Source organism: Parvularcula dongshanensis, from assembly GCF_014199615.1.
Lineage (GTDB): Bacteria > Pseudomonadota > Alphaproteobacteria > Caulobacterales > Parvularculaceae > Parvularcula > Parvularcula dongshanensis.
In genome coordinates this window covers 1-110,875 of record NZ_JACHOB010000002.1, presented here as the reverse complement: position 1 = coordinate 110,875, position 110,875 = coordinate 1, and the positions used below count along the sequence as shown (strand labels likewise).

Below are 110,875 nucleotides of genomic sequence, written 5' to 3'. Positions count from 1 at the left end.
ACCCTACATATAACCCCCCATCCTCATCCATGATCACCGGCCGCTTGATCAGCGTCGGGTTGTCCCGGAGCAGTCCGGCGAGGTCCGTCTCCGCCCGCGCCTTCTCCTCGTCCGGCAGCTTGCGCCAGGTCGCGGAGGAGCGGTTCAACGCCTTGTCGGGCGCGGCGGCGATCAGGGCTTCGAGGAAGGCGGTCGTCGGCGGGTCCTTGCGGAGGTCGACGACGGTGACCTCGCGGCCCGCCTCTTCGAGGGCGCGGGTCGCTTTGCGGCAGGTCTCGCAGGTCTTGATGCCATAGAGGGTGATCATGGGCGCTCGCTCGTCTGGTCCGTCAGCGCGGTCCTAAGACCGTCCGCCGCCCGGTCCAACCTTCGGAGACGAGCCGTTCTTCCCGTTCGTCGCCCGCGATCGGTCCGCGCCGGTTGGCCACAGGGTACGTCCATGCTCTGATCCCGCAACGGTCGCGGCGTTGCCGGTTGGCCGATCGGAGGGCAGCCGATGGGCACTAGAAGAGATCTGATGAAGTCGCTGACGCTCGGGGCGGGCGCGACCGCGCTGTCAGGCGCGAAGGCGGCCCCTTGCGGGGGCGGCGAGCCGGCGGCGTGGCGCCGCGGCGTAGAGGGGCAGCGCGTTCCCGACCTCGGCGACGGGCGCTTTCTGAACCCGATCCTATCGGGCGACCATGCCGACCCGACCGTCCTCAAGGACGGCGACGCCTACTACATGACGTTCTCGTCCTTCGACACGGTGCCGGGCATCGTGATCTGGCAGTCCCGGGACCTCGTCAACTGGTCGCCGGTCGCGACCGCGCTCAAGACGGCCGTCGGCTCGGTCTGGGCGCTCGACCTCGTCAAGCACGATGGCCGGTACTTCATCTACATCCCGGTCGTGGGCGACGCCGGGCAGACGATCATGGTCATCCATGCCGACCGGATCGAAGGGCCGTGGAGCGAGCCGATCGACCTTGGGATACCCGACCGGATCGATCCCGGCCACGCGGTCGGCGAGGACGGCAAGCGCTACCTGTTCGTCAATGGCGGCGGGCGGGTCCGGCTCACCGACGACGGCCTCGCGACGGACGGCGAGATCGAGCAGGCTTACGAGCTGTGGCAGTACCCGGACGACTGGATCGTGGAGATGTATTCGGGCGAGGGGCCGAAGATCACGCGCAGGGGCGGCTACTTCTACCTCGTCGCCGCGATCGGGGGCACGTCCGGACCGCCGACGGGGCACATGGTCGTCGCCTCTCGATCTCGCTCGATCCACGGTCCCTGGGAGCAGTGCCCGCACAACCCGATCGTTCGGACGACGGACCCGGACGAGCGCTGGCTCTCGCGCGGGCACGCCACGCTCGTCGAGGGCCCGGACGGCGACTGGTGGATGGTCTACCACGGCTACGAGAACGGCTTCATGACGCTGGGGCGCCAGACCCTCCTCGATCCCGTAGAGTGGACGGAAGACGGTTGGTTCCGTGCCCTGGGTGGCGACCTCGCTCAGCCGATCCGCAAGCCGCTGCCCGCGTCCGAGCCGGGGCGGGGCCAGGCCTTGTCGGACGACTTCACCACCGACCGATTCGGCCTTCAGTGGAGCGTCTGCGAGCCGGGGCCCAACGAAGCGACCCGCGCGCGCTACGAGGACGCGGCGCTCGTCCTAAGGGCGGAGGGCACGGGACCGCAGGATTGCTCGCCCGTCGCCTGCATCGCCGGGGACCAAGCCTACGAAGCGTCCGTGACGATAGCACCGCGCGGCGGGGCCATTGGCGGGATCGTCTTGTTCTACAGCGGCCGCGGCTTCGTCGGCTTCGGCTTCGACGGCAGCCAGATCTACACCTACAACTACAGTCAGGAGCACAGCTGGCTGCGCATCCCGGTTCGAAGCGACACGCTTCGCCTGAAGCTCGAGAACGACCGGCACATCGTCACCATGTCCTACAGCGCGGACGGGAAGACCTGGACGCGCCATCCCTGGCGGTACGAGGTCTCGGGCTACCATCAGAACGTGTTCGGCGACTTCCGCAGCCTTCGCCCCGCGATCTTCTCGGCCGGCGAAGGGGAAGTTGAGTATACGGACTTTACCTATCGTGCCTTGACCTAGAGCGGCGGCGCCTACGCCTCCTCGGGCAGCATCGCTTCGAGCGTCTCGATCGTGTCGGCCTCGCGGCTCGGCTTGTCCCAGCGCAGGCGGCTGACGCGCGGAAAGCGCATGGCAACGCCGGACTTGTGGCGGGTGGAGCGGCCGAGGCCCTCGAAGGCGATCTCGAGGACGAGGCCCTTGTCCTCGTCGGCGCGGACGGAGCGGACGGGGCCGTAGCGGGCGATGGTGTTGTCGCGGACGTACTTGTCGATCTTGCGAAGCTCCTCGTCGGTGAAGCCGTGATAGGCCTTGCCGACGGGGACGAGCTCGCGGCCGTTCTCCGCATCCTTCCAGACGCCGAAGGTGTAGTCGGAGTAGTAGGAGCTGCGCTTTCCGTGGCCGCGCTGCGCGTACATCATCACCGCGTCGACGAGGAAGGGCTCTCGCTTCCACTTCCACCACTCGCCCTTGGGGCGGCCGGGGACGTAGACCGACGAGCGCCGCTTGAGCATCACGCCTTCGATCGCGTCGAGCGGCGGGTTGGCGCGGGCCGTGGCGAGCGCGTCCCAATCGGGGAGGTCCACGACCTCGGACAGGTCGAAGCGCTCGTCCCCGTCGGGGCTCGCCCGGTGTTCCCTCAGCAGTAGACCTTCGAGACGCGCGCGGCGCTCCTCGAAGGGGAGGGGGCGGAGGTCTTCGCCTTCGAGCCACAAAAGGTCGTAGGCGCGGATGAAGGCGGGGTGGCTCTTCATCATCTTTTGGCTGACGGTCTTGCGGTTGAGCCTTTGTTGCAGGTCGTTGAAGGGCCGCACGGCGAAGCGGTCGCGGACGTGCGGGTCGAAGACCAGAAGCTCGCCGTCGATCGCCGCGTCGAAGGGCATGGCGGCGAGGATGTCGGGGAAGGCGCCGCCGATGTCGTCGCCGGTGCGGGAGTAGACGCGACGCTCATCGCCCTCTCGCACCGCCTGGACGCGGATGCCGTCCCACTTCCACTCCGCCGACATCTCGGCGAGGTCGATCTTGGGCTTGTCCGCCTCTTCGATCGGGTGGGACAGCATGACGGGGCGGAAGGGGGCGGCCGCGGCGGAAGCGGGCTTCTCGCCGCCTTCGAGCCAAGAGAAGAGGGAAAGGTAGGGCGGCTTGAGGCCGTGCCAGAGCTCCTCGATCTCCTGGACGGGCTTGCCGCCGTACTCGGCGAGGGCGACCTTCACGAGGCGCGCGGCGACGCCGATCCGTAAGCCCCCCGTGGCGAGCTTGATCAGCGCCCAGCGGCCGGACGCGTCGAGGGCGTCGAACCAGCGCTCGACGACCTCCAAGGCCTCCGTGCGGGTGACGCCGTTCAGCGTCTCGACCGCGTCGGTGAGGGTGGGGACGTAGTTCTGCCCCGGCTTCTCGGGCCAGATCAGCGCCGCGGCCTCTGCGAGGTCGCCGACATAGTCGTGGCTCATGTCGAAGAGCGCGCCGTCGACGCGGGTGTAGACGAGCTGCTTGATCTGGCCGGCCTTGATCGTCTTGATGTCGAGGTCGCGCGTGATCGCCGCCACGGCCCAGCCGCGCTCGGGGTCCGGCGCCTCGCGGAAGTAGTCCGTCAGGATGCGCACCTTCGCGTTGCGCCCCGGCGTGAAGATCAGCCGGTCGAGGAGGCCAGCGAAGCGGATCATGCGCCCGCCCCCTCAGTCATTCTCGTCCTCGTAGCCGATGAGGTGCAGCGGCCGGGCGACCCGGCCCTCGACCTCGGCCCAGCGGACGAGCGCGTCCTCGCGCCCATGGGTGACCCAGAGCTGGTGCGGGTCGACCTCGCGAACCGTGTCTGTCAGCTCGTCCCAATCGGCGTGGTCCGAGACGATAAGGGGCAGCTCGACGCCCTTCTGCTTGGCGCGCTGACGGACCCGCATCCACCCGGAGGCGAAGGCGATGACGGGGTCGGGGAAGCGCCGGGCCCAGGTCGAGCCCATGGCGGAGGGCGGGCAGACGACGACCTTGCCTTCGAAGTCCTGCTTCGCGCCGCGGCCGTCCTTGACCGTGGCGGGCGCGAGGGGACCCAAGGGCACGCCCAGACGCTCGTAGAGGTCGCAGAGGCGCTGCATCGCGCCGTGGATGTAGATCGTCTCGTCGTAGCCCTGCTCGCGCAGATGGCGGATTATCCTTTGCGCCTTGCCGAGCGCGTAGGCGCCGACGAGGTGGGCGCGCTCGGGAAACTGCTCCAAGGAGTGGAGGAGCTTCGCGACCTCGCCGGCCGTGTCCGGATGGCGGAAGACCGGCAGGCCGAAGGTCGCCTCCGAGATGAGGACGTCGCAGGGCACGGGCTCGAAGCCAGCGCAGGTGGGGTCGCGCCTGCGTTTGTAGTCGCCCGTGACGACCATGCGGGTGCCCTTGTGTTCGACCACGGCCTGGGCCGAGCCGAGGACGTGACCGGCGGGCACGAGCCAGAGGGCGACGCCGTTGAGGTTCACGACCTCGCCGATCTCGGCCGATTGGCGGCGTTCGGTGAAGTCCTCGCCGTAGCGGGTCGCCATGATCTCCAGCGTCTCGGGCGTCGCGAGCACCGCGCCGTGGCCCGAGCGGGCGTGGTCGGCATGGCCATGCGTGACGACGGCCCGGTCCACGGGGCGGACGGGGTCGATGTAGAAGTCGCCGGGGGGGCAGTAGAGGCCCGCGGGGGTGGGGTGCAGCAGAGCCTCTGGCTTCATGGGAACGATGTAGGAACGAAGGCCCGGGCGGCCAACGACCCGCGCTGCCGGGTACCGGACCGCCGCCCCACCCCGGCCGCTCGTCGAGGGCCGGAAGGTGGCACGGGAGCGAGGGGCGGGGGTAAGCTCGCTGGGCTTCGGTGTGCAAGGCGGAGGGGATGGGTGACCCGGGACAGATCGAACGGTTGGGACGCGGTCGCAGCGGGCTTCCTGGCGGCCCGCACGCCGGTCGGGCTGGGCGTCGTGCGGCGCTGGGCAGCCTCCCTGCCGCCGGGCTGCGCGGTCCTCGACCTCGGCGCAGGGTCGGGCGAACCGCTGGCCGCGGCGCTCATCGCCGAAGGGTTCGATCTTCACGCGGTCGATGCGTCTCCGGCCATGGTCGCCGCGTTCCGTGAACGCTTTCCGGACGCCGCGGCCGCTTGCGAGCCCGTCGAGGCGAGCGCGTTCTTCGGCCGGACGTTCGGCGGCATCCTGGCGGTAGGCTTGATCTTCCTCTTGCCGACCGACGTCCAGCGCGACGTGATCGCCCGGGCCGCCACCGCGCTCCGGCCCGGCGGCCGCCTCATCTTCTCCGCGCCCTCGCAGGCCTGTTCGTGGAACGATGTCCTGACGGGACGCCGCTCGGTCTCGCTCGGCGCGGAAAGGTATCGCGACCTGCTCGTCCGTGCCGGGCTGATCCCGACCGGCGAGGACACGGACCGGGGCGGCAACCACTACTACACAGCATTGAGACCGTCTGGCTAAGGACGGCCCCCCGGACTTATCCCCGCCGTCCATTCGGCCCTCATGCTCCTTCGCAAACCTCGCGAGGAAGCTCCATGGAAACCACCGACCGTCACGGCCTGCCCTACGTCATCGCCGCGCAGGCGCAGAAGCACGTCACCGTCAACGAGACGTTCCGCGCGCTCGACGCCTTGGTGCAGATGAGCGTCCGGTCCGCGAGCGTCGCGTCGGAGCCGACGTCGCCCCTGCCGGGCGACGGCTACATCCTGACGGAAGAAGCGGGCGGTCCGGCCTGGGACGCCTTCGCGGCCGACGCGGTCGTCGTCTATCAGGACGGCGCGTGGGCGGTCTTTGCGCCGACGCCTGGCATGACCGCCTATGTCGAGGACGAGGGCACGCACCGGGTCTGGGACGGCGGTTCGTGGCGCGGCATGACGGGCGGCGGTGCGGCGGCTCCGCAGGAGGCGGCGGCCCGCTTCGGCGTGAATGCCGCCGCGGACGATACGAACCGCCTGACCGTGAAGTCGGACGCCATCCTTCACAGCCACGACGACGCGAGCGGACAGGGCTCCGGCGACGTGCGGCACACGCTGAACAAGGCGGCGGCGGGCGGCACGGCCTCGGTCGTCTTCCAGTCGGACTGGTCGGGCAGGGCGGAGATGGGCCTCGCCGGCGAGGACGACTTCTCCTTCAAGGTGAGCGCGGACGGGAACGCCTGGTCTACGGCGCTTCGCATCGACCGAGCGACGGGTGCGGTCAGCTTCCCGAACACCGACTTCGGATCGGGCGGCGGCGTGACGGCCGGCGAGGCCGCGTTGACCGCCAAGGCCTTCACGGACCTTCTGCGCGCCGACCTCGTCGCGGGCGGCGGCGTCCTGGGCGGGAACCTGGCGCGTACGACGCAGATCGTCCTCTACACGACGACCGGCATCGTGCAGGTCGCGAGCGCCGCCGAGCGCAACGTGGTCGAGGTCTACGACGACGGCGCCGCCTATGTCGGCCGCAATGTGAGGCAGCGCCTCTTCATGTCGCTCGGCGAGGTCGCGGTGCTCACGGGCCTGAGCGCGGGCGCGGTGATCGTCTCGACGGGCGGGGTCGGCGGGGCGAGCGACACGGCAAGCGGCTCGGACCGCTCGCCCATGCCGCTCGGCCTCGAAGGGTTCGCGGGGCGCCAGTTCTTCTTCTACGCCTTTCGCCGCAGCGCGGGCGGGGCGGGACGCGTCTTCGTCAGCGCGGGCGCTGTACCCGCGACCGTCCGCCTCCTGAACGGCGCCGGTACGGCCGAGGTCGACAGCGCAGCGCTCGGCGCGTTCGGCTTCGCTGAGCTGCAAACCGATGCCGATGCGGAGTTCCAAGTCATCGCCGACCAGCCGATCTTCGTCGGCGTGGCATCGGGCCTTGGCGGCGGGGACGTGGTGTCCGACCTGCGGCTGGTGCCGCCGCTTTCGACCCAGATCATCGGGCACGCCCGGCAAGGCTACGTCTCCGCGCTGTACGCCGACACCGTCGTCTCTTGGTATCTGCAGGACGGCAGGCGCGGCAGCTTCACCGTGTCGCCGGGCAGTCCAGTGGACCTCGCGGCCGAGACCGGGGCGAACTCGAACGACTACTCGCCCGAAGACTTCGTTATCCTGCGCGCGAGCGGGCCGATCAGTTCCTACTCCGGCGCGGATGGCGAGGGAGGAGAGGCGACGCCGCACTATCCGGTCGGCGCGCTAGCGCAGCGCGTGCCCGTGCCGCTCGCGACCAAGGCCCAAGGGACGGGAAAGGATTCCTGCTTCGCGCTCGCCAGTCCGCATGAGGGCACGGCGGCGATCTACCGTAGCGACGGATCGCTCTTCGCGACCCTTCCTCTGACGCGGCAGAACGCCGTCACCACTCCGGACGATCAGCTTTGCCCCTGCTCCGCGCGGCTCGACGGTCAGAGCATGCCGTCGGACTTTCCCGGCGGTTGGATCGAGGCGGACGTACCGATCTACGTGGTCATGAACTCTTCCCAGAATGAGGCGCAGTTCACGGGTGGCGTGATCACCTACGGCGACGAGATCGCGCTGCCGGGCGTGACGCCGGAAGAAGCCCGCACGGAGGTCCGGCGGGACGAAGCCGGCTTCCTGCGCCGCCGCCGCCTGGGGGCGGACGGCGCGGAAGCCTGGGTGCTCTGCTAGGCCGCGTCGTCGGCGGGCACGAAGTCGAGCGCGACGCCGTTGTTGCAGTAGCGAAGGCCGGTTGGCTCTGGGCCGTCGTTGAAGACGTGGCCCTGATGCCCGCCGCAACGCGCGCAGTGGTACTCCTTGCGCGGGTAGATCAGCTTGAAATCGGTCTTCGTTTCGACCGCGCCAGGCAGATGATCGAAGAAGGACGGCCAGCCCGTGCCGCTCTCGAACTTCGTGTCCGAGGCGAAGAGCGGCAGGGCACAGCCTGCGCACACGAACTGTCCTTGGCGCTTCTCCTGATTGAGGGGGCTGGTGCCGGAGCGTTCCGTGCCTTCCTTGCGCAGGACGCGGTACTCTTCCTCGGTCAAACGCTTCTTCCACTCGGCGTCGCTGAGGCTTGCCCAGTCGGTGCCGCTTTGGGCGGCTGCGGTGTTGCTCATCTTTGTCTCCTCGTCGCGGCTGCTGGCCGAACAGGCGGTCATCGCGGTCAGTGCCGCGCCGGCCTGCAGAAGGTGCCTGCGGCTGATCGTCATGGGGCCCTCCAGTGCCTCTTCGGCGCCATATGGGGTCAGCCCGCCAGGCATGCGACCGTGACGAGCGCACCTGTCCAAACGTTCGACTTGAAGAGGGAGAGGCAGAGCGGGCCGTCGGGCGGGGCGAAGCGCACCGCCTGCCAGGCGAGCTGCGCGCCGGGAAGGAGCGCGAGAGCGGTCCAGGGACCTGCGCCTGCGACGAAGAGCGCGGCAGCGAGGAACGCGGTGCTGGCGGCGTAGAAGCCCGCGACGCCGCCCTTGGCCTGCGTACCGAGGCGGCGGGCCGAGGACTTCACGCCGGCGAGCGCGTCGTCCTCGATGTCCTGGCAGGCGTAGATCGTGTCGTAGCCGAGGGTCCAGAAGAGCCCGGCTGCGTAGGTCAGCAGGGCTGGCAGGGTAACGGCCCCCGCGACCGCCGCGGACCCGACGACGACGCCCCAGTTGAAGGTGAGGCCGAGCCAGGCCTGCGGCCACCAAGTGACCCGCTTCATGAAGGGATAGGCGGCGACGAGGCCGAGGCTGAGGACGCCGGCGAGGATGGCGGGCAGGGGAAGCTGGACGAGGACGAGGAGGCCGATCAGCGAGAGGCCGACGAGCAGCGCCCATCCGGCCTTCACGCTGACCCTGCCGGACGCGATCGGGCGCGACGCCGTGCGCGCGACCTGCGCGTCGAGGTCGCGGTCGACGACGTCGTTGTAGACGCAGCCCGCCGAGCGCATGACGAAGGCGCCGATGCCGAAGAGCACCACGAGGCGCCAGAACGCCTCCGCCCCCATCGTCTCGGGCCGCGCGATCAGCGCGCCCCAAAGGCACGGCCAGTAGAGGAGCCACGCCCCCGCCGGCCGGTCCGCCCGCATGAGGCGGAGGTAGGGGCGGACGGGCGCCGGCGCCCGGTCGATGAGGCCGACCGAGGCGTCGGGCGTTCGCTCTTCGGCCGTCACGCGGCCTGCTGATCCGCGATCCACTCGTCGACGCGCCGCTCTAGGATGTCGAGCGGCAGGGCGCCGCCGCCAAGGACCGTGTCGTGGAAGGCGCGGACGTCGAAGTCATCGCCGAGCGCCTCCTCGGCCCGGGCGCGGAGCTCCTGGATCTTCAGCATACCGATCTTGTAGGTCGTCGCCTGGCCCGGCCAGACGAGGTAACGGCGGACTTCCGAGCGGATCTGCCCTTCGGCGGCGGGCGAGTTGTCCATGAAGTACTGGACGGCCTCCTCCTCGCTCCAGCCCTTCGAGTGAAGGCCGGTGTCGAGGACGAGGCGGATCGCGCGCCAGATCTCCGTCGTCAGGCGCCCGAAGTCGGAGTAGGCGTCGTCATAGGCGCCCATCTCCTTGGCGAGGATCTCCGAGTAGAGCGCCCAGCCTTCGACGTAGGAGCCGTAGAAGTTCTGAGTACGGAACTCGGGCACGCCCTCGAGTTCCTGCGCGATCGAGATCTGCATGTGGTGGCCGGGCACGCCCTCGTGATAGGCGATCACCTCGAGCTGCGGGATCGGCATGGCGCGCATGTCGCTGAGGTGGGCGTAGAAGATGCCGTCGCGCGAGCCGTCGGGCGTGCCGGGGTAGTAGTGCTGCGCGCCGCCGTCCTCCTCGCGGAAGGCCTCGACCCGCTTCACCGTCAGGCCTGCCTTGGGCAGGATGCCGAAGAAGTCGGGCAGACGCTCTTCGATGAAGGCGAGGTGCTCGCGCGCGCTTTTAAGGTACTCCTCGCGCCCCTCGTCCGTGTTCGGATAGAAGAACTGGTCGTCCGTCCGCATGAACTCGAAGAACTCTTGAAGAGTCCCCTCGAACCCGACCTCGTCCTTGATCGCCTCCATCTCGCCCCTGATGCGGGCGACCTCGGAGAGGCCGAGCTCGTGGACCTCGTCCGGCGTCATGTCGGTCGTGGTCGAGGTCTGAAGCGCGACCTCGTAGTAGTTCTTACCGTCCGGCAGGCTGCCGACGCCCTCGGCGAGTTCGGTCGTGTTCGGCATGTCCTCTTCGATGAAGGCGATGAGGTCCTCATAGGCGGGGCCGAACTCTTCCAGCAGCGCCGTCCGCGTCTCCTCGCGCAGGGTCTCGGCGCGCTCGGCGTCGATCGTGCCCGCCTCTTCGAGGGCCGCGATCTTCGCCTTCGCGTCGGACCACAGCGGCGCCTCGCCCTCGCCCTCGAAGGGCGCACCGGTGATGAGCGCGCGGGACTGGGCGATCACGCCGTCATAGGCGAAGCGCGGGGGGCGCGTGCCTTCGTCCAGGCCCGCCTGCGCGCGCTCCTGCAGCTGGCCGATCGCCTTCGCCACGCCGCCGATTCGCGTCACGTAGGCCTGCATGTCCTCGTCGGTTTCGACGGCGTGGAAGTTGATGAGGAAGTTCGGAAGGAAGGCCTGCGGGCCTTGCATCTGCGTGAAGGTGTAGGCCTTGCGCCGGTAGGGCAGGGACTTCTCCTGCTGCTCGAGGTCGTAGACCCAGAGGTCGTAGGACGTCTTCGCCTCGGGCGTCAGCATGTCGCGGTCGAACTCTTCTTCGAGCTCCTCGACCGTCGAGCGGTACCAGGCGAGCTGGCGGTCCTCGGCGGCCTCGGACATGTCGTCGATCTGGTCGTAGTCCTCGTCCTTGCGGCCGAGCGTGGTCTTGGTGATCGGCGAGAAGTCGAGCTGCTCCTCGAAGCGGGCGGCGAACCACTCGTCGAGACGCGCAGTCTCGGCTTCGACGGAGTTCTGGTTCTGCGCGCCGGGCTCAGTCTCCTCGACGGTGACCTCGGAGGCGGCAGGCGGCTCGTCGCCTCCGCCGCAGGCGGTGAGGGCGGTGCTGGCGAGGAGCGTCAGGAAGAGAGGGCGCATCGGATCGACTCGTGTCTGCTGTTGCAGTGCACCTTATCGAGGGTCAATGAGGTCGCAAGCGCGCCATGCCGCGTTGGTTTGGCCGTAGCGGTCTGGACAAGGCGGCGGCGCATCGCGACAAGGCGGCGAAGACAGATCCTCGGACTTCAAGATGGCAGAACGCAGCCCCGCCAAGACGCAACCTTCCAGCTTCGCCTGGACGGACGAGAACGCCGACTGGTGCGAGATGACGCTGGGCAAGTACCCCGAAGGCCGTCAGGCCTCGGCGGTGATCCCCTTCCTTTGGCGGGCGCAGAAGCAGGAAGGCTGGGTCACGATCGCCGCGATGGAGCACATCGCGCGTCAGCTCTCCATGCCCTACATCCGGGTCTACGAGGTCGCGACCTTCTACACCATGTTCAACCTCAAGCCGGAGGGCCGCTACTTCGTGCAGCTCTGCGGCACGACGCCCTGTATGCTGCGCGGCTCGGAGGACCTGATCGAGGTCTGTCACGAGGTGATCGGGCCGCAGCACACGATCTCGCCGTCCGGCAATTTGTCCTGGCTCGAGGTCGAATGCCTGGGCGCTTGCTGCAACGCGCCCATGGTTCAGATCAACGACTACTACTATCAGGACCTGACGCCCGAGACCTTCCGCGACATCCTGCAGCGGCTCGACCGCGGCGAGTACGTCGAGCCTGGCGTCTTCAACGAGGGGCGGCACACTTCGGACCCCGAGGGCGACAACACCTCGCTGACCGACCCCGCCCTCTATGACGGCTCGGCCGCGAAGAAGATCGACAAGCTGCCGAACGCCGAGCCGGCGCCGGCAGAGTAGTACACCGTGCGCCCGTTCGTCCTTCTCGTCCTCGCCCTGCTCGCCGCCTGCGGGCAGACGACGGCAGAGACGGCGTCCGCGGACAAGCGGATCGCGATCACCTATGACGACGCGCCCCTGCCGGACGGCCCGCACCTCACGGGCGCCGAGCGCGGCGCGGCGCTGATCGAGGCGCTGGCGGCTGCGGAGAGCGGCCCCGTCGCCGTCTTCGTGACGACGGACGGGCTCGCCGACGAGCCGGACGGTCGCGAGCGGATCGAGGCCTACGCCGCGGCGGGGCACCTGATCGCCAACCACTCCCATACGCACCCGCACCTCAGCGAGATGACTGCGGACGCCTACCTTGCGAACCTGGACGAGGCCGAGCGGCAGCTCGCCGGGTTCGAGAACCGCCGTCCCTGGTTCCGCTTCCCCTACCTCGACGAGGGCGGGCAGGACCGGGCCAAGCGCGACGCGGTGAGGGCCGGTCTCGCCGAGCGCGGCCTGATGAGCGGCTACGTCACGGTCGATACCTATGACTGGCACGTCCAGAGCCGGTGGGACGAGGCGGCCAGGGCCGGTCGGCAGGCCGATTTGGACGCCCTGCGGGAGGTCTACGTCGCGATGGTCCTCGACGCGGCAGAGCACTACGACGCGCTGTCGCGGGCGCGGCTCGGGCGGGCGCCGGCGCAGGTGCTTCTCCTGCACGAGAACGACCTCGCCGCGCTCTTCGCGGGCGACATGATCGCGGCGCTGCGCGACGCGGGCTGGCAGATCGTCAGCCCCGACGAGGCCTTCGCGGACGAGATCGCGGAGAACCTTCCGGACGGGCTCTTCTCGGGCATGGGCCGGGTGTCGGCGCTGGCTTTCGAGGCGGGCGCCCGGGGCGACGAGCTCGGCCATTGGTCGGTGGATGCGGATGCGATCGACGCCCGGCTCGAGAAGGCGGAAGCGTTCTCGGACTAGCGCGGCGGCGACCAGCCTTCGGGGGCGAGTTCGAAAGCCGCGAAGTCGAAGCCCGGCGCGACGGTGCAACCGACGAGGCACCACGCGCCGAGTGGTTCTGCGCTTTGCCACGCCTGCGGCGGCACGACGACCTGCGGCCTCTGTCCCGTGCGGAAATCATTGCCGAGGACGTGGTCGGTAACGCCGTCCTCGCCCCCGATCCGCAAGCGGAGCGGGTCGCCGGCGTAGAAGTGCCAGACCTCCGCCGCGTCGATCCTGTGCCACGCGGACGCCTCGCCCGTGCGCAGGAGGTAGTAGATCGCCGTCGAGGCGCCACGGCCCTCCGGCGGCGCCTCGTCCCTGAACGTCTCGCGGAACCAGCCGCCTTCGGGATGGGGTTCGAGCCCGAGGGCGGCGATGACCGCGTCGGCCGTCACGCGATCGCGTCGTCCTTGGGCGGGACGCGCAGGACCTGGCCGGGGTAGATCTCGTCGGGGTCCTTCAGCATCGGTTTGTTGGCCTCGAAGATGATGTCGTAGGCCATCGCGTCGCCGTAATGCGCCTTCGCGATCTTCGACAGCGTGTCGCCCGACTTCACGGTGTACATGGTGTAGTCCGGCTTGGCGTTCTCGGCGGGTTCCTCGACCTCGATCTGGCTCTCGACCTCGGCGACCCCCTTGGTGTTGCCCGCGGAGACGATCATCCGCTCGGCGTCCTCCTTCTTGGGCACCCGGCCCTTCAGGATGACGCGGTCGCCCTTCTTTTCGGCCTGGACCTTCTCGGCGTTCTTCTGGCCTTCCCTCTTGAAGAGGTCGGAGAAGAAGCCGCCGCCCTCCTCGTCCTTCACCTCCTGCTTGCCGGCCTTCTTCTCGAAGCTGAACAGCTTGACCATGATATCCTCCGTGACGCCCCCGAAACGCCTATGGGCGCGGAGCTAACACGTCGGCACCGGCCTCGGCGCGGGCCTTGCGCAGTTGGGGTCAGACCTCCCCTTCGCCGAGCATGGCCTTCAAGAGGCCGATCGTTTCGCGGAAGGCGGGCGTGCCGGGCGCGATCAGCTCGACGTGGCCGCCGGGCACGAGCACGAAGCGCGCCTCGTCGCCCGCCGCTTCGGCCTCTTCGGTCCAAGCCCGACCGAGCGCGGGCGGTGCGATCCGGTCGTGACGAGCGTTGAGGCTCACCTGCGGCGTGGCGATGGGCAGGAGGCGGTCCGGCGAGGTGTCGGCCAACGGTTCGGCCCGCCCCGTATCGGCGCCGGTCAGGCGGTCCTGGATCGAGGCGAGACAGGAGGGGAGGGTCGCAGGCGCAGATTCTTCGAGGTCCGGCAGGCCGCCCGTGCTGAGGACGCCCAGAAGCGGCAGGTCTTCGCCGACGTGCAGGAAATCATCGTTCGGCAGCTTCGCGCTCGCCGCCAGCCAAAGGGCGAGGTGGCCGCCCGCCGAGTGCCCGTAGGCGACGACACGGCTCGCATCGAGGTTCAAGCCCGGCGCCCACTCCGCGAGCGCGGCGGCGGCGCGGCGCACGTCGTGGAAGGTGCCGGGGTAGCCGCCGCCTTCCTCGTCGACGCCTCGATACTCGACGTTCCAGACGGCGAGGCCCTCTTCGCGCAAGGCCTCGGCCGCATAGTTCATCAGGCGGCGGTCCGCGACGGACTTCTGCCAGCAACCGCCATGGATCATCAGGACGACCGGGAAGGGCCCCTCGCCCTCGGGCCGCCAGACGTCGGCGATATCGGTCTCCCCTTCGCCCCACTTCACGGTCGTCTGCGGCAGTGGCCTTGGCTGTCGGGTGAGATCCGACCAGCTCATCGCACCGCGGGACGAGCCCCCGCTCGAGCAGGCGGCAAGGACGGAGACGGCGCAAAGCGCGAAGAGGAGACGAAGCATGGTCGCGACCTTCCGCTGCGCCGCCGCTCGCGACAAGCCTCAAGCGGCCTGCTAGCCCGCCTGCATGCTCCAGACGCCCGAGACCCGCAGCGAGGCCGCCGCCCTCGACCTCGACGATCCGCTCGCGCCGCGCCGCGCCGCCTTCGCCCTGCCGGAAGGGATCGTCTACCTCGATGGACACTCTTTGGGCCCAGCGACGCACGCCGCCCTCGACGCGGTGCGCCGCGGCGCGGGGGGCGACTGGGCAGAGGGGCTGATCCGATCCTGGAACACCGCCGGTTGGATCGACGCCCCCCGCCGCGTCGGCGACAAGCTGGGTGCCTTCCTCGGCGCGGAGCCGGGCGAGGTGATCGTCGCGGACAACGTGACGGTGAACCTCTTCAAGCTCGCGGCGGCGGCGTTGCCGCTCGCACGGGCGCCTGAGGTGATGGCTGACGGCGGCGAGTTCCCGACGGATGGCTACATCGCGCAGGGCCTCGGCGTCGTCGGGGCGAGGCGCGTCCGCCGGGAACGCTTCGTCCCGGGCGAGACGGCGTTCGGCGGCGTGCTGATCAAAAGCCTCGTCGACTATCGGACCGCCCAGGTCGCGGACGTTCGCGCCGTCGAAGAGCACGCCGCCGCGCAAGGCGGCCTCGTGGTCTGGGACCTCAGCCATGCGGCGGGGGTCGTTCCGTGCGACCTGCCGTCGATGCGGCTCGCGGCGGGGTGTACGTACAAATATCTGAACGGCGGTCCGGGCGCGCCTGCCTACCTCTACGCGGAGGCTGGCCTCGCCGAACGGATGAGCACGCCGATCCAGGGCTGGTTCGGCCACGCCGACCCCTTCGCCTTCGACAGCGACTACCGGCCGAGACCGGGGGCGGCCCGCTTCGCGACCGGAACGCCGCCGGTCCTGTCATTGGTCGCGCTAGAGGCGGCGCTCGAGGTGTTGGATGGGGTCGATGGCGAGGCGCTGTGGGCGAAGGCAGGGGCGCTCGGAGACCTCTGCGTCGCGCGTCTGCGAGCGCTCGGCCTTCCGCTCGAAAGTCCGGTTGAACGACGGAAGAGGGGCGGGCACGTCGCCTTCCGTCATCCGGAGGGCTACGCTGTCGTCCAAGCCCTGATCGCGCGGGGTGTCATCGCGGACTTCCGCGCGCCGGAGACGGTACGCTTCGGGCTGTCCCCGCTGACCTTGTCTTTCGCCGAGGTCTGGGACGCGATGGACCATCTGGAAGCGGTGCTCGCGGACAAGCTCTACATGGCGGCCGCCTACCAGGTGCGGGCGACCGTCACCTGACAAGCGGAAGAGGGATCGAGGGGACGCCGCAGCGCGTCCCCTCGCGGCGCGTCGACTCAGACCGTCTTGCGACGACCGAACCGGAACGCGCCGCCCGCCGCCCCAGCGGTCAGGAAGAACAAGGCCGCGCCCGGGAGCGGGACGGGGTCCATGGCCATGATCTCGGCAGAGGCGACCGGCAGCAGCGCGACGTAGCAGCCGCCGTCGATCGGCGTGTCGGCCAAGTCGTCGCCGCACTCGCCGTCGAACTCGAACATGGAGCCGTCGGGACCTGCATAGCCAAGGCCGTCCGCGAACTCTTGGTCCGTGAAGGCCAAGCCGTGAATGACGATCTCACGGAAGGCGAGCGGGAACAGGTCCTCGACCGCATACTCTTGCATCGTGACCGGCGACATGAGGGGGATGCCCTCGTCGTCGTCGAAGTCGAAGGTCATCTCGTAGGTCGCGTTGCCGTCCGCATCCGACATCAGAAGCTGGGCGAAGGGGTTGTCCTCCGGCGCGGGCTCGAGCGTGGTGACGAGTTCGAGGAGCACATCGCCATAGGCGGCGGCACCTTCCACGGTCTCGATCTTGCCGTCACCGTCGACGTCGACGTCGAGCGTCGGGGTCTGCGAGTCGAGGGCGGGCGCACCCGTCGCAGTCAGACCGCCGTCGAAGAGCCCGTGCATGTGCATAGGGTGCGGCGTGTTCGGAACGAGACCCGAGAAGCTGAGGCTGAGGGAGAGCGATTGCTCTTCACTGTCATAGGTCAGCATGCCGCCGCCGGTGACGCCGCTGTCGTTCAGGGTCGTGAAGTCGACGCTGTAGGTCGACAGGTGCGCGGCGTTCGCCGTGCCGGCCGTGAGGGCGAGCGCGGTGCCGGCGCAAAGTAGCGTACGAAGCGGTGTCATAGAGATCCTCCTGGTTGGCTAGGGGGACAATGCACCGATCGTTAACCATGACCAGGCGGTCAGGCCCGGCCTCACGCGAATGAGACGCCTACGGACGACACGAAGTGCAGGCGGACCTGGTTGCATCCAAGCTGCACTTTCCTTCTTGTAACGTGTCCGAAGGCGGAGCGGCTCGCCCGATGGGCGAGCCGCCGCATGCTCAGCGGATGAAGCGGGACGCCGCCTTCTTCGCGGGGCGCGCCAGCACAGGGGGAAGGTACTCGGTCAGCAACTCCTGGGTACGAACGTGCCAGTCGGTGCGGTCCTCGGTGCCTGGACGGTTCTTGAACTGCGTCGTCTTCGACACTTTGTCCTCGTCCCAGGTCGAGGTGTAGTAGTACAGCGCGATCGACTTCCGCGTGCGCCCCTCGGGATGGGTGATCGGGTTCGGGTTGCCGTGATAGCTGTCGCCCGTCGTCGTGAACATGACGCAGCGATTGGCTAGGGGAACCACGGACTTGACCTTCTCGGTCATGTCCTCGTTCCACAGCTCGAGCTGGCCGCCGTACTCGTCCTTCCAGTCGTCGTTGAGGTAGATGAGGACGTTCACCCGCCGCTCGACGTCCATCAGCTTGTGATGGTTGAAGTCCGCGTGGACCGAGAGGTGACCGCCGCGGCCGATCTCGTGGAAGCCGCCGCCCATGAAGTAAGGGTCGGGGATCAGGCCTTTGATGCCCGTGATGTTCTCGACGATCTTCACGAAGGGACGGGCGTTGAACGCGTAGAACAGCGCCCGAAGGTTCGCGTCGTCGAGGAAGTCGGGGTTGAAGCTCTGCTTGTACCGTTCCTGGTCACGGTCGAACGCCCGTCCGTCGGGGTCGAGCGCCACGGGGAAGTGGTCCAGGCAGTAGTCGATCAGCGAGCGGGGCAGGAAGTCGTCGATGACGATGTGCGGGAAGGGCTCGGCGGCCTCGTATTGAGCCGTCAAGTCCTGCCCGAGCGTCTTCGCGACCTGCGGGTCGATGGCGAGCGAGTCGTCGCTCTTCGAAGGGATGAACGCCACTTTGATCCTCTTATCGAGAGTGTTCTTCGTCCCGCCCCTGCAAGCGCCTTGCCGAAGGCTCTGGCCTGCGACCGTCAGTCGCCGCCGATTTGCCGGTCGCGCAGGGCACGGAACTCGTTGCCTTCATACCAGTTGGGCGCAGCGTCCGAATAGGCCAGGGCGGCCCCCGTATCTCGCAGGATCGTCAACGTCTCCGTGAGCCCGTCGAGGCGCCAGGTCTCCGGATCGTACTGGTCCGAGGGCTGGTGGTAGCGGTTCGCGGTGTAGTCCTCTTCGGCCGCGCGGCCCGCTTCCTCGCCGCCCTCGACGAGGTCGATGCCCTTGTCGACGTAGATCATCGGCACGCCCTTCTTGGCGAGGCTGATGTGGTCTGAGCGGTAGAAGTAACCCTTCTCGGGGCTGGCGTCGGGGCGCAGCGCCTTGCCCTCGCGATCGGCGACGGACTTCAGCACGTCCTCCACCTCGCTCGCGCCGTAGCCGACGACGATGAGGTCGCGCGACGGCGCCGTCGGGGCGATGGCGTCCATGTTGATGCCGCCGACCGTCCGCTCGAAGGGCACGAGCGGGTCCTCGCCGTAGTAAGCCGAACCCAAAAGCCCCGACTCCTCGCCGGTCACGGCCAGGAACATGATGGAGCGGCGCGGGGCGTCCTCGGCTTCGGCGAAGCTCTCGGCGAGCGTGACGAGCCCGGCCGTCCCGGTCGCGTTGTCGACGGCGCCGTTGAAGATGTGGTCCTCGCCGGCCGGGCCGTCGCCGACGCCCAAATGGTCCCAATGCGCCATGTAGAGGACGTACTCCTCCGGCGCCTCGGCGCCCGGCAGGACGCCGACGACGTTGGCGCTTTCGGAGCGTTTGATGCCGTTCTTCAGGGTCGCGGCGGCGGTCATCCCGCCCATCTCCACGGGGGTGAAGTCCTTGGATTGCGCCGCTTCGAGCTGCGCCTCGAAGTCGAGGCCGGCGGCGTCGAACATCTCGCGCGCGACGTCCTCCTGCACCCAGCCCTCGGCCATCGCGCGGCTGGCGCCGTCGTCGGGACGCTCGAGGTCGAGCTGCGGGCCCGTCCAGGAGCCCTCGACCACGTTCCAGCCATAGGCGGCGGGCGCCGTCTGGTGGACGATGATCGCGGCGGCGGCGCCCTGCCGGGCAGCCTCTTCGTATTTGTAGGTCCAGCGGCCGTAATAGGTCATCTCGCGGCCTTTGAAGTCCTCGCCCTCGAGCGCGTAGCCGGGGTCGTTGACGAGGATGACGACCGTCTTGCCCTCGACGTCCATGCCTTCGTAGTCGTTCCAGCCATATTCGGGCGCGACGACGCCGTAGCCGACGAAGACGACGTCGGAGCCGTCGAAGGAGACGTTCTCCTTGACCTGCTTAGTCCACCAGACCGCCTCGTCGCCGTAGGACAGCGCGCGCTCGGTCCCGTCCGGCAGGGTCAGCGTGAAGGAGGATTGCGCGGGGTCGAGCGTCAGCTCCACCATCGGCACGGCCTGCTCGTAGGAGCCGTTGACGGGTTGAAGCCCTGCGTCCTCGAACGCCTTGGCGAGGAAGCGGCGCGTCTTCATGCCGCCTTCGGTCGCCGGCGCGCGGCCTTCGAACTCGTCCGAGGCAAGGGTGGCGATCGTGTCGCTGAGGAGCTCCTCGTCGAGCGGGGGCAATTCCGGCACCATGGCGAGCGCGTCGGCGGGGGTGGTGGGTTCGGCGCCTCGCGCAGGGGTCTGCGCCGCAGGCGCTTCGCTCTGCGCGCTCGGCGCCTGCTGCGCCTCCGCCTCGGTGTCTGCACCGCCGCAGGCGGCGAGGAGGGCGAGGGCGGAGGTGAGCATCAGAACGCGGCGCATAGACGAACCTTCTCGAAAGATTGCAGGGACACTAGGCCCGAGCCGTGCCCGGGCCAAGCCGGGGCTCAATCGCCGTCCGCCCGCTGCGCGTTGACCCAGCCGTCGACGCGGGCTTCGAGGACGGAGAGGGGGAGGGGGCCGCCCGTCAGGACGAAGTCGTGAAAGGCGCGGATGTCGAAGCGATCGCCGAGCCTCGCCTTCGCGTCTTCGCGCAGCTCGATCAGCTTCAGCATGCCGATCTTGTAGGAGGTCGCCTGACCTGGATAGACGATGTAGCGCTCGATCGCCTTGATCGTGTCGCCCTCGGGGTTGGGCGTGTTCTCCTGCAGGTAGTCGATCGCCTCCTGCATCTCCCAGCCCTTGGCGTGAAAGCCGGTATCGACGACGAGCCGCGCCGCGCGCCAGAGCTCCATGGCGAGGCGGCCGAAATCCGAGTAGGGATCGTCGTAGAAGCCGATCTCCTTCGGGACGAGCTCGGAGTAGAGGCCCCACCCTTCCGTGAACGCTGTATAGCCGCCGAACTGGCGGAACTTCGGCAGGCCCTCCATCTCGATCTGGATCGCCCGCTGCATGTGGTGACCCGGAATGCCCTCGTGATAGACGAGCGCTTCGAGCTGATAGGTCGGCATGTTCGCCATGTCGGCGAGGTTGGCGTAGAAGATGCCGGGCCGCGAGCCGTCCTCGGCGGGCTGGTTGTAGAACGCCTTGCCGGCCGCCCGCTCGCGGAAGGGTTCGACGCGGCGCACTTCGAGCGGGGCTTCGGGCAGCTTGCCGAAGAGGTCGGGCAGGCGTTCGCGCATGCCGTCCACATAGCCGCGCGCTTGCTCGAGGTAGGCCTCGCGGCCCTCGTCCGTGTTCGGCAGGAAGAACTGCGGGTCCTCGCGCATGAAGGCGAAGAAGTCCGAAAGGTCGCCGTCGAAGCCGACCTCCTCCATGATCTCCCGCATCTCCTCGTGGATGCGCTGCACCTCGGTCAGGCCGAGGCCGTGGACCTCCTCCGCCGTCATGTCGGTCGTAGTGTAGTTGTGCAGGAGGGCGTTGTAGTACGCCTCCCCGTTCTCCCGCACGCCGATCCCATAGTCGCCGTCGATGACCTCCGACCCGATCATCTCGCCGACGCGGTCCGCGAACTGGGCGTAGCCGGCGGCGTAGGGGGCGCTGATCGCGCTTTCGAAGGTCGTCAGCAGACGGTTCTTCTCTTCTTCGCTCGCGTCCAGCGCCTCGACCTTCTTCTCGAAGTCGGCGCGGACCGCGCTGCCGTCGGCGACGTTCCGTGCGCCCTCCTCGATCAAGGGGTAGGAGAACTCGGGCAGCGGGTAGCCCGCGTCGAGCCGGGCTTGAAGCTGGTCGGCGGCTTGGCCGAGCACCTCCGGCACGGCCGCGACGCGGGCGATGTAGCTCTCCGCGTCCGAGACGCTGTCCACGCGGTGGTAGTTCGCGAGGAAGACGGGAATGTTCGAGTGGATGCCCCGGAACTGGCTGAGCGGAAAGCGCTGCATCCGGAACTGATCGAGGCGTAGGTCGTTCTCGAGCGTGTACGCGAAGAGGTCGTAGTTCAGCTGCCCCTCGGCGGAGAGCGCGCCTCGGTCGAAACCAGTGCGAAGCTCCTCGAGCTGGCGTTCGAGCAGCGCCCGCTCGCGGTCCTCGGCCTCGGGGCCGCGGTCGTCCCATCGATCAAGCGAGGTCTTGCGGCCGAGATAGGTCTGATATTCGGGGCTGCGCGCCACCCGCTCCTCGAACTTCTCGTCGAGGAAGGCGACGAGGCGGGCGTCTTCGGTTTGTGCGGCTGCCTGCACCGTCGCGGCGGCGGCGAACGGCACGGCGGCGGGGAAGAGCGCGAGGGCGCAGGCGGCGAGCAGCAGGTTGCGGCGCATAGGAACTCCTTGTGGTCGCCCGACGCTAGCAACGTAGTTGCGCTCGGCAATGCGCGGACGCAGCCATATCGGTCGATTGTAGTGCGGTAGCAGCGAGGGGGGCTCACCGACTGCGTGATGCCGTTCCGCGATCTTTGGTTGTCTGTCCGATGAACGCCGCATCGAGCTCGACTGCGTTATGATATAATTCGCCTGCGGACTGCTGTCATAAAGAAGTGCTTATATCAGTCGTGGCTGATAGCGGCGGTCAAGAGTAAAAATTTGGATGGTGCTTGCGTTTCAGAGGCGCTGCGATTGCTGGGTAGGGAGGTCGAATGAAGAAGGCGGCTACCGTCCTTGCCTTGTTTCACGGGTTGATCGTCAGGGAAGCTTCAGCCGGCTGGGGCGGCTCGACGGGTTTCCCTAGGCAGCAATGCCCCCCAATGTCGAACTTCGAAGCGGTCATGCCGGAAGCGCACGGCAAGTTCCTCATGATCGACGAGAGCCACGGCACCCGCGAGGGGCCGGAGGCACTCTACCGCTACGTCTGCAACCTCACGAGCAGGGGCGAGAAGGTCATCGTGGGGCTTGAGATCGAAGCGCATCAAGATGACACCCTGCAACGCGGCTTCCAATCCGAGGATCCGGTCGAGGTATGGGGCGAGGGTCTTTGGATCTTCGACACGCAACTCTCGTCATTTGGCGACGGCCGCGGCAGCTGCGCGATGATGAGCCTCCTTCTGCGCTTCCGCGACCTTCAAAGGGCGGGGGCGGACCTCGAGGTGCGAGCGGTCGCAGGCGATTCCGACTCCGTCGCGTCTCCTCGCATCGCCGCCCTGCCGGACATGCAGAGCCGCCGCTTCGCCTACGACGCCTATAACCTGCTTCAGGTTTCTGACGACTACGAACACGTCATCTTCTACGCTGGCGGCCTTCACGCACGGCGTGCCGGCGCTCAGGTCGACGAGGATGGCCCCCTCTTCGACCGAAGCCGCTACCTTCGCCTCGCTCCGGTTATCGACGGCGGGTTCGCGCAGAACTGCACGCTTGGGCATGGATGCGGCACGAACCCGATCGAACGCTCGACGCTTAGACCGTCGAAAGTCTTGAATGAACATTACGAGGTAGGAATGGACGCCGATATGGGCCCGTACTTCGATGGGTACATCTACTTGGGAGAAACGACGGCATCGCCGCGATATCTGTTCACCGCGGGTCTGTCTTCCTGTCGCTAGCGGCCGCAATCAAAGTTCCGGCAGCGCCTCTTCCTCGACGTCCTGGCTGCGGCCTACGGGGACGAGGGTGAACAACATCGCCTCGGCGGACGGGGCGACGTCGGTGCGCACCGGCTCGTAGCCTGCCTTGGCGATGGTGACGCCGATCGGCTCGGCGATCTCGGCCCGGCAGGGCGTGGTGCAGGTCGTGCCGTCCTCGAAGCGGACGTGAGCCTTCTCAGGCACCGTTCGCAGCGTCACGCCCGTCGGCGGGGCTTCTTCCGCGGTCGCGCAAGCGGCGAGGGGGAGGGCGAGGAGGAGGCGCTTCACGAGCCTGCCTCGGGCACTTCGTTCGCCGCGGCGAAGGCCGCCTCGAGGTCCGCGATCAAGTCGCCCGCGTCCTCGAGACCGGCATGGACGCGGATCGTCTGACCCTCCGCCGACCAGGGCACGGCGGTTCTATGCCGCTCGGGCCAAGTCGGGATGCAAAGGCTCTCATACCCGCCCCAGCTATAGCCCATGCCGAAGAGCCGAAGCGCGCCGAAGAAGGCGCTGAGGTAGGGCGCGTCGGACCGCTTCAGCACCGCGCCGAAGAGGCCGCAGGCGCCGGTGAAGTCGCGCGCGAAGAGGGCATGGTCCGGGTGCGAGGGCAGGGCGGGGTGCATGACCTTCGCGACCTCGTCCCGCTCTTCGAGCCAGCGGGCGAGGGCGAGACCGGTCTCTTCGTGCACGGCGAGGCGGCGGTGGAGGGTCCGCATGCCGCGGTGGACGAGGGCGGCGTCGTCAGGGGAGGTGGCGAGGCCGAGGCCGCGAACGCCCTGTGCGACCTTGCGGGCCGCGCTGCCCGAAGCCGCGACCGTTCCGAGGAAGACGTCGGAGTGACCGCCGAGGTACTTGGTCGCCGCCTGCACGCTGACCGCGGCTCCGAGGGCGAGCGGCTTGAGGTGCACCCCCGCGCCCCAGGTGTTGTCGACGATGACGGGCGGTCCCGCCTCGCACAAGGCGGGGAGGTCCTGCACCTCGAAGGTCAGCGAGCCGGGGCTCTCGGCGAGGATCGCGACCGTGTTCGGACGGACGAGGCCTCCGATCCCCGCGCCGATCCTCGGATCGTAGTACTCCGTCTCGACGCCCATCCGCCGAAGGACGCCCTCGCAGAAGCCGCGCGTCGGATCGTAGGCGCTGTCGGTGACGAGGAGGTGCCCGCCCGCCTCGGCGAAGCTCAGGAGGGCGAGCGTGACCGCCGCGAGGCCGGACGGCGCGAGGAACACCTGGTCCGCCCCCTCCAGCGCCGCGACGCTCTCCTCGAGCGCGCGGTGGGTCGGCGTGCCGCCGCGGCCGTAGAAGAAGGGCCGCTCGGCGGCGGTGAACGCCTCGTAGCCGGGGAAGAGCACGGTCGAGCCGCGCTGAACGCCGGGGTTGACGAGGCGCACGCCTTCCTTGGGCCTGCCCTTATGGGCGTCGCTCGTGCAAGGCTTCATCCCCGCCACTCGATCACGCCCCTTCCCTGATCGTACACGGAGAACCCCGCCCTTTGATACATGCGCAGCGCCTGCGGCGCGTCCATGGTGCAAGTCTCGATGATGACGCGTTCCGGCCCCGCCGACCAGACGAGGTCGAGCACCTGGCGCAAGAACCAGCGGCCGAGGCCGGTCCCCTGCGCCTCAGGGACGAGGCCGAAGAACTTGAACTCGGCGAGGGGGCGCCTGCGCCAGTCGACCTCGGCGAAGCCGGCGGGCCAGCCTTCCTTGTAAAGAACGTAGATCGCCACGCGGTCGTCGTGCACGATCGAGGCGAGCTTGTCGTCGGCCATGTACCGCCTGCTGACCCAGCGGTGCGGCTCGCCGACCGCGTTCCACAGATAGCGATAGTAGGGCAGTGGCGGCGCGGCGGCGCGCATCATCGCCGTTCGGAAGGCCGGACGGGGAGGTTGTGGCCCCCGGGGCGCCTCGCGCTGCTCGAGGTAGGTGATCGTGACTTCGTGGCGGTCGAGAACGCCGTCCTTGTACGCTGCGTTCATAGGAGGCGTGTCCCGTTCGGCACGGCGGCGTCCGGCGAGACCAGGACCACCGCGCCGTCCTCGTCCGCGAGGCCGAGGACCAGCACCTCCGAGCGCACGGGGCCGACCTGGCGGGGCGGGAAGTTGACGACGCCCAGGACCTGCCGCCCGATGAGCGCTTCGGCCTCGTAGCGTCCGGTCAGCTGCGCCGAGGACCGCTTCACCCCGACCCCCTCGCCGAAGTCGACGCGCAGCTTGTAGGCGGGCTTGCGCGCTTCGGGGAAGGGTTCGGCCTCGACGATCGTCCCGATGCGGACGTCGACGCGCAGGAAGTCGTCGAACGAAGCTTCCGCCTCCGGTGCCGCCGCCGGGTCTAGAACGAGGTGCACGGGCTCACTCCAGCCAGGAGGGGACGGGCAGGTTCTTCTCGCGCAGCCAGGCGGGGTTGTAGAGCTTGGACTGATACCTGTTGCCGTAGTCGCAGAGCACGGTGACGATGGTGTGTCCCGGTCCCATTTCGCGTGCGAGTTTCATCGCGCCCGCGACGTTGATCCCGGCGGAACCGCCGAGGCACAGCCCCTCGTTCAGCGTCAGGTCGAACAGGATCTCGAGCGCCTCGGCGTCGCCGATGCGGTACGCCTCGTCGATCTCGAGGCCCTTGAGGTTCTCGGTCACCCGGCCCTGGCCGATCCCCTCCATGATCGAGTTGCCCTCCGCTTCCAGCGTGCCGGACTTGATCCACGAGAAGAGCTTCGCGCCGTGGGGGTCCGTCAGCGCGATCTTCACGTCCTTGGACCGCTCCTTGAGCGCGAGCGCGACGCCGCCGAGCGTGCCGCCCGAGCCGACCGCGCAGGTGAAGCCGTCGACCTTGCCCTCCGTCTGCTCCCAGATCTCGGGTCCGGTGGTCTTGTAGTGCGCGTCCCTGTTCGCCGTGTTGTCGAACTGGTTCGCCCAGACTGCGTTCTCGGTCTCCTCGGCGAGCCTGCGGGAGTAGTGCACGTAGTTGTTGGGGTCGGCGTAGGGCACCGCGTCGACCTCGATCAGCTCCGCCCCCAGAAGCTTGATCGCGTCCTTCTTCTCCTGGCTCTGGGTCCTCGGGATGACGATCTTGACCTTGTAGCCCTTGGCCCGGCCGACCATGGCGAGGCCGATGCCCGTGTTCCCGGCGGTCCCTTCGACGATGGTGCCGCCGGGCCGCAGCGTACCGTCCTTCTCCGCCGCCTCGATGATGCCGACCGCGGCGCGGTCCTTCACCGACTGACCGGGGTTCAGAAACTCGCACTTGCCGAGGATCGTGCAGCCGGTCTCCTCGGAGGCGCGGCGGAGCTTGACGAGCGGGGTCTTGCCGATGAGGCCAAGGACGGAGGAGGCGGTTCGCATGACGCCCGCTTACGCGCGCGGGGGGGCGCCCCGCAACGCGTCCGTTCAGGCAGCGGCGCGCTAAGCTTCGGTTAACCTTGTCTCGAAATTACCACGGAATTTCCGTCGCTTGGCGGTGTTGGTCCGCTAGTTTGGTCGCGAGGCCGGACGAATCGCCCGACGAGGGTTCAACCCAGGCATTGCGAGGGGACACGCATGATCAACACACAGCCGACCGGCTTCGCCGAGCCGACCGACCTTCCCAAAAGGCTGCACAGCCTGTGGATCAAGGAGGCCGACCGGCTTCTGGAAGCGGTCGGTCCGGACGCCGAGGACGCCGAGTGGCAGGCGCTGATCGAGATGCTGGAGGAGGCGTCGCCGATGCCGGGCGGCAAGGTCGCCCAGGTCGCGGCCAAGGCGCGGAGCATGGTGGGGAGCTATGCCGAGAAGGCCGACCGCCGCCGGCTGGCCGTGCGGGCGTTCCGGACCGCCGCGCGGGTCGAGGCGCGCGACGCGCCGCAGATCGGCGGGTGAGCGGCGGGGCCCTGAAGAGGGCGTAGCGTTAAGCGCTCTTTAGCCGCGCTTGTGGCAGCGTCCGTCCGAACCCCGAGCGGACGCTGCCGTGCTGCCCACCCTCACCGCCTACAACGTCTTCCAGCGCTCGCTTCAGACGACGGCGGCACCCGAGGCCGCGGCCGACCCTGCCGTCCAAGCGGAGATCGACTACTGGAGCGCCTCCGTCGGCAAGGTCCGCTCGGTGGCCGAGTTCGCCGCCGACGCCCGCCTCGTCGCCTTCGCGACCAAGGCCTTCGGCTACAAGGAAGACGCCCCCAGCGCGGCGCTCCTCGGCATCGCGCTCGATCAAGGCGCCAAGGACGCGGGCGCCTACGCCAACAGAGTGCCGGACTACCGGCTAGAAGAGCTCGTGCGCAGCTTCGGCTTCGCCGAGTTCGGCACGGCGCGCCTTCGCGACCCGGTCTTCACCGAGGGGATCGCGAAGCGATACATCGCCCAATCCGCCGAGGCGCCGGTCGCGAGCGTTCCTTCGACGCCGGCGGAGGTCGAGCGGCAGTACTTCAAGACGAAGATCGGCACGATCGAGACTCCCGACGACCTCCTCGCCGACAACCGCCTCTATGCCTACGCGATGAAGGCGTTCGGCCTCGAAGATCGCATGAACGAGCGCTTCTTGATCCGAGAGGTGCTGGCGGACGGCGTCGGCGAGGCGGACGACTTGGCCAACCGGCTCGGCGACGAGAAGCTCCAGGCCTTCGCCCGCAGCTTCGGCTTCGGCGAGGTCGGCACGAAGTACGTGCAGTCGGCTCAGTTCGGCGAGACCGTGGCCCGGCGCTACGACCGCGCCACGGGGCTGAACGCTCAGCCCGCGGCCGAGGGCGAGCGGGAGGAAACGGCTTACTTCCGCGAGGCCATCGGAAAGGTCAGGAGCCTCGACGACCTCTTCGCGGACAAGAAGCTCTACGACTACGTCATGACCGCCTTCGACCTCGCGGGCGACACCGGCAAGACGGCGCTCGTGCGGAAGGTGCTCGAAGAGGGCGTCAGCGAGCGGGACACCTTCGCCAACCGCATGTCCGATCCGCGCTACGGCGCGATGGCCCGCACCATCGCCTTCGCGGAGTTCGGCACGAGGAACCTCGAGGATCCGGGCATCGTCGGCGAGATCGTCAGCCGGTACGAGCGGGCGCAGCGCGAGATCGAGGCCGGACAGGACGATCCCGCCGTGGAGCTCGCCGCCTACTTCGACCGCAAGGCGAGCGGGCTGACGAGCTGGTACCACGTCCTCAGCGACACGCGTCTACGCAACGTGACGCTGACCGCGCTCGGCATGCCGGCCGCCATGGGCACGCTCGGCGTCGACCGCCTCGCCGCCGAGTTCCAGGACCGCTTCGACATCGCGGACTTCCAGGACGAAGCCAAGCGGGCCGACTTCATCAAGACGTACCTCGTATTGTCCGACACCGGCGGTTCGGCCGGTGCTTCCAGTCCGATCCTCAGCCTGTTCTCCGGCGGTGACGCTACCGGCCTCTACGGCCTGGTGGCGAAGCTCTGAGGAAACGCCGCGCCATCTGCGCCGTTGCGCCTTTCCGGCCGCCCCCTTAGCTTGCTGTCTTTCGAGTAGGAGAGGGCGACATGGCCTGGGCCCCCGACAGCTGGCGCGGCAAACCGTACAAGCACATCCCCGAGGACTATCCCGACCGGGATGCGCTCGAGGCGGTCGAGGCGGAGCTTGGGACCTATCCGCCGCTCGTCTTCGCGGGCGAGGCGCGGACCCTGCGAGAGCGGCTGGCCTCGGTGTCGCGCGGCGAAGCGTTCCTGCTTCAGGGCGGGGACTGCGCCGAGAGCTTCAAGGAGTTCCGCCCCGACAACATCCGCGACACGTTCCGGGTGATGCTGCAGATGGCGGTGGCGCTGACCTACGGCGCCTCCATGCCGGTGGTGAAGGTCGGCCGCATCGCGGGTCAGTTCGGCAAGCCGCGCTCCTCGCCGGTCGAGACGATCGACGGCGTGACGCTGCCCTCCTACCGGGGCGACAACATCAACGGCATGGAGTTCACGCCCGAAGCGCGCGTCCCCGACCCGCAGCGCCTCCTCAAGGCCTATGGTCAGTCGGCGGCGACGCTGAACCTGCTGCGCGCCTTCGCGAAGGGCGGCTATGCGGACCTTCGCAACGTCCATCGCTGGAACCTCGAGTTCGCGGCGGGCGCGCAAGGACAGCGCTACATGGCCCTCGCCGACAAGATCTCGGAAGCCATGGGCTTCATGGACGCCTGCGGCATCACCGCGAGCAACCCGCGCGCCTTCTCCGAGGTCGAGTTCTACACGAGCCACGAGGCGTTGCTGCTCGGCTACGAGCAGGCGATGACGCGGACGGATTCGACGACGGGCCGCTGGTACGACACCTCGGCCCACCTCGTCTGGATCGGCGACCGCACGCGGCAGCCGGACGGTGCCCATGTTGAGTTCTGCTCGGGCATCGAGAACCCGATCGGGATCAAGTGCGGGCCGAGCTTAGAGCCCGACGACCTGATGGAGCTCCTCGACATCCTGAACCCCAAGAACGAGGCGGGGCGGATCGTGCTGATCAGCCGCTTCGGTTCGGACAAGGTGGCGGGCGGCCTGCCGCGCCTCGTCGAGCGGGTGCGCCGCGAGGGCCGCAACGTCGTCTGGTCCTGCGACCCCATGCACGGGAACACGATCAAGGCGGCGAACGGCTACAAGACGCGGCCCTTCGACCGCATCTTGTCCGAGGTGACGCAGTTCTTCGAGGTCTGCCGGGCCGGGGGCGCCTATCCGGGCGGGGTCCACTTCGAGATGACCGGCCAGGAGGTGACCGAGTGCACCGGCGGCGCGGTGGCGATCTCCGAAGAAGATCTCTCGGACCGCTACCACACGCATTGCGACCCGCGCCTCAACGCGAGCCAGGCGCTGGAGCTGGCCTTCACCCTGGCCGAGAAGCTCCGCGAGGAGCGGCGGCGGGAAGCGGCCTGATACGCCTCTTCGCTGCGCTGTCCCTGGCGATAGGGCCGGGGCGCGCGGCGGCGGGGTCTTGCCTGCGGGCATTGCCGCCGCAAACCGGCGAGGCCGTGGCCGAACTCGCCGAAGAGCGGATCGCCGCGCCGCTCGGGCTGACCTGCGCGCGCGCCGCCAAGACCGTCTGCGGCGGCACTCCGTAACAGCGCGTGACGTGCCTTCGCCGCGCTGCGGCCTAAGAAGCCCCTATGAGTGACGGTACGATCAGGACGGGCGTCGCGGGAGCGGGGGTCTTCGGCGGCTATCATGCGAACAAGTACGCGGAGGCCGAGGGCGCGACGCTGAGCGCGGTCTACGATCGGGACGAGGACCGGGCGAAGGCCCTGGCCGAGAAGCACGGCGTTGCGGCGTTCTCCGAGTACGGCGCCTTCCTGTCCGAAGTCGACGCGCTGACGATCGCGGCGCCCGCCACCGTCCACGCGGAGCTCGCCGGGCGGGCCCTCGAGCGCGGCAAGCACGTTCTGGTCGAGAAGCCGATCGCGATGTCGCTGGACGGCGCCGACCTCGTCGTCGCGATGGCGGAGGAGGCGGGGCTCGTCCTGCAGGTCGGCCATCAGGAGCGCTACGTGGCGGACGCCCTGGGCCTTCTTCGCCGGGACCCGCCGCTCGTCGTGCGTTCCCGCCGGCTCAACCGCTTCTCGGGCCGGGCGATGGACGTCTCCGTCGTCCTCGACCTGATGATCCACGACCTCGACCTCCTCGCCAAGCTCACGGGCACGGACGAGGCGGAGGTCCTGTCTTGCGAAGCGCGCCGCGAGCACGGGACCGAGGCGGACGAGGTTCTGGTTCGCCTGAAGATGGCGGGCGGGGTCGAAGCGGCGCTGTCCGCCTCCCGGTTGGCGAGCGATCCGACGCGGGACCTTCTCCTTTCCTACCCGGCGGGCGAGGTGCATCTCGACTTCCTGACCCGCCGGACGGACAACAGCACGCCCGAACCGCTGGCGGCGGCGCTGGACGATACGAACGCCCCGCTCGCCCTCCGCGACCCGCTCGCCTACGGCACGAAAGGCTTCCTTCGCGCGATCCGCGAGGGGACGCCGCCGCCCGTCACGGGCGCCGACGGCCGAGCCGCCCTCAAGCTGGCGCTCCTCGTCGAGGAAGCGGCCAAGGAGCAACTCGCATGACCATGCCCGCAACGAAGGACCGGCCTGAGGTCGGCCCCATCGCATTCATCGACCTCAAGGCGCAGCAGGCGCAGATCCGGGAGAGGGTCGAAGCGCGCCTGATGGCGGTGCTCGACCACGGGCGCTACATCGCGGGGCCCGAGATCGAGGAACTCGAGACGCTGCTCGCGGAGAAGGTCGGCGCGAAGCACTGCGTCGCGTGCTCGTCGGGCACGGACGCGCTCATCATCCCGATGATGGCGATGGGCCTCAACCGCGGCGACGCGGTCTTCCTGCCCGCCTTCACCTACAACGCGACGGCCAATGCGGTGATCATCGCGGGGGGCGTGCCGGTCTTCTGCGACGTCGACCCGGACGGGTTCAACATCGACCCGGAGGACCTGAAGGCCCGCATCATCGAGGCCAAGGCACACGGCCTGACGCCGCGCGCCGTCTGCGCCGTCGACCTCTTCGGCGTGCCGGCGCCTTACGCGGCCTTGCGCTCTATCTGCGAAGAGGAGGGCTTGGCTCTCCTCGGCGACGCTGCGCAGAGCTTCGGCGGGCAGCAAGCCAGAAACGAGGACTGGGCCTGGGTCGGCAGCCTCGCGCCGATCACCGCGACGTCCTTCTTCCCCGGAAAGGCCCTCGGCGGGTACGGCGACGGCGGCGCGATCTTCACCGATGACGACGAGACGAACGAGGTCTGCCAGTCGATCCGCTGGCACGGCACGGACGCGGCCCGCGCCGAGAGCGTCCGCGTCGGCCTCAACGGCCGCATGGCGAGCTTCCAGGCGGCGGTCCTCCTCGAGAAGGCCGCGATCTTCTGGGACGAGCTGGAAGCCCGAAGGCGCGTCGCGGCGATCTACGACGAGGGGCTGAAGGGCCTCGCCGCCCCGCAAGCCATCCCTTCGGGTACCCGCTCGGGATACGGCTACTACACGGTCAGCCTGGACGATCGCGACCACGTTCGGGAGAAGCTCGGCGAGGCGGGCGTGCCGACGGCGGTTTACTACAAGACGCCCCTTCACCGGATGAAGGCGTTCGCGCCTTACCCGCCCTACGGTCCGCTGCCGAACTGCGAAGCGGCCTCGTCGCGCGTTCTCAGCCTGCCGATGCACCCCTACCTCACCGACGAGCAGGCGCGCTTCGTCGTCGAGGCCTTCGCAGCGGCGGTGGCCTAGCTCGCCTTTTGCTCAACTAGAGCATAGATGGATGCCATGACCGACCGCCTCGCCATCGCGCTCGCCCAGCTCAACCCGACCGTCGGCGACGTCGCGGGCAATGCGGACCGGATCGCCCAGGCCCATGCCGAAGCCGCGGGGCAGGGGGCGGACCTCGTCGTGTGCCCGGAGCTCATCGTCACCGGCTACCCGCCCGAAGACCTCGTGATGCGGCCGGCCTATGCGGAGGCATGCCGTCAGGCCGCGCTGTCGCTCGCGGCGCTGACGAAGGACGGCCCCGCGCTTCTGATCGGCACGCCCTGGCCGGGCGGGGGCGGCGACCCCAGGCCCTTCAACGCCAGCGTTCTCCTCGTGGACGGCGCCGTCGCGGCGGTCCGCTACAAGTCGTGCCTGCCCAATTACGGCGTCTTCGACGAGCCGCGCACCTTCCGCCCCGGCCCACTGCCCGAGCCGGTCGAGTTCAGGGGCGTGAAGCTCGGCCTCATGATCTGCGAGGACATGTGGAAGCCGGGGCCTGCGGAGCGCCTCGTGGAGGCGGGCGCAGAGATCCTGGTCGCGCCGCACGGCTCGCCCTTCCGTCAGACCGCGCACGCCGAGCGGGTCTTCCAGGCCGAAGCCCGCTGCCGCGAGACCGGGCTGCCGGTCATCTTCGTGAACCAGGTGGGGGGGCAGGACGAGTTGGTCTTCGACGGCGCGAGCTTCGCGCTGAACCCAGGCGGCATCGCGTACAGAGCGCCGCTCTTCGAGCGATCGGTCGCAACGACCCTCTGGGAGCGGACGGAAACGGGCTGGCACTGCGAGGAGGACCTCAGCCTTGAGTGGGAAGAGGACGACCCGCTCGTCTGGCGCGCGGTCGTCACCGGGACGCGCGACTACGTCCGCAAGTCGGGCTTCGAGAGCGTGGTCCTCGGCCTTTCAGGAGGGATCGACAGCGCGCTCGTCGCCGCGATCGCGGCGGACGCGCTAGGCCCTGAGAACGTTCGCTGCGTCATGCTGCCGAGCCGGTACACGTCCGAGGCCAGCCTGAAGGACGCGCGCGCCTGCGCCGAAGCCATTGGCTGCCCTTACGACACGATCCCGATCGAGCCCGCGGTCGAGGCGATGACGGGCATGCTCGCCGACAGCTTCTTGGGGCGCGAGCCTGACGTGACGGAGGAGAACCTTCAGTCGCGCATCCGGGGCACGACGCTGATGGCGCTATCGAACAAGCTCGGCGTCCTGCTGCTCACCACCGGGAACAAGTCCGAGATGGCGGTCGGCTACGCCACGCTCTACGGCGACATGAACGGCGCCTACAACCCGATCAAGGACGTGTACAAACAACGCGTCTTCGAGCTCGCGCGTTACCGGAACGAGGAGCGACCGGCGGGGTGCCTAGGCCCTGAGGGCCGGGTGATCCCTGAGCGGATCATCACCAAGCCGCCCTCGGCCGAGCTTCGCCACGATCAGAAGGACGAGGACAGCCTGCCGCCTTACCCCGTCCTGGACGACATCCTGCACGGCCTCGTGGAGGAAGAGATCTCGGTCGACGCGATCGTCCGGCGCGGTCACGACCGGGCCGTCGCCGAACGCATCCAGCATCTTCTCTACCTGTCGGAGTACAAGCGCCGGCAGGCTCCGCCGGGGCCGAAGGTCACGAGCCGGAACTTCGGCCGCGACCGCCGCTACCCCATCGTCAACCGGTGGCGCGAGAAGGCTTAAGCCTTCTCGTCCGACCCGAAGTTCGCGAACACCTTGTCGAGGTCCGTCTCCTGGCCCTCGTCCTCGTCGCCGGTCTCGGTCTCCGCCGCAGGCGCCAGCGTCGCGCCCTCGGGCAGGGCGCCCGCCGCTTCGATCTCGGCCCGGCGCTCGGAGGCCTTCCGGACCGCCGCGTCCAGGTCGATCTGGCTGCAGAAGCCGAGCGTCACCGGGTCCATCGGCTCGAGGTTCGCCGAGTTCCAGTGCTGCTTGGTGCGGATCGCCTCGATCGTGTTCTTGGTCGTTCCCAGAAGCTTGGAGATGACCGAGTCCGGCACCTCGGGGTGGTTCTTGACGATCCAGGCGATGGCGTTCGGACGCTCCTGCCGGCGCGAGGTCGGCACGTAGCGGGCCTGCTTCTTCGCGGTCTTCACCGCGGTCTTCGGCCGGGACAGCTTCATCCGATAGCCCTTGTCGGCCTCGGCCTTCTCGATCTCGTCGCGGGTGAGCTGCTGGCCGACCACCGGGTCGATGCCGCGCACGCCGGGGGCGACGTCGCCGTCGGCGATGCCTTTCACCTCGAGCGTGTGCAGGTGGCAGAAGGCGGCGATCTGATCGAAGGTCAGCGAGGTGTTGTCGATCAGCCAGACGGCGGTGGCCTTCGGCATGAGCGGGGCGTCGGACATGAGCGTCTCTCCTTTGTTGCGTGAGGGACGCGAGGCGCGTCCCGCCCCGGGGACCGCCCGGGGCAGCCGAACCTCTGAGTTGTCAGGGGGACGGCGTGAGCCTGCCGTCAGAGATACGAAGGCTCGAACGCGCTGACAAGGTTAAAGCCGTTCAGACCGTAAGGACGACCTTGCCGACATGACCGCCCGCCTCGAGGTGGCGGTGCGCGTCCGCGGCGTGGGCGAGCGGGAAGACCTTGTCGATGACCGGCGTGACCTCGCCGGCTGCGAGCTTGGGCAGGACGCACCGTCGGACTTCGGCCGCGAGGCGCGCCTTCTCCTCGGGCGGGCGGGCCCGCAAGGTCGAGCCGGTCACGGTGAGTCGCTTCGTCATCACGGCGCGAATGTCGAGCGTGCCCTCCGTCCCGCCGAGGAAGGCGATCGAGACGTGCCGTCCGCCGGGCCGCAGGAGCGCGACGTTACGGGCGAGGTAGTCGCCGCCGACCATGTCGAGAACGACGTCGGCGCCGCCATCGGCTTGGGTCAGCGCCGTCCAGTCCTCGCGCCGGTAGTCGAAGCACCGCGCATAGCCGAGGGCCTCCGCGGACCGTGCGCGCTTGGCGCTGCCCGCGGTGCCGTAGGCTTCGGCGCCGAAGGCGCGAGCCATCTTGCCGGCCATCGTTCCGATGCCCGAGGTCGCGCCGTGAACGAGGAGGCGTTCGCCAGGACGCAGGCCCCCCGCCTCGAACACGTTGGTCCAGACGGTGAAGGCCGTCTCGGGAAAGGCGGCGGCCTCTTCGAAGGAGAGCGCCTGCGGCTTCGGCAGCACCGTTCCCGCAGCGCAAAGGGCATGGGTGGCGTAACCGCCGCCCGAAAGCAGCGCCATCACGGCGTCGCCCACGGCCAGCCCGCTTACGTCGCTTCCCACCGCCTCGATCACCCCCGCGACCTCGAGACCGAGGCTCTGGGGCGCGCCGGGCGGGGGCGGGTAGGCGCCGTGTCGTTGCAGAAGGTCGGGCCGGTTCACCCCGGCGGCCCGAACCGTGATCAGAACCTCGTGAGGTCCGGGCGGGGAAAGGTCGACCGACCGGAGTTCGAGTACCTCGGGGCCCCCCGGGCGGGCGGCGAAGACGGCTTGGGACATGGGGTTCGCAGGGGTCATCCGGCCAGTGTGCGTGACCGCGCCCGGAACCGAAAGTCTGTGACTAAGTTCTCAGTGAAGAGGGACACTTAACCGAAAAGGTACGCTTGTCCGCTACCGCGAAGTGGGGATGCGGAGGTGTGAGTGAACAAGTCTTCGGCCCGCATACGGCGTGCCCTCAGCCTGCGTTTTAGCGCGGCGATGCTGTTGCTCGCCATCGCGAGCACGGTCGGCTTCGTCACCGCCCTGAGCCTCAATCAGCGCGAGCGACACCGGGCCGAAGCGATCGCGATGGTCTCGAGCCAGCGCGCGCTCTCGCAGCGCATCGCGCTCCTGACGAGTCGCCTCGATCAGGATCGCGAGCCCGAACGCCTGCGTGAGGAGCTTCACGCCGCCATCGCCCGCATGCGCCGGCAGCACGACGTCCTGACGCTGGGGGCTTCGGCCGACGTCGACCTCACTCGTTTCCTCTCGCCGATCCAGGGTCTCTACTTGCAAGGCTACCTTCCGTTCGACCGCCAGGTCCGCACCTTCCTGGAGCGGGCTGAAACGGTATCCGCAGCCGAGCCTGGCTCCGACGCCTGGCAGAGCGCCGCGCTCGACCGCTACCTCGTCGTCGGGATGGGCACCGATGCGCTGCCGCAATCCCACGCGCTGATCGTTCAGGTCATGCAGGCCGACGCCGAGGCGGCGTTGACGAAGGGGCGGTGGGTGGACGGGCTCTTGTGGCTCTCCGCGCTCGGCCTGATCGGCGCGATCGCCATCTTCATCTTCGGACCCATGGGCCGCAGGGTCGCCGACAGCATCGACAACATCGCGACGGCCGAGGCACGCGCTCGCCAAGCGGCGCGTTCGGCCGACGCCGAGCGCAAAGCGAAGGGCGCCTTCCTTCACGCCGCGGGCCATGAGCTGAAGACCCCCCTCAACGCCCTGATCGGCTTTGCCGACATCATTCGGCAGGAGAACGTCTCGGATAAGGCGGACGAAGCGCTTCAGGAAATGCAGTTCGCCTCCGACCACCTGCTCGGCCTGATCGACGCCATCCTGGACGCCCACCGCGCCGAGGAGGGCACGCTGACCCTCAACGAAGAGGCGTTCTGCGTGGCCGAACCGCTCGAAGCGGCGAGCCGGATCACCGAAGGCCTCTGCCGCCGCAAGGGGCTGGGCCTCGAGGCGTGCATCGACGTGCCGACGACCTCCATGGTGTTCGGCGATGCTGTCCGTCTCCGGCAGATCTGCTTGAACCTCCTCGACAACGCGGTGAAGTTCACGGAGGCGGGAAGCGTCGGTTTCGAGGCGAGCGTCGCGGAGACCGAAGGCGTCCTCACCCTCTCTATTCTCGTCACCGACACCGGCATGGGCATCCCCGCCGCGCGCCAGTCCGCCGTGTTCGAGCGCTACGCCGCGAGCGAGGACGCGGTCGCGCGCGGCGTCGGCGGCCTCGGCATCGGGCTTTCGACGACGAAGACGCTCGTCGGGCTGATGGGCGGAGAGATCGCCTTGCGCTCGGAAGAGGGGGCGGGGACGGAGGTTTCCGTCACGATCCCGCTCGCCAAGGTCGTCCCGGCCGCGCCGGCGCTCGAAGCGCCCGAACGCGATGGTCCCATTCGCGTGCTGATCGTGGACGACAACGCGCCCAACCGCATGGTGGCCGAAGCGATGGTCAAGATCGCGGGCGGCGAGGCGGTACTCGGCTGCGACGGCGTCGAGGCGGTCGAGGCCGCGAACGCCGACTGGTTCGACCTCATCCTGATGGACATCTCCATGCCCCGCATGGACGGGATCGAGGCCACCGCGATCATCCGCGAGGACGGACCGAACATGACCACGCCGATCATCGCGGTCACTGCGCACGTCGCGAGGGAAGAGGTGCCCGACCTTCTCGATCAAGGGTTCGACGAAGTGATTCACAAGCCCATCCGAAAGGACCTGATCGCCGACGCTATGATGCGCTGGACCGGGCCGGGCGCGGCGCCGCTGCGGAGGACCGCATGATCGGCATCCTCCTCTCGCTGCTCGCCCTCGCCGCGCCCGCCGGGACCGACCTGCCCGAAGAGGCCGCTGCGCCGGTGCCGCCCGGCCCCATCCGCGTGGCCGGCTCCTCGACCGTCGCCCCCTTCGCCCTCGTCGTCGCCAGCAGTGCCGACGGCCACGCCGTGGTGAGCCAGACCGGAACGACGGCCGGCCTCGCGGCTCTCTGCGCCGAGGGCCAGCCGGTCGCCTTCGCCGGCGCGTCGCGTCAGGTGCGGCCCGAAGAGGTGACGCGCTGCGCCGAAGGGTCCGTCGCGACCCTCGTAGAGCTGGAACTCGGCCTGGACGGCATCGTCCTCGTTCAAGGTGAGAAGCAGCGCGAGCTCTCCCTGACCGCCCACGATCTCTACCGCGCCGTCGCGCGCACCGTTCCGCTCGGCGATGGGAACTGCCGACTCGTTCCCAACCGCGTCAGGAACTGGCGTGACGTTCGGGCGGCGCTTCCCGACCGGCCCATCATGGTCCTAGGGCCACCGCAGGGGTCCGCCACGCGCGAAGCGCTGATCGAACTCGCCGTGCGGACCGGCGCCAGGGCCGAGCCCTGCCTCGCCGCCCTCGAACGAGAAGACGAGCCTGCCTTCCTCGATAGTCTGCGCCTTCGCGACGACGGCGCCTGGGTCGACACGGGCGGCAGCGATGGGGCGGCAGCCTATGCGCTTACGCGGATGCCGGACGCCATCGGCATCTTCAGCTTCGTCCACGCGCTCAAGCAGGAAGGCTTGGAGACGCTGTCCTTCGACGGTGTGCACCCGACCGCCGCGACGGTGGCCGATGGCCGCTACACGCTCGTGCGCCGAGCCTACCTCTACACCACAGCCGGCCAGCTGACGCGCGATCCGCGCGTGATGCGCATGGTCGGCGCGTTCCGCGACCCGGCGCTGGTCGGGCCCGGCGGCGTTCTGACCGCGATGGGCCTGGTCGCGGGCGAGGAGGCGGGCCGTGCCCGGCTGATCGACACCGCGACGGGTGAGGACACGCCGCTGCGCCGGTGAGGGCCGGTGCTCAGTCCTCGATCCGGAAGTCGATGGTCGTGACGACGCGAACCTTCTTCTCGACCTGCTCGCCCGGCGAGGCGTAGGGGTTCGCCTCGATCAGCGGCGAGATCGAGAAGTAGCCCTGACTGGCGCTCAAGATGTCGCCGACGCGCGAGCCCGAGTCCTCCGCGAACTGCTCCGCGCCCGATCGGGCATCGCGCGTCGCCGCGGCGATCATCTCCGGCTTGATCTCCGAGAGGGCCGTGAAGACGAAGCTCGGGCCCTGGTCCTGCACGACGACGCCGCGCTCGACGAGCTCCGAGGTGCGGCGGCTCAGCTGCTCGACGAGGTCCACCTGCGCCGAGCGGATGAGGACGGTCTGCGTGATGATGTAGCGGCCGCCCGTGATGGGGCCCTGGCGGTAGCGTTCCGCCGCTTGATCCACGACCTGAAGGCGTTGGCGGATGACCTCACCGGCGGGCAGCCCCGCCTCGGTCGCGAAGGCGGTAAGCGCCGTCAGATCCTGCTCGACCCGGCGGCGCGCGGTCTGAAGGTCGTCGTCGGCGGCGGTGATCTGAAGCGGCCACTCGGCGAGGTCGGCCCGGACCTCGCGCTCTGCGAGGCCGCGAACGGTCACGGAACGAACGGGCTCCCGGCCCGCCTCGAAGCCGTCCCCGATGAAGAACCCCGCGAGGGCCGCGCCGACGCCGACCAGCAGCCCGGCCAGGATGATCGAAACTCGTTCCACGTCGCCTCCCGGCACCCTCATACGCCCTCAACCCCAAATCTCCATCAGGAGTCCGCGTTCGTCGCGCGTTCCGTCGCCCAAGCGCCAGGCGGTGCCTGACAGGGCGTCGAGTCCCGTCAGCGAGAGCACCATCGCGTCGCGCAGGTCGTCGTCGGCAACCGCGCGCTTCGGCCACCGCGCCCGCACCGCCGCGATCAACGACGATGGGTCGAGGCCTCGGCGCCGCAGCACCGCGTCCCTCTCGTCCGCGCCCGCCTTCGTCTTCTTCGCCATCGCCATCGGCGCGCCCGCGAGCCTCGTGAAGGCGAGTTCGGGATGTCCTTCCAGGACCCGTCCCTGATCGTCCGGAGACAAGGCCGCGTCGGCCTCCCGGATCTTCGGCAGGATGTTCCAGCTCTGCGCGGAGACGCCGCCGCCGGGCCGCAGCGCCCGCCCGATCTCGCTGGCCTCGGCGCGGCTCGCCGCTTCGAGCGCGGCGCGGGCCGGGGGCGGGAAGACGCTCGCCCGCCTGGGGCCGAGGCGCAGCCTCGCCGCGCGGTCGCAGGCGCGCGGGGTGTCCGAGGACAGTCCGATCGGGACGTCGATGACGACGACGCGTGCTGATCTGGGCAGGGCGTCCGAGAGCAGCACGTCCAGCGTCGGGAACACGTCCCAGCCGACGAGACACCCCGTCCCCGCTCCGGGACGGTTCTCGCAACCCCTGGCGGGTGCGCAGGCGACGGCCACCCATCCTGACGGGCAACCGTCCACTCCCAGGCTTATGATCGGCCCTTGGCCGCCCTTTGCAGTCGCCGATCCGTCCATGGCACGTCGATTGCGATCCCTCCATCCGGAATCAAGGTTGTAAGCGGCGTGCCGGGATGTCTATTCTGTGCGTTGCGTCCCCAAAGACGAGGAAGCGATATGAGAACGGCCGGCGCGGAGAAGACCGATAGCCCTGACGGCGCCGGCAGGATCGGACCCTTCGTCCGTTCCAAGATGTTCACCAACCTTTTCGCGCACGGGATGGAACTGGTCGAGGAGACCGCGACCTACCTGGACGACGAGGGCCGCCGCGCCTCGCGTGACCTCAGCCGCGAGGCGGCGCTCGCCTATGCCGGCGTCTCCATGCGACTGACGACCCGGCTCATGCAGATCGCCTCCTGGCTCCTCGTCCTGCGCGCCGTGCGCGAGGGGGAGATGACGCCGCAGGAAGCAGGCCACGAGAAGTACCGCATCGGCCCGGCGGAGCGGCGCCCCGCCGGCGGCGATCCGGCGGCCGGCCTTCCCGAGACGCTGCGCAACCTGATCGGGCAGACCGATACCCTCTACGCGCGGATCACGCGCCTCGACCGCGACCTGTTCGTGGATGTATCCGCTGCGCCCGCGAGCGGGGACGCGGCCGGTCAGCTCCGCGCGCTGCACGACGCCTTCGGCACTCGCTGAGGGCGTTTCCGTTCAGAACCAGATGAGGCCGGGCTGGGGCGCGGGTTGCGTGCCCGTACGGATGTAGTCGAGCGCGGCCTCGACGCTGCTCAGAAGCGTCTCCGACTGAAACGGCTTCGTCAGGACGCCAAGCGCCTCGCCCGACGCCTCTTGCGTCTGGCCGGTGACGAAGAGCGTCGGCACGTCGAACTCGTCCTTCAGCGTCCGCGCGAGGTCCAGGCCGGAGTCGCCGTCTTTGAGGTCGATGTCCACCAAAGCGAGGGCGGGGCGGCTCCCCGCGAGGAGCTTGAGCGCCGCCGCGTTGGTGACGGCCGGGCCCGCGACCTCGTAGCCTGCGTCCTGCAGATCGAGCTGCATCATCATCCCGATCATGACGTTGTCTTCGGCGAGGAGAATGAGCGTGGTTGTCATGACCTAGCGGAGTACGGCCTCGAGAGGCGCTTCGAGGCGGACGGATAGTCCTTCCTCGCGGTAGTCGAACTCAGCCTTGCCGCCATAACCCCTCATCGTCGCCGTTATGAAGGTCTGCCCGTAGCCCGGTCCTCTCGGTGGCGCCACAGGGGGACCGCCTACTTCCGTCCAGGTCAGGACGAAATCTTTCTGGGCCTGCCAAGCGATACGGATTTGACCGGTCTGGTTGCTTAGCGCCCCGTACTTGATCGCGTTGGTCAGCAGTTCGTGAACGATGAGGGCGAGGGCCTGCCCGACCTCCGCGCTGACGAGCAACGAAGCGTCGGCGGTCACCGTGATCCGGTCCTCGCCGGTGTAAGGGGCGATGACCGCGCCGATGGCGTCGCCCAACTCGGCTTGGCCGTAATCGTTCGCGTAGAGGACCTCGTGCACCTTGGACATGGCGGCGAGGCGTCCCTGGAAGACCTCGCTGAACTGACGCAGGTCGTCGGCGTTCCGAAGCGTGAGGCCGTAGAGCGCCTGAACCGTTGCCAAGATGTTCTTTACCCGGTGGTTCAGTTCACGCCGAAGGCGGTCCTGCCGCTCGATGTAGTCGCGAAGCGCGTACTGACGTTCGCGCGACAGGCGCATGATCTCCACCGCGCTTTGAACCTCCGAGATCTGCACCGGGCGTTGGAGAAGAAGGAGCTTCGTGCGGGGAAGGGCGGCCTGCAGTTTCTCCAATGCCGGCATCACGTGGCCGGGGCCGTCGGCAAGGAGGATGAGCGGAAGCTCCGCCCAGGCGGGCTGGCGAATGAGGAAATCGGAGAGGGACGGCACCGTCTCGCCGAGGGCTTCCTGGGTCAGGACGAGCACCCCGACGGCCTCGGGACGCGACAGCGCTTCCGCCAAGGTGGCAGGCTTGTCCGAGATGTGGATGTCGTCTTCGCTCTCCATCAGCGCGGTCCGCAAGAGGCCCGCATCGCGTCCTTTCGGCGCCACGATCCAGATCGGAACGCGGTTCGTCCGCGGGGCGGGCTCGGAACGCAGCACGGTCAGGATTGCCCGAGCAGCCGTACCGCCGTCTCGGGCGCCGTCTGACCGAGGACCGCCACGCCCTTCTTGCCGATCTCCAGGCGCCTGATGTTCAGGTCGTGCGGGCCGTGCCGCTTCTTCGCCACGGTGATGGACCGTTCGATGGTTGAACCCGCCTCGTACATGCGCAGGAAGAGGACGGTGTCGCCCAAGAAGCTGACGTCCAGCGTCATGCTCATCTGGTGACCGAGCAGGCCGGACTGGCTGACGATCAGCACTGTCAGAACGTCGCGCCGCGCCAGGTACTTCAGCAGGAGCTGGATCTGCACGATCGCTTCGTTGCTGTTCGGCAGGCCGCCGACGTAACCCGTGAAGCTGTCGATCACGACGACCTTGGTGTTGTTCTCGTCGACCGATCGCAGCGCGATCTCGTTGAACTCGCCCTGGCTGATCTCGGAGGGGTTGAAGTCGTAGATCTCCAGCAATCCCTGCTTGTGGAAGCTGCGCAGCGGCAGGCCTAAACCCTCCGACCGCCGAAAGAAGGTCTCCTGCCGCTCCTCGAACAGGAACATGGCGCAGGCTTCGCCCCGGCTGAGCGCGGCGTGAAGGTAGAGCGAGGCGAGCGTGCTCTTGCCCGTGCCGGCCTGACCGATGACGAGCGCCGTCGTTCCGCTCTCGAGGCCGCCGCCCAGCATCTCGTCGAGAGGCCGGACGCCGGAGCTGATGAGGTTCCCGCCCGCCTCCTCCGGTGCGAGCAGGGGCACGATCCGCGGGAAGGCGACGACGCCCTTGCCCTGCAGGATGTCCATGTCGTGATAGCCGTCGAAGAAGTCGACGCCGCGCATCTTCGCCACTTCGATCCGCCGACGCGCCTGTCCGTAGGTCGGCAGGTCCTTGTCGAGGTGGATGATGCCGTGCGCGTAGCTTTCGAGTTCCAAATCGTTGCTGTCGTCCGTCGTCAGATCGATCAGCAGCGTCGCGACGCCCATCTCGCTCGTCGTCTGCTTCAAGGACAGCATCTCGCGTTGGAAGCGCGTCGGGTCACGGCTGAGCTTCCGGACCTCCACGAGGCTGTCATAGACGAGGCGCCGCGGCTTGTGCGTGTCGAGCGCCTTCATGATCGCGTCGCGCGTCAGGTCCATCCGGATGTCGACAGGGTAGAAGACGGTCTGCTCTTCCGTCTCCGGCTCGCCCGTCTTCATCTCGACGACGTGGATCTTGGAGATGTCCCAGCCGTGGCTGTCGGCGATCATCTCCAACTCGTGCCTGGTCTGCGATAGGGAGACGAAGACCACGCTCTCGCCGTTCTTCACGCCCTCCAAGAGGAACTGGAGGGCGAAGGTCGTCTTCCCCGTTCCCGGCTCGCCGTGCAGCAGGTAGCTGTAGCGGCCCGGAAAACCGCCGTTCAGGACGTTGTCTAAGTTGTGGACACCGGTCGATATACGCTCTGGCATCGTACCTCCCTTTGCATTTGAAGCCGGGAATGGTCTGCGACCCGCTCCGCGTGAGGGGCACGCTTGTCACGATCCCGCCGCGATTGCATCCGCTGCACGCCCTTGTGACCGTACTCGGCGACGAGGCCCGTGCTCGCCTAGTCGCGCGTGCGCCAGACGCTCGGCTTCAAGAGCAGCAGGGCCGCGAGGATCTCGACCCGTCCCAGCCACATGGCGAGGATCAGCGCCACGCGCGTCAGTACCGGCGGCGTGCCTTCGCTCGACGGGCCTGCCGTCAGGCCAGTGTTGTTGAGCGCCGATGCCCATTCGAACAGCGCGTCGATCGGTGCGTGGCCGGCGAGGATCAGGCAGAGCCAACCGATCACCGTGAACCCGGCCCAAGCGACGATCAGGCGCAGCGCCCCCTTCGCGCCGTCGCCCGGCGTGTCGGGCAGGTCCGCGCGCGGCCTGAAGACCGCGTAGAGGGCGAAGGCGAGGGCGGCGAAGCGCATCAGTTTGATGCCGCCGGCAGTCGAGCCGAGGTCGCCGCCGATGTACATCGAGACGATGAGGAGCGCCTTCGAGGACGCGCTGAGGTCCGGGACCGCGAGCGAAGAGAAGCCCGTCGTGCTCTGCGCCGAGGAGGCGACCTGAAGCGCGTCGAACAGGGCGACCGGGGCGGGCCCTGAGCGTTCTATGGAGAAGACGCCGAGACCGAAGACGGCCGAAAGCGAGACCAGCACGAAGACGACCGCGCCGAGCTTGCGCAGGCCCGCGCGCTCGATGGCCGGCCGCACGTAGTCTGACAATGCGACCGCGCCGAGCAGGGCGAACGCCATCAGGCAGGCGGTCGTGACGTGCGGCACGTCGGTCAGCGAGTTGTTGAGTGACGAGAAGCCCGCCGTCGAAACGGCAGTCAAGCCGTGCAACAGCGCCTGGTGGAAGGGAAAGCCGGTTGCCCAGGTCAGAAGGATGCAAGCGACGGTGAGGAGGCCGTACACCAACGTCACCTGCTTGGCCCGTTCGGCGAGGTTCGGCTTCTCGTCTCCGTCCTTGCCCGCATCGTCCGCGATGTCGGACTCGGCCATTTGCTGAGCGGCCGTGGCTCTACGGGGGAGGAGCGCGACCGTCAGCGTGACGATCGCGTAGCCGCCGACCCATTGTTGCCAGGCGCGCAGGAAGTGCAGGGCGAAGGGCTGCGCATCGATGTCGGTATAGCGGGTAAGGCCGGTGCCGGTGATCCCGGACATGCCTTCGAAGACCGTATCGAGAAGGGAAAGGCCGCACCAGAGGTAGGGGGCGCTCGAGACGAGCAGCGCGAGGGGGAAGGCCAGGGCGACGGCCATCGCGTCCTCGGCCTCGGTCACGTCGCGCGGCGCCGCCGTCCGCAGCGCGAGGACGCCCAGCCAGACCGACAGGGCGGCCGTCGGCAGGAGGGGGAAGAAGACCTGCCAGACACCGCCGAACAGCGCGACGAGGAGCGGCAGGACAGTGAGGACGGCGAGGGCTGGAAAGAACCGCAGGGTGAGGGCGGCGACCCGGATCGCCCGGGCCTCCGGATCGTCCCTGCGGCGGGAACGCGGTGCGTTCCCGACCGGAGTATCGCTCAGACGTCGGCCCTTTCGCGCATGGTGGAGGCGGGTTGCTCCGTCCCTTGAATCGGGCGGACGTCGACGTCGGGTCGCCCGAAGACGAGGCCTTGGCGAGCCAGGATCGCCGGTTCGAACCCGTCATAGGCCGAACGGATCAAGGCGACGCGGCTGAGCATGACGCCGAAGACCAGCTTCGAAGTGATGTCCGCGACGGTGTAGACGGCCTGACGGAAGACCATGCCGTCGGCGTTCGGCCAGATGGCGGGCAGGACGTAGCCGAGCGTGTAGAGCGTCCAGGTGGCAACCAGGAACACGCCGATCCGGCCCATCTCCTTGCGCACGCGGTCCGGAACGTCGCCGACGACGCGGTGGGTCAGGACCATCACCTTGTAGTTGATGTAGATGAAGGGGATCGTGGAGACGAAGCCCCAGACCCAGAACGGGTAAGCGTTGCGCCCCTCGGCGACGGCGAGGCCGGCGGCTGCGGGCTCGAAGTACTGGCCGATATAGCCGGTGTAGACCATGACCAAGCCCGCCAGGGTGAGCTTCCACCAGTTCGACCAGAACGCGGCGCCCGTCAGTCCGACGACGACGAGAAGCTGCGTCAGCAGCATCGGCACGTCGATCGACCAGTTGATGTACCGGTATCCGTTCGAAAACTCGGCATCCGTCACCGGCAGCCAGGCGTTGGGGCTCGTCTCGCCGATCGTCGAGAGCAGACCGGTGCTGGCCGCCCCGGCAGCGCCGGTCAGCGGAACGGCGACGAACGCCTCCTCCCAAGACCGGAAGAGTTGATAGAGTTCGAGCGCGGCGGACACCATCACGACCGCCGACAGGATCGAACTGATCCTGTACCAAGGCGCGGTGTTCTTCAGCGACAGGGCGAAGTAGACGAGGCCGGCTGCGAAGACGGCGACCGACAGCGTGAACATGTGGCGGACGAAGTCGTACTGCCAATGTTCGAAGGCGAGGAAGTTCTCGAGGTTGGGCATGAAGCGCTCCGGCTGTGCGTAGGCTCAACCTATGGCGCGGCGCCTCGGCGGCCAGTGTGGGGCTTCATCTGCCGGTGGGCAAGACGAGGCCAAGAAGACTCCAACTCAGCGGGGAATCGAACGGTTTTGTTGTCCGACTGTTCCTTCGAAGGAAGCAGTATCAGGAGGACCAGATGGCTGATCCGAATACCACGGGGACCACGACCGGCACGACGACGCCCGGAACGGCGCCAGGCGCTACCCCCGGCACGACGACCACCGCCGGCACGACCACCGGCACCGGCTACACCGCCGATAACGTGCGCGTCGCGCCCGCCGACAACGCCCCGGCGACGCGCAAGGATTCCGCCGCGACCAAAGGTCTCATCGTCGGCATCCTCACCTTCATCGGCCTTTGGCTCCTCGAGCTCGCGATCAACTCGACGCCGCTGCCCGAATACGGCCGAGTCTCGGTCGCCGACATGATCGTCTACGCAATCATCGGCATCATCGTCGGCGTCGTCGTCAAGCTGATCGACAAGTCGCGATCGACGAAGACGACGAAGGTCTAGACTTCGAGGGAAGCGTCCGCGCGGATACGCTGTGCGGACGGTTCCTCGCTCAAGTCGGACCAAGCCGGATTGGCGGTTCGTACGAGGGCTGCGCGTTCGGCGAATGGCCAAGCGCGCAGCCGGGCCGTGCGTAGCTTCGCCGTGTGGCGGCAGCCATACCGCTCGACGTGAACGAGGCGGTCGATCGCGTGCATCCTCGCATAGGGTGCCCCGTGGCCGGTCTTGACCGCGAACACCGCGCGGCTGAGCTCGCGTGTCGTCATGATGTAGAGGCGGTCCCGCCGCGCCGTGGCGAAGATCGCCACGTGCCAGGCTTCGTGCGGCGTCGGGGGTATGCCTTGAAAACGGTCGGGCAACGGCACGACGGCGCGTTTGCCTCTCTTTCTCCCTGTCCTGATCCGGCCAGCCTTCATCGCGACGGGAAGAATCACGCGGGGCAGTCTGCGTAAAGACCTTGTCGCAGAGGGGACTCTTCGTCACGCCCGGCACGATGATCACCGAGCCGCCGCCCGCTCCCGGCCCCGACGCCGCCCGCTTCGCCGATCTCATCGGCCGGCGCTTCGGACCTTCGGAATGGATCCTCATCGATCAATCGAGGATCGATGCCTTCGCCGAGGTGACGGACGACCACCAGTTCATCCACGTCGATCCGGAGGCCGCGGCGCGGACGCCCTTCGGCACGACGATCGCGCACGGTTTCCTGACGCTTTCCTTGCTGACGGCGTTGATGCCGACGGACATCGCGATGCCGGACGGTTTGAGCTTCGGTCTCAACTACGGGTTCGAGCGGGTCCGCTTCGTCGCGCCCGTCCGGTCGGGAACGAGGGTGCGAGGCCTCGCGACGCTCGCCGCTGCGACGACCCGCGCGCCTGGCCAGACCCTCCTGAGTTGGGACGTGACGGTGGAGGCGGAAGGAAGCGCGCGCCCCGCTCTGACGGCCCGGTGGTTGACGCTGGCCTTCGGCTGAGCGCTCAATCGGCGCCGTCGTCCAGGGCCATCGGCGCGGCGCGGTCCCAAAGCTGCCCCTTGCAGATCGGGCCGAGGCAGCCCTTCACCTCGAGCGTGTCCTCGTCGACCCGACGGATGCGGGCGCGGTAGGTGTTGCCGTTGCCGGGATGGTAGATCGCGCCGCCGCGCCAGTCCTCGGACCCGGCCTCGAAGCCGTGGAGGAGGGTGATGCCTTCGATCGGGCGGCCGCGCAGCGCCTCGTCCTTGTTGTGCTCGTCGACGGTGACCTTGCCGCGAACGGGATCGACCCAGGTGACGATCCCGCACGGCGTGCCGTCGCCGCAGTCCTTGATCCGGACCAAGCTGTCGTGATCGGGCGTGTACCAATAGCCCCAGACCGTATGGGGACCCGCCACGGCCTCCGCGCCGGCCCCCGCCGGAAGAAGGAAGCAAAGGCTAAGAAGCGCGCCGCTCACTCGTCGCATAGACCACTCCTGCCGCCCCGTGCCCGAGGCTCACGCTAACGCGAGCCTCGGAGGGCCGCCACGGCAGAGTGCGGGCGGAGCGCGAAGAAGGGGTTAACTGTTACCCCAAAGCCGCGAAGTGGTTGGCGACGCCGACGGAGACCCGGAGGATCATCTCGTAGGTCTCCTCGAGCGGCCGGATGAAGTCGCGCTCGATCGCCTGGTAGCGCGGCGTGGCCTCGGCCGGGTAGTCGGCCGGCTCGTCGAGTTGCGCCTGTTGCGTCGGATCGGCACCCATCGGGAAGGTCTCGCGCAGCGTCGCGACCGCTTGCGGCACGTCGAGCGCGAAGATCAGCGCCATGACGTCCTCCCGGCTGAACCCGCCTTGGGGCGTGAAGGCCGGAAGGCGCGCCGCGATCAGGAAGGCGTGCTGGATCAGGCAGAGCCGCACCGCGTGAAGGATGTCCAGATGGACCGGCGGGTAGGACTTCGCCGGCAGGTCCATGGCCGTCAGCGCCCGGGTCAGCGCGATCGAATCCGAGCGCAGGCGGCCTGCGAGCTGCAGCGCCGCGAAGTAGCGCGGATCGTCCGACAGCGCGCCGGCCAGCACCGCGCAGGGCGCTTCGAGCGCCTCTTCCTCGCCCGAGAGCGGGCGGGTCGCCCAGAAGCTCCCGTCGTAGAGCTTCATGTAGGCGATCATGGTCTTCATCTCGGAGTGGCTGTTCGCCGTCGCGACGAGGCGCATGATGCGGCCCATGCGATCGGACTTGCTGCACAGCCGGGCATAGGCCTCGGGCTCGATGCCGACGGCGCTGCCGACCCCGCCGAGGATGTTCGCGAGGAATCCCATCTGCTGCAGGATGCCGTTGTGCGGGATCGCCCGGATGCGGCGCAGGGAGGTCTCCTCGTCCGCACCCCGGTCGAACTGCCGCCGCGACTTGCGGCTGCCGGTCTTGGGCAGGAGGGCGAGGCCCATCGCGCCGAGCGCGACGTTGTAGGCGGGGTCGGAGAACAGGTCTTCCTGTCGCCGCTTCACCGCGTTGAAGAAGTCGAGGCTCGCCGCCGTGTCGCGGTAGAACGGGTCGTTCGCCGGCGAGGCTTCGGCCGCGAGCGCGTGGGCGCGCAGGATGCCGCCCAGCGTCCGCTCGGCGAGAAGGTCGTCGGTGAACCAGACGTAGCCGTCGCCGCCCTGGAAGCTCTGCTCGTGCACCAGGTTGATGCCGCGCTCCGCGAACTGCGCCCGCGCCCAGGGGCTGCAGGCGTAGAGGCAGCGGTCGAGGATGCCGCCGGGGTGACCGCCCCGGCCCATGCTCTCGCCATGCGTGTCGTAGATGACGGCCTCGAGGTCGCCGAGGCCGTGCCGGTGCATCTCGTCGGCGAGCTGGCCCTGCAGCCGCTCGATCGCGAGGCCGGCGGGCACCTGGCCCATGAAGCGGCCCGCATCCGAGAAGCCGGTCTCGATCGAGACCCGGCCCCGGCGCTTCGCCTGCGTGCGGTAGGCTTCCTGCTGGAAGAGGACGTCGAGGATGCGACGGCCGCGGTCGAGCGAGATCGCCGTCTCGAAGAGGGGGCAGACGTCGATCTTGTGGTCCGTCCCGAAGAGCTTGGCGAGGTAGATCGCGGTCAGGACGGTGACCGGGTTCTCGCACTCCGCGATGAGAAGGCGCACGGGCGCGTCCTCGTCGACATGCTTCAGGATCTGCGAGGTGGCGATGAAGAGGCGCGCCGCGGAGGACGTCTCGGCCGCGAGGCTCGCGAAGTTCACCCGGACGGGCTCGGTCCGCGCGATCAGGGCCGAGACCTCCTCGAGCGCGGAGCGGCCGAAGAGGTCGTCCTCGCGGTTGAAGCCGAGCGCCGTGCGCGCCGCGTTGCGGATCTGCGCGGCGTTGAGGCGGAAGTGGATGTCGCCCATGCCGAGGCCGAACAGCTCCATCTCCGAGCGAAGGGCCAGGAGACGGACCGCGGCGTCCGGATCGGCTCGGTCGGCGAGCTGGGCCAGTTCGCGCATGATCGGCTTGACGCTGGTCAGACGGTCGTCGCCGTCCGCCGTCAGCGCGTTCGCGGCGGCCGCGAGGTCGGCCGGGTCGGTGAGCGGCACGCCGAAGGCGTCCGCGTCACGGCTCGCCCGGGCATGGGCGTCGGCCAGCTTGTCACGCAAAGCGCTCGCGGGCTCGAAGTCGATTTCTTCGAGGCGGGCGAGGTAGATGCCGAGCCTGTCGCGCTTCTCCTCCAGGCGGTGCGCGATCACGGCCTGCCAGCCGATGTCGTTCCGCCCGTCCATGTCGTAGCCGACCCAGGTGCCAAGGCCGATCGGCGTCGGGCTGAAGCCCCGCCACTCGCCGGGGAAGCGGTCGCGTGCATAGGTGAGGAGGGCACGGGTCAGCCGGCCGAGCGCATCGCCCGCCGTCCGCATGGCATGCTCGGCCTGCCGGTGCTCCTCGCCGAGGGTGATGTCGTCGTCCGGCATGCCCGGTCCCTCGGAGGGAACGGCGCCCTCGGCCGCGCAGGCGGCGAGGCGCTCGCGCGCTTCGGGACGCAGGAGGAAGGTCGGGTGTCCGGTGAAGACGATGGTCTCGCGTCGGCGGGACCAGAACGCCTCGAACGCCGCGAAGTCGGGAAGGGGGTCGGACAGGCTGCGGACCACGCCCGCGAGGTCTTCTTCCTGATCGAGCTGCAGGTAGCGACGCACGTGCTCCGCCCGGTTGGCGAAGGCATCCTTGTCGAGAAGCCCGAGCAGCGCCGTCAGCTTGGCCCGGTCGAGCTTGCCGCCTTCCAAGGCGCGGGACAGCTCGTGCGCGAGTTGCCGGACGGGGTTCGACAGGGGGTCGCGGCGAACCTCGCTACGCAGCGACTCGAGGCGAGCGCCGAGCGCGTCTTCGAGGGCGTGAGGGCTGAGACCGTCGAGGTCGGGGAGGGACATGGCGGCTCCGAAACTTTAACGTTCGGGGCGGGTGTGCAGGACGCGGCCGCCCCGTGCAACGGGGGGCAGCCCTATGCGCTGCATCACTCGATGACAGGATCGACCAGAATGCCCATGGCCGCGTAGAGGCGAACGAGCGCCGAGTAGTAGGCGAAGCGCGCATTCGTCTCCTGCCGGACCGCGCCGTAATAGGTCTCGTTGGCGAGGACGAGGTCGGTCAAGGTCTTGGTGCCGCGCTCATACTCGATCTCGGTCGCGCGAAGTTGAGTGCGCGCGTCGACGCTCGCCTCGAGCAGGGTCTCGCCGACGTTGAGCGTCACCTGCGCTTCGGAGAGCGCCCGGCGGACGGCGTCCTCCACGATCAGCCTTTGCAGGTCCTCGTCGGCCTTGGCGCCGCGCAGGCGCGCTCGGGCATCGAGGCTGCGGGCCCGGTTGCGCCCGCCCGTGTAGAGGTCCTGACGCAGCGCGAAGCCGATCCGCGCCTCCTGCTGGTCCTGACCGAAGCCCGGGTCGTCCTGGTAGAGCGCGAAGGCGTTCGCCGAGATCGTCGGCAAGTGCGCGCGCCGCGCCTCGTCGAGGCGGGCCGTCGCGGCCCGGACGGTCGAGCGCGCCTGACGCAGGGCGAAGGACCGGTCCATCGCCCTGTCCGTCGCGGCGACGGGCGAGAGCGCCAGCGTCTCCTCGGCCTGCCGGTCCAGCATGCCGGTCGCGCTTTCCCCCTCGACGCAGGGCACTTCGCGTCCCGTCAGGACGGAGAGGCGGACGAGCGCGCCGTCCGCTTCGACGCGCGCGTTCAGCGTGTCCGACCGGGCGACGGCGTAGCGCGCGCGGATCTGCGCGGCGTCCGTCAGGGTGATCACCTGCCTCGACAGGCGTTCCGCGGCCGCGTCGGCGTCGCGGCCGTAGCTCTCCGCCTGCTCCTCGGTCAGCTGCAGGATGCGCTGGGCACGAAGGACGTCGATGTAGGCGAGCGCCACTCCTTCGGCGACGTCGATGCGTGTCTGGTCGACCCCGTGCCGCGCCGCTTCGAGCTGCGCCTTCGCGGCGGCCTGGCTCGCGCTCCTCTGACCGAAGGTGAAGAGATCCTGCGTGACCTGCACGCCGACCTGGTCGTCCCGCGTCCGATCGAGCGGGAGGGTGTTCCCGAGCCCTGCCTGACCGAACAGGCTCACCTGCGGCAGGTTCTGCGAGTAGCTCGCGAGGGCGCCGGCGAGCGCCTGCTCGCGGCTCGCCTCTGCGCCGTCGATGCGGGGATCCCGGCTCAGCGTCTCGGTCAGGGCGGTCCCGAAGCCCAGACATTGCTGCGCGCCCGCCGGCAAGGGCAGGCACAGGGCGCACGTCGCCGAGGCGAGCAACAGCTTCCGCATCATCCGCTCGTCAGTTCATCCGGGAGCCGCGCGACATGGTCGCCCGGATCGGCTCGAAGACGTAGTCGAGGAAGGTGCGCGAGCGGCCCGAGGCGATGAAGGCCTCGACGGGCATGCCGGGAAGGACCTCGATGCGCGCGGCGGGGTCGAGATGCGAGGCGTCGAGCACCACCCGGGCCTCGTAGTAATGCGTACGCGTCACCGGATCCTCCACGAGGTCGGCGGAGACGCCGACCACCTCGCCGGGCAGGCGGGGGGCACGGAACGACTTGTAGGCCGTGAGTTGTGCTTCGACCGACTGGCCGGCCGTCACGGAGTCCCGGTCCGTCGGGGAGAGGCGGATCGACGCGATCAGCGCGCTGTCCCGCGGCACGATCTCCATGATCGGCTCGCCCTGCCGGACGACCCCGCCGACGGTCGACACGGCGAGGTTCAGGACGGCGCCCGCGATCGGCGCCTTGATCGTCGTGCGGGCGAGCCGGTCCTCGGTTCCGCGCAGACGCTCGCGGGCGGCGAGGGCGCGGCTCTGCGCCTCGACGACCTCTCGGCCGGTCTGTTCCAAGAAGCGGGCGCGTGCCTCGGCGATCTGATCGTCCGTCTCCGCGATGGCGCCTTGCGCCTCGTTCCGGGCGCCCGCGAGCCTGGAAAGCTCGCCTGCGAGGCTAGCGACCTCGCGGGAGAGCCGCTGGACGTTGCCGATCGTCTCCAGGCGCTGCTCGAGAAGCTCGCGGCGGAGCTTCAGGTCCTCGCGTCCCGACGCGAGGGCATTCTCGGTCGCGTCGATCTGCCCGCGAAGGTCCGAGACCCGGCCGACGAGGCTCGCCCGGCGGGCCTGTAGGACGCCGATCTCGGCGTCCCGTGCGGCGCGCTGCTGCTCGAACAGGGTCGACTGACGGGCCTCGATCTCGTCCCGCACGCCCTCGGGCAGGCCGATCCCGCCGAGGCTCGAAAAGTCGGGTTCGTCGCCGGCGCTGCGCAGGGCGGCGAGGCGCGCGAGGCTCGCCGTGTTGATGGCAAGGTCCTGCGCGAGCTCGTCCCGCGAGGCCTGCGACTGCAACGGCTCGAGCTCGAGGAGGACGTCGCCTGCCTCGACGCTCTGGCCCTCGCGGACGTACAGCTCACGGATGATCCCGCCCTCGTAGTGCTGCACGCGCTGGCGGTCGTCGCGGACGACGACCTGGCCCGAGGCGGTGACGCCCTCTTCGAGCGGCGCGACCGCGCTCCAAAAGATGAAGCCGCCGAAGCCCAGCGCGCAGGCCAGCATCGAGTAGCGGATCGTCCGGTCGGCGAAGGGGCCGCGCGGCGCGGTCACGAGGCTTCCTCCGGCTTGACCGGGGCAGGCACGGTGATGGGGGTTCCGGCGGGGTTCGGCCGCTGCGGCGCCTCGCGGCTGCGGCGGAGGTCCGAGACCTTCTTGAGGTACTCCTCGCGCGGGGTCAGCACGACCTTGCGATCCTGGATGACCATGACCTGGTCGGCCGCGTTGATGAGGCGGAGGTCGTGGGTCGCGATGATCGCGGTCACCCCGCGGTTCTGCGGCGCTTCGCGCGTGTAGGCCGCGAAGCGCGCCATCAGGTTCGCCGCTAGGTTCGCGTCGAGGTGCGCGGTCGGCTCGTCGAGGAGGATCAGCGCCGGGCTGCCGAAGAAGGCGCGGGCGAGGCCGACCGATTGTCGCTGACCCGCCGAGAGGTGCACGCCGCCCTCGCCGATCGGCGTGTCGTAGGCCTGCGGCAGACGAAGGATCATGTCGTGACAGCCGACGCGCCGCGCGGCGTCGAACACGGCCTCCGGGTCCGCGTCGGTGAAGCGGGCGATGTTCTCGCGCACCGTCCCCGTCAGAAGCTCGACGTGCTGCGGCAGGTAGCCGACGTAGCGGCCCCGGTCGCGCGCGTCCCAGGCCGCCATGTCGCGTCCGCCGAGGCGAACCGTGCCCGCCCGCGGCGCCCAGGCGCCTGCGACGGACTGAAGGAAGGACGTCTTGCCCGCGCCGGAAGGCCCGAGGAGGGCGATGAGCGCGCCGGGTTTCAGCTCGACCGTCATCGGCGGCAGGAGCGGCTTGCCCGCGCCCGGAATGCCGACGGCGAACTCTTCGAACTTGAGCTGCGGTTCGGGCCGGGGCAGGGCCGTGACGGCGGCGACGTGCATCGGCAGGTCGGAGGCTTCGTGTCCGTCGACCCACTCGGCGAGTTCCCGCCAGGCCTTCCGCCCAAGGATCACCTGCCGCCAGATCGCGACGGTCTGATCGATCGGCGCCAAGCCGCGGCCCATCAGGATCGAACCCGCCACCACGGTGCCCGGCGAGATCTCGCCGAAGACGAAGAGCGCCGCGCCGCCGCCGAGGATCGCGATCTGAAGGATCTGCCGGAACGAGCGCGTCATGGAGGACAGGACGGTCGCGGCCTCGCCCGCGCGAAGGTTGTGGTCGACCGCGTCGCGGCGAAGGGTCTGCCACTGGCCGACGGCGCGGTCGGTCATCCCCATCGAGACGATCGCCGCGCGCTGCCGGACCATGTGGTTGAGGTGGTTCTGCGCCCGCTGATCGCGCTTGCCGGCCTCCTCGACCGCCGTGCGGCTCAGCCTGTCGGTCATCACCGCGAGGCCGAGCAGGATGAGCGCGCCTATGAGCGCGATGCAGCCGAGCACGGGGTGGATCAGGAAGAGGATGCCGATGAAGAGCGGCGCGAAGGGCACGTCGAAGATCGGTGCCAGCGTCCCTTGCAGCAGGAGGCCCTGCACCCGCGAGAGGTTCGCGACCGCCGACACCGTCTTCGCCGAGGGCATCGCCGCGGCGGCGAGCCCGCGGCGAAGCGTGACCCCATCGAGGCACTCGCCGAGCAGCTGTCCTGCGCGGGTGAGCGCCCGCTTCCGGCCCGCATCGGCCGCCATGTAGATCAGCAGCAGGAAGACCGCGATCCCGGTCAGGTAGATCAGGGTCTCCATCGATCCCGACGACATGACGCGGTCGTAGACCTGCAGCATGTACATGGGAGAGACGAGGAAGAGCAGGTTGACCACAACCGAGAAGCCCGCGGCCGTCCAGAAGTAGGCGCGAAGGCGCCGGACGGCCCGCCCGCTGAGCGGCCCGGTGTCGGCCTCCGCCTCGACGCCGCTCAGCGCCGCTGCGTGCGGCGGGGCGGGCGCGTTCTCCGGCGCCGTGTTGTCGTCGGTCTGGTTCATGGAAGTTCCATCATGGGCGAAGGCAAGACATTAAGGAAGCGACGGCTCATGGACTTACGAGAGAGTCAGGCGCGCGCTTCGCTCGTCTCCGTTCCCGTCATCGCGTCCTCGGACGGCGCGGTCCATGCGATGAGTACGTCGCGAAGCGCGTTCTTGCGGACAGGCTTGTGGATGACGGCGTCCATGCCCGCGGCGAAGCAGGCGGTCCTGTCCTCTTCCATGACGTGGGCGGTCGCCGCGATGATGGGCAGGGGCGGGGTTCCGGCTTCGGCCTCCGCCGCGCGGATGCGGCGGGTGGCTTCGAGGCCGTCCATCTCCGGCATGGAGACGTCCATGACCACGACGTCCGGCCGCTTCGTCTCGCATTCGCAGAGCGCTTCGATGCCGTTCGCCGCCACCCGGACCTCGGCGCCGAGCCCCGCCAGCATGGTCTTCAGGACCATCTGATTGACGACGTTGTCCTCGGCGACGAGCACGTCGAGCCCGGGGGGCAGGTCGCGCCGCAGGCGCTTCGCGGCCGTGCGCGCCTGCTTCGCCGAGCGCTCGTAGAGGACGTTCGCCACCGCATCCATGAGGTGGCTCGCGCGGACGGGCTTCTTGACGAGCGCCGCGTAGGCGGGGCTGTCCGCGTCATCGAGTCCCACCACCGGACCGTCGAAACCGCCCGCCTTGAGGGCGCTCGCGAGGCCGGCACCGCCGCCTAGAAGGGCGAGGTCGAACTTGTAGCCCGATGCGAGGCTCGACAGGGCCGCCCCCTCGTCCGCCGCCGTCACGACGCGCATGCCCCAGCGCCGCGCATGGTCGGCGACCCGGCGGCGAGACGCCTGATCGGGCTCCAAGATCAGGACGCCGATGCCGCGAAGGCTCGGCATGTCCGTCTCCTCCGCCTCGGCGTCCAGGGGTAGAACCAGCTTCACGGTGAAGCACGACCCGGCGCCGAGCTCGCTGCGCACCGCGATCGTGCCGCCCATGAGCTCGGACAGGCTGCGGCAGATGGAAAGACCGATCCCCGTGCCCGCGTAGCGGCGGGTGGCGGTGTTGTCGGCCTGCTCGAACTTCTCGAACATCCGCTCCTGGACCGCGGCCGGTATGCCGATGCCCGTGTCCTCGACCTCCATGGTCAGGCTGGCGGCGCCGTCCTGCACGGTGCCGCCGATGCGGACGACGACGCTGCCGCTCTCCGTGAACTTCACCGCGTTGCCGACGAGGTTCGTCACGATCTGCCGTACGCGTCCGCCGTCGCCGACGAAGCGCTCGGGCAGGCCGGCCTCGTACTCGAGCTTGAGCGTGATGTCCCGTTCGCGCGCTTGGTTGGACAGCAGGGTGATCACGTCCTCCACCGCGCCGCGCAGGTCGAAGGGCTCGGGTACGATCGTCATCTTGCCCGCTTCGATCTTGGAGAAGTCGAGGATGTCGTTGATGATCGTCACCAGCGCGCTGCCCGAAGAGACGACGATCTTCGCGAGCTCTCGCTGCTCCTTGTCGAGGTCGGTCTCGAGCAGCAGCTCGGCGACGCCGATGACGCCGTTCATCGGCGTACGGATCTCATGGCTCATGTTGGCGAGGAAGTCCGTCTTCGCCCGGCTCGCCTCGCTCGCCGTCTTGGCGGCGCGCTCGGCCTTGAGCCGGCTCACCTGCAGTCCACGGACCATCCGCTCCAAGGAGGCGGCGAGCGCGCGCGTCTCGACGGAGCCTTCGTGCGGGATCACCGCATCGAAGTCGTCCCGCGCGACGCGTTCCGCGGCTTGGGCGAGCGCCCGCAGCGGGCTGCAGACGGAGCGGGCGATGATGATGCTGGCGACGAGGGCGATCCCGAGGAAGGGCAGGCCGATCGCTGCGTCCCGCGCCATGAACTTGAGCGCCGTCCGCATGACGGGCGGCGCGCTGTCGTAAAGGGTCAAGGTGCCGATCACCTCGTCGGCCGTACCGCGCAGGGGCAGCACCAGAAGGACGCCGCGCTTCGCGTCGATCTCTCCGCGTCCGGTCCGCAGCGTCCGGGCTTGAAGCGGCGCTGCGGCTTCGGGAAGGGCGGAGGCCCGCTCGCCGAAGTGCCGTCCGCCGATTGCGACGTGCAGGAATCGCCTTTCGTCGCTGCGGTCGCCGAGGGCGGCCAGGATGTCCGGAACCGCATCGACCTGGCCGCGTCCGACTGCGCCTTCGATCGCGGTCGCGGAGAGCCGCGCTGCCGCCTCGGCCCGCTCGCGCAAGAGCGCTTCGTGCTGGCGGGTATCGCGGAAGGCATCGACGACGGAGAGGGTCACGGTAAGCGCGGTGACGACGCCGACGAGGGTCAGGACGAGACGGCCCAAGAGCCCGTCCTTCCTCAGGTCGAGGATCGCGTCCGTTCGTCCGTTCCGCTGCATGCCCCGGCCCTGCGCTGCGCCCAGGCGGGCGTAACAAGGCTAGCTGAAGAGGGGCTTAAGAACCGCGAAGAACCCCTGAAGGCGGCTCAGGCGCGGGTCACTTCGTCCGCGATCTCCGCAACGAGGCGCCCGATCCGACCGAGAAGCGGGTCCTCGTCGGAGAGGGGATAGGTCCTCGACAGGTTCGAGGTGCCGGTCATGGCGATGTAGGTCGCCTCGCCGCGCGTGTAGACGAGGGCCCGAAGCGGCAGTTCCGCCCCCATCAGCGGTACCGCCTCGATCAGGGGCGTCGCTGTCTCCGGATCTCCGAAGATCACGAGCGTGGCGAAGGGCAGGGCGGCGCCGACGCTCTGCGCCGCCGCGGCGTGGTCGATGACCGCGAAGACCGTCAACTCGCGCCGATCCAAGGTCTCGAGGAGGCGGGAGAGCGTCCCTTCGGGGCCGAACTCGCTGCGCGTGACGGTGAAGCGGTCCTGAACGATCACGTCTTCCGCCGCCTGCGGCTCGTCTTCGCTCAGAGGCTCATCCTCCGGTTCGGACTGAGCACAGGCTGCCAGCAGCAGGGCGCCTAGGATGAGGGCCCGTCGCCACCGCCCTGCTTCGTTTCGCATCAAAGCCTCCCTCGGTCCGCAGCCCCTGCAGAGTCCGCGCCGTCCGGACTCACGAGCGCCTCGATCTCGTCGCTGAGGGCCATCGTGGCCTCATAGCCGATCCCGCGGTAGTCCTCGAAGCGGTCGAAGGCGCCCGGCGGGCAATCCGCCATGTCGGGTGTGATGCGCACGTCGGCCACCTCGATCTGCGCCCGCGCCTCGGAAAGTTGCGCCTGCACGATGTCCAGCGTGGCGACGACCGTCTCCAGGAAATGAGGCTGCGCGGCCGACTTCGCCTTCATCATGGCGAGTTCTCGGTCGATCGTGTTCTTGGTGCCCTTGAGGAAGTCGGCGACCGATCGGGGCATGATGGTCTCGCCCGGAATGTGCGGCATCTCAACCGGCACCACGGCGCGGCCGGTCGGCCGGTCGAAGCGTTCGAGCACCCGCCCGGTCGTGTTGAGGTCCACCGAGATCACCCGGTCCGCGCCGAGGGCACGGGCGAGGCTGACCGGCACGGGGTTGGTCGCCGCCCCGTCGATCAGCCAGCGCACCTTGTCGCCGACCTGGTGCTGGGCGGCATGGAGCAGCATCGGCACCGCGGCCGAGGCCCGGCAGGCGTCGAGGACCGAACCGCGCGTCAGCCAGACCTCCTGGCCCGTCGCGAGGTCCGTCGCCACCGCGCCCCAGGGCCGGTCGAGGTCCTCGATCAGCCGGTCGTGCTCGCGGAACGCTTCGAAGGCCGGCCCGGGATCGACGAGGCCGCCGCGACCGAAGCCGTAGGCGAAGCTCGACCAGGAGGCGAAGCTGCCGATGCCGACCGCCCAGCGCTGGAACTCCTCCCAGATGCCCAGATGCCGCGCTGCGCTGACGAGCGCGCCGACCGAGCAGCCGGCCTGCACCGTGACCTCGACCCCAAGCTCGTCGAGCGCTTCGAGGACGCCGACATGGGCCCAGCCCCGCGCTGCGCCCGAGCCGAGCGCCACCCCGATGACGGGCCGCCCCTCGGAGCGCTTGCGCAATAAGCGCGCATGCGCGGGCGAAGGCGCTCGTTCTTCTCCGGCAGGCGCGGCCCCTTCCTTCGACATCGCTTCGGCGCTTTAACCCTCGGGTAACGATTGCTTGCGAGCAGTTAACGCTGCCCATTGGTTCGGCCTTACTACCACGGGGGCCTGAAGGGACAGTCAAGTCCTACCGGGGGCACGGATCAGGGAGATGGTCATGAGCAAGTCCGTCGCGGCGCTCGCGGAGTCCGGTTCCGAGGAGCCGGTGGTCACGTCGGCCGAGGCTGGCGTCGACGACCCTGTTCGCGCCGACCCGTCGGTCGAACCGACCACCGCCGCGGACCCCGAAGCGGCGCTCACCGTTCTCTTCGGCGAGGACGACGCCGACGACGCGCCGAGCGAACCTGCCGAGGCGCCCGTCGCGGAGCAGCCGCGCCCGCGCAAACCCAAGGCGAGGGCGAGCCTGCTCGAGACCCTCACGCCCTTCGTCCTCTGGCTGAGCCTTCTCCTCGTTCTCGGCAGCCTCGGCTACGCCGCCTGGATCGGGGGCGTCGACCAGACCGTCGCGCTCCTCTTCGGGGGCGGACTCCTCGCCTTCGGCACGCTGATGCTGCTCGCCTCGGCGAGTCGCGCCTACTCGCCGCTCCTGCTCAGCGGGCTGATGTTCCGAGGGCGCGGCAGGGGGCCCCAGCGGCGGGCGGTTCTCGCCGGTCAGGACATCCTCACCGCCCTCGGCCTCGCCGAGAAGATCCTCTCCGCCGACCCCGAAGCCCGGCTCGTCACCACGCGCGACGGCGTCGTCGTCTATGCGAACGAGGCCTACATGCGCATCGCGGAGGAAGCGGGCGTCGTCGGCGCGACGGGCCTTCCGCCGCGCATCGAGCGCCTCTTCGGCCAGGCTGGCGGCGAGAGCACGAAGATGTTCCGGCTCGCCCGCGCCGCCCGCTCCGGCGCGGAAGGCGACGAGGTCATCACCCAGGCGATGGGACGCATCGCGCCCGGCGACGCCGACCTGCCCCGCCGCCGCTTCGAGGTCGCGGTTCGCCCGATGGGCTCGGACGGCCGCCACGTCGCCTGGCGTCTGCGCGAAGTCCCGGTCGAGAACGCGCGCGACGACCTGCGCGCCGCCTTCGCGAACTATCCGCGCGCGGTCTTCGCGCTCGAACGCTCCGGCAACCTCGCCTGGACCAACGCCGCCGCCGCCAGGATGATCGGGCTGAGGCCCGGCGCGACCGTCGCGCTGTCCGACTTCGTCCTCGGCGAGACCTCCGAGCTCGTCTCCACGCTCTGGGACGCGGCCGGCGAGGAGGTCGAGGCCCGCATCCGGGACCGCGATGCGAAGAACGGGCCCGGCCATGCCGGCGTCGTCCTGACCGCCTTCGCCCGGGGCGGCATCGGCGAGGGCTTCGCCTGCGTCGAGATGCTGCCCAAGGGCGGGCTGGTCCGCGAGGCCGGCGCGCAGGAGCTGTCCTCGGACGTGGCCGAAGCGCCGATCGGGGTCGCCGTCCTGGAAGGGGATCCCGGCGCGGACGCCCGCATCACCTACTCGAACCGCCTGATGACGGACGCCTTGGGCGCGGAGGACGGGGCTTCCGTCGCGACGGTCCTTCCGCAGACGGCGCTGCGCGACATCGCAGCGGCGCTCAAGGCCCGCGCCCCCTCGCAGCCGCTCACCCGCCGCATCGAGCTTTCGATGGGCAAGGGCGCCCAGGCCCGGCTGTTCGAGGTCTATGCCCGTCCGATCAAGCGCCGCAGGGGCGCCTACGGCCCCCGCCAGACGGTGCTCTACGCGATCGACGTCACCGCGCAGCGCCGCCTGCAGGAGGACGCGACCCACGACGCCAAGCTCAAGCAGGTCGGCCAGCTCGCCGGCGCCATCGCGCACGACTTCAACAACCTGCTCCTCGTGGTCATGGGTTCGACCGAGCTCCTGATGCGCCGCCACTCCGCGGGCGACCCGTCCTATCCGGACCTCGTCCTCATCAAGGAGAACGCCCAGCGGGCGCGGAACCTGACGCGGAACCTGCTCGCCTTCTCGCGCAAGCAGACCCTCCAGCAGGAGGTCCTGAGCCTCACCGAGGTCCTGTCGGAGTTCACGCCGTTCCTCGCGCGATACGTGACCGAGCGGGTGAAGGTCGACGTGCGGCACGGCCGGGCCCTTCCGGCCGTCAAGGCCGACAAGGGCCAGCTCGAGCTCGCCCTCATGAACCTCGCGGTGAACGCGCGCGACGCCATGCCGAAGGGCGGCAACCTGACGATCGAGACCAAGACCGTCCGGCCCGACGAGGTGCGCGGCTACGGCTACGCGGTGCTGGAGGAGATCGCTTACGTCCTGATCGAGGTCGCGGACGACGGCACCGGCGTGCCCGAGGACATCGCCGAGAAGATCTTCGAGCCCTTCTTCACGACCAAGGGGGAAGGGAAGGGGACGGGCCTCGGCCTCTCCACCGTCCACGGCATCATCGGCCAGATGGGCGGGCGCATCTTCCTGCACAACCGCACCGCCCCTGGCGCGCCGACCGGGGCGACCTTCCGCATCTTCCTGCCCGCGCTCGGCGAAGAGGAAGCCCGCCAGGCCCAAGGCGCCAGGGCGCATCAGCCGAACGAGAACGCCGACCTCACCGGCAAGGGCCGCATCCTCATCGTCGAGGATGACCCGGGCGTGCGCAGCATCGTCGTGCGCGCCCTCGGCATGTGCGGCTACGAGATCGTCGAGGCCGAGGACGGCGACGAGGCGCTCGGCATCATCGAGGACGAGAAGCCCTTCGACCTCGTCCTGACCGACATCATGATGCCGGAGATGGACGGGCCGACCCTGATCGCGGAGGCGGGCGAGAAGCTGCGCGGCGCCAAGGTGATCTTCATGTCGGGCTACGCGGAGACCGCCATGCGCGACAAGCTCTCCGAGACCCAGGGCGCGGGCTACCTGCAGAAGCCGTTCACCCTGAAGAAGGTCGCGGCGACCGTGAAGGAAGCGCTTAGCGGCTGAGTCAGGCCCTGTCCCATTCCAGGACAGGTGCAGCGGTGACTGTACGCGACTGAACCTTGCCCTGTTGAATCGTGTTCAACTCCAATCGAGGGGCGGCAGTGGGCCGAGCCCGTAGTCTGGGAGAACACAAATGGAAGGTTTAGGTTGGTTCCTGACGATCATCATCGGCGGCCTCGCCGGGTGGATCGCAGAACAGATCATGAAGTCCAACATGGGCATCATCATGAACATCATCCTCGGCATCGCCGGGGCTTTGATCCTCAACGCCATTCTATTCGCCGTCATGGGCGGCACCTTCGGCGGGATTATCGGTCAGCTTATCGTGGCCGTGGTCGGCGCCTGTCTGCTGATCTGGATCGGCAGGCTCTTCCGTCGCAAGACCTAAGACGACGGGCTGCGGGCGGGGCTCAGTCCCCGCCCGTCTCCTCTTCGAAGGGCACGTCCGCCCCGCGCCGGCCCAGGCGCCAAACGACGATCCCCCCGACGCCGAGCAGCAGCACCGGTCCCCACCACAAGGGCGCGTTCCGGGCGTTGTGACGCGGCGCCAGCAGGACGTACTCGCCGTAGCGCGCGACGAGGTGCTCGCGCACGGCGTCGTCGCTCTCGCCCTTGGCCACCCGCTCGGCGACGAGGGCGCGCATGTCTGCGGCGAGCGGCGCGTCGGAATCCCGTACCGATTGGTTCTGACAGACGACGCAGCGCAGCTCGCCCGCGATCCGGTCCGCCCTTGCCGCTTTGTCGGCGGGAAGGGTCGGCCCTGTCTGCAGCGCCGCCGCCAGGATGAGCGCCGCGATCATTCGGCGGGTGCCAGGGCGGGGGCGCTCGGCCGCCGGCGCACCGCGACGCGTGCGGCCCTGTAGCGCGGGTCGGACAGCGACAGCGCGCCGCCCGCCGCCATCAGCACGGCGCCGCCCCAAAGAAGGTAGACGAGCGGATGGTGATACGCCCGCACGACGCGGGCCTCTCGGTTCTCGCCGCGCCCTTCGCCGACCGCCAGGTAGACGTCCGAGAAGCCGCGCGCGCCGACCGCCACTTCCGTCGTCATCTGCTGCGCCCCGGGATACCACCGCCGCTCGGGGTAGAGTTCGCGGAGCGTCCGGCCCTTCTTCGACAGCGTGAAGGCCGAAACCTCGGACAGGTAGTTCGGGCCTTTCGCTTCGTAGATGCGGTCGAGCGTCAGGGTGTAGCCTGCGACTTCCGCCGACTGGCCGGGGGCGAGGACGGCTCTCGTTTCTTCCGCCCAGATCGCCGTGCCGACCATGCCGAGCACGGCGACGCCCAGACCCGCATGGGCCAGGGTCCCGCCCCAATAACCGCGCGGCAATCCGCGCAGGCGCCTCAGGCTCTCGCGGGCTGGCACCTCGCCCGTGCGCACTCGGCGGGCAAGGTCGAAGACGGCGAAGAGCAGGATCCACAGGCCGACGACGAGCGCGCAGAGCGCCGCGAGGCTGCCGCCCTCGATCCCGTACCAGACAGCCGCGGCGATCATGGCGGCGAGGGCGGGGGTCCGGGCCTTGCGGACGAGGTCCCCGCTGCGCCCTCGCTTCCATGGCAGGAAGGTGCCTGCGGCCAGCGCCAGCGCGATGAGCGCGAGCAGGGGCAGGCCGACGGCGTTGAAGTAGGGCGGCCCCACCGTGATCCGCTCGCCCGTCGCGACCTCGATGACCGTCGGCCAGAACGTGCCGAGCAGGACCGTGAAGAGAAGGACCGACAGGAGGATGTTGTTGACGACGAGCGCGCTCTCGCGGCTCAGGCCCGCGAAGACTCCGGTGCTCGTCAGGCGTCCGCCCCGAAGCGCGAAGAGCAAGAAGGCGCCGCCCGTGTAGAGTCCGCAAAGAACGAGCAGGACCGCCCCGCGGTTCGGATCGTTCGCGAAGGCGTGGACGGAGGTGACGATGCCCGAGCGCACGAGGAACGTCCCCAGCAGCGAGGTCGCGAACGCCATGATCGCCATGAAGACGGTCCAGGCCTTCAGCGCATCGCGCTTCTCGACGACGAGCGCGCAGTGCAGCAGGGCGGTCGCGGCGAGCCAAGGCATCAGCGAGGCGTTCTCGACCGGGTCCCAGAACCAGAAGCCGCCCCAGCCGAGCTCGTAATAGGCCCACCACGCCCCCATCGCGATGCCGAGCGTCAGCGACGACCAGGCCAGCAGCGTCCAGGGCCGCACCCACCGCGCCCAGCTGGCGTCCATCCGGCCCTCGAGGAGGGCGGCAACCGCGAAGCCGAAGGCGACCGACATGCCGACATAGCCGAGGTACAAAAAGGGCGGGTGGAAGGCGAGGCCGGGATCCTGGAGGAGGGGGTTCAGGTCCTGCCCCTCGGTAGGCACGATCGGCCCGACGCCCCGGAACGGGTTCGACGTCAGGACCGTGAAGGCCAGGAAGCCGACGCCGACGAGGCCCTGCACTCCGACGACCCGCGCCCGAAGCGCGTCCGGCAGGCGGCCCGCCAGCGCGACCGCCGCGCCGAGGCCTGACAGCATGAGGAGCCAGAGGAGGAGCGAGCCCTCGTGACTGCCCCAGGCGCCCGCGAACTTGTAGAGCACCGGCTTCGCCGTGTGGCTGTTCTGCCAGACGTTCAGGAGCGAGAAGTCCGAGCGCAGGAAGGCGCTGACGAGAAGGCCGAACGCGGAGGCGACGAAGAAGGCCTGAAGCACCGCCGCGCTGCCCGCGGCCCTCATCAGGACCGGCTTGTCGCGGTGCGCGCCCCACAGCCCGCCCGCCGCTTGGAGCAGCGCGAGGAGAAGCGCCGCCAAGAGCGCGAGCGTTCCTAAGGACGAGGTCACGGGGCGAGGATGTGACGCCCGCGGCCTCGGCCCGCAAGTGCGACGGTGTCGCTACTCGCGCCCTTCCTCGGCGATCCGCTGATACTCTGCCGCGAGGACGCCGAAGGCCTCCTTCCGCTCCCCCGTCTCGGAGATGAGACCCTTCCGGTTCCAGCCCTGCTGATAGAGGGGGTGCTGCCGCCGCGGCGAGCGGAAGTCCTTGAGGATCCACGGCGACATCCCGGCCAGGAACGGCACCTCGCGCGCCATCTCCAGCGTCTCGCGGTAGACGTCCGCCTGATACTCCTCGGAGAACTTCCGCTCCAGCTTCGGATCGTGGAAGCCCGCGAGCGCGCCCGCCCCGAACTCCGAGAAGATCAGTGGCTTGTCCCAGACGGACCGCCAGCGCACCTCGCTGACCTCTTCGAGCGGCAGGCCGCCATACCAGCCATTATAGGTGTTGATCGCCAGCACATCGAGCGAGGCGGCGAGGGGGTCGGCGATCTCCGAGACGACCGTGCCGTCCTCCTCCTGGCTCTCCGACAGGAGCGCGGCGGTGACGAGACGCGTCGGGTCGAGGCGCCGCACGTCGCCGATCAGCGTCTCGAGGAACCGGTTCCGCGCCTCGCTCACCGGCGTCTCGTTCGCCACCGACCACAGCGCGATCGACGCCCGGTTGCGGTCACGAAGCAGGTTCTCCGCCACCATCCCCCGCGCGACGGCCAGGGTCGCCTCGTTCTCCCAGTCGATGCGCCAGTAGACGGGCACCTCCGACCAGACGATCAGTCCCATCTCGTCGGCGAGGCGCAGCGTCGCTTCCGAGTGCGGATAGTGCGCGAGCCGGACGAAGTTGCCGTGCAGCCCCTCCTTGATCTCGGTCAGGAGCGCGCGGGCGGCGTCCTCGGTCATGATGCGGGCCGGGTTCTCGCCCAGCTCCTCCTCATGCATGGAGATGCCGCGAAGGAAGATCGGCTCGCCGTTCAGCAGGATGCGGTCGCCTTCCACGGAGAGGGTGCGGAACCCGATGCGCTCCGGCAGGACGTCGTCTCCTGCGGCGACGCTCACCTCGTAGAGCTTCGGCGTCTCCGGGGACCAGCGTTCGAGCGCGTCCGGCGCCGGCGCCGCCAAGTGCGCGATGCCGGTCTCGTCGGTCTCCCCGCTGAGGGTCAGGCCGAGCTCGGGGACGCCTACCTCGACCGCCTTGCCGCCGGCGCCTGGGCCTTCCAGCTCCACGGTCGCGCGGATCTGCCCGTCCCGCTCCAGGCGGACCCACGCGTCGTCGACGAAGGTTTCCGGAACGGTCACGAGCCGGATCGCCCGCGTCACCCCGCCATAGGTCTCCCAGTCGGTCACGGGCGGCGGGACGCTCGCCTCGTCCCGGGCCGAGTCCACGCCGAGCACGATGCGGTTCTCGCCTTCCTTCAGGACGTCCGTCACCTCCATGGTGAACGGGGTGAACCCGCCCTCATGCTCGCCGACGAGCTGGCCGTTGAGGTAGACTTGCGTTCGGTAGTTCGCGGCGCCGACGCGGATGAACGCGCGCTCGCCGCGCTTCGGCGCGGCGTCGAACGCGCGCTGGTACCAGACGAGGCCCTGATAGTGACGCATCTCAGGGGCGTGTTTCGTCCAGGAGCCGGGGAGGGTCGCTTCGGGCGAGCGCCGCATGTCGTACTCGTAGAGCGCGGTCGGGTCCTGCCGCGTGATCTCGTCCACATCCCGCGGATCGTAGCGCCGGTGCCCCTCGCCGGCCTCGCCGCCGTGAAAGCCGGCCATCCCGTCGCGATAGGGATCGATCGAGTAGGTCCAGGTGCCGGAAAGATCGGTGCCGTCCCGCGCCTCCGCATTGGTCATGACGAAGCGGGGCAGGGCGGCGCCACCGGCTTCGCTCTGCGCGGACGCGACGGGCGCGCAGCCAAGCGTGAGGCAGAAGGCAGCGATCATTGAGAGACGTCTTTTCATTCCGGGCATTCCTCCTGACGCCGAAGCTAGGCAGGCGCGCCCCGACGGTCACCCGAACCACGCAGTCGGCTCGCGTGTTGGTGCCGTGAGACGAGGAGGAACGATGCTCAAGAAACCTGGCGCCAAGACCGCCGCCCTCGAAGGCCTGCTCGGCCTCGTCGTGTTCGGCATCTCGCGGCGCTACCCGACCAGCCGCCTCCTGATCGCGCTGCCCCTGATACAGGCCGGGCTCGCCGTCATCGAGTCGGGCCAGCGCGTGCAGGAGGTCCGAAGAGCCAGGCGCCGTCAACTCGGCGGCCTCCTGCCCAGACGATGAGGACGACCATGAGAGACAACGACCGCGCCATCCCGGCCGCCGTCACCGGGCTCGCCGCCCTGGCGGCCCGCCAGCTGATCAAGCGCCACCCGATCGGCCGAGCCGCACTCCTCGCTTACGGTGCGGGCAAGCTGGTGCAGGCCGCGCGTCAGGGCTCGGACCGCAAGCCGCGCTGAGCGGCTGACAGTCCCCCCCTGCCGGGACGGCCGATCAGGCCGCGCTGGAAAGGGAACCGGCGCCGGTCACATCGCCCTCGGCGAGCCAGCGCGCGCATTCCGGCCCGAGTTCGGCTAGGGCCTTGGCGTCGTAGGCGGCGACCTCTTCGGCCGTCAGCGTCGTCTGCCAGCGGCCGTTCGTCCCCTTGTTGATGAAGGTGCTCGCGCCGCCTTCCCAGACCGACCCGCCGAGGGGCACGACCTTCTCGGCGTTCGTTTTCATCCACTTGAAGGTCGAGTGCTCGATCACCCGCGCGCGCTCTTCGCCGGTCAGCTCGACCTCCAGGAAGGCGGCGATCCGCTCGACGGCGCCGGGCAGGTCGCGCTTCAGATCGTTGAAGTGCAGCATGAGGACGTTTGGATAGTCCCGCACGCTCCACCAGCTTCGCACGTTCTCCCATAGCGACCAGAACTGACCGCCATCGTTCTCGAACCAGTGCCGGTAGAAGTCGTGGACGTCGTCTTCCACGGGCTCGAAGGCCGGCCCGACCCGATCCGGCAAGCCGTTGATGATGCCGTAGAACTCCGGCCGGAAGTTGGTGCAATGATTATGAAGGCTCCACGCGACGTCCCGGCCGTCGCGTGCGATGTAGATGTGCTTGAGTTCCGGGCGGAAGACGAAGGCGTCGAGCGGTAGGTAGGTCTTCAAGAACCGCCGGTGCGCCTGCGCCCCGAGCAACGCCATCTTCTCCGCTTCGAGCGGGAGGCGCATGTCGACCCAGGGCGACAGCTCGGGCACGCAGATGTCCGGATCGCCCCTGAACAGGACCTGCCCGACGATCTGCTGTGTCCAGGTCGTGCCGGACTTCGCGTAGGTCGCGACGATGACGTCGTCCGGCCGGAACGCGAAGCGGTTCCAGATCGTCGAGTCCATATGATGGTTCTGCAGCTCGCGCGTCTTGCGCGGCCAGACGTGAGTCTCGGCCATGGTCCCTCTCTCCCAAGAGCGGGCGCCATAGTGCGACCAGGCGCCGCAGTCAAGGGACCATTCCTGTACGGAGTTGCCGTCCGTTCGGACCACCGAAGCCTTTCTTCGGTACGAAGACGGCTGCAGCTGCCGAACGGGACGGAAAGCGCGAGCGAGAAGAAGGGGTTCGCCGGACGGCGCCGCCCTTACGCCGCTCCGAACACCCGCTCGAACACCGTGTCGACGTGCTTCGTGTGATAGGAAAGATCGAACAGAGGCTCGATCTCCGAAGGCGGAAGCAGCGCCGTCACCTCGTCGTCAGAACAAAGAGCACTCAAGAAGCTCGCCCCTTCGTCCCAAACCTTCATCGCGTTGCGCTGGACGAGGCGATAGCCGTCCTCGCGGCTCGCGCCGGCTTGGGTGAGAGCGAGGAGGACGCGCTGAGAGAAGACGAGGCCGCCGAGCGCGTCGAGGTTCGCCTGCATCCGCTCGGGGTAGACGACCAGCTTCTCGACCACGCCCGCGAGGCGGTGAAGCGCGAAGTCGAGATGGATGGTGCTGTCCGGCCCGATGCCGCGCTCGACGGAGGAGTGCGAGATGTCCCGCTCGTGCCAGAGCGCGACGTTTTCCATCGCCGGAACCACGGCCATCCGGACGAGGCGGGCGAGGCCGGTCAGGTTCTCGGTCAGGATCGGATTGCGCTTGTGGGGCATGGCCGAGGACCCCTTCTGCCCCTTGCCGAAGAACTCCTGCGCCTCCCGCACTTCCGTGCGCTGAAGGTGACGGACCTCGACGGCGAGGCGCTCGACGGAGGAGGCGACGACGCCGAGGGCCGCGAAGTAGGCGGCGTGTCGGTCGCGCGGGATCACTTGGGTGGAAACCGGCTCCGGCTGGAGGCCCATCTTCTCCGCCACATAGGCTTCGACCGAAGGGTCGACGTTGGCGAAGGTGCCGACCGCGCCCGACAGCGCGCAGGTGGCGATCTCATCCTTGGCGGCGAGCAAGCGGCGCTTGGCGCGGTCGAACTCCGCGTAGTAGCCCGCCAGCTTCAGGCCGAAGGTCATGGGTTCGGCGTGGATGCCGTGGCTGCGGCCGACCGTCGGCGTCGTCTTGTGCTCGAACGCGCGGGCCTTGAGCGCCGCCAGCACGCGGTCGACGCCGCCGATCAGGATGTCCGTCGCGCGGGAGAGCTGTACGGCTAGCGTCGTATCGAGCACGTCCGAACTCGTCAGGCCCTGGTGGACGAAGCGCGCCTCGGGCCCCACGATCTCGGCGAGGTGGGTGAGGAAGGCGATGACGTCGTGCTTCGTCTCCGCCTCGATCTCGTCGATCCGCGCGACGTCGAACTCGGCGTCCTTGCCCTTCGCCCAGATCGTCTCCGCCGCTTCCTTGGGCACGATGCCGAGGCGTGCCATGGCGTCGGCGGCATGGGCCTCGATCTCGAACCAGATGCGGTACTTGGTCTGCTGGTCCCAGATCGCGGTCATCTCGGGGCGGGCGTAGCGGGGGATCACGGATCGGACCTCCAGGGCAGGCCGGCGAGGACCGGCGGACAGAAAGAAGGGCGCGCCTCGTCGGCGCGCCCGTCCCTAACCACCAATCGGAAGCCTTGTCAGGCCTTCTTCTTCCGGCGCAGAAGGCCGCCCGCCCCCAGCGCGCCGGCGAAGAGGAAGCCTGCGGCCGGGATCGGCACGACGCCGTCGACGCCGTCGACGATCACGGTGTACTGCGGCGTGAACGGGTTGCCGCGGGAGAAGCCGGTGCCGCTGAACATGAAGGTCAGCGTCTCGTTCGGCATTACGCCCAGGCTGGCGAAGCTGAGGATCTGATCGCCATTGCCCGCCTCGTCGGCCGTGATCGTGAAGGTCCCGGTCGTCCCCATGTCCCCCATGACGGTCAGCACGAAGTCGTAGATCCCGACGCCTTCGGGGGTCGGCATGGACTCGTCGACGTCGAAGCTGAGGAGGAAGGTATCGACCATCGCGCCGGCGACGATGTCGATCGTGTTGTTTGCCGGGACGAGCGCACCGCCATCGTTGACGTCGTTGTTCTCGAACCGGACCGGGGAGTCGGGCGTGACCACGTTCGTGGCACTGACGAGTTCGATCGCGGCGTTCGCGATCGCGCCCGCACTCAAGGTCCCGAGGGCGGCTAATACCGCCGCTACGGACTTCATGGACTGCTTCATGGCATCCCTCTGGCGCAATTGAGGCAACATGGTCGGCATACGCCGTAACCTCGGGTATGGTTACCACAAGGACGGTATTCTCGCACTTGCGAAGATCAGCGCGCGTGGCTCCTCGCGCTCACGATTGCAGGAGCCGCCGCGCTTGCGCAGTAGGGGAAGGATTCCCGCCTCGCGGCGGCCGGCCGTCAGGCGTAGATCATCTTCCGCGTCATGCCGCCGTCGAGGATCAGCTCCGCTCCGGTCGCGAAGCCCGCGCTGGAAAGGTAGGCGACGGCGTCCGCCACGTCCTCGGGCCGCCCGACCCGCCCGGCCGGGTGTTGCGCGTGATCTTCTTCCGAGAGGTCTTCGCCCGAGACGTTGATCCACCCCGGCGAGACGCAGTTCACGCGCACGTCGGGACCGAGGCTGACGGCGAGGGAGTGGGTCAGCGCGACGAGACCGCCCTTGGTCGCCGAGTACGCATGCGTGTCCGGTTCCGACATGTGCGCCCGGCTCGATGCGATCAGCACCATGGCCCCCTTCGCCGCCCGAAGCGCGTCCTCGGCGTGCTTGGCGAGGAGGAAGGCGGCGGTGAGGTTCACCGACAAGATCCGGTTCCACTGATCGAGGGAGGTGTCCTTCAGGCTGCCGAAGCGCGACACCCCGGCGTTCGAGACGATCAAGCCGAGAGGACCGGCCTCGGCGGCGCGTTCCACGAGGCGCGCGACGTCCTGCTCGGAGGAGACGTCGGCTTCCACCGCCAGCCCGCCGATCCCGTCGGCGACGCCCCGAAGCGCCTCGCCGTTCTCGTCGGCCATGACGACCCGGTAGCCGTCCTGGGCGAGCCGTCTGGCGCAGGCCAGCCCGATGCCGTGGGCCGCACCCGTCACGATCGCTGTCTTGGCTTCTTCCATCTCAGGCCTCCTCGGCCCGAGAACAACTCAGCGCGGCGATCGTCACTGCGGGGCGGCGAAGCCCTCCTGGAAGCCAGAGATGAGGATGCCGGTCAGGAAGGCGGCCACGCTCGCGGCCGTCGAGACGAAGAGAGCGACGCCGCCGAACAGGACCGCTCGGCTCCAACGCTCCGCGCCGCTCTTGCCCGCGACGCCGCCCCGGCCCGCCGTGAGGGTGTCGAAGAAGAAGCTGACGCCGATGGTCGAGAGCCCATAGGCCGCCGAGAACCGCGGATCGACGAGGGGGATGGCGAGAAGAAGCAGGAGGCTGACGATCGAACTCGGCACCAGCGTCAGGAGGTGAAGCCTCAGACGCAGCACCGCTTCGGTCCCGTGTCCCCACACGCGGAGGACCATGGACGTCAGCCCGTGCAGGATGACGAAGGCGAGCGGCAGGCTCGCGGCGTAGGACGCGAGGAAGGTCTTGAGGTTGTCGACCATCTCGGTCTCGGTCGCGGCGCCGGCGCCCTTGGCGAACCCCGCCGAGAACTCCTTGAAGAACGCGCCGTCCTCGTTCGCCCAGACGAAGCGGAAGAACGCCATGGCGGTCAGGATGAAGAAGAGGAGGCGGATGGACGGCGTGTATCGCCCGCCCCAATCCTGCGTCCTCGCGGCGGCGTAGACCCGGGCTGGCCGCACGAACATGTCGCGGATGGTCTTCAGGCCGCGCAGGTTGAGGCCGAAGACGTCCTCGACCATCGCATCCGCGCCGAGCGTTCTTCGTCCCGCGTCCATCCTCGTCTCCCGGCCCTCAGGGCAAGGTAGGGTGCGCCGCTCGGCGAGGGAAGCGCCCGGGCGCTTGTCACGGCGGCGAAGCCGCGCCACACGCGCCCCATGGCGAAGAAGAAGACGTTCCGGCCCAAGCCCCGCCGCCCCCGCGGCTTCCGCGACCGCTCCGGCGAGGAGATCCTCGCCGAGCAGGCGATGCTCCGGCGCATATGCGACGTCTATGCGTCCTACGGCTTCATGCCGCTCGAGACCCCGGCCTTCGAGTTCACGGACGCGCTGGGCAAGTTCCTGCCCGACGTCGACCGGCCGAACGAGGGCGTCTTCTCGCTGCAGGACGACGACGAGCAGTGGATGAGCCTCCGCTACGACCTGACCGCGCCCCTCGCGCGGCACGTGGCCGAGAACTACGACGCCCTGCCCAAGCCCTTCCGGCGCTATCAGGTCGGCACGGTCTGGCGGAACGAGAAGCCGGGACCCGGCCGCTTCCGCGAGTTCACGCAGTGCGACGCCGATTCGGTCGGCGCGCCCGCGCCCCACGCCGACGCCGAGGCGATCATGATGTTCGCCGACGCGATCCGCGCTGCGGGCCTCGAAGACCGCGACGTCAAGATCCGCGTCTCCTCGCGCAAGGTCATGTCCGGCCTCCTCGAAGCGGTGGGCCTCGATCCCGAGGACAAGGGCGTCAGCGGCACGGTCCTGCGCGCGATGGACAAGTACGACCGCCTGGGCGCCGAAGGCGTGCGCCTACTCCTCGGCCAGGGCCGCAAGGACGAGAGCGGCGACTTCACGCAAGGTGCCGGTCTCTCGGACGGACAGGCCGATCACGTCCTCGCCTTCATGGAGGCGGCCTCAGACGACGACGCGGCGGCCATCGCCCAGATGCGCGGTGTGATGGGCGGCAGTGCGGTCGGCGCCGAGGGCGCGGACGAACTGGACGCCATCGCGGAGACCCTGGCGGCGATGGGCTATGCGAGCCGCGTCCGCATCGACCCCTCGGTCGTGCGCGGGCTCGACTACTACACCGGCCCCGTCTTCGAGGCGGAGGTGACCTTCCCCGTGCAGAACGAGAAGGGCGAGACCGTCGTCTTCGGCTCGGTTGGCTCGGGCGGCCGCTACGACGACCTCGTCAAGCGCTTCAAGGGCGTCGAGGTCCCGGCCGTGGGCTGCTCGATCGGCGTCTCGCGCCTCCTCACCGCGCTCGCCGCGCGGGGCGAGGCGCAGGCCGCGCGCGGACCGGTCGTCGTCCTCGCGCTCGAGGCGGATAGGATGCCGGCCTATCACCGCATGGCCGCGGCGCTGCGGGCGGAAGGCATTCGGGCTGAGGTCTACCTCGGCGGCTCGGGAATGCGGGCGCAGCTCAAATACGCCGACAAGCGCGCAGCGCCGGTCGTCGTCATTCAGGGCGAGGACGAGCGCACGCAAGGCGAAGTCACGGTCAAGGACCTCGAGCTCGGCGCCAAGCTCTCCGAGACCGTCGAGAGCAACGAGGAGTGGCGCTCGGGCCAACCGGCCCAGGTCACCGTGCCGGAAGGCGAGCTGATCGCCGCCGTGAAGCGGGCCCTCGGCGCGGACTAGTCCCCGGCGCCGACGCTCTGGTCGACGACCCGCGCCTCGGCCGGCATCACTCGGTTGAGGAGCCCCTCGCGGACGCCGTCGAACACGTACTGCACCGCGAGCGCCATCAGCAGCATGCCGAGCAGGCGGGTGATCATGTTCATCCCCGTCCGCCCGAGCGCGCCCGCGATCCGGCCCGACGACATCAGGATCGGCACGGAGACGAGGAGCACGGTCGCCAGCGCCGCGATGGTGCCGAGCTGCGTCATCAGCCGGGTGTCCGCGACGTCCTGGTTCATCAAGAGCATCACGGTCGCGATCGCCCCCGGGCCCGCCAGCATCGGCAGGGCGAGGGGGAAGAACGCCACGTTGTCGCGCGCCGACGCCTTCGGTCCCGGCCGCTTCGCCTCGGCCTGCTCGTCCGGGTCGAAGAACATGCGGAAGCCGATGAGGAAGAGGAGGAGGCCGCCCGCCGCGCGGAAGCTCGCAAGGTCGATGCCCATGTGGTGCAGCACCACCGCGCCGAAGAGCGCGAAGGCGAGGAGCACGCCGCCCGCGATCGCGACCGCGCGGATCGCCGTCTTCCGCTGCTCGGCTCGGCTGTCCCCATGCGTCAGCGCGGCGAAGAGCGGCGCGACGAGCACGGGGTCGATGATGATGAAAAGAGTGACGAGTCCGGCCACGTAGGCGGAGAAGGCGGTATCCATGGAAGGCCCCGAAGGAAGTACGAACACGCGTGGCCGGTGCGGATGCGCCTCTGCGGCGCGCGCGTCAACGGATCTTCTTCGGCACCGGACCGCAGGCCTCGACGTGCAGCCCGTCGGGCAGCTGCGTCGCCTCGTCGCCGCAGGCCATGTCCAGTTGGACCTGCGTCAGGCCGATCGCGCCGCGGAGGTCCGCGCCCGTGAGGTGGCTGCCGTCGAGCAGCGCGCCCGAGAGGTCGGCGCCGTCGAAGGTCGAGCCGGTGAAGTCCGCCGCCCGCATGGAGGCGCGCTCCAGGACGGCGCCGTCGAAGGTCGCCTCGTGCGCCTTCACCCCGTCGAAGAGCGAGCGGATGAGGTAGGTCTTGGTGAAGTCCGCGCCGTGAAGCGTGGAGTTCTGGAAGCTCGCCTCGTCGAGCCGCCGGGCGACGAAGGCCTGGCCCGACAGGTCGAGGTCGGTCGCCACGAGGCCCTGCCTCGGCGGCGTCTTCTCGGCCATGAGGTCGAGCATGGTGAGCGCCTTCTCCCAGCCCCTCTTCAGGGCCGGTCTGAACGCGTCGTTCACCCCGTCGCTGACCTCGTAGATGCCCCAGGCGATGTCGCTGGCGAGTTCGTTGACCCAGCCGGGAACCCGCTCGCGCTCCTGCGCGGAGGCGTTGGAGTACCAGAACTGAAAGCTGACCAGCAGTACCGTGATCAGCAAGCCGAACAGACGGAACACGGCTCTTCCCCCCGAATGCCTACGGCATAGCAGGGCCCGCTTGACGAACCGGTACGCGAGGCAGGCAAAGGCGAGCGGTCGCGTTAACCCGGTGGTGACCGCAGGTCAGCTGCAGCCCGTACTCGCGCCGCAGGAATCGCACCGCAGGCAGGTGCCGTTGCGAACGAGGGTGAACTGGCCGCAATCGGGGCAGGCGTCGCCCTCATAGCCCTTCACCTTCGCCTCCTCGCGGGCGGAGCGGGGGGCGCTGAGGATGCCCTTGGGCGTCGGCCCGCCCTTGTCCTTCTCGCTCTGCGGCTCGGCGGCCACCTCCTCGCGGTCGCCGCCGCGCCGTTCGCGCATCCGGTCGAAGTCGCCCCCGCGCAGGACCACGAGGTTGTCCGTCACCTGGCTGCGCGAGAAGCCCTTGGAGATGAGGCGCTGCGCCTCTTCCTGGACGCCCTCCGCCTGCACGCCCTTGCCCATGTCGAAGGCGCCGTCGCCTTCGGGCACGTGGCCGAGGTCGGAGCGGCCCATATAGCTGATGGCGAGTTCCCGGAAGATGTAGTCGAGGATCGAGGTCGCGTTCTTGATCCGGTCGTTCCCCTGCACGGGACCTGCGGGCTCGAAGCGGGTGAAGAGGTAGGCGTCGACGAACTCTTCGAGCGGCACGCCGTACTGAAGGCCCAGGGATATCGCGATGGCGAAGTTGTTCATCAGCGAGCGGAAGGCCGCGCCTTCCTTGTGCATGTCGACGAAGATCTCGCCGAGCTCGCCGTCCTCGAACTCGCCGGTGTGCAGGTACACCTTGTGGCCGCCGACGATGGCCTTCTGGATGTAGCCCTTGCGCCGGTCGGGCATCCGCCGCCGCCCGGGCGCGCGCTCGACGACCTTCTCGACGACCCGCTCGGCGAAGACCCGCGCGCGCTCGGCGGCGGGCGCCGCGACGAGGTCGTCCGCTTCCAGATCGTCCGACGCGAGGAGGGCGGCGGTCAGAGGCTGGGACAGCTTCGAGCTGTCGCGGTAGAGGGCGACCGCCTTCAGGCCGCGTTCGTGCGCCGTCCTGTAGGTGCGCAGGCAGTCGCCCACCGTCGCGGATGCCGGCAGGTTCACCGTCTTCGAGATCGCGCCCGACACGAAGGGCTGGCACGCCGCCATCATCTCGACATGCGCCGCCACGGACAGCGCCCGCGTGCCGATCCGGCCGCACGGGCTCGCGCAGTCGAAGACGGCGTAGTGCTCGAGCGCGAGGTGCGGCGCGCCCTCCGTCGTCATCGTGCCGCAGCAGTAGAGGTTCGCCGCGTGCACGTCCTCGTCCGAGAAGCCGAGGTCGCGAAGCGTCCTGTAGCCCGACTGGCCTGGCTCCCAGGTGCCGCCGAGCGTCTTGCGCAGGAACCCTTCGCCCAGCACCTCCGGGGTGAAGACGTAGGCGATGTCGAAGGCGCCCTTGAGGGCGGCGCGCAGCTTCTCGATCTCCGCCTCGCCGAAGCCTTCCTCGCGCAGATCGTCGAAGCTGATGCCCGGCGCGTGCTCGAGCGTGCCGTGTCCGACCGCGTAGGCGCGGATGTCGGCGATCTCCGCGTCCGAGTAGCCGAGCGTCTTCAGCGCGCGGGGAACCGACGCGTTGATGATGCGGAACATGCCCCCGCCCGCCAGCGACTTGAACTTCACGAGCGCGAAGTCGGGCTCGATGCCCGTGGTGTCGCAGTCCATGACGAGGCCGATCGTGCCCGTCGGCGCGATCACCGAGACCTGCGCGTTGCGGACGCCGTGCGCCTCGGCCTTGCGGAGGGTGCGCCGCCAGGCGTCCTGCGCGGCCACCGCCAGCCCCTTGAAGGGCACCTCGCCCACCGCCAGCACGTCCGGCCGGCGGTCCAGCCGGTCCCAGTCGCCCGCACCGGCGGCGGCGGCGTGGTTGCGCAGCACGCGAAGAACGCCGTCCTCGTTCGCCTCGAAGCGGGCGAAGGCCCCCAGGCGTTCGGCCATGTCCGCCGAGGTCTCGTAGGCGGTCGCCGTCATCAAAGCGGTGATCGCGCCTGCCGCCGCGCGGCCCTCGCCCGAATCGTAAGGCAGGCCCGCCGACATCAGAAGGCCGCCCAGATTGGCGAAGCCGAGGCCGAGCGTCCGGTAGGCGAAGGATCGCTCGGCGATCGCGCGCGAGGGGTAGCTCGCCATGCCGACCGAGATCTCGAGCACCATGGTCCAGAGCCGACAGGCGTGCCGGAAGCCCGCCTCGTCGAACGTTCCGTCCTCGGACAGGAACTTCAGGAGGTTGATCGACGCCAGGTTGCACGCCGTATCGTCGAGGAACATGTACTCAGAGCACGGATTGGAACCGACGATCTCGCCGTCCGCGGGGCAGGTGTGCCACGCGTTGATCGTGTCGTGGAACTGCAGCCCCGGATCGGCGCACGCCCAGGCGGCGTCGCCGATCTTGGACCACAGATCGCTCGCGGGCAGGGTCTTGACCACCCCGCCGTCGGTCCGGCGGGTCAGGTTCCACGCCGCGCCGCCCGCGACGGCGTCCATGAAGGCGTCCGTAACGCGCACGGAGTTGTTGGCGTTCTGACCCGCGACCGAGCGATAGGCCTCGTCGTCCCAGCCGACCGTGTACTCCTCCATCGGCATCGCGGTCTCGCCTTGGCTCGCGAGGGCGATCGCGCGCGCCATGACGCCGTCCGGCACGCCGTCGCGCTTCGCGGCCTTCAGGACCCTGCGCAGCGTCTCGTTCCTCTTCGGCTCGAAGCGGTCCTTCGCGTCGCCCGACACCGCGTCGAACAGGGCGTGCACGTGCCGCTTGATGACGGCGCTGCCCGCGACGATGGCGGCGACCTTGCGTTCCTCCTTGGCCTTCCAGCCGATGAAGGCCTCGACGTCGGGATGGTCCGCGTCGACGATCACCATCTTCGCCGCGCGCCGGGTGACGCCGCCCGACTTGATCGCACCGGCGGCCGCGTCGCCGACCTTCAGGAAGCTGAGCAGCCCCGACGACATGCCCCCGCCTGACAGCGGCTCGCCTTCGCCCCTGATCGCGGAGAAGTTCGACCCCGACCCCGAGCCGTACTTGAAGAGCCGCGCTTCGCGCGTGAACAGATCGAAGAGGCCGCCGGGACCCACGAGGTCGTCCGCGACCGACTGGATGAAGCAGGCGTGCGGCTGCGGCCAGGCGTAGGCGTCGTCGACCTCGACGACGCCGCCCGCCGCTTCGTCGTAGCGGAAATGGCCGTGATGCTCGCCTTGCGTGCCGTAGGCCCAGGAGAGCCCGGTGTTGAACCATTGCGGTGAGTTGGGCGCCGCCACCTGGCGCGCGAGCATGGCGGTCACCTCGTCGCGGAAGGCGCGCGCCTCGTCCTCGCCGGCGAACAGGCCCTGCTTCCAGCCGTGATAGGTCCAAGCCCCGGCCATGCGGTCGAACACCGCCTCGGCGTCGTCCTCCGCCCCGAGGCCCGCCCCGTCAGCGGCGCGGGACGGCGCGAGCCAGTCCGGCACGCCGTCCTCGGGAACGCGCACGGTCGCGGAGGGCACGCCGGCCTTGCGGAGGTACTTCGACGCCAGGACGTCGGTCGCGACCTGGCTCCAGGCTTCCGGCACGCGGACCGAGGTCATGGCGCCCGTCTGCGGGTTGCGGCTCTCACGGACTTCGTAGGGGCAGGGCGTGCCCGAGAAGAGGCGGGGGATCACGGACATTCGCGGCTCTCCGGCGGTCGGTTGACCCATATAGGAGTGCTTCGCGCGGCCTGCGAAGGGGGAAGGGGTTACGAGCTGGGCAACTGCAGGGCGAAGGCACGGATGTCGTGACAACCTTGCCTTGTTAGGTTACCGTTTGTTCGGAATCTGGGGAGTGACGGTCATGGTCGTGACGAAGTCGGCGGGCGAAGCGGTCGCAACGGACGCTGAGCGGCTGCGGGGCCGGGTGAAGTGGTTCGATCCTGCCCGCGGCTTCGGCTTCGCCGTCAGCGAAGACGGCGGGGGCGACGTCTTCTTCGGGGCCGAGGCGCTGCGATCCTACGGGCTGGAGACCGCTTGCGAAGGGGCCACGCTCGTCTGCGAGGCCGTGCGGCGGACGAAGGGTCTGCAAGCCGTGCGGATCCTGGAGGTCGACTCCTCGACGGCGAGCGCGGAGTCCGCACGCTTCGTGCCGGTCGGAACCTTCCGCTCCGCCACGGTGAAGTGGTTCAGCCGCGTGAAGGGCTACGGATTCCTCAGCGAAGGCCCCGGGACGCCCGACATCTTCGTTCACGTCGAGACGGTACGGGCCGCGGGCCTCGGCGAGCTGCGCACTGGAGACCGCCTTCGCGTCTCCTACGGCGAAGGACCCAAGGGCCGTCTGGCGGACGCCGTCGCGAAGGAGCAGGACAACTGACGCTGAACACTGCGTGAGGAGACGTTTCGTTACCCACGCTTCTCTGTCCTGCCGTGTTTGGCGTCTTAGTTACGCTTCAAACCTGACAGGAGGAACACCATGAAGACGCTTCCAACTCTCGCTCTTTCCGTCGCCGCTCTCTCCCTCGGCGCGTGTACCTCCACCGGCAACACCGAGCGGAACGCCGCCGGGGGCGCGGCGCTCGGGGCGGCGGCCGGGGCGGTCATCGGCAACAATGTCGGTGATGGCGACGCGGGCCGCGGCGCGGCGATCGGCGCGGCCGTCGGCGGCGTCGCGGGCGCCGTCCGGGGACAGTCGCAGGACCGCGCGCAGGAGCGCGAAGGCTATGGCGGCGTCGCGCAGAACCGCCAATATTACGACGAGGTGGCGGGCCGCTACTACACCGTCGATCCCCGCACCGGCGACACCTACTGGGAGAACGGCCAACTCCGCTCGCGCGGCTCGGCCTACTGAGCCGAAACGAACGTCTGCACGACTTGAAAACCCGGGGGCAGGGCGCTACCTGCCTCCCCACTTCCCACGCGGGGGCTCATATCTTCGGTGGCGGATGGTCCGCTTCCTCTCCCGCGGCGGTTCAACCGAAGGATAAAGCCGCATGAGCGTGCCTGATTTCTCCATGCGCCAGCTTCTGGAAGCTGGCGTTCACTTTGGTCACCAGACGCACCGCTGGAACCCGAAGATGCGTTCGTACATCTTCGGCGAGCGGTCCGGTGTCCACATCATCGACCTTTCCCAGACCGTGCCGATGCTGCACCAGGCGCTGGTCAAGGTCCGCGACGTCGTCGCGGGCGGCGGCCGGATCCTCTTCGTCGGCACGAAGCGCCAGGCGCAACAGCCCGTGGCCGAGGCCGCTTCGCGCTGCGCGCAGTACTACATGAACAACCGCTGGCTCGGCGGCACGCTCACCAACTGGGAGACCGTGTCGAAGTCGATCCGCCGCCTGCGCGACCTCGAGGAGACGCTCGAAGGCGAAGGCCGCGGCCTGACCAAGAAGGAGCAGCTCCAGCTCTCGCGTGAGCGCGAGAAGCTCGACCTCTCGCTCGGCGGCATCCGCGACATGGGCGGCCTTCCGGACCTGATGTTCGTGATCGACGTCAAGAAGGAAGCGATCGCGATCCAGGAAGCCAAGAAGCTCGGCATCCCGGTCGTCGCGGTGGTCGACACGAACTGCTCGCCCGACGGCGTCGACGTCGTCGTGCCCGGCAATGACGACGCGAGCCGCGCCATCGCGCTCTACTGCAACCTCGTCGCCGATGCGGTCATCGACGGCCTGGGCGCCTCCGCGGTCGCCATGGGTCAGGACCTCGGCGAGCTCGAGGAGCTTCCCGAGGACGCGCTTCTGGGCGCGGACGACGCGGCCGAAGAGCCCGTCGCCGAAGGCATGGTCGCGAACGCCGCGGCCGAGGAACAGCTCGCCGAGAAGCTCGACGAGCAAGCCGCCGAAGCGAGCCGCTGAGGCCGGCCGGGCAACGCATCGCCCGACCTTGTAACGCGGCCCGCGGGACTCACCTCTCGCGGGCCTTTTTCACTAACTGAACATATCAGGAGAGCACCGATGGCTGCGATTACCGCGAGCATGGTGAAGGACCTGCGCGAGAAGACCGGCGCGGGCATGATGGACTGCAAGGCCGCCCTCAAAGAGACCGATGGCGACGTCGAAGCCGCCGTCGACTGGCTGCGCAAGAAGGGCCTCGCCAAGGCCGCGAAGAAGGCCGGGCGCACGGCCGCCGACGGCCTCGTCGCCTACGCCATCCGCGAGAACAAGGGCGCCCTCGTCGAGGTCAACGCCGAGACGGACTTCGTCGCGCGCAACGAGACCTTCCAGAAGATGGTCCGCGAGATCGCCGACCTTGCCGCCGACAAGGCCGGCGACACGGAGAGCCTGAAGGCCGCGACCTATCCCGGCACGGACAAGACCGTGGACGAGCACGTCGCCCAGATGGTCGGCTCGATCGGCGAGAACATGGCCGTCCGCCGCGCCGCCACGCTCGAAGTCGGGCAGGGCGCCGTCGTGCCCTACGTCCACACCCCGATCGCGGACCGTGCCGGCAAGATCGGCGTCCTCGTCGCGCTCGAAGGCACGGGCGACGCCGAAGAGCTCCAGTCGGTCGGCAAGCAGATCGCGATGCACGTCGCGGCGGCCCGTCCGCAGGCGCTGAACATCGAGAGCCTCGACCCCGCCCTCGTCGAACGCGAGAAGACCGTCCTCGCCGACCAGGCGCGCGCGTCCGGCAAGCCCGAGCAGATCATCGAGAAGATGGTCGAGGGCCGCCTGCGCAAGTTCTACGAGGAGAGCGTCCTCCTCGAGCAGATCTTCGTCATCGACGGCGAGACCAAGGTGGCCGACGTCGCCGGCAAGATCGGCGCGAAGCTGACGGGCTACCTCCGCTTCGAGCTCGGCGAAGGCATCGAGAAGGAAGCCGACGACTTCGCCGCCGAAGTGGCGAGCCTGTCGAAGGGCTGAGGCGCATCGACACTTGCCGTTAGCGGCGTCCGCCGCTAACGGCCTCAATCCTCGCGTGGGAGGGACGCCACCCGCACCACGCTCTCCTCCAAACCGGAAGGAACATCATGGCGAAGAAAGTCACCGGCTCCCTGAAGCTTCAGGTGCCAGCGGGCGCGGCCACGCCGTCCCCGCCGATCGGCCCGGCCCTCGGCCAGCGCGGTCTGAACATCATGGAGTTCTGCAAGTCGTTCAACGCGCAGACCCAGGAGATGGAGAAGGGGATGCCGATCCCCACCATCATCACGATCTTCTCGGACAAGTCGTTCACCTTCAAGACGAAGACGCCGCCCGCGACGTACCTCATCAAGAAGGCCGTGAACCTCAAATCCGGCTCGAAGACGCCGGGCCGCGAGAGCGCGGGTTCGATCACGCAGAAGCAGCTGCGCGAGATCGCTGAGATGAAGATGGCGGACCTCAACGCGAACGACATCGACCAGGCCGCCAAGATCATCGCCGGCTCCGCCCGCGCGATGGGCCTCACGGTGGAGGGCTGAGATCATGGCGAAGCACGGCAAACGCATCCGCAGCCTTCGTGAGGGCATCAACCCCGAAGAGATGCACCCGGTCGCCGACGCGGTCGACACGGTGAAGAAGAACGCCTCGGCCAAGTTCGACGAGACGATCGAGATCGCCATGAACCTCGGCGTCGATCCCCGCCACGCGGACCAGATGGTCCGGGGCGTCGTCAGCCTGCCGAACGGCACGGGCCGCACGGTTAGAGTCGCGGTCTTCGCGAAGGACGACAAGGCCGAGGAAGCCCGTCAGGCCGGGGCCGACATCGTCGGCGCCGAGGACCTGATGGAGCAGGTCCAGAACGGCCAGATGGACTTCGACCGGGTCATCGCGACGCCCGACATGATGCCGCTCGTCGGCCGCCTCGGTAAGCAGCTCGGCCCGCGCGGCCTGATGCCGAACCCGAAGGTCGGGACCGTCACCCCGAACGTCGCCAAGGCCGTCGCCGACGCCAAGGGCGGCGCGGTCCAGTTCCGCGTCGAGAAGAACGGCATCATCCACGCCGGCATCGGCAAGGCGAGCTTCGACGCCGAGAAGCTCGCGCAGAACGCGCGCGCCTTCGTCGACGCGGTGAACAAGGCCAAGCCCTCGGGCGCCAAGGGCACCTACATCAAGAAGATCGCTCTCTCCTCGACCATGGGGCCGGGCGTGAAGATCGACCCGCAGGACGCCCTCGCGCAGTAAGCGGATCGTCCATGCACGAACGAAGAGCCCGGCCCCGCGCCGGGCTCTTTCGTTTGGGGATCAGTCCGGCAGCTCCGCGACCCGCACCCAGTCGACCTCCATCGGGAAGGACCGGACCCCTTCGCCCTCTGCGCGAGGCTGGAAGTCCTCGTCATGCGCCTCGGTCCAGTCCACAGGCGGCACCCAGCTCGACAGGTAGAGGTGCATCTCCCCGTCGGGCACGAGGTCGCCCCTATAGCTGACGAGGCGGCGCTGGCTGCCGTCTTCCGCTTCGATGAAGGTGTCGAGCGCTCCCTGTCGCCAGGTCAGCGTGTAGATGTGCCAGTCCGCCGTGTCCGCGCCGCTCTTCACGCTGTCGCCGACATGGCTGCCATAGACCGGGTCGCGAAGCGTCTCGTACTTCCGTTCGTCCACGTTCCAATCGATGTAGCTCGACACGAGGACGGGATCGTCCTTGGCGCCTGCCGTCTGCGTCGTCAGCCACTCGAAGTCGATCTCGTCGGACCGCATCGCGCCGTCGCGCCGGCTCTGCTCGTACATCCAGAAGGCGTGGATGATGCCTTCCTGCGCATGCGGAATCCGCAGCCGCGCCTGGAAGACGAGCGTGTGGCCGGGGCGGGGCAGGTAGGCCTCTCTCGTCTTGATCAGCTCCTGCGCGAAGCCGCCTTCGCCATCGTCGCTGACCGACAGGCGCAGGACGCCGTCCTCGCCGACCTCGCCCATCTCGCCGAACTGGCCGCGTCCCTGCCGGTGCGTCTCGGTCTCCCAGACGCCTCGGTCGACGCCGGGGCCGCCGTCGAAGCCGTCCGCTAGAAGGACTGTCGGCTCGGCCTGAGCGGCAAGACTCAAGGCGGCGTAGAGTAGGGCGGTCATCCTCACCTCCGGGCAAGGGGGGAACGGTAGAAGAGCGAAAGAGGACCGTCCAGGCAGACCCAGTGGGACTATGTGACGAACGGGTGTCGCCATGCCTGACGACTAGGCCTAGCTTGGCGCGATGCCTCGGCTCGATTCGCTTCTCGTCGATCTCGGCTTCGCGCGCAGCCGCGAGCGGGCGAAGGCGGCCGTGCGCGCGGGCCTCGTCCGCGTCGACGGCGCGGTCGCGACCAAGCCGTCCGCGACGGTCCGCGACGGCGCGGCGGTCGCCTGCGCGGGCGAAGACCACCCTTGGGTCTCGCGCGGCGCGCTGAAGCTCGTCGAGGGCCTGGACGCCTTCGGCGTGAGCGCGAAGGACCGCATCTGCCTCGACCTCGGCGCGTCGACGGGGGGCTTCACGGAGGTCCTGCTGTCACGCGGCGCCAGGCGCGTCTACGCCGTGGACGTCGGCCACGACCAGCTCGCGCCGAGCCTTGCCTCCGATCCTCGCGTCGCGAACCTCGAACGCACCCATGCGAAGGCGCTCGGCGTCGGCCTCGTCCCCGATCCGATCGGCCTTCTCGTCTGCGACGTCAGCTTCATCAGCCTGACCAAGGCGCTGCCGCCGGCCTTGGCGCTCTGTTCACCCGGGGCCGAGGCGGTCGTCCTGGTCAAGCCGCAGTTCGAGCTCGGCCCCGACGCGCTCGGCAAGGGCGGGCTCGTCCGCGCGGCGGACGACGCGCTGCGGGATTGGGCTCGAGCGGCGATCGTGCCCTGGTTCGAAGAGCGGGGATGGGACGTGATCGGCCTTCAGGACAGCCCCATCAGGGGCGGCGACGGCAACCTCGAGTTCCTGTTGGCGGCCCGTCATGGTTAGGCGCGCGCGCCGCGCCGGGCGCTCTCCTCGCGCCGCGAAGGGCGCGACGCAGGCCGTGGTGATCGAACGCCTCGGCAATGCCGGCGACGGCCTCGCGGGCAACCTTGCGGTGCCGTTCACGCTGCCCGACGAGCTCGTCACGGTGCGGACGGAAGGGCGGAAGGGCCGCGTCATCGCGGTCGAACGCAGTTCGCCCGCCCGCGCCGCGCCGCCCTGCCGTCACTTCGGCCTGCCGGGCGACGGCTGCGGCGGCTGCAAGCTGCAGCACCTCACCGAGGACGACTACCGCGCTTGGAAGCGCGAGCGGCTCGTCTGGACGCTGTCGCGCGCCGGCATCGAGGTGCCGGAGCCGCGCCTCTTCGCCTCGCCGCCGCGCTCGCGCCGCCGGGCGAAGCTCGCGCTGCGACGGGCGGGGGGCCGCGTGATCTGCGGCTTTCGCGCGCTGGGCACGGACCGGATCGTGGACCTCCAGGAGTGCCACATCCTCGCACCGGCCCTGTTCGACGCCGCCCGCTGCCTGCCGAGCCTCGTCGGCGTCATGCCCTTCACCGGCGAGGTCGAGGCCGTCGTGACGCTGACGGGCACCGGCATCGAGGTCGCGATCACCGGCATCGACGAGATGGCGCTGCCGCTCGGCGCGCGGGAGGCCGCGACCCGCATCGCGACGGAGTTGGACCTCGCGCGCGTCACCCTCGATGGGGTGCCCCTTTTAGAGCGGCGCACGCCCGCCCTGAGCCTCGGCGGGGTCGAGGTCGCGCTACCCTCCGGGGCGTTCCTTCAGGCGACGCGGGAAGGCGAGGAGCAGATCACCGCCCTCGTGACGGAGGCGGTGCGAGGCGCGGGTCTCGTCGCGGACCTCTTCTGCGGCGTCGGCACCTTCGCCCTCCCCTTGTCGCGCGTGGCGAAGGTCTTCGCGGCGGAGGCGGCCGAGGCCAGCGTGACCGCCCTCAGAGCCGCTGCGAAGCGCGCAGGCCTGCCGATCGAGGCGGAGGTGCGCGACCTCTTTACGAGGCCGCTCCTGCCGAACGAGCTTTCCGGCTTCGGCGCCGTCCTCCTCGACCCGCCCCGGGCGGGGGCCGCAGCGCAAGCCGAAGCGCTCGCCCGGTCGGAGGTGCCGCTCGTCGTCTACGTCTCCTGCGATCCCGGTGCCTTGTCGCGCGACGCCCGGACCCTCTCCGCCTGCTACGATCTGACCGACCTTTCGCTTGTGGACCAGTTCTTGTGGTCGCCCCACATCGAGGCGGTCGCGGTCTTCAGGCGGAGAGAAGGATAATGGACGTCATCGGCAACGGGTTTCGGCGGGCGGCGTACTCTGCGGGGACGACCGCGCGCGTCGGATGGTACACCATGCACTACCTCGCCGGGCGTCACGTCGTCGGACCGATCACTTCGCCCGGCAACGTCCCCAAGCCGATGAAGTCGTCGCCGCCTGACCTCGCCGAGCTGCGCGACAGCTTCCGCGACCTGTTCCGCCGGGAATGGAACGACATCGCCAAGGGCACCTACAAGCTGCCGCGCGACCTTCGCCGCGCCCCCAATCCGTGGCGCCTGATCCGCAACGGCCGCGACTACCTGCGAGAGGCGAAGATGGTGTCGCGCCGCGCCCATACGCGCGGCGGCGGGGTCGAGGTCCGCGCGAACCGACGCGGCGATCTGCCCGGCTACTACCAGCAGAACTTCCACTTCCAGTCGGATGGTTGGCTCTCGGACGACTCCGCCCGCATCTACGACACGCAGGTCGAGACGCTGTTCACAGGCGCGGGCGACGCCATGCGGCGCCGGGCGCTGCCCTATCTGAAACGCGAGCTCGACCGTCTGGCGGCGGCGGGCAGGGGGCAGGACGAGGTCGTCTTCGCGGACATCGGCTGCGGCACGGGGCGTCTCCTCGTCGACGTGGCCGACAACTTCCCCGAGCTTCGAATGCATGCGGTCGACCTGTCGGAGAACTACCTGAACACGACCCGCCGCGCGACGAGCTTCTCGGACCGCATCGTCTACACCCAGGCACCGGCGGAGAGGCTCCCCTATGCCGACGGCTCGGTGGACATCATCGCTTCGGTCTACCTCTTCCACGAGCTGCCGCCCAAGGTCCGCCGGGAGGTCGCGGCCGAGTTCGCGCGCGTCCTGCGGCCAGGCGGGCTCTACCTGCACCTCGACAGCGTTCAGTACGGCGATACGGGCCTCGACATTCTGCTCGAGACCTTCCCCCGCGTCCTGCACGAGCCCTACTACGAGAGTTACTGCAACACGGCCCTGCCGGACCTCTTCGCGCCTGCGGGCCTCGCGCCCGAGGGGCAGGAGGTCGGCTTCCTGACCAAGACGTCGGCCTTCCGGAAGGCGTCCTGACCGACCGGAACACGTTTCCACAGAGGGGAACATAACCGGAACACAGTTGCCAGGAGCGGCGCTTTTCTGGTAGGCCGATTCTGCTGAGACCGTGCCCTCGGCCGCGGTCGTCGCGGCGTTCGGGCCAAAGCTTCGGAGGCCCGCAATGGCAGGCAGCGTCAACAAGGTGATCCTCATCGGCAACCTCGGATCGGACCCCGAGGTCCGCGCCTTTGCCAATGGGGGACAAGTCTGCAGCTTCTCGGTCGCGACGTCCGAGAACTGGAAGGACAAGAGCACCGGCGAACGGCGCGAGAAGACCGAGTGGCACCGGGTCTCCATCTTCTCCGAAGGCCTGGTCCGGGTGGCGCAGAACTACCTGAAGAAGGGCTCCAAGGTGTACCTCGAGGGTCAGCTCGAGACCCGGAAGTGGCAGGACAAGGACGGCAATGACCGCTACACGACCGAGGTCGTCCTGAGGGGCTTCAACTCGACCTTGACGATGCTCGACGGCCGAGGCGAGGGCGGCGGCGGTTACGGCGGCAAGATCTCCGGTGGCGGCGACGACCGCGACTATGGCGGGGGCGGCGGCGGTTACGGCGGCGGCGGGGGCGGCGGCTCCAACTTCGACCTCGACGACGACATCCCGTTCTAAGCGCGCAAGTGGCGAAGCCCGCACCGCGGATCTTCGTAAGCGACGCGTTGGGGGCGGGCGGCACGCTCGTCCTGTCCAAACCTCATGCCCACTACCTCGGCACGGTGCTTCGCCTCGGCGAGGGGGCGGAGGTCCTTCTTTTCAACGGCCGAGACGGGGAGTGGCGGGGCTCCCTCGGCCGCGTCGACCGGAAGGGCGCCGAGGTCACCCTGGCCGAGCGCGCGCGCCCGCAGACCGGCGGACCCGACCTCACCCTCCTTTTCGCCCCGCTGAAGAAAGGGCCGACCGACCTCGTCGTCCAGAAGGGGACGGAGCTCGGCGTCGGAAGGTTCGTTCCCGTACTGACGGCGAGAACTCAGGCCGACCGCGTAAAGACGGACCGCCTCGCGGCGATCGCGATCGAAGCCGCCGAGCAGTGCGAGCGCCTGGACGTGCCGGTCGTCGAGGAGGCCTGTCCGCTGGACGAGGCGCTCGCCGAGATCGGTGCCGTCATGTTCTGCGACGAAGCGGGCGACGATCCGCAGGCACGCTGGGGCGGCGGCGCGGGGCGGGGGGCGCCGGCGCTCGAGGCCCTTGGCGGGGTCGCGAAGGCGCCACGGGCCGTCCTCATTGGCCCCGAGGGCGGCTTCACGGCGGGCGAGCGCGAGGCGCTTCGGGCGCGCCCCGACGCCGTCCCCGTCAGCCTCGGCCCGCGCATCCTCAAGGCGGAGACGGCCGCCATCGTCGCGCTCACGCTGTGGGGCGCGGCGCTAGGCGACCTTCGCTAGGCGATTAACCTTACTCGACTTCCGCGCGTTGTGCACTGCGATCACAGCCGCGCGTGGAGCGGAACCGGCCCGGTCCTTGAAACGTCCGTGCCTAGCTATGATCGAAACCAACTTTCTTCACATGCTGATCTTCGCCGGTCTCTGGGCCACCGTCATCGTAGGCATCAAGCTCACCTCCTCCGACTGACCGGACATTCGAGCGCCGGGCCGTTCGCAGCCGGGTGTGACCTGCATCACCGATCACAAGCGACGAGGGACCTAACGGGAGGCCTCTGTTCAGGGGTCTTCCTAATGATCGATTCCTCCTTCGCCTTGATCTTCTGCTTCGCCCTCGTCTGGGGCCTGTTCGTCATCGCGCTGAAGCTTGCGACGCCCGCCGAATGAGGAAGGCCCCGCCGGGGCGGGGCCTTCTCTAAGCATCCGATCCGGTGTCAGACGCGTCTGACGCGGCGCCGCGCGAAGCCTCCGATCGCAAGGCCCGCCGCCATCAACGGGAATGCCGCGGGAACGGGCACTTCGGGCGTCGGCGGTACGGGAGGGCCTTCGTTCGAATCGAACGTGCCGCCCTGTACGAAGACCGCGCTGTCGTAGTTCGTGTCGCTGACGTCGGCGATGACGAACAGCGCGGTGTAGATCCCCGCGCCGAGCTCGCTGGAGTTCGCGACCAGGACCGTCGTCAAGCCGTCCAGTTCGATGTCGAACAGACCGCCCGTATTGTCGCGGAACAAGGACGAGTTCGCGCCCGTGTTGATGGTGTCCACGTTCACCGGATCGTCGCCGAGGAGCGCGAGGTTCTCTCCGCCGACGAGGAGCTGAAACTCGTCGGTGAAGGCGCTGTTGACGTATTCGAGGTACTCTTCCGAACCGAACACGTAGTTGAACGAGACGTCGGTTCCCATCTCCGGATCATCGAAGGTGAAGTCGAAGGAAAGGATCGCCGTGTCCCAGTCGAAGTCGATGAGGTCGGTCACGTTCGTGGTGCCGAAGCTCGTCGTCATGTTGGGAAGCGAGTTCGGCTGAGCGAGGCTCAAGACGTTGCCGGTCGACAGGACGATCCCGTTCGCGAAGCCGACGGTGTCCGTCCCGTTCGTGAACGTCCCGAACTGGAGCGGACTGCCGGTGAGGGTCGGCGTTCCGACGAGGCTGACGCCTTCGCCCAGGATCGCGTCGACCAGCACCGCTGCGTCGTCGGTTTGTGTGATGACGATGGCATGGGCCGATGCGCCGTAGAACGCGAGCATGGCGGCGCTGACGGCAATTCTTCTCTTCATGGTCTTTCTCCCCCGGTTTGGGCGCTCTCGGCTTGCACCGATACGCGACGGGGAAGTGTGAGCTAGGTCACAATACGCTCGCTCGAATGCAGCGGAAGCGCGGTGCGGAAGGCCGTGATGGGAGAACCGGCCTTCCGCACACGATAGGGTTAGGCCTTAGCCTTCTTCGCGCGGCGCCGCGCCATGCCGCCGAGCGCGAGGCCGCCCGCCATCAGCGGAAGCGCAGCGGGAACCGGAACGGGGCTGACGCCCACCGCATCGACGTCGAAGCCGTCGGTGCTCTGGCTGTTCGGGAAGTTCATCAGCGTCGTGTCGACGAGGGCGATGTAGGTGAAGGTGCCCGGGATGATCAACGAAGCGCCGGACTGGGCGTCGGCGTTGAAGAGCTGACCGGCATAGGTGAAGTCGGCGAGGTCGGCCGCATCGTGGGTGCCGAAGGCGTAGTCCGTGCCGTAGAGGACCGCGAGGCTCTCAGGATAGCTGCACGCGCCGCTCGGGCGGACGCTGCAGTTGAAGGTGACTTCGTACGCCGTGGTCGTGCTGCCCGCGCCGAAGGTCATTCCATCGAAGGAGAAGACCGCGAAGCCGGGGTTCGTATAGCCGACATCCGACAGGCCGAGCGAAAGGAAGGCACCGTCGGGCGCGCCCAGGGCGTTCGTTGCATCGTCACGGTCGTTGCTGGTGCCGACCGTGCCGTTATTGGCCCAGTCCACGTCCGAAGCGTAGACCGTGGCTGCGTTGGCAGTGGTTGCGGCGAAAGCGAGCGCGCTCGTCGCACCGGCGGCCATGGCCATTTTCAGGATCGTTTTCATTAACTTAGCCCCCCTTTTGGGCATCTTTCGTTCCGGACAGGCCCCCTGCCGCCGGTAACGATTCGGTAAGATGCATGAATGATGCCGTAACGATGTCGCGAGCGGCGTTAACCGCGAAAAAGAAAAAGGCCCCGCCGGGGCGGGGCCTTTCGATTCAGTCCGTGTACGGTTTTCAGCTGGACTTGCGCCGGGCGAGCGCGCCGCCGCCGATGGCCGTCAGCATGAAGAGCGCCGCGCCGGGTAGCGGAACCGGGTTCGCCGGGTTGAAGACGAGCTTGTCGCTGCCAGCGCCCGCATTGACCTGCTGGAACCGGACGCCCGCTTGCAGACCGTCTTCGAAGAAGGCTGCGGAGAAGAGCGACATCAGGCCCGCCGCGTCCTCGTCGCTGGCGAGCAGGAACGTCACGGTCGTGGACAGACCGGTCATCAGGCCGTCATTCGCGTTGCCGCCGTTGAAGTTGTTGTTGTCGGCGAAAGCCACGTCCAGCGTACCGAAGGGCTGGAAGGCCGCGTCCGCCAGATAGGTGTCGAGCGCCCCGGTGTTCGTGAAGTCGTTCGCGTAGGTCGCGCCTTCGACGAGATCGAAGCCGAAGCCCGTCAGCGTCGCCATGGTCGCGCCCGCACCGAAGGTCGACTGGCCCGTGGTGTTGGTGATCACGAGCGTGACGCGAACGTCGTCGCCTTCGTCCGTGAAGTCGAAGTCGACGCTCGCGGCGGCGCCCGTCAGCGGCGAGTTCGACGACGTGCTGTTCGCGCCGAAGTCGAGAGTGAACGCCGCAGCCGAGGCCGCAGGAGCGGTCATCAGGCCGGCAAGAGCAGCGGCACACGCGATAAGTGTAGTCTTCATAGTTATTACCCCCGGACCCAACGTCCTCACCCGGACCTTTACAAAACGTGAAGATTATCTTCAATACATAAAAGTTCATTAACTATAGATTTTCCATTCATAGTAAAGAAACCATCGAGCGTCTTCTGACGTATCGCCCTGTCGGCGCGGCACGCCTGCGGTAAGACGTCGTCATGAGACGCTTCACCCTGCCGCCCCGCACCGATTGGCGATCCAAGGCCGAAGCGGTTGGTTTCATTCACCACACCGTCTCCGGCGCCCCTTACTGGCAGGACGGGGCGGCCTACGCCTTCACCCTCGCCGAGATCGAGGAGGGGCTCGAGGAACCCTGCCGCCGCCTCCACGCGATGTGCCTCGAGGTCGTCGACCACGCGGCGTCGCACCGGCCCACGCTGCGCCGCCTCGCCATTCCCGACCGCTATCACGACTGGATCGAGGGAAGCTGGGCGGCCAAGCAACCTTCGCTCTACGGCCGCTTCGACCTGCGCTTCGATGGGGAGGGGCCGGCCAAGCTCTACGAGTACAACGCCGACACCCCGACCTCGGTCTTCGAGGCAGCGGCGTTCCAATGGCTATGGTTGGAGGATCGCCTCGAGAGCGGCGAGCTGCCGCCCGGCACCGATCAGTTCACGAGCCTGCACGAGGCGCTCGTGGCGCGTTGGCGCGACGTCGCCGACCCGTCGCGCCTGCTTCACTTCCTTTCCGTCGACGACGGCTTCGAGGATCGGGCCACCACGCTCTACCTGGAGGACACGGCCAGGCAGGCGGGCTTCGAGACGCGCTACACGGCGATGGACGAGATCGGCGTGGACCTCGCCGGCCGCTACGCGGATGACGGGGCCCTCGTCATCGAACAGGCCTTCAAGCTCTACCCGTGGGAGTTCATGCACCGGGAGCCCTTCGGGCCGGACTTGGTCCGAAGCGCCACCCGTTGGATCGAGCCGCCGTGGAAGGCGATCTTGTCCAACAAGGCGCTGCTCGCCCTTCTGTGGGAGGGGTGGCCCGACCACGACAACCTCCTGCCGGCCGTCCTCGAAGGGGAGGGCGGCCTCGCCGAGCCCTACGTGCGAAAGCCGATCTACGGGCGGGAGGGGGCTGACATCGAACTCGTAGGCGGCGGGATGAGCGCGCCCTCGCAAGGTTACGGCGCGGAGGGTTACGTCCATCAGGCCTACGCGCCGCTGCCGGACTTCGGTGGGCACCGGCCGGTCCTGGGCGTCTGGATCGTCGGCGACGAGGCCTGCGGGCTCGGCATTCGCGAGGGCGGAATGATCACGGACGATGAGGCGATGTTTCTGCCCCACGTGATCGATCCGCCCGGCACGTCCTCGGTTTGAAACATTCCGTCTTAAAGGCGCCGTTCCGGTCACCGTCGCGCGACTGACGCTTGGGTTTCGCGCCGCCGCGTCCAATTGCGTGACCGCAGGGCAACGCTCCTCCCTAAACCCGCCCCGGCGAGGGGAACGAAAGGCTAGGGTCGAGGCGTTCTTGCCGTGTAAGGAACGAAAAGAAGAAGGCAATTCATGTCTAAGATCAAACTTCTCGCCGCTGCGTCGGCGACCGTCCTCTCTGGCGCCGCCATCGCGAACGCGCAGACCCAAGGTCCGCGCGAGTACACGGAGGAGCCTTCCGGCTTCTACCTGTCGGGCGGCTACACCTACATCGACATCGAGACCGATAGCGACGTCGAAGCGCTGGACGACATCGGCGAGGGCATCAACGCGCTCAACGCGCGTGCGGGCTATCAGATCACGCCGCTCTTCGGCGTGGAGATCGACGGGACCTTCGGCCTCGACAATGGCGGCTTCGACCTCGATTCCAACGAGATTGACCTTGGCGAACTCGACATGGCGGACGAGAACGCGGACGCCGACAACCTCGACCAAGTCCTCACCGGCAATGGTGACGTCGGCCTCGACTACCTCGTCGGCGCCTACGCGACTGTCGGTTTTCCCGTGTCGGAGCGCTTCCACGTGATCGGACGCGTGGGTTACGCCCTGGCCGAGGTCGACAACACCTACGCCGTGACGATCGACACCCCCGGCGGCAACACGCGGACCATCACCGACACCTTCGGCGGCTCCGATGACGGCTTCGCCTTCGGTGCCGGCGCCGAGTACACGCTCAACGACACGTCGGGCATCCGCGGCGACTACACCCGCTACAACTTCGGCGAGGCGAACGCGGACGCGTTCACCATCTCCTACGTCCACCACTTCGGCGGACCGGGCGTCGGCTACTAAGCTCGACCCTCGAGAGAGCGGGAAAGGGCCGGGCTTTTGCCCGGCTCTTTTCGCAGGTGCAGCATGCCGCTTTGACGGCGCTCTTGCGTAAGCGTATTTGTGCGCCGTGACGATGGAAGCCGCATCACTACGATCCGATGGCGACGCCTGGGCGCGCGCCGGCACGGCCATGTCCGTGGCGGTCGCCCTCGGCCTCCTCCTCGCCAAGCTCTATGGCTGGCTCACAACGGGTTCGGCGGCCGTCCTCGGCTCGGCGGCCGATTCGGGCCTCGACCTCTTAGGCTCCGCCGTCGCCTTCGGCGCGGTGCGCTACGCCGCGCAGCCCGCGGACTCCGACCACCGCTTCGGCCACCAGAAGGCCGAGGGCCTCGCCGCGATGATGCAGGCGATCGTCATCTCCGCCTCCGCCATCTTCGTCGCCTACGAAGGCATCAGCCGCCTCGTCGACCCGCAGCCCCTTCGCGACGCCGCGCTGGCGATGCGCGTCCTCGGCCTCGCGACCCTCGTCACCATCGCGCTCGTCGCGTTTCAGACCGTGGCCGCCCGCCGATCGGGCAGCCTCGTGATCAGGGGCGACCGCGCGCACTATGTCGGGGACGTCATCGCCAACCTCGGCGCGCTCCTCGCGGTCCTTCTGGCCGACCGCTACGGACTTCTGAGGGCGGACGGCGCGGCGGCGCTGCTCGCCTCGGCCTTCCTCCTCTGGTCGGTGCGCGGCATCCTCCTCGGCGCGCTGCCGCAGGTCATGGACCAGGAGCTGCCCGACGCCGACCGCCGCCGCATCGCGACGATCACGGACGCCGTCCCGGGCGTGATGGGCCACCACGCCCTGCGCACGCGCATGGCGGGCCGCCGCCGCTACATCCAGATCCACCTGGAGATGGACCCCTACATCACGCTGCTGCAAAGCCACGACATCGCCGATGAGGTCGAGGAGCGGCTGAAGGACGCCTTTCCCGACGCCGAGGTCATCACCCATCAGGACCCCTACGGCCACGAGGACGCCGACCATGGCGACCACGACCGGCACTAGGGCAGGGCGTCAGCTCGCCGCTTCGCCCCAAAGCGCCTCGACCCGCGCGTCGCGGCCGCAGGAGGCGCGGTAGTAGCGGTAGCGCACCGGGCTCTTCTCGTAGAAGTCCTGGTGATAGGCCTCGGCGGCGGTGAACGGCCCGGCCTTCCGCACCGGCGTCACGACCGCCTGGCCGAGCTCGTCCGCCGCCTCGGCCACCGCCGTCTCCGCCGCTTCGCGCTCGTCCTCGGTCTCGTAGAAGATCGCCGTCGTGTAGCTGTGGCCCCGGTCGCAGAACTGCCCGCCCGCATCGGTCGGATCGATCGTCCGTAAGAACCGCTCGGCCAGCCGCGCATAGTCCCACGCCGCCGGGTCGTAGTAGATCCGCGCGACCTCGAGGTGCTCTCCGTGGTTCTCGTAGGTCGGGTTCGGCATCTCCCCGCCCGAATAGCCCGAGACGACCTCGTAGATCCCGTCCAGATGCTCGAAGTCGCTCTCCACGCACCAGAAGCACCCCCCGGCGACGAGCATCCGGCCCGCCCCCTCGGGCACGCCCTCGACCTGCGCTTCGAGGTCCTGGGTCTCGTCCCCGCCGACGCAGGCGGCGAGCGGAAGCAAGAAGGGAAGGGCGGCGAGGGCGCGTCTCATTCGGGTCTCCTTTCCTCCTCCACATAGGAGGGGCGCCGGCGCCGTCGCGGCTTGGGCTGGAGGGCGCCCGCCGCCACCACGCTCACGAAGGCGACGGAGGAGCCCACAAGCGCTGGCTTGCCGCCGGGGCCGAAGAGGTTGCTGTCGATCGCGCCGATCACGAGGCCGAGCAGCACCGACAGGAGGATGATCTTGGGAAGGGACATGGGGCCGTGCCCGAATAGCCGCTCCCTCGCGCTACCACGCCCGCCCGGCCCTAGACAGAGCCAACCCTTCACCCTTACGAGACCCAAGGTGTAGCGCTCCCTGCGACATCATTCCCCACATCTTGTGGATAAGTCCGGCGGAGGCGGGGGATAACTCGTTCCCGAATCGGATCACCGTCGGGATAAGAGAAGCAACCCACTCTACCCTCGGAGGCCCCGATGCTCGACCTGACCTCGCCCCGCACCCCCGGCCTTCTGACGCCGTCCAAGGGCTACAAGCCGTTCCGCTATCCCTGGGCGCACGATTACTGGCTCAAGCAGCAGCAGGTCCACTGGATGCCCGAGGAGGTGCCGCTGGGCGAGGACTGCAAGGACTGGGCGCACAACCTCTCTGACGGCGAGCGGAACCTGCTGACGCAGATCTTCCGCTTCTTCACGCAGTCCGACGTCGAGGTGAACGACAACTACATGGAGCGCTACGCGCGCGTCTTCAAACCCGTCGAGATCAAGATGATGCTCGCGGCGTTCTCCAACATCGAGACGATCCACATCGCCGCCTACGCGCTCCTGCTCGAGACGATCGGCATGCCGGAGTCCGAGTTCTCGGCCTTCATGGATTACCAGGAGATGGCCGACAAGCACGACTATATGGGCCAGTTCGGCGTCGACAACGACGCGGACATCGCGCGCACCATCGCCATGTTCGGCGGCTTCACCGAGGGGCTGCAGCTCTTCGCCTCCTTCGCCATGCTGATGAACTTCCCGCGCCTCGGCAAGATGAAGGGCATGGGCCAGATCGTCACCTGGTCGATCCGGGACGAGAGCCTTCACTGCGAAGGCATGATCCGCCTCTTCCACGAGTTCGCGCGCGAGACGCAGTGCCTGACGACCGCCGTCAAGGACGACATCGTCGACTGCTGCAAGACGGTGGTGGGCCTGGAGGACAAGTTCATCGACCTCGCCTTCGAGGCGGGCGACGTCCCCGGCATGACCCCCGACGACATCAAGCAGTACATCCGCCACATCGCCGACTGGCGCCTCGACCAGCTGGGGCTTCCGGCCGTGTACGGCGTATCCAAGCACCCGCTGCCCTGGCTCCGCGAGATCCTCAACGGCGTCGAGCACGCCAACTTCTTCGAAGCGCGGGCTACGGAGTATTCCAAGGGCGCCACCAAAGGCGACTGGCACGGCGCGCAGGGCGTGTGGAACCAGTTCGACAGCTGGAAGGCTGGGCGGGGGTAGTAAGTGTCAATCAGCGTCCAGCAGGTTGGGTTATTGCTCGACCTACTTGGCGCTGCTTTGATTACTACTGATCAGGTAGGGACACTTCGTCAGAGACTGCAAGAGGCACTCGCACGGCGCGTTGATGTGCGTCTTGCTAACTTCGAACGGCCACGGTTTCCAAGCTCGCCTTCAAAAGAAGAGTATTCCCGAGCGATCGAAGTATTTCTAGCCGAAGAGATGGGTGCTTTTGCAAGTTTATACAGCAGGGTTGCCGGAAGAGACTTCATCAGGAAATTGAAGTTTGATTTGCATGAGCGCGACGGGTCACTCGGACTCGTATTGGATGAGGCTGTCGTTATCTGTCCTCCGCTGAATCGATCAACGCAGGAACGTGCCTTGTCGAAAGTGCTGGAAAGCATGCTTGTTACGGCCGGCGGAGTGTTTATGCTAACCATAGGATTTCTCTTACAAGTACTGCCGGCCTTGTAGACGCTCGCTTCGCTCGTAGGGCGGCTCACCGGAGGTGTGCCGCCGCCCGGCCTCTCCGCCTGAACCGCCGGTCGAACGTCGGGCGTATGCCGCCGCCTCGCCGTCGCACGTCGTCGCAACCGTGGAATGGCGGCACGCTTCGCGGGCCGCCCTACGGCGTCTATCGACGGCGACGCCCTTCTCTTCGCTTCGCGACTGTTCTACCGTTCCGACGAACGGGGGAGTGTCCATGCAGATCGAGGTGCGCTGGTCCGCCGACGCTCTTCTCGGCATGCCTTTCCAATCGCGACGTCGCTACGAGAAGCGTGGCGAAAAGATTACCGTCTTCGCCGACGGTCGCCCTATCGGCACCGTGCCGATCTGCGGCGCGACGGCGATCGACGTGCCGGCTGACGCTAAGTCCGTACACACGCAGTTCGGCAGGTCCCGAACGAGGCCCATGGCCGTTTCATCGCTATCTGAAGGGGACGTTCTGATCCACGTCGATCATGGCCTGCATCCGCCGAAGCGGGAGCGTCGCCGTCGAATCCTAGGCCTGTGTACCTGCATGGCTGTACTGTTTCCCCTGTTCCTCTTCGTGCCTGGCACCGCGGAGAACCCCTGGTTTTCATACTCCATCGCCTTTCCGATGATCGCCGCGGTTCTCGCCTATACGGTCTTGGTTCCAGGTGCCGTTGCCGACCTCGTTCGCGGCGAACGAGGTCGGGCGGACCCATGACCGAGACCGTCACCCTCTACCGTCCGGTCGGCCCGGAGTATTAACGCTGACCTTAAGTAGCCACTCGCTCCGCTCGTAGGGCGGCTCACCGGAGGTGTGCCGCCGTCCGGCCTCTCCGCCGGGACCGCCGGTCGAACGTCGGGCGTACGCCGCCGCCTCGCCGTTGCACGTCGTCGCAACCGTGGAATGGCGGCACGCTTTGCGAGCCGCCCTACGTGTGTTTCGTTCTTGATCTGTTCTCCGGCGGCGCTACCGTACCGCCATGCCGAACTATCGACGTCGCTACGGGGAAGGCGGGACCTTCGCCTTCACGGTCTGCCTCGCGGATCGACGCCAAACGACGCTTACGGACAACATCGGCATCATGCGCGAGGCCTACCGCGCGACGTGCCGCGATGCGCCCTTTCGGACGCTCGCGATTTGCGTCCTGCCGAACCACCTGCACGCAGTCTGGACTCTGCCCGAGGGGGACGCGGACTATTCGCGCCGCTGGCGCTCGTTCAAACTGCGCGTCACCCACGCCATCGGCCGCCGAGTCTGGCAACCGCGCTACTGGGAACACACCATCCGGGACGGGGGCGACCTCGCCAACCACGTGAACTACGTCCACTACAACCCGGTGAAGCACGGCCACGCTGAGAACATGGACGACTGGCCGCACTCTTCTTGGCACCGCTGGAAGCGCTCGAACGCCTGGTCGCCACCCCCCGAAGACATGCCCCTGTAGGGCGGCTCACCAAAGGTGTGCCGCCGTCCGGCCCCTCCGCCGGGCTTCCACATCGTCAACCTTTGGGTCCTAGCGTGAAGTCTCTCCTCAGGCAGCGGCAGGTGGACGAATGAACATTACTGGTACGGCTGGATCAGACTACCTGATGGGCGAGTTCGGCGACGATCTGATCGAAGGTCTCGGCGGCAGCGACGTTCTCGAGGCCTCGGACGGGTTCGATACGCTTCGTGGCGGGGCGGGGAACGATATCTTGCGCGTCATCTATGGCGACGGCGCGCTGTTCGATGGTGGTGAGGGGCAGGATACGCTCGGCGGCGGCATCTACGACGTCGGGACGAACGTGACGATGATCGGCGGCACCGGTGCGGACGAGTTCCGCCTCTCGGACGGGGTTCGCGTCGAGGACTTCGGCGCGGGCGACAGCTTGATCCTTCAGTCGTCGTCAATCGGAATCTACGTCATCGAGGATCAGATATCCCGGACCGACAGCGGCGGTGTCAGCGTCTTCGAGGTCGATCCGCTGGCGTTCCGCTACTTTCCCTTCGGCATGCTGGACGGTGGTCTGACCTTCACCATTGTAGGCGCACCGGCAAATCTTACCGCCGTTCCTATGGGTGAAAGCGCCGACGGTATGATGGGTGTGAGCACGACGACGCTGACCGCCGATCCGGGACCGGGCTTCGTGCGGGGCGGGGGCGAAGAAGGCGTCGTCGCGCTGGCGAACGCCGGCGGACAGCAAATCAACGGGACGGTGGGCTTCTCGAACCTCCTGACCGGTCAGGCGGGCGCGGACACCCTCAGCGGCGGGGCGTGGTCCGATACCCTTTCTGGGGGCGGCGGCCGTGACCTCCTCCTCGGCGGGGACGGCGAAGACGTCCTGGGGGGCGGCGCCGATGCCGACACCATTCAGGGCGGCGGCGGAGAGGACCTCCTTTACGGCAGCGGCGGGTCGGACGTCCTCTTCGGCGGCGACGGCGACGATATCCTCTACGGCGACGGCGCCGTTTGAGCGCCCGCCCTACGACTTATCCCCGCCCCCTTGGGCCCGTGCCATCCTTCCCCCGTCGCGGCAGGGCCGGGGCGGGGCGGACAGCTGACGTCTCCTCTGCCTGCCGCCACGAGGTCACGTGCTGGCGAAGTCTGGATGATGGAATGCATCCCACTTGGTCAGGCCAGACACGCGCCGGGTGAGCTGAAGAACGGTCCCGGCGGATCGCGCTGAGGAGCGTGGAGGATCTCGTGCCGCGCGCGGCGAGGGTGTGGGACCCCTTGCGCCGCAGACAACCTACTACCAACCCGAACTGCGGCGAGCCGCGCGCGGGACACCCCGGACTTCTTCAAACCCGGCTCGGACGGACGATCACGGCTGCGCGCTTCTCAACCCGCGAAGAGCCGATGGTCGATCCGCCGCCTGCGCAGCAGCGCGAGGAGCACGAGGCCGCCCGCCATGAGCGGCAGGGCGCCGGGCAGCGGCACCGCCGAGAGCTCGACGACGCGGCCGTCCGTGGGCGACAACCCGTTCTCCGCAACCCAGATCTCGCCGTTCGGCCCGATCGCGACGCTGGTGGGGCTCATGAACCCGCCATAAAGAAGCGTCCGTACGCCGAGGTCGTCGATCATCCACAACGAGCCCGTCATCTCCGGCCCGATCAGGCTGTCGCTGTCGAGTTCCAGCGCGAAGATCGTGCCGTCCGCGCCGAAGGCCACGTCGATCAGGTTGGTGAAGCCGGCCGCCGCGCTCGACACGCTGCCGTCCTCGCCGACCGCGAAGACGTCCGCGCCGCCAGGCGGGAAGGGGAAGCCCGTCAGCTGCGCGACCAGGACCTCGCCCGCCTCGCCGAGCGCGATACCGGTCGGCACGGCCTGATAGACCGGCGGACCGAAGGGCAGGGGGTTCGGCTCCTCGGGCAGGACGGCCCGTGTGCTGATCGTTCCGTCGGCCGCGACGTCGAGCAAGCTGTTGCCGCCCGCGTCGGTGACGACGAAGCCGTCGCCTGAAGCCGCGACGCCGTAAGGGTTCGAGTTGAGCTCCGCGCCGTCCGGGTTCGTCAGCTCGAAGTCGGCGAGGCTCGCCAGCGGGACGAGCGCCGCGCCGTCCCAGGCGGCGAGCTGCCCCAGAAGCTCGGCCCCGTCCTGCCCCGCGAAGGCGGATCTGAGGTTCGGGTCCGCGCCGAAGCCGAAGAGGACGTAAGGCGTGCCGTCCGGGCCGAAGGCCAGGTCGTGCGCGCCGCCCCCGCCGAACCCGCCCGCCGGCGCCAGCGAGGGCAAGTCCGCGATGACGGTCTCGGCCGCCCCGCCCATGGCGCGGAGCACGCTGCCGGTCGTGCCGTAGAAGACGGTCTCACCGGCGCCGTTGACGATCGACGGTCCGTCCCCGCCCGACCCCGCCTCGACGATCCACAAGGCGCCGTCCGGCCCGACCACGACGCTGCGCGGATTGGCGAGCCCGTCGGCGACGACCGAGCCGATCGTGTAGGTCGCGGCCTGGGCCGACCCCAGGGCCGCAAGCCCTCCGATCAGGAGCGAAGCGACGGTGCCGGACGACTTATGCCGCCGCGAAGGCTTGCTGCTAGAACGCATACGGCTCTCCCTCGAACCAGAACGACGGACCGAGGTCCGTCACACGCGAGCGTTCTTGGCGGCGGCCGGCCCCGGGGCACGGCCGCCGCGTGGGAACGGGCGCATCCTACCGCATGCGGAGGGCGCCCGGTAACGGTTTTGGCAGCGGGGCCTACTCTCCGCCCGCCAGGATCGCCTCCTTCATGCCGGGCAGCCATTCGTTCGCCTCGTTGTCCCAGACGGGAAAGGTCTGCGTGAACGCCCAGGGGCAGGTCGCGATCCCGCGGTCCTGCATCGCTGCCGTCACCGCTTCGGTCCATTTGATGCGGACATCGCTCTTGGCGGTCCCGTTGACGCCGTACTCGCCGAGGAAGAGCGGGTAGCCCGTCTCCTCCGCATGCCGCGCGGCCCGGTCGGCGTCCGCCTCGAGCTGTGCCCGCTCCTCGGCGCTGCCCCAATCTACGTCCTCGTCGGACATGCCGGCCCAGGACGCCTTCTGGTGCGTGAACGCGTGCGGGTCGTAGTAGTGGAAGGTGTGGACGATGTTCGGATCGTCCGGCGTCGCGGGGATGGTGGGCAGGCCGCGGATCGAGTTCCACTGATCGCCGCCTAGCATCACGAGGCGTTCGGGGTTCGTCTCCCGGATGGTCGCCAGGCCCTCCAGGAGGACCGACTGCATCACCTCGCCGGACAGCGCCTCTCGCGGCTCGTTCAGCACCTCGAAGACGAGGCTGTCGGGCGCGTCGGCGTAGTGCGCGCCGATCTGCTGCCACAGCGCGACCAGCTTGGCGCGCTCGCCCTCCGGGTCTTCGTAGATCTCGTCGAAGTGGTGGACGTCGAGGACGACGTTGAGATCCTCGTCCATGGCCCAGCCGATCACTTCGTCGACCCGCGCCATGAAGTCCTCGTCGATCGCGTAGTCCGGGCCCTCTCCCGTATGCGCCGACCACTTCACCGGCAGCCGGACCGTGTCGATCCCGGCCGCGGCGATGGCGTTCATGTAGTCGCGGCGGATCTTGTGCCCCCACTCGCCCTCGCTCGGCGCGTCGAGCGCGTTGCCGAGGTTGACGCAGCGGTCGACCTCGAAGTCCGCGGCGAAGGCGGATGCTTGAACGGCGAGCGCCATCGCACCGCCCGTCAGCAGGGCTGCGTATCTTCTCATTCTTGGTCCTCCCTTATCGTTGCCTCGACCTTAGGGAGCGTCGGCCACGCCGCAAGTACGCCCCGCTTGCGCTTCTCAGGCCCGCCGCCCGCTGCTATCGGCCCGGTCAGCCGACCGGAGTGCCCCATGCCCGACCCTGTCTACAAACGCGTCCTTCTCAAGATCTCCGGCGAGGCGCTGATGGGCGACGGCCAGTTCGGCATCGACCTGCCGACGGTCGAGCGCGTGGCCTGCGAAGTGAAGTCGGCCTGCGACATGGGCGTCGAGGTCTGCCTCGTCGTCGGCGGCGGCAACATCTTCCGCGGCCTGACCGTGGCGGCGGGCGGCATGGAGCGGGCGAGCGCCGACTACATGGGCATGCTCGCCACCGTCATGAACGCGCTCGCCGTGCAGTCGAGCCTCGAGAAGCTGGGCCAGCACACCCGCGTCATGTCCGCGATCGAAATGACCTCGGTCTGCGAGCCCTACATCCGCAGACGGGCGCTTCGGCATCTCGAGAAAGGGCGCGTCGTCATCTTCGCGGGCGGTACGGGCAACCCGTTCTTCACGACCGACACCGGGGCGGCGCTGCGCGCCGCCGAGATGGGGTGCGACGCGTTGATGAAGGGCACCCAAGTGGACGGCGTCTACTCCGCCGATCCCAAGCTCGACCCCGACGCCGAGCGCTACGAGCAGATCAGCTACCGCGACGTGCTGACCCAGGACCTTCGCGTCATGGACCAGGCGGCGATCAGCCTGACCCGCGAGAACGGCATCCCGATCGTCGTCTTCAGCCTCAAGGACGGCATCCAGGGCGCGTTGACGGGGCAGGGACGCTTCACCGTGGTCGGCGGTGACGAGGTCTCGTCGGGCGCCAAGTGACCACGCAGGGCGGAACGCTTCGCTTGGCGACGCGAGCCGACGTCCCAGCCCTTCGCGCGCTGATCGAGCGTTCGGCCCGCGCGCTTTGCGTGCCCTACTACTCGGCTGATGTCGTCGAGGGCGCGCTGACCGGACCCTTCGGCGTCGACACGACCTTGATCGACGATGCCACTTACTGGCTGATCGAGGAGGACGGCACACCCATCGCCTGTGGCGGGTGGAGCCGCCGCGCGACGCCCTTCGGCGGCGACGCCTGGGCCGGGCGGGACGTGCGCCTACTCGACCCCCAGACGGAGCCCGCGAAGATCCGCGCCTTCTTCGTCGCGCCGGAATGCGCGGGGGCCGGCCTCGGTGGGCGCCTTCTCGACAGGTGCGAAGGGGAAGCGCGGGCGGCGGGGTTCAGCCGTTTCGTCCTGACCGCCACTTTGAGCGGCGTCAGCTTCTACGAACGCCGTGGTTATGCTCGCGGGGCGGCGGAGCGCTACCCTGTCCCCGGCGGGCAGATCGACTTCGTCGTCATGACCAAGGGTTGAGGGCGGGCACCGGCATGCCCCCTGTTTCCCTTTGAGGCGGCTTCCCGCATAAGGCCGGAAAGACAGCCCCGAGGAACGTACCCATGGCCGATGGTCCAGACTTCAAGGAACTCGAGAAGCGCATGGACGGCGCGCTCGCCGCGCTGAAGACCGAGTTCGGCGGCCTTCGCTCGGGCCGCGCGACCGCGAACCTGCTGGAGCCGGTCGTCGTCAACGCCTACGGCTCGGACATGCCGCTCAATCAGGTGGGCACGATCGGCGTGCCGGACGCGCGGACGCTGGCCGTCAACGTCTGGGATAAGGGCCTCGTGGGTGCCGTCGAGAAGGCGATCCGGAACTCCGGTCTCGGACTCAACCCTGTCACCGACGGGCAGACCGTTCGCGTGCCGATGCCGCCCATGACAGAGGAGCGCCGCCGCGACCTCGCCAAGATGACGGGCAAGTACGCCGAGGCCGCCAAGGTCGCGATCCGCAACGTCCGGCGCGACGGCATGGACGAGATCAAAGCGGCCTCCGACATGCCCGAGGACGACCAGAAGAAGGCGCAGACGCGCGTTCAGGACCTGACCGACGCCAAGATCAAAGAGGTCGATCGCCTTCACGCGGCGAAGGAAGAAGAGATCATGCAGGTCTGAGGGCGCCTCAGAACCCTTTTCCGTTCCGCCGCCTGGAGGCGCCGATGTCCGCTACGCTTAGAAAGCACGCAGGCCGCATGTTCGCCGGTGGAACGGAGGCGCCCGAGACGGCGCGACCGCTCCGACACGTCGCCATCATCATGGACGGCAACGGCCGCTGGGCGAAGGCGCGCGGGGTCTCGCGGCTGGAGGGGCATCAGCAGGGCGTCGAGGCGGCGCGCCGCGCGGTCGAGACGGCTCGGGAACTCGGGCTGACCCACGTGACGCTCTACAGCTTCTCGACAGAGAACTGGAACCGCCCCGACTGGGAAGTCCGGCACCTCATGGGCCTCCTACGGCGCTTCTTCGAGGACGATCTCGCCAAGCTGGCGGACGAGGGGGTCCGGGTCCGGATCATCGGTGATCGGCAGACCCTGCCGCGGGATCTCGTCGCGCTGGTCGAGGACGCGGAGCGCCGCACCGCGGACAATACCGGCCACACGCTCCAGATCGCTTTCAACTATGGCGGCAGGGACGAGCTCGTTCGGGCGGCCTCGAAGCTCGCGGCGCAGGCGGCTTCCGGAGAGATCGATCCCGCCGCGATCGACGAGGCGGCGCTGACCGACGCGCTCGACACGAAGGGCGCGCCCGACCCCGACCTCATCATCCGGACGAGCGGCGAGCAGCGCATCTCGAACTTCCTGCTCTGGCAGGCCGCGTATGCGGAGTTCGTCTTCCTCGACTGCTTCTGGCCGGACTTCGGCCGAGACGAGTTCATCGCCGCCGTCGAGCAGTATCAGCGCCGCGAGCGCCGCTACGGCGGCCGGCTCGAAGAAGACGCATAGTCGAGCGGAAGTGAAAGCGTAGGAAGTCTTCCACCTAACGGATCGGTATCCTCGGAACTTGAACCCATACTGGGCCGTTCCGAAGACAACACGCTCTCGTGGGAGATTTTATATGACCACCCGATCCATTCTTCTTGGCACCGCAGCGGCCAGCCTCCTTACCGTGCCTGCCTTCGCGCAGTCCGACAGTGCGATGCAGTCGGACGACATGATGACGTCGCGGATGTCGACCGAAGCGCAGCAGTCCGACACGGACGGTTCCGTCTTCACGCCGGACGAAGAGCCGTCCCCCGACCAGCCGATCACCGACCCCGCGCAGACGGCCGACTACGCCACCGACGACATGGCGGCCGTCCTGACCAAGCTGACGGAACTCGGCGCGAAGCCGATCGACACGCTGACGCCCGAAGAGGCGCGCAGCCAGCCCTCGCCTGCGGACGCCGTGCGGGGCGTTCTCGAGGACGAAGGCGAATCGACCGAGCCGATGGCGGTGGCCAGCACGCGGGACATCGAGGTTCCGGGCGCGGACGGGTCGCTCAACGCCCGCATCTACAGGCCCGAAGGGTCGCAGGACGGCGAAGCGCTGCCCGTCATTGCCTATTGGCACGGCGGCGGCTGGGTGATCGCCGACATCGACACTTACGATGCGACGCCCCGTTCGCTCGCCAACGGTGCGAACGCGATGGTCGTGTCCTTCGACTACCGCCAGGCGCCGGAGAACACCTTCCCGGCGGCGCATGAAGACGCCTGGGCGGCCTATGAGTGGCTGACGCAGAACGCCGCGTCGCTCGGCGGCGATCCCGAACGCATCGCACTCGTCGGCGAAAGCGCGGGCGGGAACCTCGCGGCGAACGTCGCGATGCGGGCCCGTGACGAGGGCGGCACCCAGCCGATCTACGAAGTGCTCGTCTACCCGGTGGCGGGCTCCGACACGGACACGCCGTCCTACGTCGAGAACCAGTCGGCTATGCCGCTCAGCAAGGCCGCGATGGAATGGTTCTTCGGCTACTACACGCCCGACGAAGCGGACCACAGCGATCCGCGCATCGACCTCGTGAACGCGGACGTCTCCGGCCTGCCGCCGACGACCGTCATCACGGCAGAACTCGACCCGCTCCGCTCCGAAGGTCGGACGCTCGCGGCGAACCTCGACTTGGCCGGCGTCGAGACGCGCGCCCAGACTTATCCGGGCGTGACGCACGAGTTCTTCGGCATGGCGGCGGCCGTCGAGCAGGCCCAGGCGGCGCAGGACTATGCGCTGGAAGGCCTGCGGGACGCCTTCGAAGGGAACGGCGCCGCGCTGGCCGAAGGCGACGATGCCGCGGCGGAAGGCGAGGCCACGGCGCGGGCCGAGTTCGCCGCCCTCGACGAGGACGAGAACGGCACGCTTGAGCGCAAGGAGTTCGTGGACGGCGTCCGGGACATGCAGGACGTCTCCAAGAAGGACGCGCGCAAGCTCTTCAAGACCGTCGCGCAGGGGGACGACGAGGTGACCGAAGACGAATTCGTCGGCGCCTACGCGCAGATCCGCGGCGCGTCCCGCCCGTCCGGTGACTGATCCGGTCTGAACCTTCGGGCCTGACCGCCTGCGAGGCCGGCTTCGGACCATGCGGTCCGGAGCCGGCCTCGCGATCGAACCCCGGGGTCCGGCCTTTGACGCCCTCGGCCGAACACGGCAGAAGTGCGCCTTTACCCGACCCCGGGCGGACCGATCGACACCCAGCTTCCCCATACCCCTCGGAAGAACCGCCTTCCGAGCACGAGCGGCCTCGGGGCCCGCCTCGCCACGGCGGGCGTGTTGATTCCGCTCGCGCTGCTGGTGATCTGGTTCGGGGGGAAGGCCTACGCCGCCGTCATCGCGGCGATGACGATCTTCCTCATCTTCGAGTGGACCCGCCTCGTCGTCGGCGCCGAGTTCCAACGCGGCTTCTACGCTCTATCGATCACGGCCATCGTGGCGGTCTTCCTCGCCGCGGGCGGCCACTACGCGACCGCGCTCTTCGCGACGCTGACCGGCGGTATCGCCGGTACCATCCTGGAATGGCCGAGGCGGAACCCCGACAGCTGGCCCGCCGTCGGGGCAGGCTACCTGATCGTGCCCGCCATCGCCGCCTTGTGGCTGCGCGAGGTGCCGGAGGGCGGCCGCCTGCTGACCCTTCTTCTCTTCGTCGTCGTCTGGGGCGCGGACTCCGGCGCTTACGCCGTCGGCCGCACCCTGGGCGGGCCGAAGCTCATTCCGAAGGTCAGCCCGAACAAGACGTGGTCCGGCGCGATCGGCGGTCTTCTCTCCGGCGCGATCCTGGCGATGCTCGTCGCGGCGGTCGGACAGCTCGGCCATTGGGGGGCCTGGGCGCTGATCGGCGGCGCGCTCGCACTCGCCTCGATCGTCGGGGACATCGCCGAGAGCCAGCTCAAGCGCTCCTATGGGGTGAAGGATTCAGGGTCGGCCTTCCCAGGGCATGGCGGGGTTCTCGATCGGCTCGACGGCTTCCTCTTCGCCGCGGTGCTCCTAGCTATCCTCGTGCTCCTCGGCCAGAACGGGTGAGGGGAGCCGGAAGGGGCGCGATGCTGCGACGAAGCGTGACGGTCCTCGGTGCCACCGGTTCGGTGGGCGAACAGACACTGGCGCTGATCGCGGACCTGCGGGCGCGCGGCGAGGCGGACATAACCGTCGAAGCCCTGACCGCCGACACGAACTGGAAGCGGCTCGCCGAGCTCGCGGTGACGCACGGCGCCCGCTTCGCCGCCTGCGCCGACCGGCAGGCCGCAGAACGGTTGCGCGAGGCGCTTGCCGGTCACGACATCGAAGTCGGCATCGGCGACGAGGGCGTCTGCGAAGCCGCGCGGCGCGAGGCGGGCTGGGTCATGGCGGCGATCGTCGGCATTGCGGGCCTGCCGCCCCTCCTGGCCGCCGCGAAGCGCGGCGCGGACGTCGCCTTCGCCAACAAAGAGTGCCTCGTAAGCGCCGGCGAGGTCGTCCTCGCCGCGATGCGGGCAGGGGGCGGCAAGCTGCTGCCGGTCGACTCCGAGCACAACGCGATCTTCCAGGTGCTCGACCGGCCCGAGCGCGTCCGGCGCCTCGTGCTGACGGCTTCCGGCGGCCCCTTCAGGACGCGCAGCCTTGAGAGCCTCGCCGCGGTGACGCCGGCCGAGGCGTGCGCGCATCCGAACTGGACGATGGGCGCGAAGATCTCGGTCGACAGCGCGACGATGATGAACAAGGGCCTCGAGCTGATCGAGGCGGCGTTCCTCTTCCCCGTGCCGAAGGAGCGGATCGAGGTGCTGGTGCACCCCCAATCCGTGATTCACTCCATGGTCGACTACGTGGACGGCTCGACCCTGGCGCAGCTCGGCGCCCCCGACATGACGATTCCGATCGCTTCGGCCCTGGCCTGGCCCGACCGCGTACCGACCCGCGCCGCGCCCCTGGACCTCGCAGAGGTCGGCACCATGACCTTCGAACGTCCTGACGAGGCGCGGTTTCCGGCGTTGAGGCTCGCGCGTCAGGCCCTCGATGCGGGCGGCCTTTACCCGGCCGTCCTGAACGCGGCGAACGAAGTCGCGGTCGCCGCTTTTCTCAAAGGTCACCTTCCCTTTCTGGACATCGCGCGCGTGACGGAACACTGTCTGGCTCACGAATGCGGGACCGATCCTTCGGCCAGCCTCGACGCCGTTACCGCCGCCGACGCGCGGGCCCGGCGGACGGCGCAGGCACGGATCACGGCGGTCGCCGCTTAGGGAAGAGGAACGGACGTCAGGGCATGGCGAGTTTGTTTTCGGCGGGGTCCGGCGTGCTGATCGCGCTGCTCGCCTTCGCGGTCCTCCTGCCGCTGATCGTCTTCGTCCACGAGTACGGCCACTTCAAGGTCGCGCGCCTGTGCGGGGTGAAGGTGGATGCCTTCTCGATCGGCTTCGGTCCGGCGCTCAAGAGCTGGCGCGACCGCCACGGCACGGTCTGGAAGATCAGCGCGATCCCGCTCGGCGGCTACGTCAAGTTCTTCGGCGACGCCAACGCCGCCTCGGCGGGCCGCGCGGAGGGCAGCGCCTACGCGGTCGGCTCGGACCTGGCCCCCGCGGAGGCCGAACCCGCTGCCGGACCCGGCGCGACGCAGTTCGGCTCGGAGCGGGCGAAGCTCGAAGCGGTCCTGACCGACGAGCAGAAGCGGGTCTGCTTCCACTTCAAGCCGGTCTGGCAGCGCATGGCCGTCGTTGCGGCCGGTCCCTTCGCGAACTTCGTGCTGGCTGCGGTCGTCTTCGCGGGCCTTTTCATGGCCTTCGGCAAGATGGTCGTGGAGCCCGTCATCGGCGAGGTGACCGAAGGCTCGGCGGCCGAGGTGGCAGGCTTTCAGACGGGCGACCGGGTGGTTCGCATCGACGGCCGGGGCATCGACGACTTCAACGAGATGGCGACCCGGGTGCGCCTCTCCTCGAACACGGAGATGGTCTTCGACATTGAGCGGGACGGTCGGCCGATCACGCTCTTCGCGACGCCCGAGCGCGTCGTTCAGACCGACGCCTTCGGCAACGAGATTCGCGCCGGCCGCCTCGGCATGTACAGCGCGGGGCAGGCGTCGCGCCTGCGGATGAACCCTGTCCAGGCGGTTTGGGAAGGCACGCTTCAAGTCGGCCGGACGCTCGACACGACGATCGCCTATCTCGGCCGCATCGTCGTCGGGCGGGAGGATGCGCGGCAGCTCGGCGGGCCCATCAAGATCGCGCAGTTCGCGGGCCAGGCCGCCAGTTCGGGCTTCACGGCCGAGGCCGACCTGACGGTGGTGCAGCGGTTGACCGCGTCGCTGCACGCCTTCTTGTCGGTCGCAGCGCTCATCTCGGTCTCGATCGGCTTCCTGAACCTGCTGCCGGTGCCGGTCCTGGACGGCGGGCACCTCGTGTTCTACGGGGTCGAGCTTCTGACGGGACGACCGCTGCCGGACAGCGTGCAGGGCGCGGGCTTCCGCATCGGGCTGGCGATGGTCGGCACGTTGATGGTCTTCGTCGTGGTCAACGACATCATGGGATTGCTCGCGCGCTGATGCCGCGCGGAGACGTAAGGGCAAGGCTACCGAATCGATGAGACATGCAAATGAGGGGCTGACGGCGGCTCTGCTGCTCGGCGCGTCCGCGCTCGGCCTCATCTCTCCCGCCGCCGCGCAGCAAGCGAGCGTTCCCGCGCCGCCGCAACAGGCGCAG

General features: G+C 68.8%; 105 protein-coding genes (1 of these 105 cut by a window edge). 50 read left to right on the top strand and 55 right to left on the bottom strand.

Annotation, left to right across the window (positions count from 1 at the left end; genetic code table 11):
• On the bottom strand, positions 1 to 307 hold the 5' portion of the coding sequence (locus GGQ59_RS06165; protein ID WP_183816915.1) for an arsenate reductase family protein. 35 nt of this gene lie to the left of the window's left edge; the window shows 307 of its 342 coding nt (coding positions 1-307); it begins with the start codon at positions 305 to 307; its stop codon lies off the left edge, out of view.
• Between the two features lie 189 nt (positions 308 to 496).
• Between GGQ59_RS06165 and GGQ59_RS06160 the strand changes: the two genes are divergently transcribed.
• Positions 497 to 2,092 carry a family 43 glycosylhydrolase gene (locus GGQ59_RS06160; RefSeq protein ID WP_183816914.1) on the top strand — a complete coding sequence of 532 codons (1,596 nt, stop codon included), beginning with the start codon at positions 497 to 499 and terminating at the stop codon, positions 2,090 to 2,092.
• 11 nt (positions 2,093 to 2,103) lie between these two features.
• Here GGQ59_RS06160 and GGQ59_RS06155 read toward each other — a convergent pair whose 3' ends face one another.
• Together GGQ59_RS06155 and GGQ59_RS06150 are read right to left on the bottom strand one after the other, a co-directional pair.
• A complete protein-coding gene (locus tag GGQ59_RS06155; RefSeq protein WP_183816913.1) occupies positions 2,104 to 3,732 on the bottom strand; it encodes a cisplatin damage response ATP-dependent DNA ligase in 1,629 nt (542 codons plus the stop codon).
• A gap of 12 nt (positions 3,733 to 3,744) precedes the next feature.
• Entirely contained in the window at positions 3,745 to 4,761 is a 1,017-nt protein-coding gene (locus tag GGQ59_RS06150; RefSeq protein ID WP_183816912.1) for a ligase-associated DNA damage response exonuclease, read from the bottom strand.
• A 162-nt stretch (positions 4,762 to 4,923) separates the two neighbouring features.
• Between GGQ59_RS06150 and GGQ59_RS06145 the strand changes: the two genes are divergently transcribed.
• Together GGQ59_RS06145 and GGQ59_RS06140 are read left to right on the top strand one after the other, a co-directional pair.
• A complete protein-coding gene (locus GGQ59_RS06145) occupies positions 4,924 to 5,505 on the top strand; it encodes a methyltransferase domain-containing protein (RefSeq protein ID WP_221400911.1) in 582 nt (193 codons plus the stop codon).
• A gap of 74 nt (positions 5,506 to 5,579) precedes the next feature.
• Positions 5,580 to 7,649 carry a DUF2793 domain-containing protein gene (locus tag GGQ59_RS06140; RefSeq protein WP_183816910.1) on the top strand — a complete coding sequence of 690 codons (2,070 nt, stop codon included), beginning with the start codon at positions 5,580 to 5,582 and terminating at the stop codon, positions 7,647 to 7,649.
• Here the strand turns inward: GGQ59_RS06140 and msrB are convergent.
• The 3 genes from msrB to GGQ59_RS06125 all read right to left on the bottom strand — a co-directional run bounded on the left by msrB (position 7,646) and on the right by GGQ59_RS06125 (position 10,985).
• Positions 7,646 to 8,077, bottom strand: coding sequence for a peptide-methionine (R)-S-oxide reductase MsrB (msrB, locus tag GGQ59_RS06135; protein WP_343074295.1), 432 nt, complete (start codon positions 8,075 to 8,077; stop codon positions 7,646 to 7,648). The genes GGQ59_RS06140 and msrB overlap by 4 nt on opposite strands.
• Before the next feature lie 128 nt (positions 8,078 to 8,205).
• Positions 8,206 to 9,111 (bottom strand): 4-hydroxybenzoate octaprenyltransferase, encoded by a 906-nt coding sequence (ubiA, locus tag GGQ59_RS06130; RefSeq protein WP_183816909.1) that lies wholly within the window; start codon positions 9,109 to 9,111, stop codon positions 8,206 to 8,208.
• Positions 9,108 to 10,985 carry a DUF885 domain-containing protein gene (locus GGQ59_RS06125; RefSeq protein WP_183816908.1) on the bottom strand — a complete coding sequence of 626 codons (1,878 nt, stop codon included), beginning with the start codon at positions 10,983 to 10,985 and terminating at the stop codon, positions 9,108 to 9,110. Before GGQ59_RS06125 ends, ubiA begins: the two co-directional genes overlap by 4 nt.
• Positions 10,986 to 11,136: 151 nt before the next feature.
• Here GGQ59_RS06125 and nuoE point away from each other — a divergent pair, with 151 nt between their 5' ends.
• Positions 11,137 to 11,802: an NADH-quinone oxidoreductase subunit NuoE gene (nuoE, locus tag GGQ59_RS06120; protein WP_183816907.1), complete on the top strand. Its 666-nt coding sequence runs from the start codon at positions 11,137 to 11,139 to the stop codon at positions 11,800 to 11,802.
• A 6-nt stretch (positions 11,803 to 11,808) separates the two neighbouring features.
• Positions 11,809 to 12,747: a polysaccharide deacetylase family protein gene (locus tag GGQ59_RS06115; protein WP_183816906.1), complete on the top strand. Its 939-nt coding sequence runs from the start codon at positions 11,809 to 11,811 to the stop codon at positions 12,745 to 12,747.
• Here GGQ59_RS06115 and GGQ59_RS06110 read toward each other — a convergent pair.
• The 3 genes from GGQ59_RS06110 to GGQ59_RS06100 form a co-directional block, all read right to left on the bottom strand.
• Positions 12,744 to 13,163: a cupin domain-containing protein gene (locus tag GGQ59_RS06110; RefSeq protein ID WP_183816905.1), complete on the bottom strand. Its 420-nt coding sequence runs from the start codon at positions 13,161 to 13,163 to the stop codon at positions 12,744 to 12,746. The genes GGQ59_RS06115 and GGQ59_RS06110 overlap by 4 nt on opposite strands.
• Positions 13,160 to 13,618, bottom strand: coding sequence for a peptidoglycan-binding protein LysM (lysM, locus tag GGQ59_RS06105; RefSeq protein WP_183816904.1), 459 nt, complete (start codon positions 13,616 to 13,618; stop codon positions 13,160 to 13,162). The genes GGQ59_RS06110 and lysM overlap by 4 nt, the downstream gene beginning before the upstream one ends.
• An 88-nt stretch (positions 13,619 to 13,706) precedes the next feature.
• Positions 13,707 to 14,612, bottom strand: a complete 906-nt coding sequence (locus GGQ59_RS06100; RefSeq protein WP_183816903.1) for an alpha/beta hydrolase — start codon at positions 14,610 to 14,612, stop codon at positions 13,707 to 13,709.
• A 64-nt stretch (positions 14,613 to 14,676) separates the two neighbouring features.
• Here GGQ59_RS06100 and GGQ59_RS06095 point away from each other — a divergent pair, with 64 nt between their 5' ends.
• A complete protein-coding gene (locus GGQ59_RS06095; protein ID WP_183816902.1) occupies positions 14,677 to 15,888 on the top strand; it encodes an aminotransferase class V-fold PLP-dependent enzyme in 1,212 nt (403 codons plus the stop codon).
• Between the two features lie 56 nt (positions 15,889 to 15,944).
• Here GGQ59_RS06095 and GGQ59_RS06090 read toward each other — a convergent pair whose 3' ends face one another.
• The 4 genes from GGQ59_RS06090 to GGQ59_RS06075 all read right to left on the bottom strand — a co-directional run bounded on the left by GGQ59_RS06090 (position 15,945) and on the right by GGQ59_RS06075 (position 21,526).
• Positions 15,945 to 16,778 carry a hypothetical protein gene (locus GGQ59_RS06090; RefSeq protein WP_183816901.1) on the bottom strand — a complete coding sequence of 278 codons (834 nt, stop codon included), beginning with the start codon at positions 16,776 to 16,778 and terminating at the stop codon, positions 15,945 to 15,947.
• Between the two features lie 199 nt (positions 16,779 to 16,977).
• Positions 16,978 to 17,820, bottom strand: a complete 843-nt coding sequence (locus GGQ59_RS15395; protein WP_221400909.1) for a 2OG-Fe(II) oxygenase — start codon at positions 17,818 to 17,820, stop codon at positions 16,978 to 16,980.
• 74 nt (positions 17,821 to 17,894) lie between these two features.
• On the bottom strand, positions 17,895 to 19,652 hold the full coding sequence (locus tag GGQ59_RS06080) for a M28 family metallopeptidase (RefSeq protein ID WP_183816900.1): 1,758 nt from the start codon (positions 19,650 to 19,652) through the stop codon (positions 17,895 to 17,897).
• 65 nt (positions 19,653 to 19,717) lie between these two features.
• Complete coding sequence (locus GGQ59_RS06075; RefSeq protein ID WP_183816899.1) at positions 19,718 to 21,526, bottom strand: DUF885 domain-containing protein; 1,809 nt, start codon at positions 21,524 to 21,526, stop codon at positions 19,718 to 19,720.
• 422 nt (positions 21,527 to 21,948) lie between these two features.
• Here GGQ59_RS06075 and GGQ59_RS06070 point away from each other — a divergent pair, with 422 nt between their 5' ends.
• Positions 21,949 to 22,740 (top strand): hypothetical protein, encoded by a 792-nt coding sequence (locus GGQ59_RS06070; protein WP_183816898.1) that lies wholly within the window; start codon positions 21,949 to 21,951, stop codon positions 22,738 to 22,740.
• Between the two features lie 9 nt (positions 22,741 to 22,749).
• Here the strand turns inward: GGQ59_RS06070 and GGQ59_RS06065 are convergent, their stop codons facing one another.
• From GGQ59_RS06065 to GGQ59_RS06045, 5 genes are read right to left on the bottom strand one after another with little or no spacing between them, the layout of a single operon-like run.
• The gene (locus GGQ59_RS06065) at positions 22,750 to 23,049 is read right to left on the bottom strand and encodes a PEGA domain-containing protein (protein WP_183816897.1); all 300 of its coding nucleotides are present in this window, start codon (positions 23,047 to 23,049) and stop codon (positions 22,750 to 22,752) included.
• On the bottom strand, positions 23,046 to 24,197 hold the full coding sequence (gene metC / locus GGQ59_RS06060; RefSeq protein ID WP_183816896.1) for a cystathionine beta-lyase: 1,152 nt from the start codon (positions 24,195 to 24,197) through the stop codon (positions 23,046 to 23,048). The genes GGQ59_RS06065 and metC overlap by 4 nt, the downstream gene beginning before the upstream one ends.
• A complete protein-coding gene (locus GGQ59_RS06055) occupies positions 24,194 to 24,736 on the bottom strand; it encodes a GNAT family N-acetyltransferase (protein WP_183816895.1) in 543 nt (180 codons plus the stop codon). Before GGQ59_RS06055 ends, metC begins: the two co-directional genes overlap by 4 nt.
• Positions 24,733 to 25,104, bottom strand: coding sequence for a tRNA-binding protein (locus GGQ59_RS06050; protein WP_183816894.1), 372 nt, complete (start codon positions 25,102 to 25,104; stop codon positions 24,733 to 24,735). Before GGQ59_RS06050 ends, GGQ59_RS06055 begins: the two co-directional genes overlap by 4 nt.
• 4 nt (positions 25,105 to 25,108) lie before the next feature.
• A complete protein-coding gene (locus tag GGQ59_RS06045; protein WP_183816893.1) occupies positions 25,109 to 26,095 on the bottom strand; it encodes a cysteine synthase A in 987 nt (328 codons plus the stop codon).
• Positions 26,096 to 26,290: 195 nt separating this feature from the next.
• Here GGQ59_RS06045 and GGQ59_RS06040 point away from each other — a divergent pair, with 195 nt between their 5' ends.
• The 6 genes from GGQ59_RS06040 (at position 26,291) to GGQ59_RS06015 (ending at position 33,611) form a co-directional block, all read left to right on the top strand.
• Positions 26,291 to 26,608 (top strand): hypothetical protein, encoded by a 318-nt coding sequence (locus GGQ59_RS06040; protein ID WP_183816892.1) that lies wholly within the window; start codon positions 26,291 to 26,293, stop codon positions 26,606 to 26,608.
• An 88-nt stretch (positions 26,609 to 26,696) separates the two neighbouring features.
• Positions 26,697 to 28,145, top strand: a complete 1,449-nt coding sequence (locus GGQ59_RS06035) for a DUF1217 domain-containing protein (protein WP_183816891.1) — start codon at positions 26,697 to 26,699, stop codon at positions 28,143 to 28,145.
• 80 nt (positions 28,146 to 28,225) lie between these two features.
• Positions 28,226 to 29,584 (top strand): class II 3-deoxy-7-phosphoheptulonate synthase, encoded by a 1,359-nt coding sequence (locus GGQ59_RS06030; RefSeq protein WP_183816890.1) that lies wholly within the window; start codon positions 28,226 to 28,228, stop codon positions 29,582 to 29,584.
• A 230-nt stretch (positions 29,585 to 29,814) separates the two neighbouring features.
• Positions 29,815 to 30,750, top strand: coding sequence for a Gfo/Idh/MocA family protein (locus GGQ59_RS06025; protein ID WP_183816889.1), 936 nt, complete (start codon positions 29,815 to 29,817; stop codon positions 30,748 to 30,750).
• Positions 30,747 to 31,910 (top strand): DegT/DnrJ/EryC1/StrS family aminotransferase, encoded by a 1,164-nt coding sequence (locus GGQ59_RS06020; protein WP_183816888.1) that lies wholly within the window; start codon positions 30,747 to 30,749, stop codon positions 31,908 to 31,910. The genes GGQ59_RS06025 and GGQ59_RS06020 overlap by 4 nt, the downstream gene beginning before the upstream one ends.
• A 36-nt stretch (positions 31,911 to 31,946) precedes the next feature.
• The gene (locus GGQ59_RS06015; protein ID WP_183817289.1) at positions 31,947 to 33,611 is read left to right on the top strand and encodes an NAD+ synthase; all 1,665 of its coding nucleotides are present in this window, start codon (positions 31,947 to 31,949) and stop codon (positions 33,609 to 33,611) included.
• On the opposite strand, the gene GGQ59_RS06010 is transcribed toward GGQ59_RS06015, so the two are convergent.
• Together GGQ59_RS06010 and GGQ59_RS06005 are read right to left on the bottom strand one after the other, a co-directional pair.
• Complete coding sequence (locus GGQ59_RS06010; protein ID WP_183816887.1) at positions 33,608 to 34,273, bottom strand: DUF1013 domain-containing protein; 666 nt, start codon at positions 34,271 to 34,273, stop codon at positions 33,608 to 33,610. The genes GGQ59_RS06015 and GGQ59_RS06010 overlap by 4 nt on opposite strands.
• Before the next feature lie 151 nt (positions 34,274 to 34,424).
• Positions 34,425 to 35,396: an NAD(P)H-quinone oxidoreductase gene (locus GGQ59_RS06005; protein WP_221400908.1), complete on the bottom strand. Its 972-nt coding sequence runs from the start codon at positions 35,394 to 35,396 to the stop codon at positions 34,425 to 34,427.
• Between the two features lie 141 nt (positions 35,397 to 35,537).
• On the opposite strand from GGQ59_RS06005, the gene GGQ59_RS06000 reads away from it, so the two are divergent.
• Together GGQ59_RS06000 and GGQ59_RS05995 are read left to right on the top strand one after the other, a co-directional pair.
• The gene (locus tag GGQ59_RS06000) at positions 35,538 to 37,388 is read left to right on the top strand and encodes a response regulator (RefSeq protein WP_183816885.1); all 1,851 of its coding nucleotides are present in this window, start codon (positions 35,538 to 35,540) and stop codon (positions 37,386 to 37,388) included.
• The gene (locus GGQ59_RS05995; RefSeq protein WP_183816884.1) at positions 37,385 to 38,416 is read left to right on the top strand and encodes a substrate-binding domain-containing protein; all 1,032 of its coding nucleotides are present in this window, start codon (positions 37,385 to 37,387) and stop codon (positions 38,414 to 38,416) included. The genes GGQ59_RS06000 and GGQ59_RS05995 overlap by 4 nt, the downstream gene beginning before the upstream one ends.
• Before the next feature lie 10 nt (positions 38,417 to 38,426).
• On the opposite strand, the gene GGQ59_RS05990 is transcribed toward GGQ59_RS05995, so the two are convergent.
• Together GGQ59_RS05990 and GGQ59_RS05985 are read right to left on the bottom strand one after the other, a co-directional pair.
• Positions 38,427 to 39,146, bottom strand: a complete 720-nt coding sequence (locus GGQ59_RS05990; protein ID WP_183816883.1) for an SIMPL domain-containing protein — start codon at positions 39,144 to 39,146, stop codon at positions 38,427 to 38,429.
• Between the two features lie 27 nt (positions 39,147 to 39,173).
• On the bottom strand, positions 39,174 to 39,950 hold the full coding sequence (locus GGQ59_RS05985; protein ID WP_246408506.1) for a DUF429 domain-containing protein: 777 nt from the start codon (positions 39,948 to 39,950) through the stop codon (positions 39,174 to 39,176).
• A 99-nt stretch (positions 39,951 to 40,049) separates the two neighbouring features.
• Here GGQ59_RS05985 and rcdA point away from each other — a divergent pair, with 99 nt between their 5' ends.
• Complete coding sequence (gene rcdA, locus GGQ59_RS05980) at positions 40,050 to 40,571, top strand: protease adaptor protein RcdA (protein ID WP_183816881.1); 522 nt, start codon at positions 40,050 to 40,052, stop codon at positions 40,569 to 40,571.
• 12 nt (positions 40,572 to 40,583) lie between these two features.
• On the opposite strand, the gene GGQ59_RS05975 is transcribed toward rcdA, so the two are convergent.
• The 5 genes from GGQ59_RS05975 to GGQ59_RS05955 all read right to left on the bottom strand — a co-directional run bounded on the left by GGQ59_RS05975 (position 40,584) and on the right by GGQ59_RS05955 (position 46,013).
• Positions 40,584 to 40,982, bottom strand: coding sequence for a response regulator (locus GGQ59_RS05975; RefSeq protein WP_183816880.1), 399 nt, complete (start codon positions 40,980 to 40,982; stop codon positions 40,584 to 40,586).
• 3 nt (positions 40,983 to 40,985) lie between these two features.
• Positions 40,986 to 42,014, bottom strand: coding sequence for an HWE histidine kinase domain-containing protein (locus GGQ59_RS05970; RefSeq protein ID WP_183816879.1), 1,029 nt, complete (start codon positions 42,012 to 42,014; stop codon positions 40,986 to 40,988).
• A gap of 2 nt (positions 42,015 to 42,016) precedes the next feature.
• On the bottom strand, positions 42,017 to 43,450 hold the full coding sequence (locus GGQ59_RS05965) for an ATPase domain-containing protein (RefSeq protein WP_183816878.1): 1,434 nt from the start codon (positions 43,448 to 43,450) through the stop codon (positions 42,017 to 42,019).
• 137 nt (positions 43,451 to 43,587) lie between these two features.
• Positions 43,588 to 44,796, bottom strand: coding sequence for a TrkH family potassium uptake protein (locus GGQ59_RS05960; protein ID WP_183816877.1), 1,209 nt, complete (start codon positions 44,794 to 44,796; stop codon positions 43,588 to 43,590).
• A gap of 239 nt (positions 44,797 to 45,035) precedes the next feature.
• Positions 45,036 to 46,013, bottom strand: a complete 978-nt coding sequence (locus tag GGQ59_RS05955; RefSeq protein ID WP_183816876.1) for a bacteriorhodopsin — start codon at positions 46,011 to 46,013, stop codon at positions 45,036 to 45,038.
• A 173-nt stretch (positions 46,014 to 46,186) separates the two neighbouring features.
• Here GGQ59_RS05955 and GGQ59_RS05950 point away from each other — a divergent pair, with 173 nt between their 5' ends.
• Complete coding sequence (locus tag GGQ59_RS05950; protein ID WP_183816875.1) at positions 46,187 to 46,564, top strand: hypothetical protein; 378 nt, start codon at positions 46,187 to 46,189, stop codon at positions 46,562 to 46,564.
• On the opposite strand, the gene GGQ59_RS05945 is transcribed toward GGQ59_RS05950, so the two are convergent.
• Positions 46,561 to 46,869, bottom strand: coding sequence for a GIY-YIG nuclease family protein (locus tag GGQ59_RS05945; protein WP_183816874.1), 309 nt, complete (start codon positions 46,867 to 46,869; stop codon positions 46,561 to 46,563). The two genes, GGQ59_RS05950 and GGQ59_RS05945, sit on opposite strands and share 4 nt — an antisense overlap.
• A gap of 185 nt (positions 46,870 to 47,054) precedes the next feature.
• Between GGQ59_RS05945 and GGQ59_RS05940 the strand changes: the two genes are divergently transcribed.
• Positions 47,055 to 47,531 (top strand): MaoC/PaaZ C-terminal domain-containing protein, encoded by a 477-nt coding sequence (locus GGQ59_RS05940; protein ID WP_183817287.1) that lies wholly within the window; start codon positions 47,055 to 47,057, stop codon positions 47,529 to 47,531.
• A 4-nt stretch (positions 47,532 to 47,535) separates the two neighbouring features.
• Here GGQ59_RS05940 and GGQ59_RS05935 read toward each other — a convergent pair whose 3' ends face one another.
• The 8 genes from GGQ59_RS05935 to GGQ59_RS05900 all read right to left on the bottom strand — a co-directional run bounded on the left by GGQ59_RS05935 (position 47,536) and on the right by GGQ59_RS05900 (position 59,415).
• Complete coding sequence (locus tag GGQ59_RS05935; protein WP_183816873.1) at positions 47,536 to 47,997, bottom strand: DUF2147 domain-containing protein; 462 nt, start codon at positions 47,995 to 47,997, stop codon at positions 47,536 to 47,538.
• Positions 47,998 to 48,097: 100 nt separating this feature from the next.
• Positions 48,098 to 50,896, bottom strand: a complete 2,799-nt coding sequence (locus GGQ59_RS05930) for a phosphoenolpyruvate carboxylase (RefSeq protein WP_183816872.1) — start codon at positions 50,894 to 50,896, stop codon at positions 48,098 to 48,100.
• A gap of 83 nt (positions 50,897 to 50,979) precedes the next feature.
• A complete protein-coding gene (locus GGQ59_RS05925; protein WP_183816871.1) occupies positions 50,980 to 52,263 on the bottom strand; it encodes a TolC family protein in 1,284 nt (427 codons plus the stop codon).
• A 10-nt stretch (positions 52,264 to 52,273) separates the two neighbouring features.
• Positions 52,274 to 53,575, bottom strand: a complete 1,302-nt coding sequence (locus GGQ59_RS05920) for an HlyD family type I secretion periplasmic adaptor subunit (protein ID WP_183816870.1) — start codon at positions 53,573 to 53,575, stop codon at positions 52,274 to 52,276.
• Positions 53,572 to 55,440: a type I secretion system permease/ATPase gene (locus GGQ59_RS05915; protein WP_183816869.1), complete on the bottom strand. Its 1,869-nt coding sequence runs from the start codon at positions 55,438 to 55,440 to the stop codon at positions 53,572 to 53,574. Before GGQ59_RS05915 ends, GGQ59_RS05920 begins: the two co-directional genes overlap by 4 nt.
• Positions 55,441 to 55,505: 65 nt before the next feature.
• Positions 55,506 to 57,803, bottom strand: a complete 2,298-nt coding sequence (locus GGQ59_RS05910; RefSeq protein WP_183816868.1) for a hybrid sensor histidine kinase/response regulator — start codon at positions 57,801 to 57,803, stop codon at positions 55,506 to 55,508.
• Positions 57,804 to 57,889: 86 nt separating this feature from the next.
• Complete coding sequence (locus GGQ59_RS05905; RefSeq protein WP_183816867.1) at positions 57,890 to 58,414, bottom strand: DUF302 domain-containing protein; 525 nt, start codon at positions 58,412 to 58,414, stop codon at positions 57,890 to 57,892.
• Positions 58,414 to 59,415 (bottom strand): patatin-like phospholipase family protein, encoded by a 1,002-nt coding sequence (locus GGQ59_RS05900; protein WP_183816866.1) that lies wholly within the window; start codon positions 59,413 to 59,415, stop codon positions 58,414 to 58,416. The genes GGQ59_RS05905 and GGQ59_RS05900 overlap by 1 nt, the downstream gene beginning before the upstream one ends.
• A gap of 199 nt (positions 59,416 to 59,614) precedes the next feature.
• Here GGQ59_RS05900 and GGQ59_RS05895 point away from each other — a divergent pair, with 199 nt between their 5' ends.
• Both GGQ59_RS05895 and GGQ59_RS05890 read left to right on the top strand, forming a co-directional pair.
• Positions 59,615 to 62,386 (top strand): response regulator, encoded by a 2,772-nt coding sequence (locus GGQ59_RS05895; RefSeq protein ID WP_183816865.1) that lies wholly within the window; start codon positions 59,615 to 59,617, stop codon positions 62,384 to 62,386.
• 130 nt (positions 62,387 to 62,516) lie between these two features.
• Entirely contained in the window at positions 62,517 to 62,771 is a 255-nt protein-coding gene (locus tag GGQ59_RS05890; RefSeq protein ID WP_183816864.1) for a GlsB/YeaQ/YmgE family stress response membrane protein, read from the top strand.
• Positions 62,772 to 62,793: 22 nt separating this feature from the next.
• Here GGQ59_RS05890 and GGQ59_RS05885 read toward each other — a convergent pair whose 3' ends face one another.
• From GGQ59_RS05885 to GGQ59_RS05875, 3 genes are read right to left on the bottom strand one after another with little or no spacing between them, the layout of a single operon-like run.
• Positions 62,794 to 63,183: a cytochrome c-type biogenesis protein gene (locus GGQ59_RS05885; protein WP_183816862.1), complete on the bottom strand. Its 390-nt coding sequence runs from the start codon at positions 63,181 to 63,183 to the stop codon at positions 62,794 to 62,796.
• Complete coding sequence (locus GGQ59_RS05880) at positions 63,180 to 65,171, bottom strand: heme lyase CcmF/NrfE family subunit (protein ID WP_183816860.1); 1,992 nt, start codon at positions 65,169 to 65,171, stop codon at positions 63,180 to 63,182. Before GGQ59_RS05880 ends, GGQ59_RS05885 begins: the two co-directional genes overlap by 4 nt.
• Before the next feature lie 51 nt (positions 65,172 to 65,222).
• Positions 65,223 to 67,109: a glycoside hydrolase family 2 protein gene (locus GGQ59_RS05875; RefSeq protein ID WP_183816858.1), complete on the bottom strand. Its 1,887-nt coding sequence runs from the start codon at positions 67,107 to 67,109 to the stop codon at positions 65,223 to 65,225.
• 103 nt (positions 67,110 to 67,212) lie between these two features.
• Between GGQ59_RS05875 and GGQ59_RS05870 the strand changes: the two genes are divergently transcribed.
• Entirely contained in the window at positions 67,213 to 67,425 is a 213-nt protein-coding gene (locus tag GGQ59_RS05870) for a hypothetical protein (protein WP_183816856.1), read from the top strand.
• A gap of 8 nt (positions 67,426 to 67,433) precedes the next feature.
• Positions 67,434 to 67,601: a hypothetical protein gene (locus GGQ59_RS05865; protein ID WP_183816854.1), complete on the top strand. Its 168-nt coding sequence runs from the start codon at positions 67,434 to 67,436 to the stop codon at positions 67,599 to 67,601.
• Between the two features lie 34 nt (positions 67,602 to 67,635).
• Here the strand turns inward: GGQ59_RS05865 and GGQ59_RS05860 are convergent, their stop codons facing one another.
• From GGQ59_RS05860 to GGQ59_RS05840, 5 genes are all read right to left on the bottom strand, one after another.
• Entirely contained in the window at positions 67,636 to 68,568 is a 933-nt protein-coding gene (locus tag GGQ59_RS05860) for a sulfotransferase domain-containing protein (RefSeq protein ID WP_183816853.1), read from the bottom strand.
• Between the two features lie 185 nt (positions 68,569 to 68,753).
• On the bottom strand, positions 68,754 to 70,061 hold the full coding sequence (gene purB, locus GGQ59_RS05855; RefSeq protein ID WP_183816851.1) for an adenylosuccinate lyase: 1,308 nt from the start codon (positions 70,059 to 70,061) through the stop codon (positions 68,754 to 68,756).
• A gap of 98 nt (positions 70,062 to 70,159) precedes the next feature.
• Positions 70,160 to 70,735 carry a hypothetical protein gene (locus tag GGQ59_RS05850; protein ID WP_183816849.1) on the bottom strand — a complete coding sequence of 192 codons (576 nt, stop codon included), beginning with the start codon at positions 70,733 to 70,735 and terminating at the stop codon, positions 70,160 to 70,162.
• A gap of 185 nt (positions 70,736 to 70,920) precedes the next feature.
• Positions 70,921 to 71,628: an SDR family oxidoreductase gene (locus GGQ59_RS05845; RefSeq protein ID WP_183816847.1), complete on the bottom strand. Its 708-nt coding sequence runs from the start codon at positions 71,626 to 71,628 to the stop codon at positions 70,921 to 70,923.
• 42 nt (positions 71,629 to 71,670) lie between these two features.
• Positions 71,671 to 72,402 carry a hypothetical protein gene (locus tag GGQ59_RS05840; RefSeq protein WP_183816845.1) on the bottom strand — a complete coding sequence of 244 codons (732 nt, stop codon included), beginning with the start codon at positions 72,400 to 72,402 and terminating at the stop codon, positions 71,671 to 71,673.
• Between the two features lie 99 nt (positions 72,403 to 72,501).
• On the opposite strand from GGQ59_RS05840, the gene hisS reads away from it, so the two are divergent.
• On the top strand, positions 72,502 to 73,971 hold the full coding sequence (gene hisS, locus GGQ59_RS05835; RefSeq protein WP_183816843.1) for a histidine--tRNA ligase: 1,470 nt from the start codon (positions 72,502 to 72,504) through the stop codon (positions 73,969 to 73,971).
• Here hisS and GGQ59_RS05830 read toward each other — a convergent pair.
• From GGQ59_RS05830 to GGQ59_RS05820, 3 genes are all read right to left on the bottom strand, one after another.
• A complete protein-coding gene (locus GGQ59_RS05830) occupies positions 73,968 to 74,657 on the bottom strand; it encodes a MarC family protein (protein WP_183816841.1) in 690 nt (229 codons plus the stop codon). The genes hisS and GGQ59_RS05830 overlap by 4 nt on opposite strands.
• 64 nt (positions 74,658 to 74,721) lie before the next feature.
• On the bottom strand, positions 74,722 to 75,372 hold the full coding sequence (locus tag GGQ59_RS05825; protein ID WP_183816839.1) for a pentapeptide repeat-containing protein: 651 nt from the start codon (positions 75,370 to 75,372) through the stop codon (positions 74,722 to 74,724).
• 105 nt (positions 75,373 to 75,477) lie between these two features.
• A complete protein-coding gene (locus GGQ59_RS05820; protein WP_183816837.1) occupies positions 75,478 to 79,038 on the bottom strand; it encodes an adenosylcobalamin-dependent ribonucleoside-diphosphate reductase in 3,561 nt (1,186 codons plus the stop codon).
• Positions 79,039 to 79,201: 163 nt separating this feature from the next.
• On the opposite strand from GGQ59_RS05820, the gene GGQ59_RS05815 reads away from it, so the two are divergent.
• The 6 genes from GGQ59_RS05815 to rplA all read left to right on the top strand — a co-directional run bounded on the left by GGQ59_RS05815 (position 79,202) and on the right by rplA (position 83,438).
• Positions 79,202 to 79,714: a cold-shock protein gene (locus tag GGQ59_RS05815; RefSeq protein WP_183816835.1), complete on the top strand. Its 513-nt coding sequence runs from the start codon at positions 79,202 to 79,204 to the stop codon at positions 79,712 to 79,714.
• 99 nt (positions 79,715 to 79,813) lie between these two features.
• Positions 79,814 to 80,188, top strand: coding sequence for a YMGG-like glycine zipper-containing protein (locus GGQ59_RS05810; RefSeq protein WP_183816834.1), 375 nt, complete (start codon positions 79,814 to 79,816; stop codon positions 80,186 to 80,188).
• A gap of 142 nt (positions 80,189 to 80,330) precedes the next feature.
• Positions 80,331 to 81,191 carry a 30S ribosomal protein S2 gene (gene rpsB / locus GGQ59_RS05805; RefSeq protein ID WP_183816833.1) on the top strand — a complete coding sequence of 287 codons (861 nt, stop codon included), beginning with the start codon at positions 80,331 to 80,333 and terminating at the stop codon, positions 81,189 to 81,191.
• Between the two features lie 99 nt (positions 81,192 to 81,290).
• Positions 81,291 to 82,199 (top strand): translation elongation factor Ts, encoded by a 909-nt coding sequence (gene tsf / locus GGQ59_RS05800; RefSeq protein WP_183816832.1) that lies wholly within the window; start codon positions 81,291 to 81,293, stop codon positions 82,197 to 82,199.
• Positions 82,200 to 82,306: 107 nt separating this feature from the next.
• On the top strand, positions 82,307 to 82,735 hold the full coding sequence (gene rplK, locus GGQ59_RS05795; protein WP_183816831.1) for a 50S ribosomal protein L11: 429 nt from the start codon (positions 82,307 to 82,309) through the stop codon (positions 82,733 to 82,735).
• A gap of 4 nt (positions 82,736 to 82,739) precedes the next feature.
• Positions 82,740 to 83,438, top strand: coding sequence for a 50S ribosomal protein L1 (gene rplA, locus GGQ59_RS05790; RefSeq protein ID WP_183816830.1), 699 nt, complete (start codon positions 82,740 to 82,742; stop codon positions 83,436 to 83,438).
• 60 nt (positions 83,439 to 83,498) lie between these two features.
• Here the strand turns inward: rplA and GGQ59_RS05785 are convergent, their stop codons facing one another.
• A complete protein-coding gene (locus GGQ59_RS05785; RefSeq protein WP_183816828.1) occupies positions 83,499 to 84,311 on the bottom strand; it encodes a glycoside hydrolase family 16 protein in 813 nt (270 codons plus the stop codon).
• 121 nt (positions 84,312 to 84,432) lie between these two features.
• Between GGQ59_RS05785 and GGQ59_RS05780 the strand changes: the two genes are divergently transcribed.
• From GGQ59_RS05780 to GGQ59_RS05760, 5 genes are all read left to right on the top strand, one after another.
• Positions 84,433 to 85,167, top strand: coding sequence for a TlyA family RNA methyltransferase (locus GGQ59_RS05780; RefSeq protein WP_183816826.1), 735 nt, complete (start codon positions 84,433 to 84,435; stop codon positions 85,165 to 85,167).
• Positions 85,160 to 86,440 carry a class I SAM-dependent RNA methyltransferase gene (locus tag GGQ59_RS05775; protein ID WP_183816824.1) on the top strand — a complete coding sequence of 427 codons (1,281 nt, stop codon included), beginning with the start codon at positions 85,160 to 85,162 and terminating at the stop codon, positions 86,438 to 86,440. The genes GGQ59_RS05780 and GGQ59_RS05775 overlap by 8 nt, the downstream gene beginning before the upstream one ends.
• Positions 86,440 to 87,513, top strand: a complete 1,074-nt coding sequence (locus GGQ59_RS05770) for a class I SAM-dependent methyltransferase (protein ID WP_183816822.1) — start codon at positions 86,440 to 86,442, stop codon at positions 87,511 to 87,513. Before GGQ59_RS05775 ends, GGQ59_RS05770 begins: the two co-directional genes overlap by 1 nt.
• 145 nt (positions 87,514 to 87,658) lie before the next feature.
• Complete coding sequence (ssb, locus tag GGQ59_RS05765; protein ID WP_183816820.1) at positions 87,659 to 88,147, top strand: single-stranded DNA-binding protein; 489 nt, start codon at positions 87,659 to 87,661, stop codon at positions 88,145 to 88,147.
• Positions 88,148 to 88,155: 8 nt separating this feature from the next.
• Complete coding sequence (locus tag GGQ59_RS05760; protein ID WP_183816818.1) at positions 88,156 to 88,914, top strand: 16S rRNA (uracil(1498)-N(3))-methyltransferase; 759 nt, start codon at positions 88,156 to 88,158, stop codon at positions 88,912 to 88,914.
• Positions 88,915 to 89,345: 431 nt separating this feature from the next.
• Here GGQ59_RS05760 and GGQ59_RS05755 read toward each other — a convergent pair whose 3' ends face one another.
• From GGQ59_RS05755 to GGQ59_RS05745, 3 genes are all read right to left on the bottom strand, one after another.
• The gene (locus GGQ59_RS05755) at positions 89,346 to 90,185 is read right to left on the bottom strand and encodes a choice-of-anchor L domain-containing protein (protein WP_183816816.1); all 840 of its coding nucleotides are present in this window, start codon (positions 90,183 to 90,185) and stop codon (positions 89,346 to 89,348) included.
• 149 nt (positions 90,186 to 90,334) lie between these two features.
• Positions 90,335 to 90,997: a hypothetical protein gene (locus tag GGQ59_RS05750; RefSeq protein ID WP_183816814.1), complete on the bottom strand. Its 663-nt coding sequence runs from the start codon at positions 90,995 to 90,997 to the stop codon at positions 90,335 to 90,337.
• A gap of 172 nt (positions 90,998 to 91,169) precedes the next feature.
• On the bottom strand, positions 91,170 to 91,799 hold the full coding sequence (locus GGQ59_RS05745) for a hypothetical protein (protein WP_183816812.1): 630 nt from the start codon (positions 91,797 to 91,799) through the stop codon (positions 91,170 to 91,172).
• 218 nt (positions 91,800 to 92,017) lie between these two features.
• Between GGQ59_RS05745 and GGQ59_RS05740 the strand changes: the two genes are divergently transcribed.
• The 3 genes from GGQ59_RS05740 (at position 92,018) to GGQ59_RS05730 (ending at position 95,120) form a co-directional block, all read left to right on the top strand.
• Positions 92,018 to 93,181: a glutathionylspermidine synthase family protein gene (locus tag GGQ59_RS05740; protein WP_183816810.1), complete on the top strand. Its 1,164-nt coding sequence runs from the start codon at positions 92,018 to 92,020 to the stop codon at positions 93,179 to 93,181.
• 186 nt (positions 93,182 to 93,367) lie between these two features.
• Entirely contained in the window at positions 93,368 to 94,087 is a 720-nt protein-coding gene (locus GGQ59_RS05735) for an outer membrane beta-barrel protein (protein WP_183816808.1), read from the top strand.
• Positions 94,088 to 94,199: 112 nt separating this feature from the next.
• Positions 94,200 to 95,120, top strand: a complete 921-nt coding sequence (locus GGQ59_RS05730; protein ID WP_246408519.1) for a cation diffusion facilitator family transporter — start codon at positions 94,200 to 94,202, stop codon at positions 95,118 to 95,120.
• A gap of 9 nt (positions 95,121 to 95,129) precedes the next feature.
• On the opposite strand, the gene msrA is transcribed toward GGQ59_RS05730, so the two are convergent.
• Together msrA and GGQ59_RS05720 are read right to left on the bottom strand one after the other, a co-directional pair.
• Positions 95,130 to 95,747 (bottom strand): peptide-methionine (S)-S-oxide reductase MsrA, encoded by a 618-nt coding sequence (msrA, locus tag GGQ59_RS05725; RefSeq protein ID WP_183816801.1) that lies wholly within the window; start codon positions 95,745 to 95,747, stop codon positions 95,130 to 95,132.
• Positions 95,744 to 95,953, bottom strand: coding sequence for a hypothetical protein (locus GGQ59_RS05720; protein ID WP_183816799.1), 210 nt, complete (start codon positions 95,951 to 95,953; stop codon positions 95,744 to 95,746). The genes msrA and GGQ59_RS05720 overlap by 4 nt, the downstream gene beginning before the upstream one ends.
• A gap of 219 nt (positions 95,954 to 96,172) precedes the next feature.
• Here GGQ59_RS05720 and GGQ59_RS05715 point away from each other — a divergent pair, with 219 nt between their 5' ends.
• From GGQ59_RS05715 to GGQ59_RS05695, 5 genes are all read left to right on the top strand, one after another.
• Positions 96,173 to 97,195 carry a ribonucleotide-diphosphate reductase subunit beta gene (locus GGQ59_RS05715; RefSeq protein WP_221400906.1) on the top strand — a complete coding sequence of 341 codons (1,023 nt, stop codon included), beginning with the start codon at positions 96,173 to 96,175 and terminating at the stop codon, positions 97,193 to 97,195.
• Positions 97,196 to 97,198: 3 nt separating this feature from the next.
• Positions 97,199 to 97,666 (top strand): hypothetical protein, encoded by a 468-nt coding sequence (locus GGQ59_RS05710; protein ID WP_183816797.1) that lies wholly within the window; start codon positions 97,199 to 97,201, stop codon positions 97,664 to 97,666.
• A gap of 229 nt (positions 97,667 to 97,895) precedes the next feature.
• A complete protein-coding gene (locus GGQ59_RS05705) occupies positions 97,896 to 98,384 on the top strand; it encodes a hypothetical protein (RefSeq protein WP_183816795.1) in 489 nt (162 codons plus the stop codon).
• A 262-nt stretch (positions 98,385 to 98,646) separates the two neighbouring features.
• Entirely contained in the window at positions 98,647 to 99,111 is a 465-nt protein-coding gene (locus tag GGQ59_RS05700) for an REP-associated tyrosine transposase (RefSeq protein ID WP_183816793.1), read from the top strand.
• A 109-nt stretch (positions 99,112 to 99,220) separates the two neighbouring features.
• Positions 99,221 to 100,120 carry a calcium-binding protein gene (locus GGQ59_RS05695; protein WP_183816791.1) on the top strand — a complete coding sequence of 300 codons (900 nt, stop codon included), beginning with the start codon at positions 99,221 to 99,223 and terminating at the stop codon, positions 100,118 to 100,120.
• A gap of 368 nt (positions 100,121 to 100,488) precedes the next feature.
• Here the strand turns inward: GGQ59_RS05695 and GGQ59_RS05690 are convergent, their stop codons facing one another.
• Both GGQ59_RS05690 and GGQ59_RS05685 read right to left on the bottom strand, forming a co-directional pair.
• Positions 100,489 to 101,691, bottom strand: coding sequence for a ScyD/ScyE family protein (locus GGQ59_RS05690; RefSeq protein WP_183816789.1), 1,203 nt, complete (start codon positions 101,689 to 101,691; stop codon positions 100,489 to 100,491).
• Positions 101,692 to 101,842: 151 nt separating this feature from the next.
• Positions 101,843 to 102,832: a glycoside hydrolase family 5 protein gene (locus GGQ59_RS05685; protein ID WP_183816787.1), complete on the bottom strand. Its 990-nt coding sequence runs from the start codon at positions 102,830 to 102,832 to the stop codon at positions 101,843 to 101,845.
• A gap of 126 nt (positions 102,833 to 102,958) precedes the next feature.
• Here GGQ59_RS05685 and pyrH point away from each other — a divergent pair, with 126 nt between their 5' ends.
• From pyrH to GGQ59_RS05645, 8 genes are all read left to right on the top strand, one after another.
• Entirely contained in the window at positions 102,959 to 103,693 is a 735-nt protein-coding gene (pyrH, locus tag GGQ59_RS05680) for a UMP kinase (RefSeq protein ID WP_183816785.1), read from the top strand.
• 23 nt (positions 103,694 to 103,716) lie between these two features.
• Entirely contained in the window at positions 103,717 to 104,226 is a 510-nt protein-coding gene (locus GGQ59_RS05675; protein WP_221400905.1) for a GNAT family N-acetyltransferase, read from the top strand.
• An 83-nt stretch (positions 104,227 to 104,309) separates the two neighbouring features.
• Positions 104,310 to 104,861, top strand: coding sequence for a ribosome recycling factor (gene frr, locus GGQ59_RS05670; RefSeq protein WP_183816781.1), 552 nt, complete (start codon positions 104,310 to 104,312; stop codon positions 104,859 to 104,861).
• A 44-nt stretch (positions 104,862 to 104,905) separates the two neighbouring features.
• Positions 104,906 to 105,685, top strand: a complete 780-nt coding sequence (locus tag GGQ59_RS05665) for an isoprenyl transferase (protein ID WP_221400904.1) — start codon at positions 104,906 to 104,908, stop codon at positions 105,683 to 105,685.
• Positions 105,686 to 105,797: 112 nt separating this feature from the next.
• Entirely contained in the window at positions 105,798 to 107,243 is a 1,446-nt protein-coding gene (locus GGQ59_RS05660) for an alpha/beta hydrolase fold domain-containing protein (RefSeq protein ID WP_221400903.1), read from the top strand.
• A gap of 123 nt (positions 107,244 to 107,366) precedes the next feature.
• Positions 107,367 to 108,230: a phosphatidate cytidylyltransferase gene (locus GGQ59_RS05655; protein ID WP_183816779.1), complete on the top strand. Its 864-nt coding sequence runs from the start codon at positions 107,367 to 107,369 to the stop codon at positions 108,228 to 108,230.
• 20 nt (positions 108,231 to 108,250) lie between these two features.
• The gene (gene dxr, locus GGQ59_RS05650; RefSeq protein ID WP_183816777.1) at positions 108,251 to 109,423 is read left to right on the top strand and encodes a 1-deoxy-D-xylulose-5-phosphate reductoisomerase; all 1,173 of its coding nucleotides are present in this window, start codon (positions 108,251 to 108,253) and stop codon (positions 109,421 to 109,423) included.
• A gap of 23 nt (positions 109,424 to 109,446) precedes the next feature.
• Positions 109,447 to 110,718, top strand: coding sequence for a M50 family metallopeptidase (locus GGQ59_RS05645; protein ID WP_183816775.1), 1,272 nt, complete (start codon positions 109,447 to 109,449; stop codon positions 110,716 to 110,718).
• Positions 110,719 to 110,875 lie beyond the last annotated feature (157 nt).

What these genes read in the sequence shown, in the direction of transcription:
- GGQ59_RS06160 (WP_183816914.1), top strand. Translation starts at nt 497, where the DNA reads ATGGGCACTAGAAGAGATCTGATGAAGTCGCTGACGCTCGGGGCGGGC.
- GGQ59_RS06025 (WP_183816889.1), top strand. Translation starts at nt 29,815, where the DNA reads ATGAGTGACGGTACGATCAGGACGGGCGTCGCGGGAGCGGGGGTCTTC.
- GGQ59_RS05810 (WP_183816834.1), top strand. Translation starts at nt 79,814, where the DNA reads ATGAAGACGCTTCCAACTCTCGCTCTTTCCGTCGCCGCTCTCTCCCTC.
- GGQ59_RS05700 (WP_183816793.1), top strand. Translation starts at nt 98,647, where the DNA reads ATGCCGAACTATCGACGTCGCTACGGGGAAGGCGGGACCTTCGCCTTC.
- dxr (WP_183816777.1), top strand. Translation starts at nt 108,251, where the DNA reads ATGCTGCGACGAAGCGTGACGGTCCTCGGTGCCACCGGTTCGGTGGGC.
- GGQ59_RS05935 (WP_183816873.1), bottom strand. Translation starts at nt 47,997, where the DNA reads ATGCGACGAGTGAGCGGCGCGCTTCTTAGCCTTTGCTTCCTTCTTCCG.
- GGQ59_RS05665 (WP_221400904.1), top strand. Translation starts at nt 104,906, where the DNA reads ATGTCCGCTACGCTTAGAAAGCACGCAGGCCGCATGTTCGCCGGTGGA.
- frr (WP_183816781.1), top strand. Translation starts at nt 104,310, where the DNA reads ATGGCCGATGGTCCAGACTTCAAGGAACTCGAGAAGCGCATGGACGGC.
- GGQ59_RS06095 (WP_183816902.1), top strand. Translation starts at nt 14,677, where the DNA reads ATGCTCCAGACGCCCGAGACCCGCAGCGAGGCCGCCGCCCTCGACCTC.
- GGQ59_RS06070 (WP_183816898.1), top strand. Translation starts at nt 21,949, where the DNA reads ATGTCGAACTTCGAAGCGGTCATGCCGGAAGCGCACGGCAAGTTCCTC.
- lysM (WP_183816904.1), bottom strand. Translation starts at nt 13,618, where the DNA reads ATGGTCAAGCTGTTCAGCTTCGAGAAGAAGGCCGGCAAGCAGGAGGTG.
- GGQ59_RS05695 (WP_183816791.1), top strand. Translation starts at nt 99,221, where the DNA reads ATGAACATTACTGGTACGGCTGGATCAGACTACCTGATGGGCGAGTTC.
- tsf (WP_183816832.1), top strand. Translation starts at nt 81,291, where the DNA reads ATGGCTGCGATTACCGCGAGCATGGTGAAGGACCTGCGCGAGAAGACC.
- GGQ59_RS05940 (WP_183817287.1), top strand. Translation starts at nt 47,055, where the DNA reads ATGATCACCGAGCCGCCGCCCGCTCCCGGCCCCGACGCCGCCCGCTTC.
- rpsB (WP_183816833.1), top strand. Translation starts at nt 80,331, where the DNA reads ATGAGCGTGCCTGATTTCTCCATGCGCCAGCTTCTGGAAGCTGGCGTT.
- GGQ59_RS05645 (WP_183816775.1), top strand. Translation starts at nt 109,447, where the DNA reads ATGGCGAGTTTGTTTTCGGCGGGGTCCGGCGTGCTGATCGCGCTGCTC.
- GGQ59_RS05865 (WP_183816854.1), top strand. Translation starts at nt 67,434, where the DNA reads ATGAGAGACAACGACCGCGCCATCCCGGCCGCCGTCACCGGGCTCGCC.
- GGQ59_RS05850 (WP_183816849.1), bottom strand. Translation starts at nt 70,735, where the DNA reads ATGAAGCAGTCCATGAAGTCCGTAGCGGCGGTATTAGCCGCCCTCGGG.
- GGQ59_RS05895 (WP_183816865.1), top strand. Translation starts at nt 59,615, where the DNA reads ATGAGCAAGTCCGTCGCGGCGCTCGCGGAGTCCGGTTCCGAGGAGCCG.
- GGQ59_RS06040 (WP_183816892.1), top strand. Translation starts at nt 26,291, where the DNA reads ATGATCAACACACAGCCGACCGGCTTCGCCGAGCCGACCGACCTTCCC.
- rplA (WP_183816830.1), top strand. Translation starts at nt 82,740, where the DNA reads ATGGCGAAGCACGGCAAACGCATCCGCAGCCTTCGTGAGGGCATCAAC.
- GGQ59_RS05875 (WP_183816858.1), bottom strand. Translation starts at nt 67,109, where the DNA reads ATGAAAAGACGTCTCTCAATGATCGCTGCCTTCTGCCTCACGCTTGGC.
- GGQ59_RS05955 (WP_183816876.1), bottom strand. Translation starts at nt 46,013, where the DNA reads ATGCCCAACCTCGAGAACTTCCTCGCCTTCGAACATTGGCAGTACGAC.
- GGQ59_RS05780 (WP_183816826.1), top strand. Translation starts at nt 84,433, where the DNA reads ATGCCTCGGCTCGATTCGCTTCTCGTCGATCTCGGCTTCGCGCGCAGC.
- GGQ59_RS05715 (WP_221400906.1), top strand. Translation starts at nt 96,173, where the DNA reads ATGCTCGACCTGACCTCGCCCCGCACCCCCGGCCTTCTGACGCCGTCC.
- GGQ59_RS05870 (WP_183816856.1), top strand. Translation starts at nt 67,213, where the DNA reads ATGCTCAAGAAACCTGGCGCCAAGACCGCCGCCCTCGAAGGCCTGCTC.
- rcdA (WP_183816881.1), top strand. Translation starts at nt 40,050, where the DNA reads ATGAGAACGGCCGGCGCGGAGAAGACCGATAGCCCTGACGGCGCCGGC.
- GGQ59_RS05775 (WP_183816824.1), top strand. Translation starts at nt 85,160, where the DNA reads ATGGTTAGGCGCGCGCGCCGCGCCGGGCGCTCTCCTCGCGCCGCGAAG.
- GGQ59_RS06010 (WP_183816887.1), bottom strand. Translation starts at nt 34,273, where the DNA reads ATGTCCGACGCCCCGCTCATGCCGAAGGCCACCGCCGTCTGGCTGATC.
- GGQ59_RS05930 (WP_183816872.1), bottom strand. Translation starts at nt 50,896, where the DNA reads ATGTCCCTCCCCGACCTCGACGGTCTCAGCCCTCACGCCCTCGAAGAC.
- msrB (WP_343074295.1), bottom strand. Translation starts at nt 8,077, where the DNA reads ATGAGCAACACCGCAGCCGCCCAAAGCGGCACCGACTGGGCAAGCCTC.
- GGQ59_RS05985 (WP_246408506.1), bottom strand. Translation starts at nt 39,950, where the DNA reads ATGGACGGATCGGCGACTGCAAAGGGCGGCCAAGGGCCGATCATAAGC.
- GGQ59_RS06125 (WP_183816908.1), bottom strand. Translation starts at nt 10,985, where the DNA reads ATGCGCCCTCTCTTCCTGACGCTCCTCGCCAGCACCGCCCTCACCGCC.
- GGQ59_RS05905 (WP_183816867.1), bottom strand. Translation starts at nt 58,414, where the DNA reads ATGCGAAACGAAGCAGGGCGGTGGCGACGGGCCCTCATCCTAGGCGCC.
- GGQ59_RS05975 (WP_183816880.1), bottom strand. Translation starts at nt 40,982, where the DNA reads ATGACAACCACGCTCATTCTCCTCGCCGAAGACAACGTCATGATCGGG.
- GGQ59_RS05785 (WP_183816828.1), bottom strand. Translation starts at nt 84,311, where the DNA reads ATGACCGCCCTACTCTACGCCGCCTTGAGTCTTGCCGCTCAGGCCGAG.
- GGQ59_RS05815 (WP_183816835.1), top strand. Translation starts at nt 79,202, where the DNA reads ATGGTCGTGACGAAGTCGGCGGGCGAAGCGGTCGCAACGGACGCTGAG.
- GGQ59_RS06055 (WP_183816895.1), bottom strand. Translation starts at nt 24,736, where the DNA reads ATGAACGCAGCGTACAAGGACGGCGTTCTCGACCGCCACGAAGTCACG.
- GGQ59_RS05845 (WP_183816847.1), bottom strand. Translation starts at nt 71,628, where the DNA reads ATGGAAGAAGCCAAGACAGCGATCGTGACGGGTGCGGCCCACGGCATC.
- GGQ59_RS05770 (WP_183816822.1), top strand. Translation starts at nt 86,440, where the DNA reads ATGGACGTCATCGGCAACGGGTTTCGGCGGGCGGCGTACTCTGCGGGG.
- GGQ59_RS05685 (WP_183816787.1), bottom strand. Translation starts at nt 102,832, where the DNA reads ATGAGAAGATACGCAGCCCTGCTGACGGGCGGTGCGATGGCGCTCGCC.
- GGQ59_RS05910 (WP_183816868.1), bottom strand. Translation starts at nt 57,803, where the DNA reads ATGCAGCGGAACGGACGAACGGACGCGATCCTCGACCTGAGGAAGGAC.
- GGQ59_RS05755 (WP_183816816.1), bottom strand. Translation starts at nt 90,185, where the DNA reads ATGAAGAGAAGAATTGCCGTCAGCGCCGCCATGCTCGCGTTCTACGGC.
- GGQ59_RS06090 (WP_183816901.1), bottom strand. Translation starts at nt 16,778, where the DNA reads ATGACACCGCTTCGTACGCTACTTTGCGCCGGCACCGCGCTCGCCCTC.
- GGQ59_RS06100 (WP_183816903.1), bottom strand. Translation starts at nt 14,612, where the DNA reads ATGCTTCGTCTCCTCTTCGCGCTTTGCGCCGTCTCCGTCCTTGCCGCC.
- GGQ59_RS05830 (WP_183816841.1), bottom strand. Translation starts at nt 74,657, where the DNA reads ATGGATACCGCCTTCTCCGCCTACGTGGCCGGACTCGTCACTCTTTTC.
- GGQ59_RS05660 (WP_221400903.1), top strand. Translation starts at nt 105,798, where the DNA reads ATGACCACCCGATCCATTCTTCTTGGCACCGCAGCGGCCAGCCTCCTT.
- GGQ59_RS06015 (WP_183817289.1), top strand. Translation starts at nt 31,947, where the DNA reads ATGACCGACCGCCTCGCCATCGCGCTCGCCCAGCTCAACCCGACCGTC.
- GGQ59_RS05720 (WP_183816799.1), bottom strand. Translation starts at nt 95,953, where the DNA reads ATGTCCCTTCCCAAGATCATCCTCCTGTCGGTGCTGCTCGGCCTCGTG.
- GGQ59_RS05690 (WP_183816789.1), bottom strand. Translation starts at nt 101,691, where the DNA reads ATGCGTTCTAGCAGCAAGCCTTCGCGGCGGCATAAGTCGTCCGGCACC.
- GGQ59_RS06150 (WP_183816912.1), bottom strand. Translation starts at nt 4,761, where the DNA reads ATGAAGCCAGAGGCTCTGCTGCACCCCACCCCCGCGGGCCTCTACTGC.
- ssb (WP_183816820.1), top strand. Translation starts at nt 87,659, where the DNA reads ATGGCAGGCAGCGTCAACAAGGTGATCCTCATCGGCAACCTCGGATCG.
- GGQ59_RS05740 (WP_183816810.1), top strand. Translation starts at nt 92,018, where the DNA reads ATGAGACGCTTCACCCTGCCGCCCCGCACCGATTGGCGATCCAAGGCC.
- GGQ59_RS05705 (WP_183816795.1), top strand. Translation starts at nt 97,896, where the DNA reads ATGCAGATCGAGGTGCGCTGGTCCGCCGACGCTCTTCTCGGCATGCCT.
- rplK (WP_183816831.1), top strand. Translation starts at nt 82,307, where the DNA reads ATGGCGAAGAAAGTCACCGGCTCCCTGAAGCTTCAGGTGCCAGCGGGC.
- GGQ59_RS05735 (WP_183816808.1), top strand. Translation starts at nt 93,368, where the DNA reads ATGTCTAAGATCAAACTTCTCGCCGCTGCGTCGGCGACCGTCCTCTCT.
- GGQ59_RS05995 (WP_183816884.1), top strand. Translation starts at nt 37,385, where the DNA reads ATGATCGGCATCCTCCTCTCGCTGCTCGCCCTCGCCGCGCCCGCCGGG.
- GGQ59_RS05750 (WP_183816814.1), bottom strand. Translation starts at nt 90,997, where the DNA reads ATGAAAACGATCCTGAAAATGGCCATGGCCGCCGGTGCGACGAGCGCG.
- GGQ59_RS05840 (WP_183816845.1), bottom strand. Translation starts at nt 72,402, where the DNA reads ATGGACGCGGGACGAAGAACGCTCGGCGCGGATGCGATGGTCGAGGAC.
- GGQ59_RS05965 (WP_183816878.1), bottom strand. Translation starts at nt 43,450, where the DNA reads ATGCCAGAGCGTATATCGACCGGTGTCCACAACTTAGACAACGTCCTG.
- GGQ59_RS06155 (WP_183816913.1), bottom strand. Translation starts at nt 3,732, where the DNA reads ATGATCCGCTTCGCTGGCCTCCTCGACCGGCTGATCTTCACGCCGGGG.
- GGQ59_RS06140 (WP_183816910.1), top strand. Translation starts at nt 5,580, where the DNA reads ATGGAAACCACCGACCGTCACGGCCTGCCCTACGTCATCGCCGCGCAG.
- GGQ59_RS05915 (WP_183816869.1), bottom strand. Translation starts at nt 55,440, where the DNA reads ATGAACCAGACCGACGACAACACGGCGCCGGAGAACGCGCCCGCCCCG.
- hisS (WP_183816843.1), top strand. Translation starts at nt 72,502, where the DNA reads ATGGCGAAGAAGAAGACGTTCCGGCCCAAGCCCCGCCGCCCCCGCGGC.
- GGQ59_RS05950 (WP_183816875.1), top strand. Translation starts at nt 46,187, where the DNA reads ATGGCTGATCCGAATACCACGGGGACCACGACCGGCACGACGACGCCC.
- GGQ59_RS06080 (WP_183816900.1), bottom strand. Translation starts at nt 19,652, where the DNA reads ATGCGCCGCGTTCTGATGCTCACCTCCGCCCTCGCCCTCCTCGCCGCC.
- metC (WP_183816896.1), bottom strand. Translation starts at nt 24,197, where the DNA reads ATGAAGCCTTGCACGAGCGACGCCCATAAGGGCAGGCCCAAGGAAGGC.
- msrA (WP_183816801.1), bottom strand. Translation starts at nt 95,747, where the DNA reads ATGAGACGCGCCCTCGCCGCCCTTCCCTTCTTGCTTCCGCTCGCCGCC.
- GGQ59_RS05890 (WP_183816864.1), top strand. Translation starts at nt 62,517, where the DNA reads ATGGAAGGTTTAGGTTGGTTCCTGACGATCATCATCGGCGGCCTCGCC.
- GGQ59_RS06020 (WP_183816888.1), top strand. Translation starts at nt 30,747, where the DNA reads ATGACCATGCCCGCAACGAAGGACCGGCCTGAGGTCGGCCCCATCGCA.
- GGQ59_RS05745 (WP_183816812.1), bottom strand. Translation starts at nt 91,799, where the DNA reads ATGACCGCTCCTGCGGCCTCGGCTGCGGCGTTCACTCTCGACTTCGGC.
- GGQ59_RS05820 (WP_183816837.1), bottom strand. Translation starts at nt 79,038, where the DNA reads ATGTCCGTGATCCCCCGCCTCTTCTCGGGCACGCCCTGCCCCTACGAA.
- GGQ59_RS06030 (WP_183816890.1), top strand. Translation starts at nt 28,226, where the DNA reads ATGGCCTGGGCCCCCGACAGCTGGCGCGGCAAACCGTACAAGCACATC.
- GGQ59_RS06075 (WP_183816899.1), bottom strand. Translation starts at nt 21,526, where the DNA reads ATGCGCCGCAACCTGCTGCTCGCCGCCTGCGCCCTCGCGCTCTTCCCC.
- GGQ59_RS06005 (WP_221400908.1), bottom strand. Translation starts at nt 35,396, where the DNA reads ATGTCCCAAGCCGTCTTCGCCGCCCGCCCGGGGGGCCCCGAGGTACTC.
- GGQ59_RS05885 (WP_183816862.1), bottom strand. Translation starts at nt 63,183, where the DNA reads ATGATCGCGGCGCTCATCCTGGCGGCGGCGCTGCAGACAGGGCCGACC.
- pyrH (WP_183816785.1), top strand. Translation starts at nt 102,959, where the DNA reads ATGCCCGACCCTGTCTACAAACGCGTCCTTCTCAAGATCTCCGGCGAG.
- GGQ59_RS05925 (WP_183816871.1), bottom strand. Translation starts at nt 52,263, where the DNA reads ATGCGGAAGCTGTTGCTCGCCTCGGCGACGTGCGCCCTGTGCCTGCCC.
- GGQ59_RS05730 (WP_246408519.1), top strand. Translation starts at nt 94,200, where the DNA reads ATGGAAGCCGCATCACTACGATCCGATGGCGACGCCTGGGCGCGCGCC.
- GGQ59_RS05860 (WP_183816853.1), bottom strand. Translation starts at nt 68,568, where the DNA reads ATGGCCGAGACTCACGTCTGGCCGCGCAAGACGCGCGAGCTGCAGAAC.
- nuoE (WP_183816907.1), top strand. Translation starts at nt 11,137, where the DNA reads ATGGCAGAACGCAGCCCCGCCAAGACGCAACCTTCCAGCTTCGCCTGG.
- GGQ59_RS06045 (WP_183816893.1), bottom strand. Translation starts at nt 26,095, where the DNA reads ATGCGAACCGCCTCCTCCGTCCTTGGCCTCATCGGCAAGACCCCGCTC.